Here is a 115343-nt window from a genome sequence, read left to right on the forward strand (position 1 = left end):
CCAAATTAACGAACTCCTGCCCTGGACCTACATCGCCAAGCCGGAAATCAAGGCCGTGGCCTGAGAACGACGCTTACGGTTGTCGCCTGTCTGCTCGTCATGAAGGCGCAGCTTCCCCACGTACCAAGAGAAGGCGAAATAGCTGATCATGATGGCTATCGGCACCACAGTTGAAATGAGCGGGCTAACGCCTGCCGTCTTCGTCACTGCGATGAAGGTGCAACCGGACAGCGTCAGCGAGATATAAAGCGCCTGTGGAAACAGCCACGTGTCGAAGACGGAATATCTGCGGGCCATTGGCTACATCCCTTCCAGCTTCGTAAAATCGCTGAGGGTGCCTCCGTTGTCCGAATCCACTGCGTCCAGAAATTGGCATGGTCGACGGACGAAAACTTCCTCTCGGGCCGGTTGAAATAGAGAATGGTCACATCCGCGCCCAGAAGATCGGTTCTGTAGCGTGAATTCGCCAGGCTCTTCTTGAAAACGCTGTAGTCGGCGCCCGACTTGTATTGCGAATAGGCGGGCGTGTTTTCTACCATATCGGAAACGAGGATCAGCCGCTTCGGCACCTTATCGAACATGCCGTTGTCGAACAGGCTGAGCTTCACCTTCTGGATTCCGGCCATGATCGGCGACTGATCCGTTTGGCTGTCTGCCGGAAGCTGAGACGGCAGCTCCTTGAGAGGCTTGTCGAAGGCTTCTTCCCAGACTTTCTGATGCTTGCCAGGATTGCTGGTCCAAACGTCGACTGTTGAGCCATCGCCTGGATTACATCTGGCGAACAGCTCATCGAGATTGCCGGGCTCGCTTGTCAGGGTGCCAACCCAAAGGTACCCCCCCTGCTTGATTGAACCCGCAATCTGCCGAAACTTGTTGGCAAGATCTTCCATGGTCGCCTGTGGAACAGGATCAGAGGTATCGAATAACACAGCTGTGACGCTGTTCGGACCGCCCATGACCGGGCAGCCGGTCTTCGCGTCTGTTTCGACAGCTTCCCGGGCCTTGAAGTTGAGCCAGACAAATCCTGAGAACATCGCAAGTGAGGCGAGACCCAGTAGCACCGTGCCCACTATCGCGCCCGTGGCCTTATTGCTTGAACTCCCCGGCTTGCGACGGCTACTGGGCCTGGCCATCGAGTGTCTCCGGATACAGCTTGTCGAGATCGCGGTACTTCTCGATCCCTGCCTCACATTCCTTGCCGAGCTCTCTCATCTGTTCGCCTAGCGCTTGTTGCGCTGCGGCGATGGACGAGGAAAGGTCGGTATCTCTCATCTCGCCGTCGCTATAAACCACCGGCTTGCTCTTCTGAAGTTTGAACGGTTGAGAGAAGTGTTTGGGCGGAGGTGTCTTGCGCGCCCGGATATTTGCTTCGCGATATTTCGAAAGAAGGAGGTTACAGCATCTCTCCAACTGATCCTGGTGCTCATTGAAGAGAGCCAACAGCCGCGCCCGGCTGGCAAGGATCGCAGCGTGCTCTCGCCGGCGGCCGCCCAGTCCCTTCAAAACATCGTCGAACTTGGAGTTATAGGTGTCTCGCAATTCGATCAGCCGATCGATCAGATCCGACTTGGTGTTTGTGTAATGGTCCCGCCGGTCGCGGCGCCTCTTCTCCGCCCCTGCATAGCCCGGGTACGGGTCGAGAACGAACCATCCGTCTATGAACGCGATGATCGAGAAGATCAGGCCGACCAGGAAAAGCATCCACGATCGGACCTCCTCAAGGCCGAGCGGGTTGTGGCGCATTCTCTGAATAGCAATGCTGCCCGCGCCATCGGCAAGGGTTCCGCTTACCTCGCGGTAGTGAGCAAGCAGCAAATTTATGCCAAGCGCAATGACGGCATAGAGGAGTATCGAGCCGATTCCAAAAAGCTTCACCGTGAAGGAGCGATGGGTCACTAGCCGAACGCAAAAGATAGCCAAAATCAACGCAGACCCGATGTTCACGAAGGAGAAGGCAAAGGCCTCCGTAGCTCCCCCAAGGAAACCTTGGTCGTTGCCCTTTGCGAGGAACGAGCCGTTGACGTAGGTCTCGAACAGGAAAAGGAAAACAAGAAGAGCCACCCTCAAAAAGTGAGATGTGCCCTTCTGCAGTCTGGCCACGCGTTCTAGGCGGTGTTTTTTTCGAAAGTCGATAAGCTCCTTGGTGGCTTCGTGAAGGTCAGTTCGGCGGGCGTGTAGGGTGTCCAAGCCCACGGCTATTTCGCCCTTAAAGTCGGACAAACTTGACGTGGTGATCTGCTGAAGAAGACCAAACTGTTCCTCAAAGCCTAGGTTCGCGATACGACCGGAGAGCAGGTGCAACTGGTCCTCTAAGGTTTGGTGCGCCGCCTTTTTCTCGTCTTGCACACGCTCGACGACCGAATGTTCGATTTCATCGAAGACCTTCGACGACGAAGACGGTTGGTCTTGCCCTCCACGCGCAGATCCCAGGTCAACGAGGCCCATATCGCTGGCAATCTTATCGACGTTGAGGCTCGGAAAAATGTCTGCCGCCACCCTGTAGTCGTGATGGGTCTCCATCAACTTATTGCGCAGCTTGTCGAGCGCTTCAAACCTCGCGGCCAACGTCCTCACCCCTAAGATCAGTTCTTGGAAAAACGCGCTTCAGCGCTTGCCGCCTTGCCGAGCAGAAGGTCGCCAAAGGTCTGTTATATTGATGAGCCCACACTTGGCGATACGCAACCCAGTTCCCCTAGCGCTCGATAATACATCGGTAGCTCGTATGCAAATTCAAAGGAGTGGCCGCATCCACGGATTTTTCTACCCAAAACATTGCGGAACGATCCGCTGGCCAGTATTGACACGAAGTTTCGGCCTAGCGGGTAAAAAAGGAAAACCTCGAACTTACCTGCCTCGAAGCCTAGACCCACGGCTATTTTGGGAGCATTCTTCTAAGGGGGAGCAGGGGTTGGGCACTTTTCGACACGATATCCGCCGGGGAAAATGGCGGAAGCACGCAGGTGCATCCGGCTCTCGCGCTCCGCGGCGAATAAGTGTGCCGGCGCTGTTGGTCTTCGTGGTTGTCGCTGCAGCCGCTGCCTTTGCTACGCAACCCGCAACGCGGCTCGATGACTTGACATCAGACGCGGGGCCTTCGCGTTGGCTCGGGTCAAGCCCTGAGCCTATCATCGGTGTCGCATCAGTTGTCGATGGTGATACCATTGAGATTCACGGCCAGCGGATCCGCTTCAACGGGATCGATGCCCCGGAGAGCAACCAGTATTGCAGCGACGCCAAAGGGTTCGATTATCCCTGCGGGCGCCGATCGGCCGAAGCTTTGGAGGCATTCCTAGCGGCATCCCGGCCTGTGCAATGCGAATTCGTCACTTGGGATCGATATCATCGTTTTGTCGGGAATTGCCGACGCGCGGACGGCATCAGCGTGGCCGCGTGGATGGTTGAACACGGTCAGGCGCTTGATTGGCCGCGATACAGTCACGGTGCCTATTCAACCCAGCAGGCGAAGGCAGAGACAGCCAAGCTCGGGATATGGGTAGGCACATTCCAGGCGCCCTGGGAATGGCGCGCACAACATGCCGAGAGCTCTCCCTCGCCGAAGCCCCTTGGATTACGTGATCGGCGCCAAGTCGCACAAAGCGGCTACTCCTGCGAACCGCGGAGGTATTGTTCGCAAATCTCCTCATGCGACGAGGCTCGCTGGTACCTCGAAAACTGCTCCTGGGGTGGCAAGCTCGATCGAGATAAGGATGGCATCCCTTGCGAGGGCCTGTGCTAGTGACAGCCATCTGTCAGTCTGGCGCGTCCTCTGCGGGCAAGCAACTTCGCTCCAGTAGCGTCTTTCGTTCTACGGTAGCGACTACTTCCGAAAAACATCAAAGGGTTGTCCGAAGACCTTACGAATTCCGCGTCGGCTCCACTGAAGTTCGACAGACCAAGCTTAGGAGGGCGGTTGCGTCGTTGAGCATCAAACAATAGAGAGGGGACAAATCCGACAAAGGGACCACCAATGACCGACGAATCCGATACCCGCTCTGCCGAACTAGCTGAGTTAACCGCCGACATTGTCTCCGCATATGTGAGCAACAATCCATTGCCGGTCTCTGGCTTGCCGGACATGATAGCATCGGTTCATGCTTCGCTGTCCGGACTTGGCACGCCGATCCAGCCTGTCATTGAGCAGCAAATTCCCGCGGTCAATCCGAAGAGGTCGGTGACGCCGGACTTCATTATCTGCCTCGAAGACGGCAAGAAGTTCAAATCCCTGAAGCGGCATCTTAGCACAGACTTTGGCCTGACACCGGACGCCTATCGCACCAAATGGAACTTGCCGCACGACTACCCTATGACAGCTCCGAATTACGCCGCTCAGCGCTCGCAACTGGCGAAGTCCATCGGGCTTGGCCGCAAAGCTGAACCCGTCGCACCAGCCAAGAAGGCACCTGCGAGGCGAAAAGCCAAAGCGTAGTCCGCCGCCACCTGACGCAGCGGAAAGACTCAGCTATGTCTGGAGAGCGGCGGACCTGAATAGGACCGTCTGGCCGGCGCCATTCGGGCAACCTCCCAGCGAGGGCGCCGGCCTTATTTCCTAGCAAGCGGCAATGGGTGATCATTTCAATTGTCGGCCGGTCCATCTGCGGCAGTGCCGGTTGGCGGGAAAGCTAGTAGCTGGTCACTGCCTGCGGCTACCGCCGGCGAACACGACTCAGACACTTGTCGCCACCACCTTATACTCTCATCCCATGCTCACCGTGTGTTCGATGTCGAGAGTAGTTCGCCTCGCGTTTCTTTGCGCTCGCCCAGCTCAGCCTTCTTGGCTGGCTCAAACTCGCCGACAGGCGTCGCCTCATTCCAATTCATCGACTCCCACGTCAACTCCAAGCACGAACAGGTCGAGGCGATCGTGCCGGAGATCGCATTGGCAGTTGATCCCATTTCTATCCAGGCATATCCCCTGCTTCTACTCCCTCGCTCAGCGGCTTCTATTTCCGATGCACATCCCCACTCATGGCGGCGCCACTGCATGACACAGGGTTTGATAGCGTGCTTGAACCTGCTCACATGTTCCCGACGTCGGACATTTGGAGAGCTTGATGGAGAACAGGAAGTTTTTGACAGCTGAGGAAGTGTCGGAACGCTATCGCGGCAGCATCTCTCTTGGAACGCTGCGAAATTGGCGAGCCAAGAGGATTGGACCGGCGTACGTCAAGCTTGGCAAAGCCGTGTTGTACCCAATTGAAGAACTCGAGACGTGGGATCAAAAGAATACAGTGGCGTGCCGGGCGTCAAAGCGATCCAGCATGAGCGGCGGTGAGTAAGCGTGATTAGTGACGGAGGAGCGTCCAACACCGCCCCCAAAAGCCATTCCCAACGCGCTCGGACAAGAATTTTCGCAATACATTTCAACAGGATAGCTTGCGGTGAGAGGAAGTTCCACAACCAACCCGCTCGATACCCGTCGGGAATGCTGGATCACGCCGCGTCTTTGAAAAGCCGTGACTTGAGCATCTCTGTCGCGGGGCAAACTCGGCGCGCGACGGGTTGATAGCAAACAAAATTCGGAAGTGTCCTGTGAGGTTTCGTGGGGAGCGCTGCGATTGTCACGCTTTGCGACCGCTAGTCGTTACCAGTAGGACGACAGGGAGGCGCACCCCGCCAAAATATTTCTATAGCTTGGGTCGTTAGACCGCTTGTGCCGGTTGGGCAGCGCGTGCAAAGTTCTAGGTATGGTGGCGCTGCTTTCGAAACTGGTCTACACTGTGTTACTCGCCAGCATCGCTGTCCTCGCGGCGCGCGAGTTGTTGACCGTATGGTTCGACAGTCGAGTTTATATTGGCAAGTTCGATGTAGTTTCCGATGCGGCGAAAGACGCCGAGGAAGGCGACAGTTTTCCAAAACGCATCGTTGCAGCTCAAAAGATCCTCTCGCAACAGTTCATCGACTACCAGAGCCGCCGATCGGGCTCCTGGCCAAGCGATACCACCTACGCAATCTACGGCGAGATGCCAGTAACGCTGCCACCAGAGGTGCTGGCAGGCATCGACATCACGGTGCAGGAGATCAATCTGCGCCAGGTCCTCACGGCTATCCGCCGCGCCTTCCTGTCCCCAAACGAGGTCAGCGGACAGGTAACGTCTCGCGAAGGATCGGTCATAGCAGCGGTTGATTGGCCGAAATCGCCGGAGCTTGCCAATGGCGCCGCCACGCCAGCCAGGTTTTTGACCCCAAATAAAGCAAGCGAGCAAGAGGTTGCGGCCTATATTGCGTGTTCGATCTCGTGGATACAGGCGGCCAGCGGCAATGCGAAATTCGCTTCAATCTCGCGAGCCCAGATGTGCGATTTCGCGGCGGCGCTCGACCAACTCTACTCGCTTGAAGGAAAAGCTTCCACTGCAGCTGGCCTAGACCCCAATCAAACGGATCGGGTTCGCAGACTTGCTGCGGCTCTACGCAATTACTACGATGCCGGTGTAATCTTTCCCGATATCTACCGGCTTCGAGCCGACCTTCTCGATCTTCTGCCTGAAACAGGCCGGTCCATGAATGAGCTTGTCGAAGCGCAGGAAGATCGTGTTCGTTACGCGATGTTGGCCCCTGAACTTAGCAAGTTGTCCGATGAGTCTAAGCGGTTGGCGGCGCTCGCGCTGGCACGGCCCGCCATTTTACTCGAAGACGGCAAACCCAAAGACGCCCCAATAAATTGGTCCGGCCTGCTTGCGCGACACGGTGACGATATCAAAGTTGCGGCAGACGCAACGGGTTGGGTATCGAGCAGCGATGATAAAATGGCGGGTGTAGGCTTCCTTGTCGGTGACAACCTAATGATCACAGCGGACTATGTGCTCAATGCTGCTCGAAGCTCTGCTGTAGCCCAGATGCCAGAAATCACGGCACCACCCAAATTCTGCCTGGGCAGCAGCGCTCCCGATTGTAAAAATCCCCTGGAGATCGGCGAAACGCTCTACGATGGTTCATCGAAGGGTCAGAAAATCGTCCTGGTTCAACTAAAAAGTCACAATCCGGTTGTCGTTCCGCCATTGGCTCTCAATGATATCCCAATTGAGCCAAACGCGATTGTTGGACGCTATGCCTATGTGATCGGATACCCCTTTCGGGACTCGCGTCTGCCCCCCGAATTTGTAAGCCGCCTGTTGGGCGACAAGGAAGGTCAAAAGCGCGCGATGCCGGGGAGGATACTGGCCTACGGGACCGGCCCTGAAGGGGACGTGTCGAAGCGTACGCCCAAATTTACGACCGATATTAGCACAAGCTCGGGTACAGGCGGAGGGCCGTTGCTGGACCTTCTGACCGGCAAGGTCATTGGATTATCCTATGCGGGCATATGGGAAGGCGAGCGCGGGAAATTCGCCTATGCGGAGCCAATTCCCGCCGAGGTAGTTAAGATCATCGCCGATGCTCGCGCGAATGCGCAGACGGGCAACCCTACGGCTGCGGCGCCGATGGCCCCATTATCTGACACGGCAAAGTCAAAGTGAATTGTCACGATCTCTTCAATATCGCTTGGCTGAGATGCGACGACGGTGGAGGTCAGTGAGCAAGAACGTTTCAGTCGCATAGCGAGCAATTGCGCTTCGTGAATAGGGACGTCGGAAAGCCCCGAAATACAGAATAAAGCAGAAACTGCGAGTTCCGCAAAGCAAGCATCGTGCACGCCAAGTTCGGCAGCGAAACATATTCGGCGCCACTCTTTGTCATTTGATGCTCCCTGTGCTGTGGAGCTAAGATTTCTTCGGATGATCATACCGTATGGATGTACTCTGTAAATACGCAGTTTCCGCCCCCTGCCCTGTACCGCAGGTCCATTTTGGATGACAAGTCAGGCATCAGCGACTGCCTCGTCCTTTGGCGGAAGTCAGGCGCGCTTATTGGGATATTCGAAGCCCCAAATTTGAATTATAAATAGCAGGTATTCTTGTCTCGCGATGTAGAGGCGGGGGGTCTCTGGCATGATCGACGCAGACGTGTTCGACTTTGTCGAACGCTGCAGGAAGCACACGGCAACCGGGCCGCTTCTGACTGACCTTCTTGAAACCGTGAGAAATCTCGGCTTCGAGCACCTGATCCTGAGCGGTGTGCCGCTCGGTGGGCAGAAGCTGGCGCCGATGGTCGAGCTGAATGGCTGGCCCGCGAGCTGGTTCGAACGCTATGTAGAGGCCGAGCATGCTGCTGTCGATGGCGTTTGCATCTATTCGGCGAAGACCCTGAAGCCGTTTCTTTGGGCCGATGTCCCTGCAAAGTGGTCAGATACGGAAGGCTCCCGACGTGTCGCGGGCGAAGCGACGGAGTTCGGTATCTTGAGTGGTTTTGCGGTGCCGATGCTCAGCGTCCACCATTGGCAATCCGTCCTGTCTTTCGCCTCCTCGCAAAAGAGCTGCAGCCTATCACCACGCCAGCAGGTGCAACTGGTGACCATGGCTGTTTATGCCGGCATGTCGATCCAGGCTTTGTCAAATGACGATGACGGCGATCAGGGTCTGCTGAGCGATCGGGAGAAAGAGGTGCTCTTATGGGCAGCGGCGGGCAAGAGCTCGTCGGAAACGTCGCAGATTCTTGGTCTGACCGAGCGCACGGTCAAATGGCACTCAACTCGGGCTCGCGAGGCCTTTGGCGTCGCTACGACCACCCAAGCAGTCGTTGAAGCCGTGCGCAGGCGCCTTATTCATCCTTAGGTACGTCAACTGTCCGATCGGACAGGTGACGTACTTTAGCGCGACTGCAACTATTCCTCCGAGAACGTCGGGGGATCGCGCAATGATAGCTGCCCATGTCGTCAATGCGCTAAACAAACATCTCTATGAAAACGAATTCGACGAATTCCTTCGCCGACGCCACGACTTTTTCGTGCATCAGAAGCGATGGCGGCCGGCAAGCCCTGACGGCCGGGAACTGGATCAATTCGACACGGACGTGGCGACATACCTGCTAGGTATCGAAGATGACCGCGTGGTGACCTCGGCGCGACTGATCCCGACCAGCGAACCGCACATGGTCTCCGAAGTCTTTCCGCACATGTGCGAAAAATCGGGTGTTCCGAGGCGCTCGGATTGGGCCGAGTGGACGCGGACGTTTGTGGTCCCTGACAAGCGTTCAGCTGGACTAAGGGGCACGCTGACGCAGCTATGCTGCGCTGTGATGGAATACGCTCTCAATGAAGGCCTGACTGCCGTGGGCGGTGTCCAGGAGACGTACTTCATGCCGCACCATGGCGCGCTCAAATGGCGCGCCAAGCCGATGGGCATGGCAAGGGAAGAAAACGGCGAATGGTACATCGTTGCCTATATCGACGTGAATGAGGCCGCCTTAGCGAGCGTTCGCAAGATCCTTGGGATCAGTCACACGCTGCTCGTACGCCGCGGGATCCAATTGCCATTCATCGACAGCGACAAACACCTATGGCACGCCTCCGCATAGCAACAATTAGAACCGACACGAAATAATATCCAGGAGGCTAGAATGAAAAACGTTGGCGTTCCGCTCTCGCAATGGGGACGCCGCTCGAGTTTTCACGGGACGCTGCGTGGCGGCGACAATGTTACAAGGTCTTCGACATTTGAGGGCCGATTTGGCCGAATGTTTAGAGCGCTGCCCGCTGCCAATTTTCACCCAGAGGACCTTCTCGCTCTCGGCGATAAGATGGAGGCAGAAGCCGAAGAGCAAAATGGCAAGCGAATCGCTCATCCAGAAAAGACGGCACAATTTCCGGACGAGAATGCCCCTGATGACGAAGAAAATTTTGGAATTCCCGCTGGCTATACTTATCTGGGACAGTTTATCGACCATGATATAACATTCGATCCGTCTGCTTTATCGATGCAGCGAAACGACCCTGACGCCCTTGTGGATTTCCGAACGCCTCGTCTCGACCTGGACTGCATCTACGGGCGCGGACCTGCCGATCAGCCCTACATGTACACTGAAGATCGCAAATTTATCCTCGGCGCCACGAAACTCGCCAGAGGAAACGTCGCGTCGAAGGCGACGGACCTGCCCCGTGCTCAAAATGGTCGTGCAATCATTGGCGACAAACGGAATGACGAAAACGTCATTGTCTCACAGCTGCAAAACGTATTTCTAAATTTTCACAACGCTCTATGTGATCGATACAAAAACGTAGAATTCGATGATATTCAAAAACTAGTTCGATGGCACTACCAGTGGGTTGTTTTAACCGACTTTCTTCCAAAGATTGTTGGCGAGAATGTCATGGCAGACATATTGCCTGGATTTATAGACAGAAAGATCAACATTCATACGCACGCTCCAAACTTGCGCTTTTTCAAGTGGCGAAACGATCCATTTATGCCAGTTGAGTTTTCAGCGGCCGCCTACCGGGTTGGACACTCGATGGTTCGCCCCATTTACCGACTGAGCACCGAACTCACCAACCCTGTGGGTGACGAAGATCCTTCGATAAATGGTCGAAAATTCATCTTCGCCGCCGAACGGTTGAAGGGACTTAACGGATTTGGACCATTCCCTGAGAATTGGGCGATCGATTGGAGCCTGTATTTTGAGCTGGGAGGCAAAAAACTCGATCCGAAGGATTTGGGACCGTCGCGAGTACAGCCATCCTACAAACTCGACACCTCGCTGGTAAACCCCCTCAAGTTTTTGCCAGAGTTCTCGAGACCTCGTCCGGGTCACCCAGGCGATCTCGAACAAGAAGGCGGCAATCCCGCGCCGAAGAAAGGTGACGTCTCCAACCTCGCTTCCCGAAATTTGCTTCGAGGAATGACGCTTGGATTGCCTTCAGGTCAAGACGTAGCTCGTTACATGGATATAGAGCCGATAGAAGATGACGAACTGCGCGTTGGTAAGGCTATAGTGGACGACTTAGGCAGGGCCGGCAATTCCATTCTTGACGTTAGCAAGCGGTTCGCCGGCAATGCTCCGCTTTGGTACTATGTTCTGGCGGAAGCCCAATGGGCATGGACAAAGGCCGCAAAGTCCGCCTCCAATTTGGACGATGTAACTCGAAATGCCATACCAGTTCGACTTGGGCCTGTCGGAGCCAGGATCGTGGCTGAGGTGTTGATTGGCTTGATAGTAGGGGACAAGCGTTCCGTACTCTGGCAAGCGCCGAACTGGAAGCCGATTCTTGGCAAGGACGGTGAGTTCAACATGCCTAACCTTATTCAGGTTTCTGGACTGGGCACTAGCCATGGTCAATGAATTTGACCACTAAAGACGCGCGTCGTCAGATAAATAGCCATCACCATAAATACATTATGGTGATGGCCGAAAAATTGGGACAATTACTTCTTTCATTAGAGGCACAAAAGCCTGAAATTGCTTCGTCTCTCTGGATTCAATTTCGTTGCAAGAGGCTGACATCGAGCCAATTCGCTACGGGTACCGGACTCTAGTACAGACCACCTTTTGGAGGATGCAATGGCGGACGGTGTAAGAGAGCCCTATCGCGCCCGGGGAATCGTATTTGCGAGCCGGATGCCATCTGCCGTCCGGGCGATCCGAACATTCCCGCCCAACCCGAGTGAGGATTTGGTTTATCGCGGCGGGAGAACCATAGCAAACCTGAGTTATCGAATTTTTTACGTTGGAGCACAGTGGGCCAACGCACCTTTCGCTGCGCAACGGGTCGATCTGGATAACGCGCTTGCTGCAGCCATGACTGACCCCGGCCTCAACTCCATTCTCAATCAATATTTTGGCGGCGCTAAGGTAACGACAAATCCTCTGTCGTCAGGCATTCTCGATGCACCGCTGCAGAAGATCTACGACAAAAATGATATCCACAGCTTGGCGACGAAGGTCTTCATGTCGGGAGCTCTGTCCGCAGTTGATCTCAAAAACAGCGTCGTAGGCTTCATTCTTCCCCCGGGTGCAGTTTTGTCGAGTGACGGAGGCGGTTCGGCGACGGCAACTAATCGCCGCAAGCCACGGCGCGGGACCCCTCCGATGGAAGAGGCAGACTCAAAGCACGGCCTCGGAGGCTATCACGGCTCTATTCATATAGCGCGGCCGGGTTCGCCAGTTACAATCTACTATGCCGTTTCCGTCTGGTCCGAAGGCGATAATGGGATTCCCATTCCCGGATGGCAGCCTTGGGAAAACGCGACCGCGACATTGTATCACGAACTGGTCGAGGCTCGGACCGATCCAGACGTCGAGGACGCCGTCCGAACCGGGGATGTTCGCTGGATCGGCTGGAACTCCGCGACCGGTCAAGAAATCGGTGATTTCCCCATCGTCGAAGCCGACGCCGATCTTACATTGGTATTCCGAAGAGTCGCTGTCGCTGCCGGGCCAGGCACGGTACCAATTCAGTTGATGTGGTCCAACCGTGTGCACGGGCCAGAGGTGCCTCCAGTCGGCTTACCAGTCGCGGCAGCAACAACTCCTGTGCCCCTCATCAAGATTGACGGAGGGGCGCAAAACGCTGAGTTTGCGGTAGGTGGTGGTATTGTTCTCTCGGCGCCGGGCAAACTGGCCGATTTCAAGAACCCAACATCGGCCGGAGCGTGGAATTCCACCCTCTCGAAGCTTTTTGATGACGCCGTCTTAGAGACACAGAAGTATCTGAAGGGGCAGCCCAGCCAATTTTTCAACCCAGCACGGGGCCTCCCATCTCTTGGAGAGCCTGCCGATTTGCCGGTCAAATGGCCGGGGTTTCCGCGTAAGCTTGAAAACAGCGCGCTAACCCCAGTGCAAGCCCTCGAAATCGCCGAGCGGATCAGCGGTACTTTTATTGGTCGACAGATTCATCAGGACGAATACCTCGAATGGTTCGTCGAACGCGATCCTCAGACCCGAAAGATAACTAAAATAACATTCACTTGTGAGGGACCGGAGTATTGGGATTTTCTGGGAGAAGCAGAGCCCGATACTCTGCTCTCTCTCTATCGTGCCCATGTCAGTCCGAGCGTTAAGAAGTCCGATTTATTCACCGGGTCTACGTACCACCGCCTCAACCCATGGAACACAATCCGTGGTGCTATGCACCTTATCCAACCCGCCAACAACCTCTTTGCGGAGATAGCTATCGCAGCTCTTGCGACAATCTTGAGGAAAAATCCAGATGGCAGTCTGAAGACGGACGCGCAAGACTTGATCGATTGTGCGCAATACGGAGATGGTGGCCGTGCGAGTGATCCTCATATCGGTGATCTCGTCAATGGCCTCGCTCGTGACGGCTACGTAATCTCGCTAAAGGATCCGGTGGGCCTCTATATGAGCCGTCCCAATCTACTTGGCTTTGCGACTTCTGATGGCAAGGCGGTGGGTCAAGACTGGTTCGCCATCACGCGCGGATCCGAGCAATTTCCAGTACGAGGTATTTTCGCAGCCCCGGCCGCTTCACATTTTGTGGTCGGTGACATCAGCGTCGCAGGAGTGCCGTTGGACTTTGGTGGCCAGGTCGCAAAGGTGATCGACATGGGCCTGACCGGCGTCGCCTATGGCAAGGGAACAATCAAGAGCTTGGCATTTCCCTGCGGAGGCCCTGAGGATTCTGGCAGCCCACAGGTTGCGGCCCTTGTTCACCGCCGCATGGCGTAAGAGGTGAGAGGAACGCATCCGTGTCAGAAGTTGAACCCCTGCTCGACTTAGAGGACATTCAAGGTAACATTTATCCTGGATTCAACAAAGATCATCAAACATTCATATTCCTCGAAATCGTCGATGTCGGTGCAGCAAAGTCCGCACTGCGCGATCTAACTGCTGATGTCGCTTCAAGCCAGGTTGTTCAAGACTACGCGCGTTTGCGCGCCGCCATAAAGAAACAAAGAGGTGGCGGTCCATCAGGCCTGACCGCGACGTGGATGAACATTTCGCTTGGTTACAACGGCTTATCAAAACTTGCTCCAGCCGATGTCGCCAAGGCGCTCGGTGAGGGTGCGTTGGCCGCGGGCCTCGTTGCGAGGTCCTCCCTGTTGGGTGACCCAGTTGATCCAACCGCTCCCGGCCACCCATCACACTGGACGATCGGTCGGCCCGACAGCGCTTCCATGGATATCGTTCTGACCATCGCCGGTGACCGTCGAGAGGATGTCGATGCCTTTCGAGCAGCCATTGAGGCGCGTCTGGCTCAACATACAGCCGCGGACGGAACGCCAGGACTCCGACGATCAACCGAGGATCTCTTCGGTGATACGTTAGGCGATGATCTCAACGGTCACGAGCATTTCGGGTTCAAGGATGGCGTTTCGCAGCCGGCCCTTCGCGGACGCAGCAAGTCGTCGCCAGAATCTTTCGTAACGGAACGCACACTTGACCCGACGTCGCCGCAGGCTACGCGCGTTGGTCGTCCAGGCCAAGTCCTGTTGTGGCCCGGCCAGATTCTGCTTCGACAACTGAGACAGAGTGCCACCGACCCGACGAAGCCGAGTCCGGCGATCGAAGTCGGTCCAGTCTGGGTGACAAATGGTTCATTCATGGTTCTTCGAGTTCTCGAGCAGGATGTCCCAGCGTTCTGGAAAACGATGCGTGGTTACGCACAAACGGTAGATGGTCGCGACGACGACACAACGACGGACTGGGTCGCGGCGCGGGTCGTCGGCCGTTGGCGCTCAGGAGCACCTTTGGAGAGGACCCCCGACGCGGATGATCCGCGGCTCGTTGGAGACAATCGTGTCTCGAATGATTTCGGCTTTCGTCAGGATACCACGCGCCCGATCATGGCGGCCGGCCAGCCGCCGCTCCCAACACTGCCCTTGGCCAAGGGTGACCCAGAGGGCGCCATCTGCCCATTCGCTGCCCATATTCGAAAGGTAAACCCGCGCGACGACGCCGTGGAGCAAGGTGGACCAAACGACACGCTGCTTCGGCTGTTCGTCAGGCGAGGCATTCCTTTCGGTCCTCGGTTTCCAGACCCCCGACGGGCCGTTCCAGATGGCATCTCGCGTGGTCTCATATTCGTATCATATCAGGCCTCCATCGAGCGGCAGTTCGAGTTCGTCATGCAGAAATGGGTCAACAGCAACGAGGCGCCCAGGGCAGCATCGGGGCGTGATGCTGTACTCGGCCGTCATGCTGTCCAACCAGGAACGCCAGCGACGACAATGAGGGTTCAAGATCAGGAGGGAGAAATCCATATCCTCCCGCAGGTGACTGATTTCATCACCCCCAAGGGCGGCGGCTACTTTTTCACGCCCTCGATCAAGGCTTTGTCCGAGCTTACCAAATGAGATTAGGGCTCGTTCCAATGCATCGGAGGATCTTGTGACAGAAATCATTCAGAATATTTTTCTCGATCCTCCGATCGTCGTCGCCCGTCTCGGAGGAAGCACGACGCCTCTGGCAGCTTATTCCTGGGGCACCGCACCCAATCCGCGCAATGACGAGGACACCGCGATCTTACCCGATTGGTCGTTGAATGTACTTCCGGATGGTTCCATCGAACCCTTTAGACCCGACAGCATTCGCTTCCGCGACGGCATTTTGGTTCGCCCGGTCTGTCCGTTCATCGAAGTCTGGGCACAGCTTGGCGAGCCTGACAGCGAGCCCACGAGTTGGCGAGACGCGCCAGTTACAGAAGCCCTTCTGGCCAAGTTTGGAGTGGATTTATCTGCCGTGGCATTCACGATTGATGCCCGCAATGCAAAGGCCGCCCGAAGGACCCTGAATCAGGATCTCATCTATGGCCTGTTTCCGTCGGTGAGGCTCCGAGGGGACCAGCATGAGCCTGTAAGCCTTTCGGCATCCAGCCCACCTGGAGTCGCAAAACCAATGATTCCTCGCGAGCGTTCCATCCCGTTCGGATCGATCCAAGTTATCCGGCCTCACGCCAATCCGACAGCAGGATCTGCGCCGTGGCCGGCCACAATTGATCTAGAAGTTTTGAGAGTGCGGTTCACGCCGGCGACGGGAACGTTCTATGGGCCACCGCAGGCATCAATTCCGACCCCGGAAAGTTCGGTACCTGCCGTGCAAGCAGCGAACGCGTTCCTGGATCCGGATGCCGGCTGGTTCAATTCGAGGGCTGCTGGAGGTGGATTCGTTATCCCGGGCGACACCTTCGATTTTTTTGAAGTCGGAGGGACTCAGTTTTCCCTTGGTGTCGTCGACGATACCTGCGAAGTGAGAATTGACGTTACGCTAAGGCTGGCCCAGTCAGGAGTTGGACCTTTGGCCGCCCACACCAACATTTTCGTGGGGCCGCCTGACTTTGCACCTGATCGCCGGCCATTCCTGAGCATCGCCGACGAGCTCAATGATCGAAGTGCCACCGCCGAGGCCCGAAGCTCGAGTATGAGCGCGGAAGAAAGAGCCATCTGGGTCCAGGATCTGTTCGAGCGCATTTACGAGACTGCTTCCCTGCTCAACGTTGATTATTGGCGCCGCCGTCGCGGCTTGCGTGGCCTTGATGGCGCTCGTCTGGCAACGACTGCGATCGTTGGCGACGGCGTCGTCCCGGTCGACCAGGCGCTTGGCAGCCGGGACGCTTTGCGCAACCCCAATCTCAGTGTCCCCGGCATCACCCTGGATGTACCGTTGCCTCTGAGCCAGCACGCTCGAGAGCGCCACCGCTCGCTTTCTGATCTACAACGCCTTGTAGATTTTGTTGTGTCTGACCCGACGAGGCTGAAGACGCTCATTCGCGGCCCATTCGAAGTGGAGGCTGGCGAAGGCGGCAATGCTACGACGATGCGTATGCCGCCATTCATGCGAGCCTCCAACGCCAGCCCTCTCACCTTGGCGGCTTGGCAATACAGTCTTCTGATGCGGTGGGCGGGCGAATTGACGGCACCCAGGCCGCCCGCGCCTGTCGGCGATGCGTTAGTGGCGGCACTCGCGCCAGCAGCAGTCAGCCTGTCCGAAGCTGCAGCGACCCGTCGGGCCGAAGTGCTTGCTCGTCTAAGCTGAAGGAAACCGCGATGCCTGAACCGACAATTCCCGCCGATCCCGCTGCTCCACTGGTCCACCGGTTCACGTCTGGTGTTGGAGACCACCTCCTAGTGATTCCGTTCAGTCGCATTTACGATATTGCGACCGGGGCGGCCCCATCAAGCGACGCTGACTGGGATGCTGCGACGTTGTCGGTACCAAGCATGGGCGAAGTCGGGCTCGACCACATTTCAGAACCTCAGCCGCAGAGCATCTCCCTAAACGTGAGTTCCAGCTGCAATCTGACTTGTGGCTATTGCTATGCGGCAAGGGGCGGCTTTGGGGGAGTCCAGACGACTCTAATGGAATGGCCTACGGCACGCGCGGCTATTGACCGCCTGCTCAGCGGCGCTGATTCGGAGAGCCCTATCACAATCGGGTTCCTTGGCGGTGAGCCGTTCGTCAACCGCAAATTGATCCATAGGGCAGTGGATTACGCTGTGGAGCAAGGGCAGAGGTTGAAACTCGATGTCCGTTTCTCTGTCACCACAAACGGTACACTGCTTGAGGCAAACGACCTCGAAATGATGCGCCGGAACCTGTTTGCCGTGACAGTTAGTCTCGACGGCGCTGCGGACGTCCAGGATCGCCAGAGGCGCCTCCATCGCGACGGGTCCGGAAGTTGGCAAACTGTCGTAGACCGGATCACGCCCCTGCTTGAACGTCCTGGACATGCGAAGATCGCAGCTCGGGCAACCGTCACCCGGCACAATCTTGATATCGCAGGCCATCTCACTGCATTGACCGCAATCGGCTTCCCCGAGGTTGGCTTTGCGCCACTTCGTGTCGGACCCGAAGCCTCGGGACCACTTACTGACGCTGATTGGCCACTCTATCTGGCGGCTCTTGTTGCCGCATCTGAGGACGAAATCGATCGACTTCGGCGCGGAATTCCAATCCGGCTAACGAATCTCGCGGTTGCCCTGAAACAACTGCATCGTGGCGCGTCCTCGCCCTACCCTTGCGGTGCGGGAGGCGGCTACTTCTCGGTATCCGCAAATGGGCGTTGGTATGCATGCCACCGGGCAATCGGCAACGCAGATTTTGACTTGGGATCGAACGAAGGACTCGACAGCGTCCGTCGCCGAGAATTCCTTGAAAAACGGCATGTTCATTCGCAGACTGACTGCGGTTCATGCTGGGCTCGCTATCTTTGCTCTGGCGGCTGCCATCAGGAAGCCAGTGCACGGACAACCGCGTCCTGCGACTTCATTCGCGGCTGGCTGTCCTTCTGCCTCGAAACCTATTGCGAACTTGGTAGTGCTCTGCCGGTAGCCGGTATCGTATCTCATCGCCTTTTTGAACAGGTGGCACCATGACTGCGCGCCCGACACCAAAGCTCCTTCCACGGAACATCGCCGCGTTACGGCAAGGGCAGGATCCAGCATCGGCAGCGCGAACGATCGTTGGGAATTCAGTGTCCACACGCCTCGAGTCGGGGATCGGCAATTTCTTTCCCGGCTTAGAATGCGACTTGCGAAATCTGGAGCGAAGGTTCTTTCCTTTCGTCGAAGTCGATACTGACTTCGGGCAGATTATTGTGATTTCCGTCGATGCGGCAGCCGCCGCGGATTCAGCCGGCATCTCTGCAACGGACATTCAGAGCTATCGCACACTCGAAGACGACATACGGCGCGGCGGACGATGGACAGTTCGTACAATGGCAGGGGATTTTGGTCCTCTCGGTCCTCAAACGGTGACGATTGCCGATCTGACGGGCGTGAGTTTCGGTGATGACCGTCGACCCGCAGACGCTTGGGTGGCTATTCGTATGTTAAGAGAGAACAGCTTGGTCACGCTGACGCTGACTCGCGTCTCCGGGCCGGGCGAGATAACGCTCTCGGGCCTGAGATCTCGATATCTCGACGCCAATGGCGCTTTGGCCCGCATGTTTGAACCCGGTGAGCTTACCCAGTCCCTGTGCAGCCCTTGGACACACGATTTTCGTGACTGCGCCTGTTTCTACTGGGCGTCGAACCATCCAGATATCGCACTACCTCCGCTTCCCGTCCCCGCGCCGCCAGGTAACGCCCTCCAATGGAATGTCGACACTGCTTGGGAACGCTTGGATCGATCGATGCAGTCGCCGCCGATTGCGAACGCTTTGGGCAGCGACCAGAATCCGCCGCGCAACTCTCGGGTTGTTCCAGAAATGGTCCATCATCAGATCAACCGCGACTGGCAGTTGTTGAATTTTGTCCTTGAGCGGCGAGAGCAGGTCACCCCGTACACGCCCTCTAACAAGAACCCGTCGCAGGCCGGACCACTGCCCGATCTCCCGACACTGATCAAGCATTTACGCTTTGCCGCGGGCGTCGAAATCGCGGTTATGTTGGAATATCTCTCGGCTGCTTGGTCTTTAAGAAAGCCGGACGGCCTCCCTCAGCCTCTGCAAAATGACTTAAGGGCGGCCTTTGCCGAAATTCGGCGAATCGCGATTGGCGAAATGAGGCATATTCGGGCGGTCAATGATGTGCTGGCGCACCTAATGCCAGCAGGCGCGTTCGAGCCGGCACTTGCGGTTGCCGCCGAGATTCCGGACGGGGGTAAATATCGGCCGCTTGCGTTCAGGTCCGCTACGATCGAAACGATCGAGGACTTTGTCCGGATTGAGGCACCGTCTGAATCCGTAGATGGATTGTATGCCCCTATTTACGCAACGTTGGCGGGCGGGATCGGCACTGAAGAGCAAGTGCAGTCGATACGAACTGTCATGTCCGAGGGTGAGGACCATCACCAGACATTCTTGTTTATAAAGGAATGGCTTGGCCGCCACGTTCCGGATTCAGTGTTTCTCGCCGGCACAGATCTGGCCGCCCCTCCGGCCACCAATGGTGCGCACAAAACATTGCAACGTCGCTATCGTAAGCTCCTGGAGGGTCTTTACGATGGCTATAAGGCGGGCATGCCGAGAGGAGCGGTGTCCGTCAATGCTGCGCGCAATGTGATGCTAGGGTCCGGCGGCATAGAGGGCGCACTGGATTCTGTTGCTGCGAAAGGTTTCCTTGCCGTGTTTGACCCGATTGCAGACCCCCGTTTCGCATCAATAACCCGCCCCAATCCATGAACGGATAGTGCTGGGATGGCGCAACGCTCCCCGGAAACCGTGATACTAGGAGCTGGTCCGGTCGGACTCGTTACGGCGCTTTTTGCTGCCCGGCGCGGCCCGGTGTTAGTAGTTCTGCCACGTGGTACCGCGACTGCGGGGCCTTCCCGCATTGATTCCGTACCAGTCTCGCTTCTTGCACTGCTACTCGAAATCGGCGTTCATCCGGCAGAAATAGCCGTTGAATCCGTTTATGATAACCGTCTCGTTGCATGGGGGACTGCTGATCCGACGATCGTTCGTGGAGCGGCCACCATCCATATCGAGCGGCCATCGCTTGAGATGTCACTTTTAGCTCTTGCACATCGTCACAGGAGCATTCGCTTCGTATCAGGTTTGGACATTGCCCATCTGCCACCAGCATCCAATGTATTGGATGCGACTGGCAGACGTGCAGTCAGTGCAAATCAGCGATTTGTTCCCTCCAATCCAGCCCTATGCCGAGCATTCGTCTTACGTGGCGAATTTTCTATAGCCCAACAGTCGTTTCGGATGGCTTCACTGCCTACTGGCTATGCATACAGGATGGGTAATCATAGAATGATGATGATTGCTTTGGTTCAGGGTCGATTACAGTGGATCGCTTCGACCCGCTCTCTCATCAACGAATTGACCCATTTCAACGCAGATTGGCTCTTGGCCGGCCTACCACGATCCTGGGCTGCTGAAAGATCAAGAGGTGGCGCCGCATCTGTCCAGTGGGCCTGCGGCGACAGCCCTATCCATCGGATAGGCGATGCGGCGATTGCACGTGATGCGTTGGCGTCGCAGGGAATTGCGAATGGCATTTCAAGTGGCATAAGAGCTGTCGAAGAGCCCAAGGCGTACGCTCTACGCAACAGTGGGGAACGTGCAGAGCTTACGCTGCATCTAGGTGAGTTGCAAAAATTGATTTACGAATGCCGCTGGAAAGATTGCGCATATTGGAGTCAATACTCGCAGTACATTTCGGCTTTCTCGACCCAGATGGCGAAATTCAAATGTATAACGCAGATACCAAAAAGCTACAAGCGTTCAGAGAGCCGAGGTTTGCCGTAGTGTCGAACAGAACCAATTTGATCTCTGCCTCCTTTGATCTCTGCCTCCGCGGACACCTGACTTAGTCTGGCATCGTCCCCATCCTCTTGGGTACGTCAAAGAATATCGGGGAGGAAAGGGTGGCATCACAATGCGTGGCCGGCTGATTAGCATGAGACGGGGTTTTGTAGCGGTCGGGTTGTAGGACACCAATCAACTTGGCGTGGACGACGTGATCCTTCACCAAGATATTCTCACCGCCCTTCACATTATTCAATGGGTACTCGAAATTATCAATGTCTGCGTAAATTCCACCATCTTTGATAGAGACGACGTCATATTGCTCAGATCTTAGCAATAGATCCAAATCTACCGAGAAACTTCTTCCATCGCTCAAAACGGTACACATAGTATTGAAAGAGAACAATCGGGTGTGTTCTTGGTTAATACCAAATTCAACAAATATCGCTGTTATAAACGCAATAAACCATCCAGAGCATAAAGCAATATTAACAAATGAATAAGAAAACATTCCAGCTATAGGCAATTTTGTGTACCACGGCCAACGTCTAGCCAAATGTATGAGAGAAATCGAAAAAGGTATGATGAGGAGGCAAACAAAAAGTAACGGAGCGTGGAGGGAAGTGTACTCTTCGGCTTGCTGACGGGGCGTGCTTTCAGGTGTCGCCCATAGCAAATAAACTTTTGCCATTACAACACCAATTAAGCCAACACAGAAACAAAGGCGCAGAATAGAGAGACGAACGGCAGAAAATTTGACTTTAAGCGACAGCGTCCTTAGATAGACCAGAAATCGAAAAATAATGTCGAAAATTATCGTCAGTATAGTTGTGAGTACGAATACGAACGTGAAGGAATTTTCGCCATCAGTTATACCCGCAGTTCGCTTAAAGGCTTCATATAAAAGCCCAGGTGTGTGCACTGTAACGGCCGCAGCAAAACAGATGAACATCAATGTAAGGGAATTTAGGCGAGCGTCCACTCTCAAAACAAATCGCCATGCCGACCTTCTTCGTGTTATTAGGGGAATGATTAGTGGGCCGAGTATCAGAACCACAATGTCGTAAACGCCCAGAATGAGACTGTTTACGATGTCGTTAAATATCTCAAGCGGCTTGAACATCGTCGACAATTCCTTTTCCAGACAATCGAAGGCAGATCATAGAGAAGGTGGCTTGCGACGAGTATTGCGCGAAACCGGGAAATACAGAAGCGAGTTTTGAAGTCATTTCGACTCGAGTACCGACGTTCCAAGCTCTCTGACGCGAATTGGAGGACTCCCGTAGCCGCTGGAACTGCCGCACTTCAATATTCCTTGGGAGCCTTCTGCGGCGGGCCGAGGGCTCTTGGTGGACACCTCTAGTCCGCTCATGTGCGAACAGAGATTCAAGCTTTCAAGCGGCTTGTTCGCTCAGCCAGGAACAGGTCGGGAGGCGCAGTCGGGCTCGGCTCCATGCAGAAAAGCGATCCTAATACCTGAGCAGCGAAATTAGATCACTGGGAGTGATTGATTGTCATTGTCTGCAGGTCCACACGCGCAGTGCCGCTGCACGGCGCGTCAGCGCCGTGAAAGCAGAGAGCTTTCAGCTGTTCCGAAGGGCGCTAGCGAGCAAGATGGGCGTTCGGATTCCGTGTTTGATCGGGATGTCAGAGTACTGAGCGAATGCGATCATGCCCAAGCGTGGAAGATCAGCAGTGGTCACTTGATACACGCCCCAGTTAGCGGCCCCACCTCTTCAGCATGGGCATACAAGCATTTGATAGATATGATGAATTTGATCACAGTATTTTTATCCACAATCATCCTTCGGGAGATCCCACACCTTCCCGCGCGGACATCGAGATGACCAAGCAGATCATCGATACGGCCAAGCCGCTCGGCATCGCCGTGCACGATCACATCATCATCGGCCGCAAGGGCAACGCCTCGATGAAGGGCTTGCTTTTGATCTAATGCATGTCGCGCAAAAGTGTGCAGCGGTTTTGCGATAACGACATGCATGAAAACAAAGGCTTAAGCGCGACGCGCTTTAAAGCCCCCCGCCGATCGCCCGAGGATCCGGGCGCAAAAGCAACGTTTTGCCGATCAAGATAGTCGGCTCTGGAATTTCAACCGGAAATCGAGCATGATGCGCTTTGGTAATTCGGACGCTTCGTGCGCCCGGCAATACCGGAGGAACGGGACATGGCCGTTGTGCTTGTACTCGTTTTAATCGTTGTGGGCTCAGTGTTGTTCCACTTCCTGAGCCCATGGTGGTGGACTCCGATTGCCTCGAACTGGGACTATATCGACCACACCATCATCATCAGCTTCTGGATCACCGGCATCGTCTTTGCCGCTGTCGTCCTCTTTATGGCTTATTGCGTCTTCCGCTTCCGGCATCGGGAAGGCAATCGCGCGGCATACGAACCGGAGAACAAGCGGCTCGAATGGTGGCTCATGGTCGTCACCGCGGCAGGCGTCACTGCCTTGCTGGTTCCCGGCCTGTTCGTCTGGAGCCGCTTCGTCACCGTTCCAAGCGATGCGACCGAGATCGAGGTCGTCGCCCAGCAGTGGCAGTGGAGCTTCCGCTTGCCCGGCAAGGACGGCAAGCTCGGTACTTCGGACACCCGCGACGTCACCGCCGACAATCCGTTAGGCATCGCACCCAAAGATCCCAACGGCCAGGACGATATCGTGGTCGAGGCCACCGACCTGCATCTGCCGGTCGGCAAGCCGGTCAAGGTGCTGCTGCGTTCGATCGATGTCCTGCATGATTTCTATATCCCGGAATTTCGCGCAAAGATGGACATGATCCCGGGGTCGGTCACCTATTTCTGGTTCACTCCGACAAGGACCGGCACTTTCCAGGTCTTGTGCGCCGAACTGTGCGGCCAGGGACATCCGCTGATGCATGGCGTGGTCATGGTCGACGCCGAGCAGGATTATCTGTCCTGGCTCGGCCAGCAGCAGACTTTTGCGCAATTGTCGACGCCCAAGCAAACAGGCTGGGCGAGCCAACCGTCAGGAAAGACGATGGCGTCCGGTTTGGACGTCGCGGCAAACTCGAAACTCTCGAGGTCCGCAGAATAGGGCACGGAGGTGCTCCGATGGTCGACGTCACACCCGCAGATGCCGTTCCGCCCGCCGAAGTTGGGGAAGTGGAACTTTACCATCCGCACAACTGGTGGACCAAGTACGTCTTCTCGCAGGACGCGAAGGTCATCGCGGTCCAGTACTCGGCAACGGCGACGGCGATCGGCCTTGTGGCGCTGGTTCTCTCCTGGCTGATGCGCCTGCAGCTCGGCTTTCCCGGCACGTTCGACTTCATCACCCCGGAGGCCTACTACCAGTTCATCACCATGCACGGCATGATCATGGTGATCTACCTGCTCACTGCGCTCTTCCTCGGCGGCTTCGGCAACTACCTCATCCCGCTGATGGTCGGCGCCCGTGACATGGTCTTCCCCTATGTCAACATGCTGAGCTACTGGATCTATCTGCTGGCAGTACTCGTTCTGGTGTCGAGCTTCTTCGCGCCGGGTGGGCCGACAGGCGCCGGGTGGACCCTCTACCCGCCTCAGGCCATCATGTCCGGAACGCCGGGTGGGCAGGACTGGGGCATCATACTGATGCTCTCTTCGCTGATCCTGTTCATCGTCGGCTTCACCATGGGTGGCCTGAACTATGTTGTGACGGTGCTGCAGGGCCGCACGCGCGGCATGACGTTGATGCGCCTGCCGCTCACCGTCTGGGGCATCTTCACCGCCACCGTCATGGCGTTGCTCGCCTTCCCGGCGCTGTTTGTCGCGTGCGTGATGATGCTGCTTGACCGCGTGCTCGGCACTTCCTTCTTCATGCCGGCGATTGTCGAGATGGGCGAGCAACTTCAGCACAATGGCGGCAGCCCGATCCTTTTCCAGCACTTGTTCTGGTTCTTCGGCCACCCGGAAGTCTACATCGTCGCTCTGCCGGCTTTCGGCATCGTCTCCGACCTGATCAGCACCCATGCGCGCAAGAACATCTTCGGCTACCGCATGATGGTCTGGGCGATCATCGCCATCGGCGCCCTGAGCTTCGTTGTCTGGGCGCACCACATGTATGTGAGCGGCATGGACCCCTATTTTGGCTTCTTCTTTGCGACCACGACGTTGATCATTGCCGTGCCGACGGCGATCAAGGTCTATAACTGGGTGCTGACGCTGTGGCGCGGCGATATCCATCTCACCCCGCCGATGCTTTTCGCGCTCGCCTTCATCGTCACCTTCGTCAATGGCGGCCTGACCGGACTGTTCCTCGGCAATGTCGTTGTCGACGTGCCGCTGTCGGATACGATGTTCGTCGTCGCCCATTTCCACATGGTCATGGGCGTCGCGCCGATCCTGGTGATCTTCGGCGCAATCTATCACTGGTATCCGAAGGTCACTGGACGGATGCTGGACGACACACTCGGCAAGTTCCACTTCTGGGTAACCTTCCTCGGCGCCTACCTGATCTTCTTCCCCATGCACTATCTCGGCCTGATGGGCGTTCCGCGGCGCTACGCCGAGCTGACCGACATGACCATAATGACGGAATCGGCCCGTCATCTGAACTCGTTCATCAGCATCATGGCCTTCATCGTCGGCTTCGCTCAGATGGTTTTCCTGTTCAACCTGATCTGGAGCATCCGCCATGGCCGCGAGGCCGGCGGCAATCCGTGGCGGGCGACCACACTCGAATGGCAGACGCCGCAGACACCGCCGGCGCACGGCAATTTCGGCAAGGAACTCCCGATCGTCTATCGGTGGGCCTATGACTACAGCGTGCCAGGGGCCAAGGAGGACTTCATCCCGCAAAACGTGCCGGGCACCTTCGCCCCCTCAAGGGAGCAGGCATGAGCGTCATCCTGGTCTTCTTGGCTGTGATCGCCGGCTTTGCCGGCTGGTGGCTTTCGCACCAGCGGCTGACATCCAAGCCATGGCTGGAGCAAGGTCTGGCCGGGGATTTCGCCGGCACCGGCCGGTCGTCCCTGCCCACCGCCAAGATCGGTCTCGGCGTCTTCCTCGCCGTCGTCGGCTGCCTGTTCTCGCTGTTCACCAGCGCCTATTTCATGCGCATGGGCCTGCCGGACTGGCAGCCGCTGCCGCTGCCCCGCCTGCTCTGGCTCAACACCGGCGTGCTGGTATTGAGCAGCGTCGCGCTGCAATGCGCGGTGGTTGCCGCGCGCAAGGGCCAGATCGACAACGTCCGGTTAGGCCTTGCCACGGCAGGGCTCACAGCGCTTGCCTTCCTTGTCGGGCAGTTGATGGCATGGCGGCAGCTGACCGGGGACGGCTATCTGCTGGCATCCAACCCGGCCAACAGCTTCTTCTATCTGATCACCGGCATGCATGGCCTGCACATACTGGGCGGCCTGTTCGGCCTTGGCAGGACGAGCATCCGTGCCTGGAGCGGAGCGCGGCCGGAGCGACTTCGTCTCAGCGTCGAGCTCTGCGCCATGTATTGGCATTTCCTGCTTTTCGTCTGGCTCGGCATCTTCGCCCTTCTGGCAGGTTGGGCGGCGACGTTCATCGAAATTTGCCGACAATTGCTGACCTAGGAGACCGGCGATGGCCGAGACGACCATGACACATACCAGCCAGATGGAGCCTCGGCCCGCCGGTTGGCGCGGCATTACCGCCGACTGGGCCTCGGATCAGCGCGCGTTCAAGAACGTGTCCTGGGGCAAGGCCATGATGTGGATCTTCCTGCTCAGCGACACCTTCATCTTCGGCTGCTTCCTGCTCTCGTATATGACCGCCCGCATGTCGACACGCGTGCCCTGGCCGAACCCGAGCGAGGTCTTTGCCTTGCGCATCGGCGGCCAGGAGATCCCGCTGATCCTTATCGCCATCATGACCTTCGTGCTGATCTCGAGCAGCGGCACCATGGCCATGGCAGTCAATTTCGGCTACCGCCGCGACCGCCGCAAGACCGCGATCCTGATGCTGTTGACCGCTGCGCTTGGCGCAACGTTCGTCGGCATGCAGGCCTTCGAATGGACCAAGCTGATCACCGAAGGGGTACGGCCCTGGGGCAATCCCTGGGGAGCCGCGCAGTTCGGCTCATGCTTCTTCATGATCACCGGTTTCCACGGCACGCACGTGACGATCGGCGTGATCTTCCTCATCATCGTGGCGCGAAAAGTCTGGCGTGGCGACTTCGACACCGGTCGTCCCGGCTTCTTCACCAGCCGCAAGGGCCGCTACGAGAATGTCGAGATCATGGGCCTCTACTGGCACTTCGTCGACCTGGTTTGGGTGTTCATTTTCGCCTTCTTTTATCTTTGGTGAGAGGCAGTCCCTGTTGAGAGGAAGCTATGGCTGAAGCAACCGCAAACGGTCTCGGACAACACACGCTGCACACCGCCCATGCGCAGGATGCGGCTGCGACAGCGGTCGCTCACGCCGAGGTTCATCAGGAGCACCCGATCAAGCTCTACCTGGTCGTCTGGGCGTGGCTGTTCATCCTCAGTACCTGCTCCTATCTGGTCGACTATTTCGGCATCCACGGCTATCTCAGATGGTCGCTGATCCTGATCTTCATGATGCTGAAGGCGGGACTGATCGTCGCCGTCTTCATGCACATGGCCTGGGAGCGGTTGGCGATGATGTATGCGATAATCCTGCCGCCGATACTGGTGCTGGTCTTCGTGACGATGATGGTCTTTGAGGCCGATTATACGCTGCTGACACGTATCGCGTTTTTCGGGCCCGGCCCCTGATACGCATTTCGAACTCGTCCGCAGCGCGGCCAACCGGAACTGCCGTGGCGGGTGCCTCGAAACAGCAGGACGCCGGTCCATTTGGTTTGGCGCATGCGCCGTGAACTCAAGCAAAGGACGCGGACAATGACGATGGCAAACAGACTGAAGGATTTTATCGACGGCAAGGAAATCCCGTACGACACCGTCGCGCACCATCGAACTGCCACCAGCAGGCAGGCCGCTATCGCCGCGCATGTGCCCGGCGGCATCATGGCGAAGTCCGTGGTCGTTCACCACGAGCTCGGCTATGCGCTGGCCGTGGTCCCAAGCACCCACAGGATCGAACTCGGCAAGCTGCAGGACGTCATGGACAGGCGCCTCGGGCTCGCTTCCGAGGATGAGGTGGTATCGCTCTTCGATGATTGCGACATCGGCGCCGTACCGCCGATCGGCGCGGCCTATGACGTGCCGGTCATCCTGGACGAAAGCCTGCGCGACGCCGCCGATATCTATTTCGAGGGCGGCGACCACAAGACGCTCGTGCATGTCAGCGGCAAGGATTTCCGTAACCTGACGGCGGGCGCGCGTCAGGCGCGGTTCAGCCACCCGGCCTACTGAGCGCACCGGCACTGTCGCCGGTGCTCATGACAGGCTTGGCTCAGTTCGCCGGTCTTGGGGCGGCCTGCGGTTCCACCACCTTGCGGTACACGTGCCAGGTGGCGTGGCCAAGGATTGGCAGCACGACCGCCAGCCCCGCGAACACAGGCAGCGAGCCGATGATCAGCCCAATGGCGACGATAAGTCCCCAGACGGCCATCACGATCGGATTGGCCAGGACCACGCGCACCGAAGTGTGGATGGCTTCGTAGGCGCCGACGTCGCGATCGAGCAGCAGCGGGAAAGCGACCACGGTGGTGCACAAAACCACCACGGCGAATACAAACCCGATCGCATGACCCAGTACGATCAGCGTCCAGCCGCTCCCGGTGGCGAATATCTCGGTTATGAAACTGGACAGTGACGCCGGCGGTTCGGGCCCGAACAGATACTCGTAGAAAAGCTTTGCGGTCAAAAGCCATGTGATGAAGATTGCAAACAGCATGATTCCGACGGCGGCGATGGCCGGCAGCGCCGGAGAATTCCTGACCTCGAAAGCATGTTTCCAGGAAGCATCCAGCCCGGCTTCCCGCCGGCGGCTGATCTCATAAAGGCCGATCGCCGCGAGTGGCCCGATCAGCGCAAAGCCTGACACCAGTGGAAATAGCAGCGGCAGCGTGTTTGCTCCCGATGTCCAGGTGGCAAGCACCACGCCAACGAGCGGATAGATCATGCACAAAAACACGATGTGCGAGGGTTTGACCATGAAGTCGTCGACACCGCGCCTGAGCGCATCGAAAAGATCGGAAACGCCGATCTTTCTCACTTTGGTATGCTCCAGCGTTTCGCTGGCGCCTGCAATCACGTGAAAGCTTGCCATGACCGTTCCTCCAGATCAGGTCCGGCAAGGTCGCGGATTTCACGGTGCTAACGCTCTGCGTGACTGGCCACGCAAAACCGCGACCTGCACCTGCGCCAACATACTCCTTTGCGCCCGATTTGTCGCCCTCTGACGCCGGGTAGTGTCTCAGTTTGAAATTTCGGCGGCTGCTTTTTTTGTAGGGGCCGCGCTTGACAGTGTCGGCTTCCTCGCCGGTCGCAATGCGCATGACGCGGACGGCATTGCCGATCACATCGGCGGGCGCTTCTGGCCTTTAGGTCCGGTGGGCATCTAGGCTTGTTCTCCAGGCGGTCGATATTTAATCGACGATGCCTTTTGCAGTGCTGCAAGCGTGTCCTCCACGGTCAGGAGGACGGTCGTCTGTATGGAACTCAGCGCTCCGCCCGAGCCGATCGCGAGCGCCGTGGCCGCCATCGACACGTTGTCCGGAGCCTCCCACAAGTTATAGCCGTCGTGCTCACCAAAGGCGTACCAGAATCCGTGCAGCTTTCCGCCAACCGATTCAATGTACTGCTTCGCCGCCTCTCGGCGGTCCTCTGGGTTCTTGATAAGCTTAGCCCATGTGGCCGGCGTGTAGCTGAACCGGGTTAGGTATAATGGCATGATCTTATCCTCCCTGCTTTCCGGTAAGCATATAGGAGTTCGCCGGCTGGCGCGACAGCGGCGTCAAGGCCGCTGGATTTCAAACTGAAACACTATCCGACGCCGGCCAATGGCCAGCCGCGGCAGCGTGCTGGCTCCACAGGTTCTTTTTCGGTATTCTCAAGATGCGAAGGAGAACGTCATGGATACGCGGACGCTTCTCATACTCGGCCTTGGCATAGCCATCCTGCTGCTGTTGGGGTTCTTTGCGCTGCCGGCGTAGCGAGACGGCGCGCGACATCTCAACAGCGCAATTGCCGACCCTCTTCCTTCGGCGGGCGACCACCTAATGGCGCCCGCGACGGCCGCTACTTGGAATACTGTTTCAGGTAGGCGATGACGTTGGCTATGTCTTGGTCATCCTTCAGACCGGGGAACGCCATCTTCGTCCCTTTGACCATCGCCTTGGGATCGTGGAGATATTTGGTGAGCGTGGGTTCGTCCCATTTGATGCCGGATTTTCCGGCCGCGATCATGGCCGCGGAATAGGTGAAATCGGGGTGTGTGCCCGCGACGCGCCCGATGACACCGTGCAGGGACGGGCCAATCTTGTTCTGGTCCTGGTCCGCAACGTGGCAGACCTTGCACTTGGTGAAGACCTTCTCACCCGCGGCTGCATCCTGCGCCTGCGATGGGCTCACGAAGAAGGTTGTCGCGGACAACACGATGAAAAGCGTAATTGCACGCATCGCATTTCCTCCCTGATGGTCATTTACGTCGGACGGATCCGCTCCACACCGGCCTCGCGCTGTTGTGCCCTGGACGGTACAGCGGATTGTTCGCGTCTCTTCAGTGAATTGCGGCACCTGCATACCACAGAATGAGCCCAATGGATAGAAAAGCCGGCCTTTGCGAAGGTTCTGGGCCATGAGCGACAGGCGGATGGCCGACGGCCATTTCGACCAGATTTATGATAAAGGGCACCTGGCCGCCATCAAACGACAGGAAGACAGCAATGCCTCAGCACGGCAACGAGCCATGGCCGTTCGACAAAGAACGCGCCGCCCTGCTGGTCATCGACATGCAGAGCGACTTCGTCGATGAAGGCGCGGTGATGGAAGTCGCGATGGCGCGGCATCGCATTCCCGTCATGCGGCAGGTGGTCGAACTGTGCCGCGCGACTGGTGTCCCGGTGGTCTACACGCAGCATGTGCTGAGCGATCATTTCAACATCTCGCCGCTCGAGACCGCCTACCAGCCAAGGCTGAAGGCCAAAGGCATGCGGGAAGGCAGTGCCGGCACCAGGATCGTGGCGGAACTCGCTCCCTTGCCGGGCGAGGTGATCATCAAGAAGCACCGCTATGACGCGTTCCACAACACCCAATTGGAAACGGTGCTGCGCAACATCCGCGGCGCCGGCCAGGTCGACACCGTCATCATCATCGGCACGGTGACGAGCATCTGCTGCGAATCGACGGCCCGCAGCGCCTTCATGCGCGACTACAAGGTGGCTTTCGTCAGCGATGCCAATGGCGGGCTGGACGAGGCCTCGCACAACGCGACGCTCGCCATCATCGGCAAGGTGTTCGGGCGCGTGATGACGGCCGCAGAACTGGAAAGTCTGTTTTAGGCGGTGGGATCAGGGCGGATCGGTTTTGCAGCTGGCCGCGATCTGTCCGATCGCTTCGGAGAGGCCCGCGAGTTCGAAATCGGCCTCGCCGCGTCCAGACAGGAGGCCGAAGCGCCACGACAGCGTCAGCCGGTTCGCTGAAGCCAGACGCTTGATGCCGTCGTTCCCGTCCCTGACCAGCTGTCTGCCGCGCGGGCCGACCGACCAGCTTTCATCGGTTTTGCCGCCGCCGTCGACCACGACGGAGATGGTGATCTTGCGGCTGGCGGAAACGGCATCGTTGAGCTGCAGCCATTCGCTCCAGCGCGGTTCGCCACCGGGCCGGCAAGCAAGGGTCAGCACCGGGCTGTAACCCAAGGCCCCGCCGCCGGTGATCAGCTTGTTGCTGGCATGCAGCGATGCCGTGATCTGGCCGTCGTCGCCGGCGCCAACGCTCCAGTTGCCGAGATCCGGCTCGGCCCGGGCGACACCTGCGGCCGCGGCAAACAAGAGCGCCGCGGCGACGACCACGTCCCTCATCATGAACCCCAGCCTCACCAATGCCTCCAAACAGCCGCGGATGCGATGAAGCGCAGATAATGTTCAACGCTCCGTATCGCCAGCGGTGGGCCATCAAGACAAGTTGTCAGTGTTGCCGCGCCGCCACAATGAAGTACCTCACAACGAAAAAGGCCGCCCGGAGGCGGCCTTTCGAAATCGATGGATTGGAAGCTATTACTCGGCTTCCTTGGCGGTTTTCTTTTTCGGCGCGGCCTTCTTCTTCGGCTCTTCCGCCTCGTCGGCGGCTTCGCCCGCCTTTGCCTCGGCCTTCTTCGAAGAGGCCTTCTTGGCCGGCTTCGCCTTGGTCGCGGTCTCGGCCTCCTCGTCGTCGGCCATCAGCTCATCCTTGCCGACCTTGACGTCGTCGACCGAGATCTGGCCGAGCAGGTAGTCGACGACCTTCTCCTCGAACATCGGCGCGCGCAGCGCGTTGATGGCTTCCGGGTTGCTGCGATAATACTCGAAGGCTTCCTGCTGCTGGTTTGCCGGGAAACGGCGCACCTGCTCGAACAGGCCGCGCTGCAGTTCCTCGTCCGACACGGTGACGCCGGCCTTCTCGCCGATCTCGGCGAGCACGAGGCCAAGGCGCACGCGGCGCTCGGCAAGACGCATATATTCGGCGCGCGCCTCTTCTTCCGTCGTCTCCTCGTCGGCGAAGGTCCGGCCGGCGGCTTCGAGGTCGCGGTTGACCTGGGCCCAGATGTTGTTGAACTCGGCCTCGACGAGCTTAGAGGGCGCTTCGAACGAGTAGGACGCGTCGAGCTGGTCGAGCAGCTGGCGCTTCACCTTCTGGCGGGTCATCGAGCCGAACTGGTTCTCGATCTGGCCGCGCACGATCTCGCGCAGGCGCTCCAGCGATTCCAGGCCGAGATTCTTGGCCGTCTCGTCATTGACCTCGAGCGCGCCGGGTGCCGACACCTCCTTGACGGTGACGTCGAACGTGGCTTCCTTGCCGGCCAGGTGCGCCGCCTGGTAGTTTTCGGGGAAAGTGACGGTGACCTGCTTCTCATCGCCGGCCTTCGCGCCGATCAGCTGGTCCTCGAAGCCGGGGATGAACTCCTTTGAGCCGAGCACCAGCGGCTGGTCGGTGCCGGCGCCGCCGGCGAAAGCCTCGCCGTCGATCTTGCCGACATAGTCGATGCTCACACGGTCGCCTTCGGCGGCCTTGCCGGTCTTCGGCTCGTAGCTGCGCGCCGATTCCGCAACGCGCTTGACCTGGTCGTCGACTTCCGATTCCGGCACGTCATAGACCTGACGCGTCACCTTGATGTCGGAGAAATCCTTGATCTCGATCGGCGGGATGACTTCGTAGTTGAGGCTGAATTCGAAATCGGCGCCGCCGGCCAGGATCTTCTCGGCCTCCTTCTCGTCCTCGGTCATGATCACTTCGGGCTGCATGGCGGCCTTTTCGCCGCGCCCCGAAATGATCGAACGGGTCGAGTCGTTGAGGATCTCGTTGACGACCTCGGCCATGAACGACTTGCCGTACATCTTGCGCAGGTGCTGCACCGGCACCTTGCCCGGGCGGAAGCCGTTGATGCGCACCTTGTCGCGGGCGTCGGTCAGCCGCGCCATCAGCTTGGCTTCCATGTCACCGGCCGGCACGGTGATCTTGATCTCGCGCTTGAGACCGGAGTTGAGCGTTTCGGTGACCTGCATCCTAGAACCTTTGTTTTCAACAATGAGACTGCCAAACGGTTCTTAGCCGTTTACAGCCTGCCGGTATGATCTTGCCGGAAATGGCTTTTGGGACGGAACCTGGCGATTTGACCGCTAATGCGGTTCACATCTTCCTGAACTGCGCCTTGCCAAATGCGAATAAGTTCTTGTTTTTACTATAACTTTTCGCACCTTGCAGAGGCGGAAATTCACATTCCGTCACATTCGACACGCCTTTTGTCACAGGCTAGGCTAATTTTCAACCATCTTCGCTTCAATGCATGCCGCCCAAAAGTGCGCGGCGTTTTTGGCGAATGGCATGCATCAAAAGACTTAAAAGCGCGTCACCTGAAACCATTTCGACGCGACGCGCTTTAACGGATAGCATGACTTGGGCGCCGACATTGACAGAATGATGGCTACATGGGATTGCCGGGGAAAGCGGATGTGGCGGAATTGGTAGACGCCCTGGATTTAGGTTCCAGTGCCGAAAGGCGTGGGGGTTCGAGTCCCTTCATCCGCACCATCCTTCGCTCTTCGAGCTTCGGATGGCAGGCCACCACCTGAGGCTCGAAGAGCCGAAGGTGTCCTCCGAAGCCTTGGCGAAGGAGGACCGGCGCTGTCAGTGCCAACCCAAGGCGCTAATAAAGCGGCTCCTCGAACAGCGTCTTGTCACCGTCCATCAGCGCCTTGATCTGTGCCGTGCCGTCGGGTGCGAGCGCGAGCTTGATGCCGAACGGCCGCACGCGCATGTCGTTCTGGATCGCCATTCCTTCGCCTTCCGGCACATAGAAGCGATCGATCCCGTAGTCCGGCGCGATCGTCATGTCGGGGCTGCGAAGATCCCAGCCCGCGGCGACATGTCCGACGATGTCCGCCTAGTCCACGCCCGTCGGGGCCGGCGCTTTGCCGAACCAGGCCGCTGTCGGCTGCCAGTAACCATCCGCGCCCTTCTTCAATCGCACCGCGATCGAACCGTCGTCGCTGGAAAAAGCGCCTTGCGGAATGTCGGCGATCAGCTTCACCGGAATCCGCGAAATGTTGTTGTTGAGCGAGACATAGTCGCCGCGCATGAGATCGCGCGGATCGACGGGCTCGACTTTCAGAAGCACTTCCTTGCCGTTGCGCAGGATTGCGGCGCGGCCGGCGATGATCCAACTGAGAAAGCCGATCTGGACAAGCGCCAGCACCAGCGCCGCGATGATCAGTTTCTTGCCGGTCATGCCGTTGCTCCTGCCTTGGCGGGCGCCCTCATGCGTTTCTCGACGCGGATGATGATCAGCGCCAGGATGCCGAGCAGCACGGCGGCGGCCAGGAAGAATCCGGCCGTATCGAGCATCGACCGCAAGGTGACGCCATAGATGATGGCGAGTTCGAAGGCGAAGCCGGCATAGGCCAGCCAGCGCAGCCCCCTGCTCTCGCGGCCGGCCAGCATGATCGCCGCCACGATGCCGGCAAGCGCCACGATCGAGGCGACGGCGAAACCGCTGTTGTAGGTGCTTTCATCCGCCAGCTCGAACTGGACGATCGCCATGCCGGTGAGGAAGCCGAACAAGGCGTGCAAGGGCAGCCGGCCGCCGAGTTGAAGGATCCTGTCGATCGGACCGCCCGTAAAGACCGAAGCGGCAAACAGCAGCGCCGATACGACGGCGAGCGAAACCGCCACCGGCAGCGTGTCGCGATCGGTCGCCAGCAAAACCAGATAGAGAATGACAGACAGAATGATGAGGTGGCGCGCGGCCCGGCTGCGCGTCCAGAACGAAATGGCGAACAGCACGACCGCCATGACGATGAAGAGATGCGGGATCTCCGCACGCCAGTAGAAGCCGAACCCCTTCAGGACCAGCCAGGCGTCGGCGATGCCGACCGCCGCCACGGTCAGCGGGTTGGAACGCAGCGCCACCGCCGCCAGCGCCGTGCCGGCGCACCATGTCAACAGCGCCGAGGCCTCGTCGCCCGAAAGGTGATACATCTGGCCGATGAGTGCGATCGAGCCGCCGAAGGCGGCGGCGGCGACGATCCACAGCGCCTCGCCGACCGCGGCATGGTCGCGCGTCTTCAGCACCGCACCGCCGACGTAACCTGCGAGGATGACGGTAAACAGGGCCGCCACGCGAACGAGGCGCGGGATGGCCTCCCAGTTGGCGGCGACGAAAATCAGGATCGCCGCGCCGAACAAAAGCGCCGCCATCATCGCCAGGATGGAGCCGAAACTCAGTGACGCCCGCTCGTTGGCGGCGACGTCGCGTGTCAATGCCTCCGCCGTGGCGGGATCGATCAGCCCGGCCTCCCGCCATCGCGCGATATCCGCCCTAACCTGTGTTGCATAGCCCGCCATGCTTTCCCCCCGAAGCCTGGTCATTTCCTTAGCCGGAACAGGCAAGCCGTTGACGCGGCGGCATTTTCCGATTCGGTCTTCTTTGTGACGCAGGCGTGAATGGCCGTTAATGTTGCATTGCACAATTTGCATTGCTGCCATGCGCCAACGGCACTTTTAAACCGATATGATCCCACCTATTTTCTGTTCGTACGCAAACGGAATGATCCGAAGCTAAGACGAAACGAGAACTACCATGAACCTGATCCGCAACTACCGCAACTGGCGCCGCTACCGGGACACCGTCTCCGAGCTGAACCGCCTGTCGAACCGTGAACTGACCGACCTCGGCATCAGCCGCAGCGACATCCACTACGTCGCCCGCAAGGCGGTCTAATCCGCTTCGGACCGCAAATGGTCCGAACCAGTTTTGAAGAGAGTTAAGACAATGAACCTGATCCGCAGCTATCGTAACTGGCGCGTCTATCGCGACACCGTTGCTGAGCTGGGTCGGCTTTCGAACCGCCAGCTCCACGATCTCGGCATCGTTCGCGACGAGATCAAGATGGTCGCCCGCAAGGCGATCTAAGCAAGGCATTTCGCCAGGGTCGACCTCCTCCCCGACCCTGACGGATACGGCCAACCCTCACCTCCTCCCGAGGGTTGACCACTGAAACGGCGCCCGCCGGACCTCCTCCCCCGGCGGGCGTTGTTCCCGAAGCGAACGTAGTTCGTCTTCGAAGGTTTCGCCCCTTCTCAAAGGCGAAAAGAATTTTCGTCCTCAAGGGCGATAAGGAATTTCGTCAAAGCCGACCTCCTCCCCGGCAATGGCGAATAAGGTCGATCTTCACCTCCTCCCGAGGATCGACCCCCAAAACGACACCCGCCGGACCTCCTCCCCCGGCGGGTGTTGTTGTTTTCGGCGCAGGCTTCCCACTTCGCCCGTTGCTGGCCGGCAATTGCAATCGTGCCGCCAAGCGACTATTCCGGCGCTCATGAGCAAAAATCCCGTCCATATCATCGGCGGCGGCCTCGCCGGTTCCGAGGCTGCATGGCAGATCGCCGAGGCCGGCGTTCCGGTCGTGCTGCATGAAATGCGCCCGGTGCGCGGCACCGACGCCCACAAGACCGACAGTCTGGCCGAGCTCGTCTGCTCGAACTCCTTCCGCTCCGACGACGCCGAAAACAATGCGGTCGGCCTGCTGCATGCCGAAATGCGGCTCGCCGGCTCTTTGATCATGAGCGCCGGCGACGCCAACCAGGTTCCGGCCGGCGGTGCGCTGGCGGTCGACCGCGACGGCTTTTCCGATGCGGTCACCGCGAAGATCGAGGCGCATCCGCTGATCGCCATCCAGCGCGAGGAAGTGCCGGGACTGCCGCCCAAGGATTGGGACCAGGCGATCATCGCCACCGGCCCGCTGACGGCGCCTTCGCTGGCGCAGTCGATCGCCGAGGCGACCGGCGCCGATGCGCTCGCTTTCTTCGACGCCATCGCGCCGATCGTGCATTTCGACACGATCGACATGAACACGGCTTGGTTCCAGTCGCGCTACGACAAGGTCGGCCCCGGCGGCACCGGCAAGGACTACATCAACTGCCCGATGGACAAGGACCAGTATCTCGCCTTCGTCCAGGCGCTGCTCGACGGCCAAAAGACCGAGTTCAAAGAGTGGGAAGGCACGCCCTATTTCGACGGCTGCCTGCCGATCGAGGTGATGGCCGAGCGCGGTGTCGAGACCCTGCGCTACGGGCCGATGAAGCCGATGGGGCTGACCAATGCCCACAATCCGACGGTCAAAGCCTATGCGGTGGTGCAGCTTCGCCAGGACAATGCGCTGGGCACGCTCTACAACATGGTCGGCTTCCAGACCAAGCTGAAGCATGCCGAGCAGGTGCGCATCTTCCGCACCATCCCCGGGCTTGAAAACGCGGACTTTGCGCGTCTCGGCGGCCTGCACCGCAACACCTACATCAACTCGCCGACGCTGCTCGACCCTTCGCTGCAGCTGAAATCGCGCCCCGGCCTGCGCTTTGCCGGCCAGATCACCGGCTGCGAAGGCTATGTCGAAAGCGCCGCCATCGGCCTGCTCGCCGGCCGCTTCGCCGCCGCCGAACGGCTTGGCCAGATGCCCGCCCTGCCGCCGCCGACCACCGCCTTCGGCGCGCTGCTCAACCACATCACCGGCGGCCATATCGTCTCGGATGACGAGCCCGGCAAGCGCTCCTTCCAGCCGATGAACGTCAATTTCGGCCTGTTTCCACCCGTGGAAGCGCCGAAGGCCGAAGGCAAGCGCCTGCGCGGCAAGGACAAGACCGTCACCAAAAGGCACGCCATCACCTCCCGCGCCCTGGCTGAATGCAGGGCATGGTTGGGGCTGCCGGGCAGAGCTGAGGCAGCCGAATAAGCTTTTCTGTCCCATTGGCCATGCATATAAAGTAGGATATCATCCCACTTTATATGCATGGAGCGATGTCGATGGAATCTGCCGAGAAACTATCCATCACCGTAACGCCTGCCATGGCTCGCATGATCCGCGAGAAAGTCGAGGACGGGTCTTTCGGCTCCGCCAGCGAAGTCGTCCGCGCAGCGCTCCGCGCCTTCCAGCGCGAAGAGGAAGAACATGCCGAGCGAATGGCATCGATCCGGGCGCGGGTGAAAGCTTCGATCGAGGACAAGAGGCCGAACCTTTCAGGAGAACAGGTGCGCGCTCATCTTCAAGGGCTGTTTGCCGAGTATTCGAGCCCCGACGATGATTCAGCGGCTTGAAGTCGAATACAGCCAAAGCGCGAGAGATGATCTCGCTAATATTTTCAGACACATAGTCGAGGCTAGCGGAAACCCTCACGTCGCGTTGAAATTCGTTCTGCGCATCGAAGACCGCTGCCAGAACATAGGCAACGCCCCTCGCGGCGGCCGAACTCGCGACGATATCGTACTAGGCTTGCGAACCGTCCCTTTCGAGCATTCTGCCGTCATCACCTATGTTGTCGAAAGCGATGTCGTTCGCATCATCAACATCTTCTACGGCGGTCGCGACTACGAGACGTTGATTCGAGACGGTGGATCGAGCGCTCCATCCTGAAGGGGTCTTACTCCGCCGGCTCGGCACCCATCCCTGGCAATCCGGGCTTTCCTGCCTCTCCCGGATTCCTCCGCACATAAGCCGCCTTCAGCGTCTCGGACGTATCGCGCGAGCCGTCATGGCTCCAGCCCGGCGGCTGGATGAGATAGTTCAACCGCTGGGCAAGCGTCAGCCCCGGCGCCAGCGCATCCTTGAACATGCCGATCCATTCGTGGAACGCCACCTTCAGCGGGTTGAAGGTGCCGATGTTCTTGACGATGCCGTAGCGCGGCCGGTCCTGCTCCAGCTCCTCGACGAAGGTGCCGAACATGCGATCCCAGATGATCAGCGTGCCGGCATAGTTGGCGTCGAGATAGCGCGGATTGGTGGCGTGATGGACGCGGTGATGCGAGGGCGTGTTGAAGATGAATTCGAACCAGCCCCACATCTTGCCGATCGTCTCGGTATGGATCCAGAATTGCCAGACAAGGTTGAAGCCGAAGACGAAGGCGATCACCGCCGGATGGAAGCCGAGCAGCACCAGCGGCGCTTGCAGGATGAAGGTGAAGGTGAACAGGCCGGTCCAGCTTTGCCTGAGCGCCGTCGAGAGATTGTAGTGCTGGCTGGAGTGATGGTTGACGTGCTCGGCCCACACCCAGCGCACCCGGTGCGCGATGCGGTGATAGACGTAGTAGCGCAAATCATCGAGCAGGAAGGCGGCCAAAAACACCCAGATCGACAGGCCGAGATTGAAGAAGCGGAACTGCCAGAGCCACAACAGCGCCCAGTAGGACACGACGCCGAGCAGCAGTCCGGCGACGACATTGCCGGTCCCCATCATCAGGCTGGTCAGCGTATCGCGCGTTTCGAACGATCCCCTGGCGCGGCCGCTGCGCACCAGCCAGAGCTCGATCAGGATCGCCGCGACGAAGAACGGAATGGCAAGCTGGGTGACCTGCGGGAAATTATACTCATCCATCACGCAGCCTTTCGGATCTGATCACGGCCTTGCAGCGCCGCCGCCACGGCCAGCGCGCCGGCCTCGTCGGCAAAGACGAACGTGCCGCCCTTCCAGGTGAAATCGTTCGACCGCATCGACACCACATTCCCCTCCCTGGCCAGCGCCAGAACGTCTCGCGGCGTGACGATGCGCGTCAGAAAACAGTCGCCTATGCTCTGGACGATGCCGCAACGCTGCGGGCCTAGCTCAAGGAACGCGGCATGGCTGTCGGCCGTCAGCCGCACGACACCCGGCCTTTCGTCGGGAAAATCCTCGGCAAAGCGTGCGAGTGCCTGATCCGGTCCGGCAAGCGTCGCGGTCGTCGTACCGCCGGTGAAGTGCACGGCGGCGACGGACAAGGCGATGCCGAACACGACAAGAACGACCAGGACTGGCAGGCTCATGGAAAGGCTACTCCTCCGGCGGCCCGCATTTCTTCGACGCGAGTCCACATAGACGGAATCCCTAGCATGATTGACGTTTACGTCAAAGGGGCGTCCAGCCCCGCATCGCATGACGCAGGAGCAGCCAATGGCGGCGCAGGGTGGAGAGCGTCGTCGTCGAGCCGAGCGGCGACCCGCCCGCCTTCTCCATCTTGTCGAGATAGGCGCGCGTCAGCGCCAACGGCAGGAAAGCAGGCCGCAGCGCGACAGGAAGCGCCGGCGCGCCTTTCTCGAAGGCGCTGAGATGCTCCCGCGCCAGCGCGATCATAGCAGCGACCGCGCGTTCGGCGCCGGCCCCGCCCTCGCCCTTGACGAACTCTTCCGGCGTCGTGCCGGCGGCCGCCAGGATGTCCGCGGGCACGAAACACTGGCCGCGCCGGCGATGCAGCGGCAGCAGAAGCAGCAGGCCGGTGATGGCCTGAGCGCAACCGGCCCGGCCCGCCAGTTCGGCAAAGCGCGGCGCCACGACCGGATCGAGCACCATGGCCGCAAGCTGGATCAGCGCAGCGGCCGTTTCGCCGCAATAGCCCTCGAGGTCGGTCCGCGACGGCATCGGATCGTCATAGAGATCGAAGATGCGCGCCTCGAGCATGTTGTCGAAAGCGGATTTCGGCAGATGATTGCCGACGATCGCGGCCTTCAGGGCATCGGCGATCGGATGGCCGGTCTCCTCCGGCCCGTCGGCCGCGATGACGTCGCGCCACCATTGCAGCCTGACCTCGCCCGGCAGTGGCTCGTGGATGCGATCGCGCACGCCGGCGATCTCGGCGTTGAAGGCGTAGAGCGCGAGCAGCGCGTCGCGCCTGTCGGCCGGCGCGTAGAGCGCCGACAGATACCGGTCATGGTCGGCGGCGCGCACCGCATCCATGACGACGTCGCCATTCTTGACGATGTTGGACGTGCCGGCCATTCAGTCGACGGCGATCAGCGCAGCGGCCACCGCACGGTCTTCGGCGAGCAGCACGTTGTAGGTCCGCACCGCCGCCCCGGTCGACATCGGGTCGGCCGAGATCCCGGCCTCCTTGAGCGCGGCGCGCAGCGCCGCCGGCAGCGGCCGCAATTCCTTGCCCATGCCGACCAGCAGAATCTCCACCCTGCCGGCCTCGGCGAACAGCCTGTCGAAATCCGAGGCCTTCAGCGCCAGCGGATCGGCCGGCTCCCAACCACGGATGCCCGACGGCAGGACGAGCAGCGAGCCCCGATGCGACATGTCGGCAAAACGGAAGCCGCCATTGCCATAGGCCTCGATCGGCGCCTTGCCCGGGAAATGCGCCTCGCGGATGATGATGCCTTTAGCCATGGGTCTAGAGCATGATGCCGAAAAGTGTGGAGCGGTTTTCGGACGACATCATGCTCTATCTCTTTGATTTGGAGCCGGATGATTTTCAGGTTGGCTCGACTTGAAATCATCCGGCTCTGACGGCGTCAGGTCGCCACGGCCTTGCCGTTCACCGGCTTCTTCTCGTCTTCGGTGGCGGCCTGCGGCCGCAACCGGAACAGGATCAGCAGCGGCGCGGCGATGAAGATCGACGAATAGGTGCCGAACACCACGCCGAACAGCATTGCCAGCGTGAAGGAGCGGATCACCTCGCCGCCGAACAGCACCAGCGCCAACAGCGCCAGGGACGTGGTGACAGAGGTCAGCGTGGTTCTCGACAGCGTCTCGTTGATGGCGTTGTTCAAAAGCTGCGGCAGCGGCATCTTCTTGTATTTTCGCAGATCCTCGCGCACGCGGTCATAGACGACGATGGTGTCGTTCAGCGAATAGCCGATGATGGTCAGGATCGCCGCCAGCGACGACTGGTTGAACTCCAGCCCAGTCAGGACGAAGAAGCCGATCGTCATCACCACATCGTGCACCGTGGCGACGATGGCACCGACGGCGAACTGCCATTCGAAGCGGAACCAGACATAGAGCAGGATGCCGGCCAGAGCGATCAGCATGGCGATGGTGCCCTGCTTGGCGAGCTCGCCGGAAACCGTCGGACCCACCACTTCGACGCGGCGGAAATCATACTGGTCCTGCAATTCGCCCCGCACCTTGTCGATGACGGTCTGCTCGGCGTTCTCGCCGGCGTCCTGCGTGCCGACACGGATCAGCACGTCGTTCGGCGCGCCGAACTGCTGCACCTGGATCTCGCCGATGTTGAGCTCGGAGAGCCTGCTGCGGATATCGCCAAGATCGGCATCGCCCTTTTTGGACTGCACCTCGATCAGCGAGCCGCCCTTGAAGTCGATGCCGTAGTTGATGCCAAGAGTCAGGAACCCGACGACCGACAGGATCGACAACGTGCTGGAGAGAGCAAATGTCCAGCGGCGGATGCCCATGAACGGGATCTTCGTGCCCGGCGGAATGAAGGTGACCGGCGCGCGCGGCAATTCCTTCGGCCGGGCACGGCGCAGCCAGATCGACACCAGCATGCGGGTGAAGGTGAAGGCGGTGAAGACCGTCGTCAGAATGCCGATGGCATAGGTGATGGCGAAGCCCTTCACGGGACCGGTGCCCAGAAAGAACAGCACGACGGTCGCGATCAGGGAGGTGACGTTGGAATCGACGATTGTCGCAAGCGCCTTGGAGAAGCCGGTGTCGATCGCCTGGATGACCGAGCGGCCGTTGCGCCGTTCCTCGCGGATGCGTTCATAGATCAGAACGTTGGAGTCCACCGCCATGCCGATGGTGAGCACGATACCGGCGATGCCGGGCAAGGTCAGCGTGGCGCCGAGCAGCGACAGCGCGCCGACGATCATCGCCACGTGCACGGCCAAAGCGATATTGGCGATGAAACCGAGGAAACCATAGGCGACGAACATGAAGGCGACGACGAGGATTGAGCCGATCACACCCGCCACCTTGCCGGCGTGGATGGAGTCCTGACCAAGGCCGGGGCCGACGGTACGCTCTTCGATGATGGTCAATTTGGCCGGCAGGGCGCCGGCGCGCAGCAAGACGGCGAGGTCGTTGGCGCTCTCGGCCGTGAAATTGCCGGAGATCTGCCCGCTGCCGCCGAGGATCGGCTCGCGGATCACCGGCGCCGAAATCACCTGGTTGTCGAGCACGATGGCGAACGGCTTGCCGACATTCTGCTGGGTCGCCTGGCCGAAACGCGTCGCTCCGCGGGAATTGAAGGTGAACGAAACCACCGGCTCATTGGTCTGTGAATTATAAGTCGGCGTCGCATTCGACAGGTCTTCGCCCGAGACGATAACGCGGTTCTCGACCAGGTAAGGAACCGGAGGATCGTCCTGCGAATAAAGGATCGAGTCGCCAGCCGGCGGGCGATTCTTCATCGCGTCCTGGACCGGCACCGATGTGTCGACCATCTGGAACGTCAGCTTGGCGGTCTGGCCGATAATGTCCTTGAGCCTTTGCGGGTTCTGGAGCCCGGGCACCTGGACCAGGATGCGATCGTCGCCCTGCCGCTGCACGATCGGCTCGGTCGTGCCTAGCGCGTTGACGCGTCGCTCCACCACTTCAATCGCCTGCGAGAGCGCGGTCGAGGTACGATATTTGATGCCGGCATCCGTAACGGTGAACTTCAACAGCCCCGGCTCGGAATCGTCCAGCGCCATCGACTGCACGGAACCACCGGCAAACAGACCGGCCGTGACCGGGTTGGTTATCGGCTTCAGCGCGGTCTTGGCGGCGTCGACCTGGCTCGCATCGTTGATGCGCACCTGCACGGTTCGGCCTGTTCCGCCAAGGCCGGTATATTGGATCTTGGCGTCGCGCAGCAGCGTCCTGATCTCGTCGCGCGTCGTCTGCAGCTGATCCTTGATCAGGTCGTTCTGATCCATCTGCAGCAGGATGTGCGAGCCGCCCTGAAGGTCGAGGCCGAGCGTCATCTGCCGCTTCGGCACCCAACTCGGCAGTTGCGCCAGCGTGCTTGCCGGGAAAAGGTTGGGCGCGGCGAGGATCACTGTGATGGCCACGGCGAGCCAGATCAGGATCATCTTGAGGCGCGAGAAATAGAGCATTCGTTCTTATCCGTTCAGGCGTACAAGCGGCAGCGTTCCGCCATCGGCTAGATTATCAGCTATGGTTTTCGTTCCAACCACGGTCGGCCCTATCGTGCTTCCTCGACGATTGTCAATCTCGCCGGCAGCGCGCCGGTGCGGAATAACAGGGCAAGCTCCTTGGCGCTGTCGGCCGTGAAATTTCCCGATATCTGCACGGTGCCGTGCTCGATGGGTTCACGGATCATAGGTGCCGAAATCACCTGACCGTCCAAAATCACCGCAAATGGCTTGCCGATATTCCGAGTGGTTGCCCACTTGAAACGTTGCGTACCCTTGGAATCGAGCCGGAATGCGACGACAAACTGTTCTGTCGAACTGTCGCGGATCGCTTCCGCGTCCAGAACGCTGTCACCCGACACAAGCACCCGGTCTTCGACCAGATAGGGAATTGGCGGATCATCCAGCGTGTAAAGCACGCTTGAACCGGCAGGCGCCTGGCCGTTGACCGCATCGTTCACAGGCGTCGACGTATCGACCAATTGGAAGCTCAGTCGGCCTTGCCGCGCAAGGGTTTGCGCCAGGCTGTGCAAATCCGCGACGCCTGGCGCCTGAACCAGTATGCCGTCATCCGTCAACTGGACCGCGGGATCGGCCACGCCAAGTTCGTTGAGGCGATTTTTGATGACCTCGATCGACTGTGTGAGCGCGGCATAGGTTCGATACTTCGCGCCGGCATCGGTCATGGTGAACTTCAACAGGCCGCGCTCGCTATCGTCCAGCGCAAACTCCTGGACCGGACCTTCCTTGCCGGCAATGGGATCGATCACCGCCTTGAGTGCCGCTTTGGCGGCCTCGACTTGCGCGGAATCGCCAATGCGCAGTTGAACCGTGAGGCCCGATACGGCAAGGCCGCTATAGCTGATCTTGGGTTCGGCGTCGCGAAGCAGCGTCCTGATCTGGTCGCGCATTGCTTCCAGCCGACGGCTTTTTACCTGGTCGGTATCCAGGCGAAACAAAATATGCGCGCCGGGCACCGCGGCGAGAACATTCGGCGCGCCGAAGGCCATCGAGATCAGGGCAAGCCCGATCAAAATGACCTTCAGGCGCGAAAGATAGACCATATGCCGCCGTTCGTCAGAACCCTGCCCGCGGCCATCACCGCTGAGATTTCGCCTACTTCTTGGCGTTCTGGTTCGCCACCGGTTCGCCCTTGACGCGCACGTCCGAGATCGTCGAGCGCAGCGCGGTCACCTTGGTTCCGCCGCCAAGGTCGATCTCCAGCTCATTGTCGTCGATCACCTTGGTCACCTTGCCGACGAAGCCGCCGCCGGTCACCACCGTGTCGCCGCGGCGCACCGCCGAAAGCATTTCCTGGCGCTTCTTCAGCTGCGCGCGCTGCGGCCGGATGATCAGAAAATACATGATCACGAAAATCAGGACAAACGGCAAAATCGAGATAAGCATGTCTGGCGAAGCGCCGACGCCCTGGGCGTATGCCGGTGTAACGAACATCAAGAAACTCCTGGATGGTGAAATACCGCCGGGGCGGCCCCGCGAAAATTTGGCCGGAATATAGTCGGTAAACTTGCCAATGCAACTGCGCTGCGAGGCCAATCCGTTGCTTTTCCAGCCGTTTGCGGCGTGCTAGAGCGTCGCAGCGGAAGCCGCTTCGAGGCCACCGAAAAGATCATGCTCCAACAAAAGCTTGGGCCTGGTTCTTGCAGCGACGTCGTGGAAGCTGCTTCCACATGCTGAAATATCACGACAAAAAGACCTGATATGACCGACAGCCTGGACGCATTGAACAAGAAACTCGACCGCCTGATCGAGGCGGTTTCCCGCCTTGCCCCGCCGCCGGTTCCGCAGACCGACCTCGGCGTTGCCGACTGCTTCGTCTGGCAGGCGGACCTTGGCTTTCTGGAACCGGTGCGCAAGGTCAACCGCGTCGACATCGGCCTGATCCGCGGCGTCGACCGCGTGCGCGATATCCTGCGCGACAACACCGAGCGCTTCGCGTCCGGCTATGCGGCCAACAACGTGCTTTTGTGGGGCGCGCGCGGCATGGGCAAATCGTCCCTGGTCAAGGCCGTGCATGCCACCGTTAACGCCTCCGACAAGCTCGACCGGCCGCTGAAGCTGATCGAGATCCACCGCGAGGACATCGACACGCTGCCCAAGCTGATGGGTCTCCTGAAGGCGGCGCCTTATCGGTTCATCCTGTTTTGCGACGACCTCTCCTTCGACCATGACGACACGTCGTATAAGTCGCTGAAGGCGGCGCTCGAAGGCGGCGTCGAGGGCCGCCCCACCAACGTCATCTTCTACGCCACGTCCAACCGGCGGCATCTGTTGCCGCGCGATATGATCGACAACGAGCGCTCGACCGCCATCAACCCCTCGGAAGCGGTGGAGGAAAAAGTCTCGCTTTCCGACCGTTTCGGCCTGTGGCTCGGCTTCCACAAATGCTCGCAGGACGAGTATCTCGACATGATCGACGGCTATGTCCGCTATCACGGCCTGGCGACAGACCCCGAGCAGCTGCGCGCCGAGGCGCTGGAATGGGCGACCACGCGCGGCAGCCGTTCGGGCCGCGTCGCCTGGCAGTTCACCCAGGATCTCGCCGGCCGGCTTGGCAAGCCGCTGAAGGATTAGGCCTGGCCATGATCGCGAACCGAACCTTCGGTTCTCACGGCCAAAACAAAAATTGAAAAAGCCCGCTCCTTTCGGAGCGGGCTGAAGACGGCGGGCCGGACTGGAGGTCAGGCGGCCCGCAAAACGGTTCTTGTTCTATTCGAGATAGCCCGTCGGATCGACCGGGGCCGAATTCTTGCGCACTTCGAAGTGCAGCTTGGGTGAGTCGGTCGTGCCGCTCATGCCGGACAGCGCGATCTCCTGGCCGCGCTTGACCTTCTGGCCGCGCTGCACCTCGATCGAGCTTGCGTGGCCATAGACGGTGACTAGGCCGTTCTCGTGCCGCACCAGTACGGTGTTGCCGAATTCCTTGAGACCGTCGCCGGCATAGATGACGACGCCGTTCTCGGCCGCCTTGATCGGCGTTCCTTCCGGCACCGCGATGTCGACGCCGTCCTTGCCGGAACCGAAGCCGGAGATCACGCGGCCGCGCACTGGCCAGCGCATCTTGCCGATGCCGGTTGCATCCGGCGCCACCGCATCGTCGTCCTCGGCCTGCTGGATGACCTTGGCGTCTTTCTTCGGCGGCGTATAGGAGGCGAGCGTCTGCGACGGCGTGGTCTTCGCCGGCGGCGGCGTCGTCGCGGTTGTCACAGGATCGACGGCAGGCTTGGCAGCGGCAGACTTGGCGGATGCCACGACCGTGCCGCCGGCCGGAACCTTGAGCGTCTGGCCGATCTTGAGGAGGCCGTCCTGCATGCCGTTGGCCTGCTTCAGCGCCACGACGCTGACGCCGGTCTTCCTGGCGATCGAGGACAGCGAGTCGCCCTGCTGCACGGTGTAGGAGCCGCTGGCGCCAGCCGGCTTGGCCTCGGCCATCCGCGGCGCGGGCTTGGGGTTCTTCGAGCCGCTGGCCGCGGCCGATGCATCGACCTGAGCGGCCGACTTGCCGTCCTTGACCTTGGGCTGCTGCGGCAGCACAGCGACCTTTTCCGGCGCGGGCTGCTTCGGCGTGTTCGTCGGCTTGCCTTCGGCGACCCTTGGCTCCGTCTTGCTGGAATAGGCATAGGCGGGGATGACGATCTTCTGGCCGCTGCGAATGCCCTTCTTCGGATCGATCCCGTTGACCTTGGCGATGGCATCGGCCGGCACATGGTAGTGCGCTGCCAGGCCCGAAAGTGTCTCGCCGTCCCGCACCACGATTTCGGTCGCGTGCCGCGCAGCGCTCGCATCGGGCTCGGCGGTCTTGAACGGCTTGGCCGCAGCAACCGTGCCGGTGGCCGTCCTGTCGAGATGCGGCGCGGGAGCAAGCGCCGAAGCCGGCGCGAGGGCGGGAGCCGAAGCGGTACGCATCGGCTTTGCCGGCGCCGGCGCGGAGGGAGGCGGCAGTTGCTGGGCGGTGACCGGCTCGAGGCTCGAGCGGCTCACCGACTGGGTGTGGGTGCCGTCGACCGGCGCAGGCGCGACAGTATCGCCCGGATAGGGCTGGTCGACATTCTGCTTGTTGATGATGGCACGCTGATTGTTGGTGGAGGATGTGAAGACATCATCGACACCGTTGAAGCGCATCGACTGGGAACTGCACCCGGCCGCCGCGCCGGCAATCATCAGGACAGCGCAACCGCGCGCCAGATTGCGTCTGTTTGCCTTCAAGTGATTGAATTGCATCGCACTAACCCGCACAGACCCGGTACAAACTGGCTGTAATTAAAGCGCGTTAATGTTACTGGCCGGTTAACCCATTAGAATCCGGCGAAAATTTTCTTAAAACATTGGCGGAAATTTTGGCGCGGCCAAAATCCGGGCGACGGCGACGCGGACATCTCGGCTTTCCGGCGCATTCGCGGCTGGTTCTTGGGACCGCGGGCTTCGCTTCATTTGCCAGGCCGGGAACAAAGTTCAATCGCCGAACATCGAAGTGATCGGCCCGGACGCCGCAGTCTCCTATCCAAGTATAGTTTGGATTCAAATATTCCCGCGTGTTGCTTCCAGGTAACGGGATTTCCGGATCGGGTTCCGATACCGTCAGGGAACTTGGGAGGGTCCTTCAATGAAATGTTTTCTCGTCGCCGCGGCGTTTGCCGCTGCCTTGGCCGCCGCTGCGCCTGCATCCGCCGCCGATCTCACCGAAACGCCTGTCGCCGCGAGCTATGACTGGAGTGGCTTCTACATCGGCGCCAATGGCGGCTGGGGATCGAGCCACTCATGCTGGGACGCTCAACTTGCCGGCCTGTCTTTCAGCGAGGGCTGTCACAACGCCACCGGCGGCACCGTCGGCGCACAGCTTGGCTATCGCTGGCAGCGCAACGACTGGGTGTTCGGGCTCGAAGCGCAAGGCAATTGGGCCGATCTGAAGGGTTCCAATGTCAGCGAATTCATTCCCCCTTTTATAGATCGTTCCCGCGTCGACTGGTTTGGGCTGCTGACGGCCCAGGTCGGATACAGCGTCGACAACGCTCTCTTTTACGTCAAAGGCGGCGCGGCCGTGACTCACGACCGTTTTGAGGTCCTCTTTCCCCCGGATATCCCCGCTGGCAAGACCGGCGATCAGACCCGGTGGGGCGGCGCGCTGGGCGCGGGCCTCGAATACGGCTTCGCCCCGAATTGGTCACTCGCAATCGAATACGATCACCTGTTCATGCCCGACAAGACCACTGCTTTCGCGGCAGTCGGGCTGCCCTTTCCGTTCGGCACGGATCGGATCGGCCAGGACGTCGATCTGGTCGGCTTGCGGCTGAACTTCCACTGGAACGGTTGAGAAAAGCTAGATCACCGCGGCGACGCTGCGCAGGATCGGCTGCAGCCTGACCATCCCGATGTCCTCGCGCTCGAAGCGGCTGCCCACCTTGGTGAGTTTGGCCAGCACCTGCTCGCCTTCCTCCGGGCCGATCGGCGCGATGACGATGCCGCCGCTCGACAGCTGGTCGAGCAGGAAGCGCGGCAGGTTGTCGAAAGCCGCCCAGGCGACGATGCGGTCGAACGGCCCTTCATTGGGCAGGCCGTTGGAGCCATCGGCCTGGCGGGTGATGACGTTGCTGATGGCAAGCGCCTCGAAGCGCTGCTTGGCCTGCTCGGTCAGGGTTTTGTAGCGGTCGATGGTGATGATGCGCGCCGCAAGCCGCGACATGACGGCTGCCGTGTAACCCGAGCCGGTGCCGATCTCGAGCACGCGATTGCCCGGCTCGATGTGAAGCGCTGCGATCACCGCCGCCTGCAGATCGGCGCCCTCGATTGCCTCGCCGCATTCGATCGGCAGCATGCCGTCCGACCAGGCGATCGCATGGAACTGGGCCGACAGGAAACCACGCCTTGGCGTCGCCTCGAAGGCCGCGACCAGCGCTTTCGGCGCCGTGCCCCTGCCCCGCAGCCTGAGCAGGAAAGCGGCGAAACCTTCGCGGTCGTCCATGCCCGTGTTCATGCCAACGCCTTGTTCATGCCAACGCCTTGTTCATGACAGCGCCTTGGTCAGCTGGTCGCGGAGTTCATGGGCGGTGAGGTCGAGTTGCAGCGGCGTCACCGACACCAGCCGGTTGCGCATTGCATAAAGGTCCGTGCCCTTCTTGCCTTCGACCGGCTCGCGGCCGAAACGCAGCCAGTAGTAAGGCAGGCCACGCCCGTCGCGCCGCTCGTCGACCCACAGGCTGTGCACCAGCTTGCCCTGCGAGGTGACGACGGTGCCCTCCACTTCGTCGGGGGCGCAGTTGGGGAAATTGACATTGAGCAGCACGCCTTCCGGCAGCGGCGTTTCCACCAGGCGCTTGAGCAGCGCCGGCGCCAGCGCCTCGGTCGTCTCGTAAGGAACGACGCGGTCCTCGCCGACATAGGAATAGGCCTGGCTGACCGCGATCGAGCGCACGCCGAGCAGCGCGCCTTCCATGGCGCCGGCAACGGTGCCGGAATAGGTGACGTCGTCGGCGATGTTGGCGCCGGAATTGACGCCGGACAGGATCAGGTCAGGCGGTCCGGGCAGGATTTTTTTCGTGCCCATGATGACGCAGTCGGTCGGTGTGCCGCGCACGGCGTAATGCTTCTCGCCGATCTTGCGCAGCCGGAGCGGCTCCGAAATCGACAGCGAATGCGCATAGCCGGACTGGTCCTGCTCGGGCGCCACCACCCAGACATCGTCCGACAGCGTGCGGGCTATGCGTTCGAGCGACGCCAGCCCCTCGGCGTGGATGCCGTCGTCGTTGGTTAGGAGAATGCGCATGCCGTCACTTCGATTCGATCTTGGTAAGACCACCCATGTAAGGCCGCAGCACTTCAGGAATGGTTACGCTGCCATCCTCATTCTGGTAGTTTTCGATGACGGCTATGAGAGCGCGGCCGACCGCGGTGCCCGAGCCGTTCAACGTATGGACGAAGCGATTGCCCTTGCCGTCCTTGTCCTTGTAGCGGGCATCCATGCGCCGGGCCTGGAAATCGCCGCAGACCGAGCAGGACGAGATTTCGCGATAGGCGTTCTGCCCCGGCAGCCAGACCTCGATGTCGTAGGTCTTGCGCGCGCCGAAACCCATGTCGCCGGTGCACAGCGTGACCGTGCGGAACGGCAGGCCGAGCCGCTTCAGCACCTCTTCGGCGCATTGCGTCATGCGCTCATGCTCCGCGATCGAGCTTTCCTGGTCGGTGATCGAGACCAGCTCGACCTTGTAGAACTGGTGCTGGCGCAGCATGCCGCGCGTATCGCGGCCGGCGGAACCTGCTTCCGAACGGAAGCACGGCGTCAGCGCGGTGTAGCGCAGCGGCAGCTTCTCATGCGCGGTGATTTCCTCGCGCACGAGGTTTGTCAGTGGCACCTCGGCCGTCGGGATCAGGCCGAGGCGACTGTCGCCATGCGGCGTGAAGAACAGGTCCTCCTCGAATTTCGGCAGCTGGTTGGTGCCGAAAAGCACCTCGTCGCGCACCATCAGCGGCGGGATGATCTCTTCATAGCCGTGCTCGGTGGTGTGCAGGTCGAGCATGAATTGGCCGAGCGCGCGCTCCAGGCGCGCCAGCTGGCTCTTCAGCACCGTGAAGCGCGAGCCGGACAGTGTCGCCGCGCGCTCGAAATCCATCATGCCGAGTGCTTCGCCGACCTCGAAATGCTCCTTCACCCAGTTCGGCCGCGTCGGCACATCGCCGACGAGGCGCCTGACGACATTGTCGTGCTCATCCTTGCCAATCGGCACGTCTTCGAGCGGCACGTTGGGCAGCACGGCAAGCGCGTCGTTAAGCGCCTTGTCGAGCTCGCGCTCGCGCGCCTCGCCATTCTGGATGAACACCTTGATGTCGCTGACTTCGCTCTTGAGCTTCTCGGCAAGTGCTGAATCGCCCGAACGCATGGCGTTGCCGATCTCCTTCGAGGCGGCGTTGCGACGCTCCTGCTTGACCTGCAGCTCACTGAGATGCGAACGCCGCGCCTCGTCCTTCGCGACCAGATCGTCGACCGTGGACTGCGCCTCGCCCGCCGACCACGAGCGCTTCACCAGCGCCTCGACAAGGGCCTTCGGGTTGTCGCGAATCCATTTGATGTCAAGCATGGTCGATCCTCAAACTAATGCATGTCGCCCAAAAGTGTGCAGCGGTTCTGGGAAAACGACATGCATGAAAATAGAGCCTTAAACCGCGTCGCACGCTTTAATGCATGTCGCGCAAAAGTGACCTCGGTTTTGCGACAACGACATGCATCAAGCAACGACCTAAAGCGCGTCGCGTGAATCCGTTTCGACGCGACGCGCTTTAAGGATCGAGGGCGTAAACCGCATCCGTCGTCGATGCAAGACGGCGGGCAAATGGACCGCTGCGATTTCCTACCCCAGGCGGCGCCGTTTAGGTCAGGAGGCCGAGGTGTCCGGCGTGTCGCTCGAAACCGAACTCCCCGCCTCCGCCTGCTCGCGCGCCAGGCGGTCGCGCGCCTGGGCGCGCTCGATCATGCGCGAGGACCAGATGGCAACCTCGTAGAGGATGATGGTCGGGATAGCGAGGCCGCATTGGCTCATCGGATCGGGCGGCGTCAGCACCGCGGCGACCACGAAGGAAAGGACGATCGCCCATTTGCGCTTCTCGGCCAGCGCCTGCGACGACAATATGCCGACACGCGTCAAAAGGCTGGTCACCACCGGCAGCTGGAACACCAGACCGAAGGAGAAGATCAGCGTCATGATCAGGCTGAGATATTCCGATACCTTCGGCAGCAGGGAGATCTGCACCTGGTCGTTGGTGCCGGTCTGCTGCATGGCCAGGAAGAACCACATCACCATCGGGGTGAAGAAGAAATAGACCAGCGAGGCGCCCATCAGGAACAGGATGGGCGAGGCGATCAGGAACGGCAGGAAGGCGCTGCGCTCGTTCTTGTAGAGGCCCGGCGCAATGAACTTGTAGATCTGCGTCGCAATCAGCGGGAAGGCGATCACCATGCCGCCGAACATGGCAAGCTTCACCTGGGTGAAGAAGAACTCCTGCGGCGCGGTGTAGATCAGCTCGACCTTGTGCGGGTCGAGGCCTGCCCATTGCGTCGCCCATTTGAAAGGGACGACCAGAAGGTTGAACAAGCGCTTGGCGAAGAAGAAGCAGACGAGAAAGGCGACAAAGAAGCCGCCCAGCGACCAGATCAGCCGGCGGCGCAGCTCGATCAGGTGTTCGATCAGCGGCGCGGACGATTTTTCGATTTCTTCCTTTTCCTTGTCCGAAACGCTCACTTGGTGTCGCCCGCCATCTTCTTGCTGTCGGTTGCTTTCTTCGCCGTGGCTGGCTTTGCCTCAGCCTTGGGCGCCGCCTTCCTGGCGGGCGCGGCGACTTTAACCGAGGCCGATGAGGGTTTGGCCGGCGCCTTTGCGGCCGGTGCCTTCGCTGCCGCAACTGCCTTTGCCGTGGCGCCAGTCGTCTTTGCCTTGAGGGTCGCAGCCTTTTTCGCCGGCCGGGCCGGCGCGGCGGTCTCGGAAACCGGTGCGGTGACGGAGGCGTCGGTCATGGCAGGGAAGATCGGGGTGGCTGAGGCAGCCTCGGTTCCGTTGGCGCCGGGCATGTCCGTCGCGCCGTTCTTGAGCGGCTCGGCGGCCTGCGGAGTCTCTGCCGCCGGTGCTGTCGGATCGGCGGCCGGCTTGGGCTTCATCATCGTATCGACGCCGGACCGCACGTCGGCCGCGGCCTGCTCGAACGGATTGAGCTGCTTGCGCACCTCGTTCAGCGGATTGAGGCCGCGCAAGCTATCGATGGAACTCTTGACGTCGTCGAGCTCTGCTTCCTTCAGCGCCTCGTTGAACTGCTTCTGGAAGTCGCCGGCCATGGCGCGCAATTTCGCCGCGGTGCGACCGAAGGTGCGCAGCATGTTGGGCAAATCCTTAGGCCCGACGACCACGATCATGACGACCGCGATCACCAGCAGTTCGCTCCAACCGACTTCAAACATGACAATCTATTCCGACGAGTGCCTGCCGCCCAAAAATGCGAAGCGGTTTTGGGACAACGGCATGCTCAAACCAACAACCGGGATCAGCTCTTGCTGACCTTTTCCTTGGCCGGCGAAACAGTCTCATCAGCGCGATGTTCGACGGTACGCTTGTCGTCGGCGTCGTCGTCGGCCATGCCCTTCTTGAAGCTCTTGATGCCCTTGGCCATGTCGCCCATCAGTTCCGGGATCTTGCCGCGGCCGAACACCAGAAGCACGATGACCAGCACGATCATCCAATGCCAAATCGAAAATGAACCCATTGCTATTCTCTCTCGAATGTTTTCCCTGGCGATGATCTATGCGTTTTCGCTCGGGGATTCAAACACAACCGCTAGGAAGTTGATAAAATGGCTAGCGGATGTCACGCACTTTCGGCGTGAGCGGCTTGCTACCAATCCGCGCAGCCTCTGCTAATAGACCATTCGCGGCGATTTGATGATCACTCGTCAGTGACGCGCGGCGTCAACAGCCCGAGTTCCTCGAGGTCGATATCGGTCAGCGCGTCCTCGTCTTCGGCGAGCGCATCGGGATCGGCCGGCGGCACCGGCATCGAGAAATTGGCCGGCATGCGCGTCGAGAGCAGGCCAGCGCCCTTCAGCTCCTCCATGCCGGGCAGATCGCGGATCTCTTCCAGCGCGAAATGATCCAGGAAAGCGTCGGTGGTGCCATAGGTCACAGGCCGCCCGGGCGTGCGGCGGCGGCCGCGCATCCTGACCCACTCCGTTTCGAGCAGCGTATCGAGTGTGCCTTTCGACGTCTCGACGCCTCTAATGTCTTCGATCTCGGCGCGCGTCACCGGCTGGTGATAGGCGATGATCGCCAACACTTCGAGGGCCGCGCGCGAAAGCTTTCTCTGCTGGACCGAGTCCCGGCTCATCAGGAAAGCCAGGTCACCTGCGGTGCGGAAAGCCCAGGCATCGCCGACCCGTACCAGGTTTACGCCGCGCTTGGCATAGATTTCCTGCAGATCCGCCATTGCGGCGGCAATGTTCACGCCTTCCGGCAGGCGCGCGGCAAGCTGCTTTTCGCTGACCGGCTCGGCGCTGGCGAAAATGATCGCCTCTGCCATGCGCACGGCTTCCGACAATTGCAGCCGCTCGGCCGGGTTCTCGATGGAACCCTGCTCCGCCATCTCGTCTTCCGGTTCGTCCTCGACCTTGAACGGGATGACCGAAGCGTTGGCGCGTTCGCTCATGATACCACCTCGACTGCCCTTACCCCTTGCGCGCGGCCGCGCAGATAGATCGGCGCGAACACCTGGTCCTGCCGCATGTCCAATTTGCCCTCGCGCACCATTTCCAGCGTCGCCGCGAAGGAACTGGCCATCGCCGTGCGCTTCTCTTCCGGCGCGGCCAGATATTCGATCAGGAAACTGTCGAGCGTCGTCCAGTCGCCGACCGAGCCGATCAGCCGCGCCAGCACCTCACGCGCATCCTTCAACGACCAAACGGCGCGCCGGGCGATCGTCACATTGTTGATCGCTTGCTTCTGGCGCTGCTGCGCATAGGCGGTGAGCAGGTCGTAGAGCGAGGCCGAAAAGCTGTTGCGCTTCTCGATGATCACCATTTCCGGCATGCCGCGCGAAAAGACGTCGCGGCCGAGACGGTTGCGGTTGACCAGACGCGCCGCGGCGTCGCGCATGGCTTCCAGCCGCTTCAGCCGGAATTGCAGCACCGCCGCGAGTTCCTCGCCGCTTTCGCCCTCTTCGCCAGGCTGCTTCGGGATCAGCAGCTTCGATTTCAGGAAGGCGAGCCACGCCGCCATCACCAGATAGTCGGCGGCAAGCTCGAGTCTCAGCGCCCGCACCTTCTCGACGAAGGCCAGATATTGCTCGGCGAGCGCCAGGATCGAAATGCGCGCCAGATCGACCTTCTGGTTGCGGGCTAGATGCAAGAGAAGATCGAGCGGACCTTCGAAGCCGGCCACATCGACGACCAGCGACGGGTCGCCTGTCAGGCGTGAATCGTCGTTCTCGGCCCACAGACGGTCCATCGGTGCGGCCTTCGCGGCCCTGCCTTCCAATGTCTCCGCCACTTGCCGTTCGTCCCTTCGGTTCAGGCCACCGCTTCGAAATAGGTGGCGAATTCTGCGCGTATCGCCGTTTCGTCGGCGACGTCGCGATCCTTTATATAGGTCAGCGCCCGCTCGGCTCTCGCCAAGGACTTGCCCGACAGCGCCGTCGTGCGCGAGGCGATCCCCGACATCTCCTCGAAAACGCCGTTGCAGTGAAGGACGAGATCGCAGCCGGCCGCAAGGATCGAGGCCGCCTTTATCGGGAAATCCCCAGAAAGTGCCTTCATCGAGGTGTCGTCGCTCATCAGCAGCCCATCGAAACCGATCTCGCCGCGGATCACTTGGTCGACGACCTTGGCGGATGTGGTCGCCGGATTGTCGGGGTCGACGGCGCTGTAGACGACATGCGCCGTCATCGCCATCGGCAGCTCCCTAAGCGCCGTGAACGGGGCGAAATCATGCCGGCGGAGCTCCTCCAGCGGCGTATCGACGGTCGGCAGCGCGAAATGCGTGTCGGCAAAGGCGCGGCCGTGGCCGGGAATATGCTTCATCACCGGCAGCACGCCGCCGGACATGAGCCCCTCGGCCGAAGCCCGGCCAAGCTCGATCGCGGCATTGGGCTCCTTGCCATAGGCGCGCGCGCCGATGACGTCGCTGGCGCCTTCGACCGGCACATCGAGCACCGGCAGGCAGTCGGCGGTGATGCCCAGGCGCGAGAGATCGAAGGCATGCAGCCGCGCCATCAGCCAGGCGGCGCGGCGGCCGGCCTCACGATCGTCGCGCCACAACGCGCCAAGCGCGCCGCCGGCCGGATAGTTCGGCGCCAGCGGCGGGCGCAGCCGCTGCACCCGGCCGCCTTCCTGGTCGATGAAGACCGGAGCGTCCGGGCGGCCGACGCTGTCGCGCATCGAGGCGACAAGGTCGCGGATCTGCCCGGCTTCGCCGATGTTGCGCGCAAACAGGATGAAGCCCCAGGGACGTTCATCGCGATAGAAGCGGATTTCGTCTTCGGCGAGGGATTTCCCGGCGCAGCCGAGGATCATGGATTTTGATTCGCTCATGCACCAAAGCTTAAGGCTTTGGGCGGGCAAAGGGAATCACCCCTGCACTTCGACCAGCCAAAGCCCACAACCGTCCACAACGAAAAGCCGGCGCGGCCTTGCGGCGGCGCCGGCTTTGGAAGCTGAAACCTGTCAGCGCGATACGAAGCAGTTGCCGCCGGCCGCCTTGTAGCTGGTGCAAAGGTTGATCGCATCGTTGCGCGACTGGGCCGGAACGCGGACGCGGTAGAAGGTGCCCTTGCCCGCGACCTCGGCCTTGACGATGTTGGCGGTGCGGCCGGAGAGCACGCTGCCGTAGCGGCGTTGCAGATCCTGATAGGTCGACTGCGCACTTTCGACCGTCGGCTGTGAGGCGATCTGCATCGACCACGAGCCGCCGCCGGCAGCTACCGCCGGATCGATCGAAGCGACCTGGTCCGGCTTGACCTCACCGACGATATCGACCGGCTGGTCGGACGGACGCGCCGGCGCCACCGGCACCACCGCCGGCGTGTTGGCCGACTGAGCCTTGGCTTCAACCTTCTTCGCGGGCTTCGCCGGCTTGGCGGCAGGCGCATCGGCCTGGTCCGCGTCGGAAGCCACGGTTCCCGTTTGCTGGCCGTCGGAGGCCGGTGCGACATGCTGCGGCATCGGATCGCTCGGCTCGGCCGCCGCGACCTTTGGCGCGGCCGGAGCCGGGTCTTCACGCGGCACCAGCGAGCCGTCCGGCTTCACCATCATGGTCTTCACCTTGCGCGGCGCGACGGCGACGACGTCGTTGTTGACGGTGTTGTCGGCATCCTGCTGCAGCACCTGGGCGATGCGGTCTTCCGACTTCGGCGCCGGCGCTGCCGGCTGCGCGCTTGCCGGCGCTGCCGGCTGCGCGCTTGCCGGCGCGGCAGGTTGCGCGCTTTGCGGCACGGTCGCTTGCGCGACGCCAGGCAGGGCTGCAGCTGAATCGTCGGCGGCGTCAGTGCCGGCCGCGGCGTCTTTGTCGTTGGGCGCGAGATCGACGACCCGGCTCGGCGGCGGTTCCTTCGATGCCAGGTCCACGGGCTGCTCGGTGGTGTTCACCAGCTTCTGCTGCGCCGGCTCGGCGGGCTTGGCCGCGCCGCCGCCCTTGGCCACCGCGTCATAAACCTTGTTGTCCTGGTTCGGCACCACCGTGCCGCCCGGATTTTCGGGCTTCACCTTGATCGGCGAATTGTCGGCCTTGACGATAACCGGAGCGTCGCTGCCGCCCTTGCCGCCGAAGGAGAAGGCCAGCGCGCCAAGGCCGCCGAGAACCACCACGGCGCCGACCAGCGCCGCGATCATCACGCCGCGCCGGCGCGGCTGCGCCGCCTCGCGCTCGGCAAGCCCGGGGATCGCCATCGCTTCCTCGAGCTCGGGATCGTAGTCGAGCTCATCGGCGGCGAAATCCTCCGCCTGCGAAACCGGCCGGCTGCCGGGCAGGTCGTCGGCGTCGTAATCGTTGGCGACGGCAAACGAAGCCGGGGCCACCGGAGCCGCCGGCGCCTCGGTGCGCAAGTCACGACGGTCATAACCGTTGAAGCCGGCGCTGTAGGATTCGTCATCATAGCCCCGGTTCTGCGCGGGCGCCGGCGCGATCTCCGTCGCATTCATGTCGGTGAGCAGGCTGGCGAATTCCGCATCGAGATCGTCGTAAGCGGGCGCCGCCGGCTGGTCTTCCTCGAAGCTGAGCTCCGGAATGTCGAGGTCGTCCGCGAGCGCGACCACGCGCTCCGGCACATCGACCGTCTCGACATCCGGCACATCTTCGTGCTGGCGAGGCGGCGACGAAGGCACCGGTGGCTGCGTCAGCATGGCATAGGCGGAATAATCCGTTGCCGGTTCGCTGCGGTAGGCCGGCGCCGCCATCTGCACTGGCGCTGAAGGCGCCGCCATCTGCGCCGGAGCCGAGGGCGCCGGCTGCGCGGCAAACGAAGCCTGCACCGGCGGAGCCGAGGTCGGGGTCGAGCGGCTCCACGACTTGCCTGATTCCGTAGGCGTCGAATGCAGCCAATCGGAGGAATTTACCGGAGACCTTGCCGTGGCGGCAGTTGCCCGTTCAGCTTCGATGCTCTTGGCGAAAGCAGCGCCGAAATCGTCATCGAAATCAACATCGGCCTCGGTTTTGGCCGAGCTTGAGAAATCCTGGCGATCGAGTTCGCTGGCAAGCAGGTCGTCCATGTCGCTTTCTGCCGGCTGAGCGCCCTGCCCGTTCTGCGCCGACTGGTGCTCGTCGAGATCCCAGTCGAGATCATCAGCCGCCGCCTTCCCGCCAGCGTAGCTTGCGGGTTCCGCAACCAGACGTGGCGCGGGAGCGGGCTCCTTGACCGCGGGCATCGGTCGCGCGGTCATGGCGCCGAGCAGCGCATTGAGCTCGTCTTCCAGGCTTCGTTCGCTGGCCGCCGGCCTCGCCGGTTCGACGGCGGCGACAGGCGAAACCAGCGCGGCGGCGACAGGCGGAACCGGAGCGGCGACGACAGGAGCCGGCTCGACCGCGGCAGCGGGCTCGACGGCCGGAGCTTGCGGCTCCTCGTTCAGCGCATCGCGGAAACTCAGTTCGAAATCGTCATCGAGGGTCAGCGCCGCGGCAGGCTCAGGCGCGGCGAACTCCGGTTCGGCGGCGAAATGGGCCGTCTCGGTCGGCACCTCGACCATCGGCGCCGGGTCATCGTCAACTGCCGGCTCCGGCTCCTGAAAATCCTGAGCCTGGCCGAGATTGACATCGACATCGGTCATCGTCTGGTCGAAGTGACCGGCAAAATCGTCCTCGGAAATCAGCGGATCGGCCGCGGAGACTTCGACCGGCTCGACGGCTTGCGCCTGCTGCTCCGGCTCGTGGCTCTCAAACGACAGCTCGTCTTCGAGCGACATCTGGACGGCATTGTCGAAATCGGCGTTGAACGCCTCTTCGCTCGCGGCCTGCACGGCCTCGACAGCGGCCTGACGGGCCTCAGCCGGCTCGTGATAGTCGAGGTTGGCGGGTTCGTGATGGTCGAGCTGGAAATCCTGGTCCAGCGAAGCCGCCATTTCCTGATCGATAGGAAGCTCGTCTTCGAGCGGCGAGACATCCAGCGACCTGGCGACGGCCTTGTCGAAATCATCGTCAAAAGCGACTTCCGGCTCGGGAGCTTCCTGTGGCTCCGGCGCGAAATGCGGCTCCGCTGCAAAATGCGCCTCCGGCGCGGCTTCCGGCTCCGGCGCGAAATCCGCCTCCGGCACATGGGCCACGGCGAAATCGGCATGATCCGCCGCGTCATCGAACACGAAATCCTGCTCGAAGGACGCAGTCAGCTCGTCGTCATTCGCGGCGGCGCTGGCGGCCTCGAAAGCCGGCTCATAGCCGATCTGATGCAGGGCAGCCTGCTGAGCGACCGGCTCGCTTTCCTCGACGGAATCGAACTCTCCCATCAACTCCTTTTCGAGGTCGATGTCGAAATCGTCCGCCGCTGGACCCTGATTGATCGGCGCGGCCTTCTCGGCCGCAGGAGCCGGCTGCCGCACCGGCTGGCGCGGGTCGAAACCCATGATCCGGGTCAGTTCCGCGAACGGATCATCGTCGGCGATGTCGTTGTGGTCGGCTACTTTCAGCGGGGTTCTGTCTGCCATTATTGTTCCCGAACTCGCACACAGTCGGACGCCATGGACGTCGCGCAGGGTTGGCCCTTACCAGCGCAATGTGGGCAAAAGGTGACAGGTTTTTTAGTTAAACCTAACGCATTTCAGTGGGCGCGTCTGCCCCGATCAGCGTCAGGCCGGAGGTCAAAACATCCGAAACAGCCTGCACCAGCCCTAGTCTGGCATAGGTTGATTCTCGGTCGTTAACCTTAACAAAACGTAAGTCCTGGTTGTCGTGGCCGCGATTCCACTGTGCATGGAAGCCGGAAGCCAGATCGTAGAGGTAGAATGCGAGCCGGTGAGGCTCCAGCGAAAGCGCCGCGGATTCGATCAGCCTTGGATATTCAGCCAGCTTCCGGATCAGCGCGATTTCGCCCTCGTCGGTCAGCGCGGCCACGGAAGCCGCCAGCCGATTGCGGTCGAAATTCGCCTCGCCGAGCTGCTCGCTCGCCTGCCTGAAAACGGAATGGCAGCGCGCCGACGCGTACTGCACATAAAACACCGGATTGTCCTTCGACTGCTCCGTGACCTTGGCGAAGTCGAAATCGAGCGGCGCATCGTTCTTGCGGTAAAGCATCATGAAGCGGATCGGGTCGCGGCCGACCTCTTCCACCACGTCGCGCAGGGTGACGAAATCGCCGGACCGCTTCGACATCCGGACCGGCTCGCCGTCGCGGAACAGTTTCACGAGCTGGCAAAGCAGCACGGTGAGCTTGACCGTGTCGCCGGCAACCGCCCGCGCCAGCGCCTCCAGCCGCTTCACATAGCCGCCATGGTCGGCGCCGAGCACATAGATCAGGTCGACGAAGCCGCGCTCGACCTTGTCCTTCAGATAGGCGACGTCGGCGGCGAAATAGGTGAACGAGCCATCGGACTTGACCAGCGCCCGGTCCATGTCGTCGCCGACCGCCGTCGAGCGGAACAGCGTCTGCTCGCGGTCTTCCCAGTCGTCCGGCTTCTCGCCCTTGGGCGGCGGCAGCTTGCCCTTGTAGATGTGGCCCTTGAGCGTCAGGTCGGCGATCGCCGCCCGGATTCTCTTGGCGTTGTCGGCATGCAGCGTGCGCTCGGAGAAGAACACGTCGTGATGCACGTTGAGCAGCGCCAGATCCTCGCGGATCATCGCCATCATCGCGTCGACGGTGCGGTCCTTGACGATCGCCAGAGCTTCATCTTCCGGCATCTGCAGCAGGCCGCGGCCGAATTCCTTGGCCAGCGCCTGGCCGACCGGGACCAGATAGTCGCCCGGATAGAGACCGGACGGGATCTCGCCGATATCGTCGCCGAGCGCCTCGCGATAGCGCAGGAACGCCGAGCGGCCGAGCACGTCGATCTGCGAGCCGGCGTCGTTGATGACATATTCCTTGGTCACGTCGTAGCCGGCGAAGGCCATCAGATTGGCCAAGGTGTCGCCGACCACGGCGCCCCGGCAATGGCCGACATGCATGGGGCCGGTCGGGTTGGCCGAAACATATTCGACATTGGCCTTGCGGCCGCCGCCGATGGTCGAGCGGCCATAGTTGCGCCCCTCGCCGAGCAATGTCGTCAGATGCGCGTGCCAGAACGCGTCCTTGAGTCTGAGATTGACGAAGCCCGGCCCGGCGATCTCGGCCGAGGCGACGTCTTCATCGGCGCGGAGCGCTTCGGCCAGTCTTTCGGCAAGCGCGCGCGGGTTCTGTCCGGTGGGCTTGGCCAGCACCATCGCCGCATTGGTGGCGAGATCGCCATGGCTTGCATCGCGCGGCGGCTCGACCGCGACACGCGACAGGTCGAGCGCGGCCCCCTCCTTGTCCTTGAGATCAAGGGCTTCGACGGCCTTTACGATCCGCGCGTTGAAATCGGCGAAGATATTCATTGGATATGCTCTGGGCTTTAAGAGACGACCGGCAGCCTGGCCGGCAAAATCGAGGCTCGCCCTAGCTCAAATCGGGCGTATGGTCAAACAGACGCCGATGTTCCTTGAGCGCATAGGTGTCGGTCATGCCGGCCAGGAAGTCGGCGACGCTGCGCGCCTTGATGCGATCCTCGGCCCTGTCGAGCCCTTCGCGCCAGCCATCGGGCATGGCGCGTGGATCGGCGAAATAGACGTCGAACAGCTCGCGCACGATGCGCTCGGCCTCGGCCCGCACCCGCATCACTTCCGGGTGCCGGTAGAGATGCTTGTAGAGGAAAGCCTTCAATTCCTTTTCGGCCGCGGCCATCCCTGGCGAAAAGGTCACCAGGGTCTCGCCCGCCGCGCGCACCGCATCGGCGCTGTCCGGTTTGAGACGCTCGACGTTGGCAGCGGTCGATGCAATGACATCCTCGACCATCAGCGTGATCTGCCGGCGCAACAGTTCGTGGCCGGTGCGGACATCGTCGAGCTGAGGATATTTGGCGCGCACACCGTCCAGGATCGAGCCCGGCAGGCCGACGCCTTGCAGCATGTCCAGCGTCAGCAGGCCGGCGCGCAGGCCATCGTCGATGTCATGGGTGTTGTAGGCGATGTCGTCGGCGATCGCGGCGCACTGCGCCTCGATGCCGGCGAAGCGGTCGAGCTCGAGGTCGTGCAGTTCGGAATAGTCGCGGATCGCCTGCGGCACCGGACCCTTGAGCCCCTTCCCGCTCGCATCGGTCAACGGGCCGTTATGCTTGACCAGCCCTTCCAGCGTTTCCCAGGTGAGGTTCAGACCGTCGAACTCGGCATAGCGCCGCTCGAGCCGCGTGACCACGCGCAGCGACTGGGCGTTGTGGTCGAAGCCGCCCCAGGCGGCCATCTTCTCGTTGAGCGCGTCCTCTCCCGTATGGCCGAAGGGCGTGTGGCCGAAATCATGGACAAGGGCGACTGCTTCGGCGAGGTCCTCGTCGCCGCGCAGCGCCCGCGCCAGTGCTCGTGCGATCTGCGCCACCTCGATCGAATGCGTCAGCCGCGTGCGGAAGTGATCGCCCTCATGCGCCACGAACACCTGCGTCTTGTGCTTCAGTCGGCGGAATGCGGTGGAATGGATGATGCGGTCGCGGTCGCGCTGGAACGGCGTGCGGGTCGGACTCTCGGCCTCCTCGAACAGGCGTCCGCGCGAGCGCGCCGGATCGCTCGCATAGACCGCGCGCGGCCGATAGCCGAACCCGATGTCGCCGAGAGCATCCTTGCCCTGCCGCTCGTCCATTGATCCACCAGTTGACTTGGCCACGCCCGCTTCATACCTATCATGTGAAACCGAAAGCAAGGTGACGCCGATGGGCGCGGATGCCAAGACTGCCATGAAGGTCGAAATGACCGATGCCGCGGCCAAGCGGATCGCCAGGATCGTTGCCGGCGAACCGGGCAAGACGGCGTTGCGCGTCTCCGTCGAAGGCGGCGGTTGCTCCGGCTTTTCCTACAAATTCGATCTCGTCGGCAGCCGCAACGATGACGATGTCGCCATCGAGAAGGATGGCGCGACGATCCTGATCGACGACCTCTCGCTGGTTTATATGGGCGGCTCGGTGATCGACTTCGTCGATGACCTGATGGGCCAGTCCTTCCAAATCAGGAACCCCAACGCTGTCGCCTCCTGCGGCTGCGGCACCAGCTTCTCCATATAACCCAATGCCTGCCGTCGGCGCGGTCCGTCAGGTCGCGCTCTCGGCTGGCCGCGACCTCGATGCGACGCTTGCTTTCTGGCGCGACGTGCTTGGTCTGAACCTGCATGCCCGCTACGACCCGCCCGGTATTGCCTTCATTATGGCCGGTGATGTGCGTCTGCTCTTCACCGACGGCGTTCCGGGCGGCACCGTCTATTTCGACATCGCCGGCCTCGAAGCCTTCCACGCGGAGGCGAAAGCCGCGGGCATTCCCTTCACCGCGCCGCCGACGCTCGTCCACCGCGACACCGAGGGGCAGTTCGGTCCGGCGGGGGAAAGCGAATGGATGGCCTTTCTAAAGGACCCCGCAGGCAATACGATCGGCCTCGTCGAACGCCTGCCGTCCGAAGAGCATTGAGGTCCTCATGAAGATCGTCACCTGGAACATCAACGGCGTTCGCGCCCGCATCGGCAACCTCACCCACTGGCTGACCGAAAGCGCGCCGGACATCGTGTGCCTGCAGGAGATCAAGACGGTCGACGACCAGTTCCCGCGCGCCGAGATCGAGGCGCTGGGCTACAATGTCGAGACCAACGGCCAGAAGAGTTTTAACGGCGTCGCTCTCCTGTCGAAGCTTCCCTTCGACGAGGTGAATCGCGGCCTGCCTGGCGACGATGCGGATGATCATGCCCGCTTCATCGAAGGCGTTTTTTCCACCGACCGGGGCGCCTTGCGCGTCGCTTCGCTCTATCTGCCCAACGGCAATCCGGTCGACGATGAACGGAAGTTTTCTTACAAGCTCGCCTGGATGGCGCGGCTGGAGCGTTGGGCGCAGGAGCGGCTGCGCCTCGAGGAAGCGCTGGTGCTGGCTGGCGACTACAACGTCATTCCCGAGGCCGCCGATGCCCGGTTTCCCGAAAACTGGCTGGGTGACGCGCTCTTCCAGCCGCAGACGAGGCAGGCCTTCCGCCGGCTGAAGAATCTCGGCTTCACCGAAGCTGCGCGCGCCGTGACCGACTCGGCCGGCGTCTACACCTTCTGGGATTATCAGGCCGGCGCCTGGCAGAAGAACAACGGCATCCGCATCGACCACCTGCTGCTCTCGCCCGAAGCCGCCAACCGCTTCTCGTCGGCCTCGGTGGAAAAGCACGTCCGCGCCTGGGAAAAACCGTCCGACCACGTGCCGGTCGCTATCGACCTCAGCCTTCAGCCCGCCTGAGACGTTGCCAGGCTCCCGGACCCAGTATCGCCACAAATCCCGTCTTTGATGCGGCTTGCTGTGGGGGTTGAATGGCGATCCGATTTCTTTTCTGGCCAGCCGGCCTTGCCTTGGCGCTTGCCGCGCCGACGCCGTTGCTGGCGGCGCCAACCTGTCTTGCCAACGGCAAGTCCTTCAACGTCGGCGAGACGGCGTGCCTGATGCTGGCCGGCGAGAGCTACCTCGCCCGTTGCGACATGGTTCTCAACAACACGTCCTGGACCAGGATCAAGGACGAATGTCCGGGCGAAGCGCCAAAGCCGCACCCGACGTCGCTTTCCACCCCGACGCCCGGCCAGACGCCGACGGAGCCGACCGAGAACTGAGGCTTCGTTGATCTCCCCACCATCCAGGTTACGCTATGCACATCTTCTGTGACTGGCGCGACTGATCAGGCCGAGGCTTGATTGCCACGTGGTTCCCCCAATCCGTCGCCGCTTCGCAGCGCCACCTTTCCCCCCTCCGGAGGGAAAGGAAGGGAGCGTTGCTAGACGGGCGTTGACGGCAAAAAAGCTTGGCGCCTTTCCTCTACCCCGTCGATCGGGGGAGAGGTGGCTCGGCGAAGCCGAGACGGAGTGGGGGTCGACCAGCGCTGCATTAGCCATTGCATGCGCCAAGCTGCCATGCACGCTATCGCCAACCTGCGCTTACTGGTCGCCGTTGTTGCCCTTGGTCAGGATATCGTCGGCGAGCGAGATCGCGGTCCGGCGATCGGCCTCGCCGGCCGCGGCGAACGCCTCTTCCTGCATGTTGCGGATCCAGGGCTGGTCGGCCGCCGGAGCCCGCTCGAGTGCGGCCGTCATCATCGCCAGGCCGCGCACCACCTTGCCGCTCTGGAACAGGAGGTTGCCGAGCGTCGCCTGCGCGCCGGCATGGCCCTTCTCGGCCGCGAGCTGCAGCCAGCGGCCGGCTTGCTTGACGCTGGCCTTCACGCCGCCCTCGCCCTTGAGGAACATCTGGCCGATCTCGAACTGGGCGTTCGGATTGCGGTAGTTGGCGGCGGCGCGCATGTAGTATTCCTGCGCCGCGACATCGTTCTCCTCGACCGGCGTGCCGGGAATGCCCTTGCGCAGATAGTCGCCCAGCGCCACCAGCGCGTCCGACACATAGCTTTCTTCCGGCGAGCCGGGCTCAACATCCTGATCGACGATTTCCGAGAAGAACTTGAAGGCGGCGTAGTCGTCGCGCGTCACGCCGTCGCCTTCGGCATACATGCGCGCAAGCTTCCAGGTGGCGCCGATCTGGCCGTTCTCGGCGGCGTATTTATAGGCTTCGACCGCCTGTTCCTTATGGCCGCTCTTGTAGGCGGAGAAGCCGAACTGGAACACCGCCCAGGGGCTCGACTGAGGCTTCACGCCGGTCTTGTCGTCGAACACCTTGTCGTCGAAGGCCATGGCCTGCCCGACGGCGCCCAAGGTCGCGCCAAGACCGGCGATCACGACCAGTGCCGAAAAGACAGACGACCTCAACACCTCAGATGTCCGCATAGCAGTGCGTTTCTTCTGCGGCGCCCGGATGGGTCACCGCGCCGTCGCGGGCCGGCCCTACGGCCTGCGCATATTTCCAGATCGCACCGGACTGATAGTCGGTCTTGCGCGCCTTCCAACTCTTGGCCCGGGCCGCCAGTTCGGCGTTCGACAGGGCCACTTCGATCGTGCCTTTCACGGCGTCGATCGAGATCAAATCGCCATCCTTGATCAGCCCGATCGGCCCGCCGACCGCCGCCTCCGGCCCGACATGGCCGATGCAGAAGCCGCGCGTGGCGCCGGAGAAGCGCCCGTCGGTGATCAGCGCCACCTTGCCGCCCATGCCCTGGCCGTAGAGCGCGGCCGTCGTCGACAGCATCTCGCGCATGCCCGGACCGCCGCGCGGCCCCTCATAGCGGATGACGAGAACCTCGCCTTCGCGGTAGTTGCGCTGCGTGACCGCTTCGAAGCACTCCTCTTCCGAATCGAAGCAACGCGCCGGACCGGAGAATTTCAGTTCCGACATGCCCGCGACCTTCACGATCGCACCTTCGGGGGCAAGGTTGCCCTTCAAGCCCACAACGCCGCCTGTCTTGGTGATTGGCCGATTGGCGGGACGCACAACATCCTGGCTCTCATTCCAGGAAACGTGCTCCATATTTTCGGCCAAAGTGCGGCCAGTGACCGTCATGCAGTCGCCATGCAGATAGCCATGGTCGAGCAGCGTCTTCATCAAGAGCGGAATGCCGCCGGCCTCGAACATGTCCTTGGCGACATATTTGCCACCCGGCTTGAGGTCGGCGATATAGGGCGTCTTCTCGAAGATCGCCGCCACGTCGAACAGGTCGAACTTGATGCCGGCCTCATGCGCGATCGCCGGCAAATGCAGCGCCGCATTGGTCGAGCCGCCGGTGGCCGACACCACGGTCGCCGCGTTCTCCAGCGCCTTGCGCGTGACGATGTCGCGCGGCCGGATGTTCCTGGCGATCAGCTCCATCACCTTTTCGCCCGAGGCGAAATTGAAGCGGTCGCGCATCTCGTAGGGCGCCGGCGCGCCGCAGGAATAGGGCAGCGCGAGGCCAATTGCTTCAGCAACGGTCGCCATCGTGTTGGCGGTGAACTGGGCGCCGCAGGAACCGGCGGAAGGACAGGCCGCCTGCTCGATCTCGAGCAATTCGGCATCGCTGATCGTGCCGACCGAATGCTGGCCGACCGCCTCGAACACGTCCTGCACGGTGATCTGCCGGCCGCGATAGCTGCCGGGCAGGATCGAGCCGCCATAGATGAAGATCGAGGGCACGTTGAGACGCACCATCGCCATCATCATGCCGGGCAGCGACTTGTCACAGCCGGCGAGCCCGACAAGGGCATCGTAGCAATGGCCGCGCATGGTGAGCTCGACCGAATCGGCGATCACCTCACGCGACACCAGCGACGACTTCATGCCCTGGTGGCCCATGGCGATGCCGTCGGTGACGGTGATGGTGCAGAACTCGCGCGGCGTGCCGTTGGCGGCCGCAACGCCCTTCTTGACGACTTGCGCCTGGCGCATCAGCGAGATGTTGCAGGGCGCCGCTTCGTTCCAGCAGCTGGCGACGCCGACCAAAGGCTGCGCGATCTCGGCCGCCGACAGGCCCATGGCATAGAGGTACGAACGATGCGGCGCGCGCGCCGGACCAACGGTCACGTGGCGGCTGGGCAGCTTGGCCTTGGAGATTGCCTTGGCGTCCATCATCGTCCTTGCCGCACACCCCGCGGCCGGTCCCCTCGCCGCGCCAACCTGGCACGCATCCCGGGACATATCTCGGGTGCTCCGGGTTTATGGCGGGAAATGGGCAGGTCCCTCTGTCTGACTTCTACAGCAGGGGTTGTTCAGAAAGTGTTGCCGAAACATCACAATCGCATCGGGCGCCGGTTCGCGACGAATCTGCAACAGCGGGTTGAAGGGGCGAAGCCGAAGCATCATTGACCCAACAAAAAAGGCCGAGCACTGCCCTGCCTTTTCGATGAATTTTCAGAAACTTAGAACTTGATCTTGATTCCGCCTGAAATCGCCGTGATCAGATCATTGCCGACGTCATAGGTAGCGTCTTCGCCCGCCGTATAGCCATTCTCGTCGGTAAGCGTGCCAGAATGGCCGCTGGTCATGACGCCGATAGCACCAGCCAAGCGTAGCTCGATGTTTGGCCGAGGCGTGTAGGCAACACCGCCGCCGAGCGTCCAAGTATCGGTTTGGACGCCATAGCCGTGCGACGTGCCGCGATCCCAGGTAAGCTGACCAGCGGCGCTCCATTCATCATTGAACTTGTGACCTATGCCGCCGGAAACGGTCCAGCCGTCGCGATACATAAGGTCAAGAGAGGTAAGCCGAACCGGAAGGGGAGAAACGGTTGTACACGCAGCCAAACCTTTGGTCTGTTCGGAACAGATCGGAACACTTTGCAGAGTGCTCCAGTTAACCCACTTGATCGAACCAAAGGCCAGCCAGCCGGGAGCGATACCCGACTGCAATTTCAACTCAACCGAGTCAGGCATGTACTGCGTCGAGCCATAGATTGGCGTGGCTGTGGTCCCTCCCAAGCCGTCCGGCAAAGTCAGCGTTCCAGAGATGTTGTCGAGCTTGACCTGCGAATTGTAGACCAAGCTGGCCCGAAGCGCGATCTCAGGGATTTCGTAGGCAACACCGGCTCGCCAGCCCCAACCGCTGGCCTCTAGGTCGACGCGACCAATCGGTGACGGCCCAAATGGATTGAAACCCACCAAGCTTTCCTTGAAGCCTGAAATGTCCTGATAAAACACGCCGCCGATAAAACGTAGCTGGCCCTTACCGGCATCAAACTTGTAGGAGCATGTACCGGCGTAGTTATTGCTCTTAATATCGGTTTCGACGTTCGAAAAAGCGCCATTCCACGACGCGCCGGGGGCGGTGTGGGCGCCCCAAGGCTGTGAATAGTCGACCATACAGTCGACGCCTTGAACAACTTGGGCTTTGACCCCAATGCGCGGTACCCAATAGGGCTCGGCCCCATCTGCCGTGGAACTGAAAAAGTTGAAGCCCCCCGGACCAGTCGCATTCTTGTACTTGCGATCCGGCATCACATAGGTCGCTTCAGCTTCCGTCGCGACCTGCGAAGGATCGAAAAGCAGGTCGATGTCGTAGCCGCCGCGCTCTAGGCCGCCGGCATGCGCGGGATGCATCGCCGCGCCGATCAACGCGATCGAAAAGCAGCCTGCCCCCGCCAGAGCTTTGAGCCGCAAGATGTTCATGGAAATCCCTCCCCGAAATACAAGTGGCTCAAAGCTAGAACCAATTCGGGTTAACGACGCAACAACGATTTCAAGAGCTGTACATGTACATCTTGACAGCACGTATTTTCGCCATGGTGGCTGGCACCGCAATCGGCGCCTGAATCGCGCCAACCGGGGTCGAACGGTCGAAAAAATCCGAAGTAACTACCCAAAACAGGGCAAAAACAGCCGATTTTAGCGCTTGCGGACCCCATTGTTACATTATGGCAACAATGGGGCGCAAACTTTCCGTTTACGTCAAAATTAACGTAGCGGCACGCCCATTTTCGAGGCAGCTAACGTACCGGAAACCACCTTTGGAGCGAGGCCGAATCTTGCCGTTCAGCCGGCGTCGCGGACCCTGGTCAAAGCCACCGAAAGCTTCTCCTGCGCCTCGCGATATTCGGCGAGTTTCTCACGCTCGGCTTCGACCACCTCTTCCGGCGCATTGGCGACGAACTTTTCGTTCGACAGCTTCTTGTGCAGGCGAGCGATCTCCTCGGTTACCTTGGCCAGTTCCTTCTGCAGCCGCGCGGCCTCGGCCTGGAGGTCGATCAGGCGGCCGAGCGGCAGGCTCACCGTCGCCTCGTTGAGCACGATCTGGGCCGAGCCCTTGGGCGGTGCATCGGCGAGCGCGATATCGCCGATGCGCGCCAGCCGCTTTATCGCCTGGGCGTGACGCTCCAGCCGCTCTTGCGTCAGCGTGTTGGCGCCGATCACCATCAGCGGCGCGATCGCCGCCGGCGGCACATTCATTTCCGAACGCACCGAGCGGATGCCCGAAACGAGGTCGACCAGCCAGTTGATGTCGGCGGCGGCCTCTTCGTCCCCGAAGTCGGGCGACGGCCAGGCGGCGTGGCAAAGCAGCGACGAGCGCAGCTTGCCCTCGCCAGCGGTCTGCGCCCACAGTTCCTCGGTCATGAACGGCATCATCGGATGCAGGAGCTTGTAGATCTCGTCCAGCACGAAGGCGACGCAGGCCCGGCTCTCGGCCTTGGCGGCCTCGTCCGTGCCCATGAACACCGGCTTCAACAGTTCCAGGTACCAGTCGCAGAACAGGTTCCAGACGAACCGATAGGCCGCGCCTGCCGCTTCGTTGAACCGGTAGCTGGTGATGCCTTCGGTGACAGCGCGCGCCGCCCGCGTCAGCTCGGTCAGGATCCAGCGGTTGACCGGCAGCTTGGCGTCGTTCAGCCAGAACTCGTCGTCGCGCGCGACCTCGTTCATCTCGGCGAAGCGCGTCGCGTTCCACAGCTTGGTGCCGAAATTGCGGTAGCCGGCGATGCGGGCCGGATCGAGCTTCACGTCGCGCCCTTGCGCCGCCATGACAGTCAGCGTGAAGCGCAGCGCGTCGGCGCCATATTCGTCGATCAGGTCGAGCGGATCAATGACGTTGCCTTTCGACTTCGACATCTTCTGCCCGTTCTTGTCGCGCACCAGTGCATGCACATAGACGGTGTGGAACGGCTCCTCGTCCATGAAGTGCAGGCCCATCATCATCATGCGGGCGACCCAGAAGAAGATGATGTCGAAGCCGGTCACCAGCACGTCGGTCTGGTAATAGGTCTTGAGCTCCGGCGTCTGATCGGGCCAGCCGAGCGTCGAGAACGGCCACAGCGCCGACGAGAACCAGGTGTCGAGCACGTCCTCGTCGCGGGTCAGGATCTCGCCCGGCTGGAAGTTTTCCAGCTTGTCCTCGACCCAGGCCTTCCACGGCCCTTCCAGCGCAAGGTAATATTCGATCGCCGCGGCTAAAGCCTCTTCCTCGGTCTTTTCGACGAAGACATGCCCGTCCGGCCCGTACCAGGCCGGGATCTGGTGCCCCCACCAGAGCTGGCGCGAGATGCACCAGGGCTGGATGTTCTCCATCCAGTCGAAATAGGTCTTCTCCCAGTTCTTCGGCACGAAGTTGGTGCGGCCTTCGCGCACCGAGGCAATCGCCGGCTTGGCGAGCTCGGCGGCGTTGACATACCACTGGTCGGTCAGGAATGGCTCGATCGGCACGCCCCCGCGGTCGCCATGCGGAACGGCATGGCGATGCGGCTCGACCTTTTCCAGAAAGCCGCCGGCCTCCATCAGCTCGACGATCTTCTTGCGCGCGGCGAAACGGTCGAGCCCGTCCAGCTCGTCCCACAGGGCCTGGCGCTCCGGCGTGACCTCGAGACCGGCGAGGAAATCCTCATTGTCCTTAAGCTTGATGTCCGCTTCGACCGTCAGGATGTTGATCGCCGGCAGCTTGTGACGCTTGCCGACCTCGAAGTCGTTGAAGTCATGCGCTGGCGTGATCTTGACCGCGCCGGAGCCTTTCTCCGGATCGGAATACTCGTCCGCGACGATCGGAATCTTGCGGCCGACGATCGGCAGCACGACGTGGCTACCGACCAGATCGGTGAACCGCTCGTCGTCCGGATGCACGGCCACGGCGGTGTCGCCGAGCATCGTCTCGGGACGCGTCGTCGCCACCGTGATGAACGTCTTCGGGTTCTCAGGGTCGAACGCCTCGCCTTCGATCGGGTAGCGGAAGTGCCAGAGATTGCCGTTGACCTCGTGCTGCTCGACCTCGAGGTCGGAAATGGCGGTAAGCAGCTTCGGGTCCCAGTTCACAAGGCGCTTGTCCTTGTAGATGAGGCCTTCCTTGTAGAGCGTGACGAAGACTTCCAGCACCGCCTTGGACAGGCCTTCATCCATGGTGAAGCGTTCGCGCGACCAGTCGGCCGAGGCCCCGAGCCGCTTCAGCTGGTTGAAGATCGCGCCGCCCGATTCGGCCTTCCACTCCCAGACCTTCTCGATGAACTCCTCACGCGTCAGATCGCGGCGGTGGATCTGCTTTTCCATGAGCTGGCGCTCGACCACCATCTGCGTGGCGATGCCGGCATGATCCATGCCGGGCTGCCAAAGCACGTTCTTGCCGCGCATGCGCTCGAAGCGCACGAGAATGTCCTGCAGCGTGTTGTTGAGCGCATGGCCCATATGCAGCGAGCCGGTGACGTTCGGCGGCGGGATGACGATGGTGAAGGCTTCGGCCCCCTCTTCCGCGCCGGCGCCTGCCCGGAAGGCATCCGCCTCTTCCCAGATTTTGGCGATCTTCGGCTCGACGGCTTTGGCGTCGTAGGTCTTATCAAGCATGGAGGAGGTCCGAACTGTCGGGAACAAGCGTCCGGTGTAAATCGGAAGGTCTTGGCCGAGTCAACCGCGAGAACTGCGATCGCTCTTACAGATAGGCATGCCGCGACCGGCGACAATCCCGGCCGGTGCCGCAATGGCGGCTCGCCTGATGCATGTCGACTGCAAGGGCGCAGCGGGTCCCAAAGCAAAAGCGCTGCCCGAAGGCGGCGCTTTTCAGCATGCGTGTTGCGGCAGCTTACTGCGCCCCGCGCGCCACGCGCTCGATCTCCTCGCGCACCAGCCTTTCGACCAGCGTCGGCAGGTTGTTGTCGAGCCAATCCTGCAGCATCGGCCGCAGCATCTCCTCGGCCATCTCGTCGAAACTCTTCTTGCCGCGGCTGGCAAAAGCATCGGAAAGCTCGCCGAAGGCCGCAGCAACCTGCCGGCCCGTATGCTCGGAAAGGATCGCGGGCCGGGCCGGCTGTGTCTCCGGTTCGGATGCCCGGGGAGCGCTGGCATGCGCGGCAGCTTCAAACGCCGGCTCTTGCTTCTCGATCTCGACCCTCGGCGCGGCTTCCGGAACCCGGACGGCCGGTCTCGCGGTAACCGTGCTGCCGCCGACCGCCGCTATTTCGCGCCGCCAATCGGCGACGATGGTCTCGGCCGACTGCGTCGCATTTGCCGCGGCCGGCCTGCTCGTGGCCGCTTGCGCGCTCGGCTCGATGCCCTCGGGATTGGCCGTGGCCGGAGCCGCCTTGACCGGCTCTCGACGAGCCTCGACGCGTGGGACCGCCGGATCGGCCGCGGCCAGCTGGGCCTGGACCTCCGCCAGCGTCGCTGGCTTGCGCGGGCCGGCGTCGGCATGCAATTCGGAACGAAAGGCGTCGACCTCGACCGTGGGTACGCTAACCGCGGCCGGCTCCAGATCCTGGCGCAGTTCACCGGCCTCGGCCGGTTGCTTGCGCCCGGTGTCGCTGTCTTCGATGATCCTTCGGATGGAAGCCAGTATCTCTTCCATGGAAGGTTCGCGCTGCGCGCTGCTTGCCGTCGCCATCGTCACATCCGCCGCCCCAGTGACCTGCCCAAGAACTCGACCCTGTCCAAGAACTGACCCGTTCAAGAACTTGACCCATCAAGAATTCCGTTCCTGCCCAGGTCGGAATTCGAATCAATGGTCACAGCGTAACCGACCGATCGTCATCCGAGAATCCCCAATCTGGGGACTTGTTGGATTTCAACAGATTAGGCGGTTCGCGGCCCGACGAGCCCGTGCCATCGACAAAGAAAAACGCCGCGCGTCCATCGGACACGCGGCGCTTGCTGGAAGCATACCGGAAATCAGCGTCCGTCGGGCGTGCGCAGTCCGAACCACTTGTCCTTGACGGCGTTGTAATGCTCTTCGGGCCTGTATTTGGTGACCGCCAGCCCAAGACGATCGACCGACAGCCGGCCCATCGCCGACAGAATGGCATAGCTCGCCACGACCACGTCGCGTTCGGAGCTGGCCTGGTTGATCTTGGCGGTGATGACCGCGTTCTGCGCGTTCAACACATCCAGCGTCGTGCGCTGGCCGACATTGCGCTCTTCGATGACGCCGTTGAGCGCCAGTTGCGCGGCATCGATCACCTGCCTGTTGGCATCCACGCTTTGGCGCGCGGCGACATATTGCGTCCAGGCCGAGACCACGGCCTGGCGCACCTGGTCGCGGCTGACATCGACCTGGATGCGCGCCTCGCCCAGTGATTCCTTGCTCTGCCGCACCAGCGCCGAGGTCCGGCCGCCCGAATAGATCGGAATGGTGAGCGAAGCGCCGATATTGGCCGATGTCGAACTACCGTTAGGGCTGCTGATGGAACTGGGAACGGTGTGGCTGTAGTCGTCCGAAACGCCGGCCGAGGCCGTCACCTGCGGCAGCAGCGCGCCTTCCGACGACTTCACCGAAAAGGCGGCGGCATCGACGAGATGCTGTGTGGCCAGAATGGCGGGATGTTCGGCGGAAGCGATGGCCAAGGCCGAATCGACGCCACCTGGCAGCAGCTTGCCAAGCGGCGAGGCTGCCTTGAGCTTGCCAGGCTCGTCGCCGACGATCTGGTGGTAGGTTGCGGCGCTTGCCAGCGCCGTCGCGCGAGCGGCGCTCAACTGCGCCACGGCCGTCGCGCGGGAGGCATCGGCCTGGGCGACGTCGGTGCGGGTGCCCTCGCCGACCTCGAAGCGCGAGCGGGCGGCGCGCGCCTGCTCGGTCAGGAACTGCAGGTTCTGCTCGGTCAGCACCGCGATCTGACGGTCGCGAATCACGTCCATATAGGCGCTGGCCGCGTTGAACAGGATGTTCTCTTCCGTGTTGCGCAGGCTTTCGACCGAAGCCTTCACCTGCGATTCCGCGGCGGCGACATTGTTCTTGGTCTGAAACCCGTCGAACAGCGTCTGGTTGATCTGCACGCCGAAGCTGCCCGTCGTTATTCTCCTGCTGGTGCCAAAGCCATGTATGTTGGTGTAGTCGATGTTGGCCGAACCGGTGACGGTCGGACGCCAGCCCGACTTGGCAATGGCTACACCCTCGTCAGTGACGCGCACGCCAGCGCGGGCAGCATTCAACTGGGAGTTATACTGATAGGCTTTGGCGAGCGCGCCCGTAATGGTTTCAGCGGAGGCGGCCAACGGCGAAAGCGCGGTGGCCGAAACAAGGATAGCTACTAAAACACTCTTGCGTAGAGGCGGCACGTTATTTCCCTCATTCGTTTTGCATGGGAACCACGCCACGTCAGCCTACCCATAAGGATCGGCCGGCGCCGCGTTGTTTATCGTTCCCCCGCTGTCGGCCTCCCGAAAACACCCGGTTAACCAAATCAGCAACGATTGTCAGGCGCAAGCGATCATGACAGCGCATTCGCTGCAAGGCAAAAACGCTCAGAATTCAAACGCGTGAGCACGTTCGAAGCCCGGTAGTGGCTTAATTGCCGCATTAAAGGCCCTTCTTCCGGTTACAACCCCTCCTGCCTTGAAAAACAGACGGGCCACGCCAGAGTTGCCCCGCCCTTCGACCACAACCAGGCGGCCTTCTTCCGCAAGCTGATCGAGCAATGCCGGCGGCACTTCCTCGACGCTGCCGCCGATGAAAATGGCGTTGTAGGGTCCCTTGGCGGCCTGCCCCTGCGGCAGCGGCCCGGTGACCACCGTGACGTTCTGGCAGCCAAGGCTGGAAAGCGTGGATTTGGCGGCATCCGCCAGCGCGGGATCGCTCTCGAGCGCCACGACCGAACGCGCGAGCCTGGACAGCAACGCGGCGGAATAGCCGGTGCCGCAACCGACATCGAGCACCGAATCGCTCGCGTCGATTTCAGCCAGTTGCAAAAGCTTGGCGAGCGGCGACGGCTCCATCAGGTAGCGTGCGCCGCCGCCATTCGCGCCATCGGAAATGCGGATGTCTTCGTCGATATAGGCCAGATCCCGCTGTCCGGCGCCGACGAAGGCCTCGCGCGGGACGGTCAGCATCGCCTCGATGAGCGGCGCGCTGGTGACATCGGTGGTGCGGACCTGGCCGTCGACCATCTTCACGCGGCGTTCGGAGAAATCAGCGTTCATGTCCCAACAATCCGCTCCCCGCGCCAGGCGCGCGGCCAAAACTTCGACTGGAACCCCTGCTCCGGCGCGGTTGCGCTGGAGCCCGCAAGCATCTGGAGGCCTCGCCCGGAATCGAACCGGGGTGCAAGGATTTGCAGTCCTCTGCGTAACCACTCCGCCACGAGGCCTCGCAATGCTCCCGGCGTTCCGAGCGAACTCATTATGTTGGCGCTCAAAGGTCGTCAAGCGCTCGCGCGTCATTCCCGACGCTTTCGTATCGAGCAGCCAAAGTGGTTATTACCAATCGGTTGTCATGGGTCCAGCATCGCCGCGGCGGAGCCGCCGCAGGCGCTCAGTCGGGCCGGCGCCGGCGTTCCCACCAGACGACGAAACGCCGCCGGTGGCGCCGGATCATGGCGAATTCGTAGGACAGCACCAGGAGACCGAGCGGAACCATCCAGAAGCCGAGAATCGGCAGAAAGCCCAGAATCCCGCCAAGGGTGAGCAGCATGCCGATCGCGATTCGCCAGCCGCGCGAGCGCGGCATGGTGAACTCGCGGCCGAAAACCGAAATCTTCCGCGCCGGGGCACTGTCGTCGTCAGCTGCCGTCATTCAAAATCAAATCCCATCTGCCGCCAATGCCATGTCAAAGGCCAACCGGCCGCTTTGTTCCGTGCCGGTGTGAAGCCCTTCATATGTGGGCATGTTGAACGATGGCACAAATAGCCGCATTAAAAACTGGAGAAAAATTGCGAATTGCTGCTTTGCAAAGCCGAAAGGTGTTTGCTATAGGCTGCGCCACTCACGTCAGAGCCTCCGTTCCCCGGTAGCTCAGTGGTAGAGCAACCGGCTGTTAACCGGTTGGTCGCTGGTTCGAATCCGGCCCGGGGAGCCACTTAATCCAGAAAGGCCTTGAAACCCAAGCCTCGCAGGGGTTTCCGCTTCCCCAGAGATACACCGCCAGATACACTGCGGGGTACCCTGAGCCATGAAGATCGAAGTGAAGCACATCCAGAAACGTGGCGTCGCCGGTTGGCGCTATCGACGCAAAATTCCGAAAGAACTCCGCGCTGCTGCGGGTAAGTTGGAAATCCTAATTCCCCTCGGGAGCACCGAACAGGAAGCCTTCAAGGTGAATCCGAAGGCGCATGCCCAGGCGGAGCAGCAGTTGCGTCAGTGGTCGCGGCCCCAGAATACCGACCAAAGGCAAGGCAGCTCCGGCGCCCCCTCCTCGACCGAATTTGAGCAGTTCAGGTTGAGTCGCGCTCGCCTCAGAGCGCTTAGCCTCGATCCTGAGTGGAGCGGCGCTGAGGACGCCGACGACTCCGAGGCAATCGCAAGAGAGCTGATCGCGGACCAGATCGCAGACAAATATCCAGTGGATGAGCGCGGTCATCCTGTCGGCATCGGCATCGAAGACCGAGCCCTTATCCACGCCCTGGTTCTTGGCGAGCGCCAGCAACAGCGCGACCCAACCCTTGAGGACGCCAAGCGGCTCTATCTCAAGGAGCGAGTTGGAGAAGACGAAACGAAGCAGATGGAGCTTGAGAGGGTCTTCAAGCTCGTCAAAGAGGCCTTAGGTAAGGACCGAAAGTTGGGCAGACTCAAGAGAGAGGACGCCAAGGAAGTTCGGAACCACATGCTGGATGGTCGCAAAGCGTCTTCTGTGGACCGCTACTTGAATGTCGTTCGTGCGGTCATCAACCACGCCATTAGGGAATTTGATCTGAACGGCGTCACCAATCCCTTCATGCATCTGGAGGCGGCCGCCAAGGACAAGGCAGAGCCGGACAAGGACAAGCGTCGCCCCTTCACGCTCGAAGAGGCTGCCGCCATAACAGCCCGGGTGTTGTCTCACGCAAAGGACGACCTTCAGCACATCTGGCGGATGCTCCAGGGGAGCGGATGTCGGCTTTCCGAGGTCTCGGGCCTGAGGGTGGCCGACGTGCATCTCGATCACGCGACACCTCATATCACTGTCGAGTGGCATGACGACCGCCGTATCAAGAATGCGGTGTCACGGCGAAATGTGCCGCTGATCGGGGACACACTGGCGGCGGCAGAGGAAGCCGTTGCAGCTGCGGGTAACTCGGTAATGCTGTTCCCGACCTATGGCAGGCCAAAAGGAGCGAACTCAGCCTCTGCCTCCCTGGGCAAACATGTGCGGGCCTGTGTGACAGACCCGAAGGCAACCACTCATTCGCTTCGCCACCTCATGAAAGACCGGCTGCGGCTGGCTGGCGTCAGCAAGTCCGACCAAGACATCGTTTTGGGACACTCCTCGGGCAGCGTCGGAGAGGATTATGGGGGCGATGAGGCGCGGCTTGAGGTGGCCAGGCGGGCGCTTGAGAAAGCGCTGTAGAAGTGGGCATCGCCGCCAAGAGGCGCTAATCGAAGAACGAGAAGACCGACTGCGGCAAGCGCCTCATCGCCTTCTACGACAACCTCAGTTGAGATCATCGCGTTCGGAGCGCTGGTACACTCCAGCCTCCGATCGTTTTTCAAGTATTTTGAGTATCATCGTGTGAATCGCCCCCATGAACCTCGCTTTTGGGCCAAGATCGGCTATTTCTTGGTGGAGTCCTTCGAGGTTATTGACATGGTCGATAACAATCTGATCTTCGAACGAGAGAACTTTACTGGCATGAGCAAACTTGTTTCGCAATCTGCGCAACCGGTGAAGTTGAACCCAGAGTTCGGCTTCAATGATGCCCATAGCTTTTGCAAGGTCAATTTTTGCACTAAAGGTGGCTAGAGGTGCCGAACCTTTGAAAAGAGACCTGTCTAATTCAACGTCCAAACCTGGCATGTGGCTGAATATCAGCTCAGTCAGCTCATTGTCCACCGCCTGCGCGAATACCAAAGCTACACCATGAGGCCCCTGGCTCATCACAGCGTTGGTTAATTGGTCAAAAAGCCCAACGGCTTTTGTAAGGTCCTCTTGAAGGCTCCTCATTTCGGCTTCCAGCGCTTCTTTCCTCCCTCGAAAAAAGTCTAATTTCTCCTGCTCGTTTGCCCCCTCGGGAGGGTCAACGGGCAGCGCCGCCAATCTCTTTCGAACCTCCTCAGTGCGCTTGTCTAACATCGCTTTAAAGTCTTCGATTTCCACTGACATTTTCTCCCGAAACTACGACCCGCCGGTCTCATATCAGTTAAACTTTCTCCCGTCCCGTTCCTGAGCAGATCACACCCCTCTTTAGGCGGTGATCATGGAACCAAGGAAGTCTCACCAGAAGATAACTTGGAGAGGTTTCCGATATGCGGGCATGTCTCGACCGACCATTGTGAGGTCCGTGGGTCATTTTGCTTCTGGATTACAGGTGAAGGCTGAGGCATCCTCGATGGATGTGCAACCTCTACCACATCACCACTACCCAAGACGCCATCCGCGAGTGGACGCGGGCCTCAAGGACATCTTGGGCAACCTTGAACCCTCCCTTGATGTTTACCCCAACATGCCAGGCCCTGTGGTCCGCGACGCCGCAGACGGTCAGCGCGAGCTTGCCAAGCTGCTCTGGGGCATGCCTACGCCAGCGGAGCGGGTGAAGGGCAAGGCGGACTATGGCACTACCAACATCCGCAACCCGCAATATGGCCATTGGCAGCAATACGTTGGCGTTGAGCATCGCTGTGTGGTTCCGGTGACGAGCTTCGCGGAGCCTAGCCCTAAGCCGAACGATAAGGACCCCGAGACTGGCATTCAGCGGAACTACTGGTTCGCCCGAAGTGAGGACCGCCCGCTGTTCTTCTTCGCTGGCTTCTGGACGCAGTGGCAGGGAGTCCGCAGGGTCAAGGACGGGCCGGGCGACTTCGAGCTTTACGGCTTCCTTACGACCAAACCCAACGCCCTCATCACGCCAATCCACGAGAAGGCTATGCCGGTGATCCTGACGTCGCGGGATGAAGTGGAGGCTTGGTTGACGGCGCCGTGGTCCGAAGCGCGACACATGCAGCGGACAGCCCCTGACGATGCCTTGGTGGTTGTCGAGAAGCCGGCCACGCAGATCAAGTTTCCCCAAGGATCGGGCCAACTGTCATTGCTTTAGAGTTAAAGCGGCAATACAGAGGATAGTTGGGTTGGTGATGTTACGCTCGCTTTAGCACATGGCTCACTCATGCAAGAAGCGGACATCTTGGGGAAGTCATCAAGGACCTAGCGCGATTCAACAGGCGAAGACTGCGGAATGTGCAGGCTCGAACGATTTGAGGTGCGCTAGCTAATTCGATCTGTTTCTTGATTTGCTTGGGGAGGCCTTCATGGAATTGAAAACGATCCGCATACAGAACTTCCGTTCCGTTGAAGACTCCGGAGATTTCAGCGTCGAGCATCTCACGTGTCTTGTCGGAAAAAACGAGGCGGGGAAAACGGCAATCCTCCAGGCACTGGCGGGACTAAATTCTCATCCCGCCACGCCTTTCCAGTATGATGTCGAGCGCGACTATCCCAAGCGTTTCCTTGCCCGCTATAGCGAGCGGCATACTGACAAGCAGGCGGTTGTAGCCACCACAACTTGGGAGATCGACGAAACCCAGAAAGCCCTTATTGCGGCTGATTTTGGCGCGGATGCGGTTACCGGCGATCGAGTGACAATAACCCGCTCTTACAACGCCGCCGGACACCACTGGAGCGTCCCATTAGATGCCAAGCGCGCCGTCGAATACCTGATCGCAAACGCAAACTTCTCCGCGCCGGAGAAGAGCCAGTTGGGCATCCCGTCGACGAGCGAGGAACTCGTAGCGAAGTTGAATGAACTCGCGGGCTCAAACCCGAAGCACAAGGCACTTCTCGACAAGGTATTGAGCTATCCTCACTCGTCCTTTTTTAGCCGAGTGCGACAAATTCTTGAGCCTTACTTTCCTCAATTCATGTATTTTTCGGTCTATGACCGCATGAACACCGCCGTGCATCTACCCACGCTTAACGACCGGATGAACGACGGCACACTGTTTACGAACGATCAACTCCGTGGGGATCGTCTTTTTTGGGAGTTCCTCGAGTATTCAGGCGTGCCTCTTGGCGACATACTCGGAGCCACGACTTTTGAGAGCTTCAACGCCCGGCTCCAAGCCGCCTCCAATGTGCTCACCGAGGAAATCCTTGAGTACTGGACTCAGAACCAGGACATCGAGGTTCGGGTAAACGTGACAGAAGGTAAGCCCGGTGACCCTGCTCCATTCAATTCAGGTGCCGTGGGTCGGGCACGAATCTACAATCAACTCCACAGGGCGGATACGTCCTTCTCCGAAAGAAGTGCGGGCTTTACGTGGTTCTTCTCCTTCCTAATCAAGTTCGACAGAGTGAAAAAGGAAGCCAAGGGCAAGGTCTTCCTCCTGCTCGATGAACCGGGTCTGACGTTACATGGCCTCGCTCAGGCTGACCTGCTCCGCTACTTCTCGGAGAAGCTGTCCCCTCACCATCAAATGATCTACTCAACGCATTCGCCTTTCATGGTACCGCACGAGAACTTGATGGCGTCTCGGATCGTGCAGGACATAGTCAAAGTCGGGGAGAAGGGACGTCGCACACCAACAGGCACCCAGGTTCGCGATGATGTCCTAAACGCTGACCGAGACTCGGTCTTCCCACTACAGGGCGCTCTTGGCTACTCGCTCACGCAGACGCTCTTTGTGGGTAAGCACACGATCCTTGTCGAAGGCCCGGGCGACATTCTCTATCTGCAGGCGCTTTCCGCTGAGCTTGCGCGTCGCAGCAGGACTGGACTTGATCCGAGTTGGGTTCTCTGCCCGGCAGGCGGTATCGACAAGATTCACTCCTTTGTGTCGCTCTTCGGCGGGAACAATCTCGATGTGATTGCGCTATCGGACTACACCAAGAAGGACCGCAACAAGCTTGATGCGCTGAGACGCAGTCAGATTATCAAAGATGGTGGGGTCCTAACGATGGCTGATTTCACTGCTCAAGAAGAAGCCGATGTCGAGGACCTATTCGACCCGAAACTGTTCTGCAGCATCGTCAACAGTGCCTATGGCCTTTCGGGGAGCAATGCACTCGACCCTGCAAAGCTCAAAGCGGCCGACGAAGGCACCGAGCGGCTGGTCAAGAAGGCCGAGGCATACTTCCGGGTCTTGCCAGAGAGCATACCGGGGTTCGACCATTTTACCCCGTCGCACTGGCTCCTCACCAATCCTGGGGCCTTGAGCGGTGACGCACCGGAGGTCCTGAATACGTTGGGTCGAGCCGAAACGCTTTTCAAAGCGCTAAATGCGCTCCGGAAGCGGTAGCCTCGGCTCGCAGTAGACGGAAGCTTCTTCCTCAGTCTTCATCCTTCCAAACGATGCGCCTCACCGTTCTGATCTCGGCAAGCCGCCTCACGCGGATGTCCTGCCTTTCACTTGCTGAAGGGTTTTGTGTCTCGGCGTGCATGAAATCGTTCTTGCCGCATCGCTCGCAACTCATTTTGTTACCCACCAACTCGGCGTCAATGTCTCCGAAGATCGCCCTCAAGTCACTCGGCTGATTGACAACCGGCATCGCGATCGGCGTCGGGATTTCGGTCGGTCTAGCCCTGGGCTGACGAAGCAAATACGATTTCAGCCCTCGCTCCTTTGTCTGCCTTGATCGCCGCGTGGCAGTCCATCAGCTTCCGAGATGCGCCGCTTTTTGCATGAGCCCGGCGAATGTAGTCAAACACGTGCCGTGTCGCCCTCGCCAACGAAGATGAAGGGTTCGTGCTTCGTGTGAACCGTCACGGTCTTATAACGCTTATCAAGCGGTGGACCGGGGTCGTCGCGAAGCGTGACATTATCCGCAAAAGAACCTTCATTTCGTTGGGCATCGCTGACACGCTCCTTGCCTGGCGGTGAAAACCCACGCTGAAAGCCAGATCAAACGGTGCGGACAATTGAGGCGATACCGCGCTCCAAAATCTTCGGCCCAATCTTGGAAAAGAAGTGTCCCGACTGCGCTGAGATTGTGAAGGCAGATGCGCGAATATGCCGGTTCTGCCGGCACGAGTTTTAGAAGCAGGTGCGCTACCGGCAGTCAGACCAGCCCCGTCATACGGATGAGCCGAAAACCCCATGGCCGATCGCGAGCACGAATTCACCATCATTGGCGGCCAGATCCCAGCCGAAGAATGCAGCCCAACAAAAGAGCACCAGGGTGAAACGCATTAGAGAATTCTAATACACGGTGGTGGTTGACCAAACGTTTACCCGCGTCGATGAGGGGCAAAGCGACGGTCAATCTCTGCGTGCCGGTCACTGTGAACGCCGATAAGGTCAGACTGGTGACCGCCTACGTTCCGCTGAAGAGAAAGACGCCACTGGTCGACAAGCCGACATGATCCAGAGACGATGGGTAGTGTCTCAGTTTGAAATTTGCCCTCCCGCACATCCCGTTTGATGACATAGGCGCTTGCCCGCCAGCCACAGGCCGCACGCCCCCACACCCCGTCCTATTTTGAGGCGGCTCAGTTCATGACGCCCGATCTCGGGGCAGCTCGAGCGCGGCAGCGGCAAGCAGTCTGAGTTCCTCACTTGTCAGGGTTATCTCGTAGCGCTGCTTGGATTTCTTTGTGTAGATGTCATCAGCAGTCACAGAGATTATAACAACGCCTTCCTCTTCCACCTGCACACTATCGATCGGTAGTGGCCCCGAAAATATGCATTTCGACGCGCCAGCCCTTCGGCTCGGCCGAGTATGTATCCGCATCTCGTCATCCCTTTCCGCTCTCGAAAGGGTCCAATGCAGGAAAGATGCCAGATCGTGGCTATTTCAACCTTGGGCCTCAACACCGTCCACGCCTTCGCGGGCTGAACATTAGCAACTGCTTGTATTTGTCCTACCGCAGGCAGATAATGCCATTCGGGACTTTGAGGGAGGTTCCGATGCGCTGGCCCCTTATCGTGATCGCGTTCATCACTGGCTTCATCCTCTGGGACCGCTTCGAAAACGACGGCACCTATACCGCCGACGTCGAGCGAAGTTTCCGTGAGGCATCCTTGGATATGCCGCGCGGGTGGAGGCCACCTACCATCACCATCAATCGCGATTTGCTAAAGCGATAGCCGAGGGGCCATCGTCTCGCTCCGGCCCCTTTTCATCACAGGAATGAAGCCGCAGCCACCCGCTTTAGATTGCTGCCAGCGCGGGTGTGTATCATTTTAATACAATCCTCAATTTGTAGACTCCTGCGATTTATTGGCGGCCATTGGCCTCGGTCCGCTTTATGGAGGGAAAGCCCCCGCGGGAGGAATACCAATGACCATCCAAAAGGAAGACTATCGAACCAACAGAGCCGACTATGCCATCGCATCGATGCAAGGCCAATCGGCCGCTTTTGATGCTCGCCATGAGAGACGGGAAAGCAAGAAATCCCTGTGGCTGAGAGATCGGCGGCTCGCCAGATTGGCCGAAAATCCGTGTGAAACCGTGCCAGGATCAAGAGCCAGACGGCGCGGGAATTAGCGCGCTGGTTGTCGTTAGCCGGTGCCGTGTCTCGCCCCCGAGACCCATCGGCTAGGCCCGGCGTTTGCTGGCAGCTGCCAGCCTGCCGGGCCGCTCCTGCTGTCCTTTGCTCATCGCGCCAGATCACCCGCTTCTCCCGCCGGATTTCGACAAGCCGCCGAAAGCGGATCGTATGGGCCTGCTCGCCGGTCGCGTGAAATAGCTGCGCGCTCATCCACTCTCGGCTGCCGCACTTCTGACAGCGCCTAAAACTGGGGAAAATGGCAGCCCAGGGTTTTTATGCGCAGCCGCTAATATTACGCTACGACTCAGCCGGCCTCCAGCCCTTGGCCGGTTAGGCCCGGCGGCCCGTCCGCTTCCTACCCCAACAGGCTGTCGGGCTGCTTCGTCGGAAAGATGCATCAGATACTCACAATGAAGGAAGTGACGCATATTCCGGGGCGCGCAATCATTAACATCCTCCGGGCGCTGAACTACGGCTCGCCTGAGCCCGCGTTCAGCGGAAAAGAGCAGGGTCCGCACCTGCGTAGCGTTTTGGTGCGGACCTTTTCCACGCCAGCCATTTCTCTCAGCGGTGACCCGGCTAATCTTCGCGGAATCCCGCAGTGAGGCGTGGCGCAGCATCTCCTCGCCCTTCCTTGGCGAGCCACTTGGGTGGCGGCGCGCCGGTCTTGCCCTGCACCCTGTTCCCAAAGCCGCTCTCGAATCGCCAAGTCATCTGGCATGTGCAGCCGGGGCATAAGCCCACTGGAGATCGATAGCTAAAGAAAGACCCGCCGACCGAAGCCGGCGGGCCATCTCCCTCATGCTTGCGCCCCTAGTTCCAGACGGTCCGCCGTGTCCAGGAAACCCTACGCAACCTCGTTTGTAGAACAAAATCCGGATGCTGCGCTGTAGCTCTGCGGCAACACTCGCCTCAGATGTGTCTCGTTTCGGGACGAAAGAGCCGGCACGCGAGGCTGAGGGAATTACGGTGACACTGCACCTTTTCCTTTTGCAGCCGGCCTCGGATTGCTGAATCCAGGAGCGCTGGCTTTGATCATTAGCCACCGCAATTCGCCAATCCGACGACGGGCATTTCGATTGCTCATGAGTTGAAGACAACAAGGGTAGAGACCGACGTTAGGCCCAACGGAATGGGCATTCAGTCCAAATTGCTGGTCTTCACGACGCCAAATAACCTCCCGAAAGGAAGGCAGGGGCACATGGCGGGAAAACGGGCAATTGCAGTCAAGGATTGGTCGTGCGCCATGAGCGACGAGATTGGCCGCGTGGTCTTGGCCATAAACTCGACCGAAGGTGAAACGACCTACGTTCTTATGACGGTCTTCCAAGCGGCAAAGATGGCCCAGGAACTGCGATCGCCGAAGCTGGTCCCCCGATACGACATCTAGCCATCTCTGGCTAAAACACTGAGCAGCGCATGGCGGGGAATCGGAACCGGCGGCCAATACCCCGCGAGGCGCCCAGTTGGGCCGCCTCATTCCTCCCCACTATTCCGCCTCCGTGCAGCAAGCTACAATCGCTCCTGCTTGCGATAGGCTGCGGCCGTGGGGATAACTTGGGAAAATACGAGGGCGCCAATCAAGCCGATCGTTGGCGAAAACGCATGAGACAAGGTCGCCGCTGGCGCCTGTCCGCAAACATGGTGATTTGGACATTCATCGTGCTTTTGATGACGGTCTCGATCGTGCTGATAGCGAACAAAGCTGGCTGGCCCCGCTAGTCGAGAAAAGAGAGCCTGGTCGGTCGCTGCCTCCACACCCCGCATGGGCCAAATTCCCATAGTCATTGTGCCGGCGAATTTTGCTTTGCGGGTTGGCCGCCCTGCCTTAGCCTCATTGCGGAAAACCTTGCCGACAAGCCGATAGCCGGACCTTTATACCGTGCCCCTGAAAGCCACCGCCCATATCGAGGCCATGTCCGCTTTCGCGCTGGCGAATTTCGGCGGGTATGACCGGCCGACGCTGGCCCAGAACGAGAGCGCCTTCCCGCCCAGCCCCAAGGCGATCGAGGCCGGCCGGGACGCCGTGGCGCGCTGCCACCTTTATCCGGACCCGGACTGGACCTTGCTGCGCGATGCGATCGCCAGGGCCTATGGGGTCGATCGCGATCTTGTCCTGTGCGGCGCGGGCTCGATGGAGCTGATCGCCTGCACCTTAACGGCCTTCGCCGGTCCGGGCACGCAGGTGCTGGGCACGGACTATGCCTATAACTTCGCCGCCTCGGCGGCCGCGCGCGTCGGGGCGACCTACGTCAAGGCTGCGGAGCGCGGCTTCGAGGTGTCGATCGATGCCATCCTTGCGGCTCTCACGCCGACAACGCGCGTCGTCTTCGTCTGCAACCCGGGCAACCCGACCGGCACGCGCATCAAGAACGCCGAGTTGCTGCGCCTGCGCGCGGCGCTGCCCGGCAACGTTCTCCTGGTGATCGACCAGGCCTATGGCGAATTCGACGACCAGGATCCGCAAGCCGTCTTTGCGCTGGCTGGGCGCGGCGACACCGTGGTCCTGCGCACCTTGTCCAAGGCCTACGGGCTGGCCGGCGCGCGCGTCGGCTGGGGGCTGTTCGCGCCGCAGGTCGCCGCCGAAGTGCGCAAGATGCAGAATTCCAACCAGGTCTCGACGGTCGGCCTCGCCATGGGTGTCGCGGCGGTCGAGGACCAGGCCTATACGCGCGGCATCGTGGCGCGCACCGCCGACATCCGCGAACGCTTCGCCCAGGGCTTGCGGGCCGCCGGATACGAGGTTCCCGAAAGCCGGACGAATTTCGTCCTGGTCCGCTTTGCCGACGCGGCGGCAGCCACCACCGCCGACAACGCTTTGCGCGGCGTCGATATCATCACGCGCGGCCTCTCCGGTTACGGCCTGACCGACTGCCTGCGCATCACGGTCGGGCCGCAGGATGTCATGGACCGCACGCTGCGCGCCCTGACCGCCATGCGCGGCCGGCAATGCTGGTAGGGCTCCATCCGAGGGGATTTTCAAGACGTGACGTCACATATGCCGTATCTGCCTGCCCGCGATTTCATCGGCTATGGCGAGCAGCCTCCGCAGGCTGAGTGGCCCGGCGGCGCGAAACTGGCGCTCAACATCGTCGTCAACTATGAGGAAGGCGCCGAATACAGCATCGGCGAAGGCGACGGCGTCTCCGAAGCGATCCTGTCCGACCTTGCCGTGGCGCCCGCCGCGCCCGGCCTGCGCAACCGCAACATGGAATCGCTTTACGAGTACGGTTCGCGCGTCGGCGTCTGGCGGCTGATCTCGCTGTTCCAGGACAAGGGTGTGATCCCGACCTTCTACGTCGTCGGGCGCGCGCTGGAGCTCAACCCGGCCGCGGGCAAGGCGATCGCGGCACTTGGTAGCGACATTGTCTGCCATGGCTGGCGCTGGATCGACTACGCGCCGCTCAGCGAAGAGGAAGAGCGCCAGCATATCGCCATGACGGTGGATGCGGTCCGCAAGGTCACCGGCATCGATCCGCAGGGCTGGTACACCGGCCGGCCAAGCCTCAACACGAGGCGGCTGGTGGTCGAACATGGCGGCTTCCTGTTCGACTGCGACGACTACAATGACGACCTGCCCTATTTCGTCGACGTCGGCGCCAGGCGGCACCTTGTCGTGCCACACAGCTTCGACAACAACGACAGCCGTTTTTCGCGCGGTTCGGGCCTGGAGACGGGCAGCCAGTTCTTCGAATATGTCAGCGACGGCGTCGACTGGCTTCTGAAGGAAGGCCAGAAGACCCCGCGCATAATGACGGTGTCGCTGCATTGCCGGCTGGCCGCGCGGCCGGGTCGCATGATCGGGCTGGAGCGCTTCCTCGACAAGGTCACGTCGAATCCGGACATCTGGGTCTGCCGCCGCTCCGACCTCGCCCGCCATTGGCTGGACCGGTTCTGCGGCTGAGCCGTCGGCGGCACGGTCGCCGCCGACCAATTCTCAAGCAATAGCGGCCACTACGACCGCAGCCGTTTGCCTTCCGGGTCGAACGGCGGATGCGCGAGCAGCACCGCGTCATGCGGCCGGCCAAGGATTGCGACGGTCACCTTGTCGCCCGCCTTGGCGGTTCCCGCCTTGACGTAGCCCATGGCCAGCGACTGATCGACGAAATAGCCATAGGCGCCGGACGACACCTGGCCGATCGGCGTGCCGTCCGGCAGGAAGATCGGCTCGCCGCCGGTGGCGTCGGCGTCCTTGGCCGAGACGGAAAGCATGATCAGTTCGTCCCGCGCCGGCTTGTCGGCGACGGCGAGATAGGCTTCGCGGTTGAGGAATTCCTTGTCCGTCTTGATCAGCCTGTCGAGCTTGACCTCCTGCGGCCAGTATTCCGGCGAATATTCGCGGCTCCAGCTGCCGTAGCCCTTCTCGACGCGCAGCGACATCAGTGCCCGCGAGCCGACCGGTCCGGCGCCGACTTCCGCGCCTGCCTTGAGCAACGCGCGATAGAGCTCGACCTGATCGGCTGCCTGGCAATGCAGCTCCCAGCCAAGATCGCCGGTGAAGGAGACCCTCAGCGCCACGACATCGACGCCGGCGACCGCAATCTGGCGCGAGCGCATGAACGGGAAGGCCTCGTTCGACAGATCGTCATTGGTCAGCCGCTGCAGCAGTTCGCGCGATTTCGGCCCGGCGACGTTGAAGCCGCCAAGCTCCTCCGTGCGCGAGCGGAAGGTCGTGCCCGCCGGCAGCGGCACGGACTTGAAGAAGCGCTGGTGGAAGCGCTCGGCCATGCCCGAGCCGATCACCATGAACTCGTCGTCCGCCAGCCTCGTCACGGTGAAGTCGCCGGCGATGCCGCCACGCTTGCCGATCAGCGGCGTCAGGCAGGAGTTGCCGACCTTGGCCGGCATGCGGTTGGCGAAGACCGCATTCAGCCAGGCTTCCGCGTCCGGCCCCTTCACCTCGTATTTGGCGAAATTGGAGATGTCGATGATGCCGGCATGCTCGCGCAGCATGCGGGCTTCGCGGCCGACCGGCGCCCACCAGTTCTGGCGCGTGAAGCCGATCGTCTCCTCGCGCGGCTCGCCTTCCGAGGCGAACCACAGCGGATGTTCCCAGCCGAAATTGAGGCCGAACACGGCGCCCATTTGCTTCTGCATCTCGTAGACCGGACGGGTCCGCACCGGACGGCCGGCGGCGCGCTCCTCGTTCGGGAAATGGATCTTGAAACGGTGGCTGTACTGGTCCTGCACGCGGGCCTTGGTGAAGGCCTTGCCGGCCCAATGGCCGAAGCGCGCCATGTCCCAGCCGAACATGTCGAGCGTCGGCTCGCCCTCGATCATCCATTCGGCCGCGAGCTTGCCCATGCCCCCCGACTGCGAGAAGCCGGGAATGATGCCGTTGCAGCAGAAATAGTTGCTGAGCTCCGGCACCGGCCCGAACAGCACCGCGCTGTCCGGCGACCAGATCATCGGGCCGTTGATCACCTTCTTGACGCCGGCGGTAGCGGCGGCCGGGACACGCTGGACGGCGCGCATCATGTTTTCCTCGATGCGGTCGAGGTCGTCGGGAAACAGCTCGTGGCCGAAATCCATCGGCGTGCCGTCCTCTGCCCAGAATTTCATGTTGCGCTCGTAAGCGCCGATGAGCAGCCCCAGGCCTTCCTGGCGCAGGTAATATTCGCCGTCGCGATCGGCGACCGACGGCAGGCGCCGGCCCATCGCGGCGATCTCGGGAATGGTCTCGGTGACGAAATACTGGTGTTCGGTCGGGATCAGCGGCAATTGCAGCCCGGCCATGGCGGCGACCTCCCTGCCCCACAGGCCGGCGGCGTTGACCACCCATTGCGTGCGGATGTCGCCCTTCGGCGTGCGCACGATCCAGCTGCCGTCCGCTTGCGCCTCGGTCGCCGTGACCGGTGTGAAGCGATGGATCTCGGCGCCGCGCTGGCGGGCTCCCGCCGCATAGGCCGCCGTCACCCCCGACGGATCGACATTGCCGCCCTCCGGCTCATACATGATGCAGCGAATGCCGTCGAAATCGACCAGCGGATGCAGCCGCTCGGCTTCGTCGCGGCCGACTTCGTAGAAATTCATCTTGTAGCGCCGCGCCTTGGCTTCCTGCAGCCTCAGCTGATGCTCGCGCGCTTCCGTCTGGGCGAGATAAAGCGAGCCCGGCTGGAAGATGCCGCAGCCCTGGCCGGTCTCGGCCTCCAGCTCCTTGTAAAGTGCCATCGTGTAATGCTGCAGGCGGCTGATGTTGGTGGAATCATGCAGGCCGTGGATGTTGGCCGCCGCGTGCCAGGTCGAACCGGAAGTCAGCTCGCTGCGCTCCAGGAGGATGACATCCGTCCAGCCGAACTTGGCGAGATGATAGAGGATCGAGCAGCCGATCAGACCGCCGCCAATGACAACGGCTTGTGCATGAGTACGCATATCGAGGTTTCTTCCCTTTGTTCGGCGACTTGTCTCGCGTTCTTTCGAAACGCTCTGCGAGTTGGTTTAGCCGACTGGGCAATCACAGTCGCCGGCGAATTCAGGGGCGCAACACGCCCCTGAGATACTTGTTGCGATTGACCGCTTCAGGCCTTGTCCAGCCAGACCTTGTCCAGCTGCAGTTCAAACGTCTGATGCATGCCAAGGTTCTTCACATAAGCGGCGTGGTGACGGTAGAGCGAGCGCCAGAACGCCTGGACGAGGATGCCTGAGTCCTGCAGGATGAACTCGACGTCCTTCATCAGTTCCTTGCGCTTCTCGGGGTCGGCGATGGCCATCGCCTCGTTAAGCTTCTTGTCGAAGTCCGGATTGGCGTAGCCGGACTCGTTCCACGCCTCGCCGCTGCGATAGGCGATCGCCAGCACCTGCACGCCCAGCGGCCGCATGCCCCAGTCGGTGGTCGACCACGGATATTTCGTCCAGTCGTTCCAGAACGAAGAGCCCGGAATGATGGTGCGCTTGACCTTGAATCCGGCGTCGCGCATCTGCGCGGCGACGACGTCGGCCGGATCTTTCACATAGTCGGCGTCATAGGAAATGAGCTCGAACTCGTGGTCTGTCTGGCCGGCCTCGGCCATCAGCGCCTTTGCCTTGGCGAGGTCGCGCGGGACTTTCGGCAGCGCGTAATACTCCGGATGGATCGGACAGACATGATGGTTTTCGGCGACTTGGCCGAGGCCGCTGTAGCCGAGCTTCAGCACCGTCTCGTTGTCGACCGCGAGTTGGATGGCGTTCCGCACCCGCTTGTCGTCGTAGGGCTTGTTGGTCACGTTGGTGCGCAGCACGATCGTGCCGGCGGTGACCACCTGCTCCTTGACCAGACCCATGCTGTCATAGAGGTCGACGGTGCCGCCGACGGTCTGGTAGTTGCAATCGATCTCGCCCGCCTCGAAGGCGCTGCCGATGGCGGGGTTGGACGCATCCGAGCCGTAGTCGGTCCAGTCGACGCCATCGAGATAGGGCTCACCGCCGAACCAGGTGAAGTCCTTGCGCCGCCGCACCGAAGCCGACTCGCCGACCTTGTAGGAGATCAGTTCATACGGGCCGGTGCCGGGCGTCTTGAGCATGTCGGCGCCGTTCTTGTCGAAGTCGCGATGGACGATGACCGCCGGATAATCGGAGAAGCCCGGGATGATGGTGACGTCCGACTGGTTGCATTTCAGCTTCACCGTGTGGTCGTCGAGCTTGGTGATGGCGCCGGCGGCGGCCTTCTTGGTGGCGGGATCGATCAGCGAGCCCATGCGGCCGGCCATCGAATTGCCCTCGGCCGCCTTATCGCACCAGCGTTCGATATTATGGACGATGTCGTCGGCGTTGAAGTCGTCGCCATTCGACCATTTCACGCCCTTGCGCAGATGCAGCGTGTATTCGGTGGCGTCGTCGCTCACCTCCCAACTCTCGACCAGATGGCCCTCGAAGGTGAAATCGGTGGTGTAGCGGATCATGTAGTCGTTGCACTGGCGCATGACATTGGCGATTTCCGACCAGTCCCAGGCGCGAGGATCCTTCATGTCCTTGATGATCATCTGCATCTTCAGGATGCCGCCCTTCTTGCCGGGCACGATCGCGGCGGCCTTGGCCGGCTCGATCCCCGCCATGGAGTAGGCGAGCGCCGTGGAAGCGCCCATCACGCTTGCCATGGCCAGGAATTCGCGGCGGTCCATCCGGCCGCTTTTGACTTCGGCTGCGTAGCTTTCGATGACCGTCGGGACGCGGTCACCGTTGCTCTTGAACATTGTCATCGTTGTTCTCCGGTTCAGGGCTTTTCCGCCCGTTACATTCCCCTTGCGGATACGCATGTTAGGGGCGATGCAAAAATCCCGGAAGGGCTCGGCCTTTCACAAACCGCAGAAAGCCGGCCTTAAAGGCCTAAAAAAACAATGCCATTGGCCCGTCAAATTTTTGAAGGCGATGACGCTGCCGCGTTCAGGCAGCGTCTTCCCTGGCCCTGGACAGGATCCATTCCTTGACCGTGCGCGCGATGTTTCCCTTGGAAAGCTGGCTCTCGGTCAGATAGTAATTCCAGGGGCTTGGCGGCCGGACCGGAAACGGCTCGACGAGCAGCCCTCGGCGCATATAGGCATGCGCGAGCGAGCGCTGCGTGGCGACGAGGCCGGCCCCCATGGCGGCAAGCTCGAGCGCGATGTTGGAAGCATTGGTCGACAGGCCCTTGTCGTGGTCTTCCAGGTCGACGCCGAGCGCATCGGTCACCACCTGCCAATATTCCTGGCGGCCATGCACGAAGATCCAGTCCACCTTGAGCATATCCTGCGGCGTCTTCAGCGCATGCTCGCCCTCGAGCACGGCTGGAGCGCAAAGCAGAACCAGTTCGTCGTTCCAGAGCGGGATTGCCGAAGGCGGCCTGTCGTCGAAGCGCCGCGTCGAGATGGTGATGTCGGCGATCTGCTCGCTCAAGTCTTCCCAGATCGTGCCGTGCAGCACGATCTCGATCTCGGGGTGCTTCTTGCGGAAGGCGGCCATGCAGCCGGCCAGCCAGTTCTCGGCAAGGCTCATCGGGCAGGAAACGACCACCGTGCGGTTGCGCGAGGACGCGACGATCGCCTCGGTCGCCTGGTCGATCTGGTCAAGCGCCTGGCGCAAGGTCGGCAGGAACGCCTCCCCCATCTCGGTCAGCTTCAGGCTGCGCGGATAGCGAATGAACAGCTGCCGGCCGATATAGTGTTCGAGCGCACGCACATGCGTGCTGACCGCCGCTTGCGTATAGCCCAGTTCCTTGGCCGCCGTGGTGAAGCTCAAATGGCGGGCCGAACTCTCGAACGAGCGGATATAATTCAACGGGGGCGGCGGCTTCATCCGGGTCTCCTGCTCCACGATCGCCATAGCTATCGCATGGGCAACCGGCCATTCAATCGCAGACAAGCGACATGGCATCAATATTTTTGGTCAAAGCCGCCAAACTAATCGCGTGCTTGCGCGATGAACCCAATTTATTGATGTTGTGGAGAGACAGGGGAGATAAGCGCGTGGCTGTGCCGTCATACCGGCGTGAGGGGCCTGTCGTCAGTTCCGATACGTTCACGCGCCTCGCCGATTTCGTGCTGCGGCGCCCCGCTTCCGTCTTTCCCCTACCGGTGCTGGCACAGGCGCGCTACCTCCTGCTCGACACACTCGGCATCGCCATCGCGGCCGGGCCGATGGACGCGGGCCGGATCGCGCGCGACGCCGCCATGCTGCTCTATGGCTCAAGCGATCCGCAATACTCGGCCCGCATGCTGTTCGACGGACGCCGCGCCAGCATCGCCGGCGCGGCCTACGCCGTCGCCACGCAGACCGATAATCTCGACGGCCACGACGGCTACAGCCCGACCAAGGGCCATATCGGCGTCGCGGTCGTGCCGGCGCTTGCCGCGCTCGCGGAGACGAGGCCCGACCTTACCGGGCCGAAGGCGCTGGCGTCCCTGGTCGTCGGCTACGAAGTCGCCGGCCGGGCCGGCATCGCCTTGCATGCGACGGTGAGCGACTACCATACCTCGGGCGCGTGGAATGCCTTGGGCGTGGCCGCCGTCGCGGCACGCCTGCGGCGGCTCGACGAAACGCAATTGCGCGAGGCGCTCGGCATTGCCGAGTATCACGGCCCGCGCAGCCAGATGATGCGCGAGATCGCCACGCCGACGATGCTGCATGACGGCTCCGGTCCCGGCGCCCTCATCGGCCTTTCGGCGGCGGTGCTCGCCGAACGCGGCTTCACCGGCGCGCCGGCGATCACGGTAGAGGCACCGGACGTCGCGACGCATTGGCAGGATCTCGGCGTCTTCTGGCAGGTGCTGCACCAATATGTAAAACCCTACCCGATCTGCCGCTGGGCGCATGCGGCGATCGACGCGGTGCGCGGGCTCTGCCTGGCGCACAATCTCGCTCCGTCCGACATCGCCCGCGTCCAGGTCAACAGCTTCCATTATGCGGCGACGCTGTTCGACGGCATGCCGGACACCACCTCGAAGGCGCAATACAGCCTGCGCTTCGCCGTCGCTACCTTCATCATCCATGGGCGCATCGGACTGGAGCATATTTCCGGCGCCGGGCTCGCCGACGCCGCGGTCGCCGACATGCTCACCCGCATCGCGGTGACCGAATCCGAGCGCCACAGCGCCCGCTTCCCGGCCGGCCGCTGGGCGGACGTCGTCATCTCGACCACGGACGGACGCGTGCTGGCGTCGGGCGACGTGCATGCGCGCGGCGGCCCTGAGGCGCCGATGACGGTGCTGGACGTCGAGGCCAAATACATGGAGTTCGCCGCACCAGTGCTCGGAACCGACCGCGCCGCGGCGATCCGCGACGCGGTGCTCTCCCTCGACGACCGCGACAGCCGCTTCTCCGATCTCTCGGCGCTGCTCTACGATCCTCCCAAGACTTTGAGCTGAGCCGTGCAATGCCCCTCAGGCTTCTGAAATACGGTCTCAGCAGGGACTATCCGGTCAGCGGCGACATCCCCGCCACGCCCGAGCTGAAGCCGGCCTACGACGTCGTCATCATCGGCGGCGGCGGGCATGGACTGTCCTGCGCGCATCATCTTGCCAAATATCACGGCATAAAGAGTGTTGCGGTGCTGGAGAAAGGCTACCTCGCCGGCGGCAACACGGCGCGCAACACCACCACCATCCGCTCCAACTACATCACGCCTGAAGGCATCGCCTTCTACAAGGAGGGCGTCGAACTGTTCGAGCGCCTGTCGCAAGAACTGGACTTCAACGTCATGTTCTCGCAGCGCGGCCAACTCACGCTTGCGCATAGCGAGGCGACGATGCGCAGTTTCCACATGCGCGCCGAAATGGGCAAGCATATGGGCACGCGCACCGAGGTCGTCGACCAGAAGGGCGTCGAGGAACTCTGCCCGCTGCTGAATATGGACTATGGCGGCCCGCTCGAAATCCTCGGCGGGCTCTGGCATGCCGACGGCGGAACGGCGCGCCACGACCCCGTCGCCTGGGGCTACGCCGCCCAGGCGTCGCGGCGCGGCGTCGAGATCCACCAACGCACCGAGGTGCTGGGCTTCGAGGTCGTCGGCGACCGGGTCCAGGCGGTCAAGACGAACAGGGGCCGCGTCGCCTGCGGCCAGGTGCTGGTCGCCACCGGCGGCATGAACTACGACGTGGCCCTGATGGCCGGCGTCGAGCTTCCCATCCGCTGCTATCCGCTGCAGGCGATGGTGACGCAACCGTTGAAGCCCTGGCTGCACACGCTGGTCTCGTCGGTGTCGCTGCACACCTATCTCGTGCAGTCGTCGCGCGGCGAGGTCGTCATCGGCGGCGGCTCCGATCCCTACCAGCTCTATTCGACGCGCTCGACACTCGACATGAAGGAGCACCTCGCCGAAGGCGCCGTCCACCTGTTTCCTTTCCTGCAAGGCGTGCGCCTGCTCAGGCAATGGGCCGGCATCACCGACATGACGCCGGACTACAGCCCGATCATGGGCGCGAGCCCGCTCGCCAATCTGTGGCTCGACTGCGGCTGGGGCACATGGGGCTTCAAGGCGACGCCGGTCGCTGGAAAGCGCATTGCCCAGACCATCGCCGAAGGCCGTGTGCCCGATATCCTGAAACCATTTGCATTGGAGCGGTTCGAGACCTTCAGGCTGCTCAATGAAATGGGCGCGACCGCGGCGAGCCATTGACGATGAAGCTTTTGACCTGCCCGATGAATGGCCCGCGCAACATCGACGAGTTCCAGTCCTTCGGACCGGTGCGCGCGAGGCCGGATCCGAACGACACCGCAGACAGGGAATGGTCGCGGCACCTGTTCCGCGCCGAAAACCGCAAAGGCATCGTGGTCGAGTGGTGGCGGCACGTGCCGAGCAACTATTTCTTCCTGGCCGAGCGCGATCTCGTCAGCAACGAGATCATCCGCACCTTTGACGCTTCCGAGCAGCGGGACCGCGCATGAACCGGCTGCCCGCCCCTTTCGGAAGCCGGATCGATCGAAGCCGCCGCATCCGCTTCACCTTCGAGGGCAAGCCCTTCGAGGGCTACGAAGGCGACAGCATCGCCAGCGCGCTCGCCGCCTCCGGTCAATGGGTACTGTCGCGCTCGTTCAAATATCACCGCCCGCGCGGCATCCTGTCGATGACCGGAGCCGACGCCAACGCGCTGGTGCAACTGCCGTCGGAGCCGAACGCCGCCGCCGAGCGCACGCCGATCAGCGAAGGGCTGCGGGTCAGCGCTCAGAACGTCAACGGCTCGCTCGAACGCGACCGCGACGCCGTGATCGACAGGTTCGGCCGCTTCCTGCCGGTCGGCTTCTACTACCGCACCTTCATGGGTCCGCGCCGCGACAGCTGGCTGAAATTCTGGGAGCCGATCATCCGCCGCAAGGCAGGCCTAGGCGTGGTCGACACCAAGGCTCCACTTCGGCATTTCGACAAGACGCACCTGCATTGCGACGTTCTCGTCGTCGGCGCCGGCCCGGCGGGACTGAGCGCCGCGATTGCCGCAGCGGAGGCAGGAGCCGACGTTGTGCTGTGCGACGAGAATCCCGAGATCGGCGGCTCGCTGAGCTGCGGCCGCTGCGATCCAGCCATCCTCTCCGGCCTGTCATCGCGGCTAGAGGCGCTGCCCAATCTCAAGGTGCTGACCGGCACCGTCTGCAATGGCTGGTACGAAGACAACTGGCTGCCGCTGATCGAGGGCAATCGGCTTCATCGCACGCGTGCCCGCGAGGTGATCCTGGCGACCGGCGCCATCGAGCAGCCGGCCGTCTTCCGCAACAACGACCTGCCGGGGATCATGCTCGGCGGCGCTGCCCAGCGGCTGATCCGGTACTATGGCGTGCGGCCCGGTCACAGCGCCGTGGTGCTGGCCGCGAATGAAGACGGCTACCGGACGGCGCTCGATCTGCTGGACGCAGGCGTATCGGTCGTCGAGCTCGTCGATCCGAGACCGGTCGGCGATGCCGGCCCGCTGGAGGCCGAACTCCGCGGCAAGGGTGTCGCCATCCGGAAAGGCGCAACCGTCGAGGCGGCGGAAGGCATGGCCGGAAACCGCCATCTTGCCCGCGTCCGTGTCGGCGGAAGCTGGATCGCCTGCGACCTGCTGGCTGTTTCGACCGGCCAGGCGCCGGCATGGCAATTGCCGTGTCAGGCCGGCGGCAAGGTCGGCTATGATGCCGGCACGCAAACGATGACGATCACGCTCCCGGAAGGTCCCGTCCAACTCGCCGGCGCCGTTGCCGGAACGGACGAGTTGCAGGACGCCATCGCCAGCGGCCGGCATGCAGCTGCAACCGCGCTTTCGCGGATCGGCCATGTAGTTGCGGTAGAACCTCCGGTCACGCCGAAGAGCGTTCGGCCGCGCTATGTGCAGCCGATCGCCGCCGATCCCAAGGGACGCGACTTCGTCGATTTTGACGAGGACCTCCAGGTCAAGGACCTGCAGAACGCGACCAAGGACGGCTATCGCGAGATCGAGCTGGTCAAGCGCTTCACCACCGTCGGCATGGGCCCGAGCCAGGGACGTCATTCGGCCCTGGCGACGGCCCGTATCGTCGCCGAGGCAACCGGTAGGACTGTCGGCGAGATCGGCATCACCACGGCGCGTCCTCCGGTCGGGCCGGAAACGCTCGGCGTGCTCGCCGGCCACCACGAGGTGCTGGAGCGCCGCACCGCGCTGCATGCGCGGCACGTCGCGCTGAAGGCTGCGATGAAACCGGTCGGCGCATGGTGGCGGCCTTATTACTATGGTGACGCAGGCGGTGCTGAGGAAGCGGTCCGCGAGGAAATCCTCGCCGTGCGCGAAGGCGTCGGCCTGCTCGACGTCTCGACGCTCGGCAAGCTGGAGATCCGTGGGCCGGACGCCGGTGAATTTCTCGACCGCCTCTACACGATGGCGCATGCCAACCAGCCCACCGGCCGCGTCCGCTACTGCCTGATGCTCAACGAGATGGGCTCGGTGATCGATGACGGCGTCGCCTACCGGATGGCTGAGGACCAGTTCTATGTGACGGCCACCACCGGCGCGGTGGCGCGCGTCTATGCCGACATGCTGTTCTGGAATGCCGAATGGCGGCTGAAGGTCGACGTGCTCAACCTGACCGGCGCGTTTTCCGGCCTCAACGTCACCGGACCCAAGGCGCGCCTGGTGCTTGAGGCGCTGGACAGCGACATCGATTTCAGCCGCGGCGCCTTCCCCTATCTCAGCGGCCGCGAAGGCATCGTCGGCGGCATCCCGGTGCGGGTCATGCGCATCGGCTTCACGGGCGAGCTAAGCTACGAATTGCATTGCCCTTCGAGCCTGGCGCCCAGCCTTTGGGACGCGGTGACGGCGGCGGGAAGACCACATGGCCTGCGTCCCTACGGACTGGAAGCGTCGCGCATATTGCGCCTGGAGAAAGGCCATATCCTGATCGGCCAGGACACGGATGCGATCACCACGCCCGACGAGCTGGGCTTCGGCTGGGCGATCTCGAAGAAGAAACCGTTCTTCGTCGGCAAGCGCTCCATCGAGATGCGCGCAAGGCTCGGGCAGACCCGCAAGCTGGTCGGCCTGCAATTCCCCGCCGGCAGTCGCAACATTCCCGGCGAGAGCTGCCTGGTGCTGCGCGGCGGCGCCCCTGTCGGCCAGATCACATCGGTCGGATACTCGCCGTCGCTTGAGGATCATATCGCGCTCGCCTATGTCCATGTCGACGACCAGGCGGAAGGCAGTCGCGTGACGGTGAAGTGCCGCAATGGCGAGCTGGTCGAGGCCCCGGTCGTCGCTCACACCTTCTTCGACCCGACCAACGCGCGGCAGGAGATCTAGATGGCCGCCGGCACCGCGACACGCGTCTACCCCTTCATGCCCGGCGGCGCGGCCGACGGCACGAAGCTGATTTCCGGCGCGGCCGCGCTGAGCGATCTTACAGACAAGACGCGCTTCGGCCTGAAAGGCGGTGGCAGCGCCGCCTGGCTCGCCGCGCAAGGGATTCCGCTCCCGGCCGTCAATCGCATCGGCGACCACCGCGGCATGCGGGTCCTGCGCCTCGGCAACGAGGACATCCTGCTTCTCGCCGAGAACGCCGGCGAGACTCTCGCCCACGTCAAAAACACCTGGCATGCTGCGGTGGCGCCGAAAGGCTATTCGTCATGGCGCGAGGAAGGCTGGGCGTGGATGCGCCTTTCCGGTCCTCGCCTTGCCGAAGCGATGAGCGGGCTTTGCGCGCTGGACCTGAGACCCCAAAAATTCGGTGCAGACGATATCGCACAGACGCGCGTCGGCCATATCGAGGCCGTGACATTCCGTTCGCCGGCAGGTTTCGACATACTCTTCGACATCACCGCCTCGGCCTACTTCGCCCGCGCCGTCGCGGCGATGGCCGGCCACACAGACCAGCATAGAGGACATTCATGACCCGCCCGCAAGGAACCATCGCCCCGATCCTGACGCCGTTCGAAGACGACGGCCGCATCGCGCGCGATCTCTGGATATCCCACGCCAAATGGGTGCTCGGCCAGGGCGCGCATTTCCTCTCGCCCTTCGGCACGACGGGCGAAGCGCTGTCTGTCTCCCTGCGCGAGCGCATGCAGGCGCTGGAATGGCTGGTCGAGGCCGGCATCGCGCCGGACCGGCTGATGCCCGGCACCGGCGTCACCGCGCTGCCGGAAACGGTCGAATTATCGGCCCATGCCGTTGGCCTCGGCTGCGCCGCGGTCATGGTGCTGCCTTCCTTCTTCTACACCGGCGCCGGCGACAACGGTCAGGCGCGTTACTACAGCGAGCTGATCGAGAAGGTGGCAAAACCTTCGATGCGCGTGATCCTCTATCACATCCCGCAGAACTCGGGCGTGCCGGTCAGCCCGGCCCTGACGGCAAGGCTGAGCAAGGCATTTCCGGACACTGTGGTCGCCTACAAGGACAGCGCCGGCGACTGGAACAACACGGCCGCCGTTATCGCCGCCGCGCCCGGTATTTCGGTCTTTCCGAGTTCCGAGGCGCAGCTCACCAAGGGTCTGGCGAGCGGCGCGGCAGGCTGTATTTCGGCGACCGTCAATCTGAACGCCGCCGCCATCCGCCGCCTCTATGACGCGGCCCGGATGGGCGAGGACGTCGCCGAAGCGGATGCCGCCATCAAGACGTTTCGGAAGGTGATCCAGGATGCCGGGCTGATCCCGGCGATGAAGGCGGTGCTTGCGGTCAAGTCCGGCGACCGGCGCTGGCTGAACCTGCGCGCGCCGCATGAGAATGCGACGCTGGAAAACGGCCAGGCGCTGCTTGCCGCCCTCGGCAGCGCCGCCGACCATATCGGCCGCAAGTGAGGTCGCGATGTCGGCGCGCCCAACCGTCATCCTGCACACCGACAAGCCGGCCGGCGCGCTTGCCGTGCTTGCCGAAACGCATCCGGACCTCGATATCCATGCCTGCGACACTTATGCCGGCCTTCCCGCGCTGATCGAGCGGACCGCCGCGGAAGTGGTCTATTCGATCCGTTTCGACGGCACGCCGCGCTATCCGCGCCAGGCGCTCGTCGAGAGCCCGACGGTGAAATGGGTGTCGATCGGCGGCTCCGGCACCGACCATCTCGGGCGTTGGGATCCTGCGCACGTGACGGTCACGAATTCAGCCGGCGTCGCGGCCGGCATGCTGGCCGAATATGCGCTCGGCGCAATGCTGTCCTTCTCGCTCGACCTTCGCGGTTTCGAGGGCCGGCAGCAGGCCCGCCAATGGGGCGGCGGCCGCGTCGAGCCGATCGAGGGCAAGACCGTCCTCATCCTCGGTCTCGGCAAGACCGGCAAGGCCGTCGCGCGCCGCGCGCAGGCGATGGGTATGCGCACGCTCGGCATCCGCGCGCGGCCGAAGCCGATGCCCGCGCTCGACGAGGTGCATGGCCCCGATGCGCTGCTGACATTGATCGGCCGCGCCGATTTCATCGTCTGCTGCGTGCCATTGCTGCCCACAACGCGCGGCTTGCTTGGCAAGGCCGCCTTTGCCGCCATGAAGCCGTCCGCCGTGCTGATCGACATTTCGCGCGGCGGCGTCGTCGAGGAAGCCGCACTGCTCAACGCGCTCGACAGCGGGCGGATCAAGGGCGCGGCGCTCGATGTCTTCGCCACCGAGCCGCTGCCGGCCGGGCATCCGCTCTGGGCTTACGAGAACGTCGCCGTCACGCCGCATTGCGCGGCGGTCTATGACGGCTGGGACATCAAATCGGTGCGCATGTTCGCCGACAATCTGGCGCGCTACCGCAAAGGCCAGCCGCTGGAAAACGTGGTCAATCCGGAACGCGGGTACTGAAGCCGGAAGGGAACAAACTTATGTCACAGGACAGGCGTGGCGGCGGTCGCCGATCGAAACTCGGGCGCGGCGGTGGTGGCATCGCGCAACTGCCTTGGCAGAGCGTGAAAAACCCCTACCCGCCCATGCAGCTTCTCGACGAAGAGCGCATGGAACAGCTGCACAAGACCTCGATGCGCATCCTGTCGGAGCTCGGCATCCGCGTCATGAGCGAGAAGGTGATGGACCTGTTCGCCGCTGCCGGCGCCATCGTCGATCGCGAGGAAAAGACCATCAGGATCGATGAAAGCCTGGTGACCGAGGCCCTGCGCAACGTGCCGTCGTCCTTCACGCTGACCAGCCGCAACCCGGAAAAGCAGGTCCATCTCGGCGACAATTCGTTGGTTTTCGGGCTGGTCGCCGTCCCGCCCAACGTGCATGACCGCATCAATGGCCGCCGCCAGGGCAATCTTCCCGACTACCAGAACTTTATCCGGCTGGCGCACCACTTCAACGCCATCCACATCATCGGCAACCAGGTGGTGGCGCCGATGGAACTGCCGGCCAATGCGCGTCACCTCGACACTTACCACGCCAATCTGACGCTCAGCGACCTCTCCTTCCACTGCACCGCGATCGGCCGCGCCAGGGCAATGGACGGCATCAACATGATGGCGATCGCCCGCGGCATCAGCGTCGAGGAGATGCGGACTTCGCCCGGCGTGACCACCATTATTTCGATCAACTCGCCTCGGCTGTTCGACGACGCGATGGCCGAAGGCCTGATCGCCATGGCTGAGCACGGCCAGCCGGTGACCGTCACGCCCTTCACGCTGATGGGCGCGATGACGCCGGTGACGTTGGCCGCAGCACTCTGCCAGCAGAACGCCGAAGCGCTGTTCGGCGTCGTGCTGACGCAGCTCGTCAATCCCGGCACGCCGGTGATGTATGGCGCCTTCACCTCCAATGTCGACATGAAGTCGGGCGCGCCGGCTTTCGGCACGCCGGAGAACGCCAAGGCCAACATCATCGCCGGACAACTCGCGCGGCGCTACAACCTGCCCTACCGCACCTCCAACGCGAACGCCTCCAACGTGGTCGACCTGCAGGCGGCCTATGAGACCGAGATGGCAACCTGGGGCGCGGTTCTCGGCGGCGCCAACCTGATCTATCACGCGGCCGGCTGGCTGGAGGGCGGGCTGACGGCGTCCTACGAGAAACTCGTGCTCGACGTCGAGATCCTGCAGAACATGATGGAGTTCCTGCGGCCATTGCCGTTCCAGGAGGACGATCTCGGCTTCGAGGCGATCAAGTCGGTGCCGGCCGGCGGCCATTTCTTTGGCGCCGAGCACACCATGTCGCGCTACACCACTGCCTTCTACCAGCCGATGCTTTCCAATTGGCAGAACCATGGCGCGTGGCAAGAAGCGGGCGGCAAGGATGCGCTGGAGCGGGCGACCGAGCTCTGGCAGCAGGCCCTGCACGACTACGAGGAGCCGGTGATGGACCCCGCGATCCGCGAAGAGCTCGACGCCTATGTCGCGCGCCGCCGCGAGGAGATCGCCGCCAACCCGGAAAGCTAGGAAAGCCGCCCAATGCCCTATGATCTCCTCATCCGCCGCGCAACGCTGATTTCCGGAGACGGTTCTGACCGCTTCGAGGCAGACATCGCCGCCACGATGGGCCGGATCGCCGCCATCGGCCGGCTGGACGATGCGCAGGGCATCGAGGAAATCGATGCAAAGGGCAAGGTGGTCGCACCCGGCTTCATCGACGTGCACACCCATGACGACGGTGCGCTGCTGGCACCGCGCGGCATGGACCCGAAGATCAGCCAGGGCGTGACGACGGTGATCGCCGGCAATTGCGGCGTCAGCTTGGCGCCGCTGCTGCTCGACAAAACGCCGCCGCCACCCTTCACGCTGGTCGGCGGCCGCGAGAACTTCCGTTTCGACCGCTTCACCGACTATGTCGCGGAGCTGAAGCGTCGCGGCATCGCCACCAATGCCGCCCTGCTCGTCGGCCACACGACCTTGCGCCAGCGCTGCATGCCGGTGACCGATCGGCCGGCCAATGAAGCGGAAACGGTGGCGATGCAGGAAGCGGTCGCCGCGGCGATGGTCGAGGGCGCCTTCGGCCTCAGCACCGGGCTCGACTATCCGCCCGCCGTCAACTCCTCGACCGAGGAGGTCAAGGCCTTAGCCGCCACGGCGGCAGGCCTGGGCGGTCCCTATGTCACTCATACGCGCAACTACTTCGAGACGATGGACGAGGCGATCGAGGAAGCGATCGACATTGCCGATCATGCTGGCGGCAAGCTGTTCATCTCGCACCACCAGTGCACCGGCCGCGCCAATTTCGGCAAGAGCCGGCCCTCGCTGGAAAGAATCGACAAGGCGCGCGAGACGATGGACATAGGCATGGACGTCTACCCCTATGCCGCGAGCTCGACCGTGCTCCGGCTGGAGCGCTGCGACACCGGCTTGAAGATCCTCGTCACCTGGTCCGATCCGCATCCGGAGATGGCCAGGCGCGAGATCGCCGACATAGCCCGGGAATGGAACTGCACCGAGCGCGAGGCCGGTGAGCGTCTGCTGCCGGCGGGTGCTGTCTATTTCCAGCTCGACGAGGACGACGTCCGCAACATCATCGCGCATCCGCGCACCATGATCGGCTCCGACGGCCTGCCGCACGACATCCACCCGCATCCGCGTCTGTGGGGCACCTTTCCGCGCGTGCTCGGGCACTACGCGCGTGACATCGGACTGTTCAGTCTGGAGGAGGCCGTATTCCGAATGACCGGCCTGCCCGCGCGTGAATTCGGCATCCAAGAGCGCGGCATTCTGGCGGAAGGCAATTTCGCCGACCTCGTCATCTTCGATCCCGAGACGATCATCGACAGCGCCACTTTCGAGGAGCCGCGCCGACCCGCCGCCGGCATCGAACATGTCTTCGTCAACGGCGTATCGGTCTGGCGCGGCGGCAGGGCGACCGGAGCGCTGCCGGGGGCGGTTCTCAAGCCCTCGGCTTCAAGGACGGTCGTCAGAGGCGCGTGCGGCTGCGGCGCCGATCACAGCGCCTCGTAAATCCGGTCGACGCTCTCCAGCGTGTAGGCGAACTCCACCGGCCGCGTGCAGCGCCAGCCATCGAAGGACTGGCCGGCCAGCGCCTTCAGGGCTTCGGGCAGATGCAATATACCGCCGCCATAGAGCCGGTTCGCCATGTCGAGCATGCCGGTGCGGTGCATCGCCTCCGTCATGCTGCCGCAGGCTTCCATCACCAGCCACACGCGAAAGCCCTGGTAAACCGCATCGAACACGCTTTCGGTCACGCAGCTGTCGGTCAGCACGCCGGCGACGACGAGGTTTTCGATGCCGAGCACGGCGAGCCGCTGCGAAAGCTCGGTGCGGCGAAAGGCGCTCGGCCAGTGCTTGTGGATGACGATGTCGCCCGGCTGCACCGCTACCTCGGCGCAGATCGCGGCGCCGTCGCTGCCTGCGACCGCCGAGCGGAATTCCTCGGCCAGTATCTCTTCCTGCCGCTCATAGCCTTCACGCTCTTCCGGCTTGACCCAGGCCTGCGCATGGATGACGGGCACGCCCGCCTTGCGGGCGGCCTCGATCAGGGCGGCAGCGTTGGCGAGCACGGCGTCGTAGCCGACGACCGGCCAGGCCGCGCCGCGACGGTATTCATTCTGCAGGTCGATGACGAGCAAGGCGGTCTTGGCGAGGTTCATGGCTGGTCCGGTAAGTTGTCGAAATCGGTGACGAAACGCAGGAGCAGCCGGATCGCCTGATCGAGGTCCGCGATCTCCATGCTTTCATGCGGATTATGGCTGCCATTCTCGTTGCGCACGAAGAGCATCGCGGTCGGAATGCCGGCGCCGGCGAAGGTGGCCGCATCGTGCCCGGCCCCGCTCGGCACATGCGGGGCGCGCATTTGCAGTTCGGTGGCAGCACGGTCGAGCCTGCCGATCAGGTCCGGCGACATGGTCGCCGGTTCCCAGGTGAAGCGCGGCCCGGGCTCGAAGGTCACGCCGCGCGTGGCGCCCACCTTGGCGAAAATGGTCTGAAGCCGATTTTCGACCCACTCCAGAACGGCCGGCTCGGCGCTGCGGACATCCAGCGTGAAGCCAAGCTCGCCCAGCACCCGGCTGCCGCCATGCTGTGTCGGATCGGACTGCACGCGGCCAAAGGTGATCGTCGCCTCGTGGCCATCGCGTTCGAGCGCGTCCCACTCTGCCTCAAGGCCCGCAATCAGGTCGGCAAAGCCGAGCACGCTGTCATGGCGGGCAAAGCGCGGCTCGGCGCCGGAATGGGCATAGGCGCCAAGGCATTTCGCGTCGACATAGCGGAAGCCGCCGGCGATCCCCGTAACGATGCCGACCGGCGCTCCGGCGGCGACCAGGCGCGGTCCCTGCTCGATATGCACCTCGACGAAGGCAGCGATCCGGCCTGCATCGATGCCCGGCACGCCGCGTCGCACGGCGTCTGGATCGAAACCTTCCTCGCGCATGTGGTCGGCCAGCGTGCGGCCGCTATCGGAACGCCTGGCTTCGAGCGCCTGCGGATCGAGCAGGCCAAGCGCCGCCTGGCTGCCGGGATAGGAGAGCGGAAACCAGACCGCTTCCTCGGCGCGAATCGCCAGCATGATGAGATCGCGCGCCAAGCGGATATTTTGCCCGACCAATTCGGCCATTACCGCGAGCCCCGCCACGACGCCGGCGGCGCCATCGAAATTGCCGCCATGCGCCACGCTGTCGAGATGCGAGCCGATGACGATCGCCGACAGGTCAGGGTCACGGCCTTTCAGCGTCAAATAGAGATTGCCGGCGGCATCGACGCGCGCGACGGCGCCGAGTTTATCCCCCTCGCTGCGCACGAGATCGTGGGCGAAGCGTTCGCCCGGCCCGTAAGCGACGCGCGTGATCCCCGGCGCATCGGTGGTGGCTTGCGCGAGTGTCTCCAGGAGACGCCCGGCCAGCCTGCCGCCGGCCGTCAATGCGGCGCTGCTCATGAGGCGGCCAGCCGAGATTGAGCACCGCGCAGCCGATGCGGCGTGAGTTCCGCAAGCGAAACGCCTTGCCTCGCGACATCGTCGGGCAGCCCGCCGCCGGCGATCAGGCTGGCGCAGACGCGCGACAACGCCGGCGAGGTCTTGATGCCGTAGCCGCCCTGCCCGACCAGCCAGACGAAATCCGGCAACTCGTCGTCCGGACCGACCACCGGCGAGCCGTCGGCGACGAACGTCCTCAAACCCGCCCAGGAGCGCGAAACGCGTTGCACCTCAATCGTCGTTGCCCGTTCGAGACGCTCGGCGCCGATCGCGACATCGATGTCTTCCGCAAAGGCGTCCATCGGCGCCGACGCTGTCGCATCGGCGGGCGAGACGAAGAGCTGCCCGGCATCCGGCTTGAAATAGAACTCCGCGCCGACATCGTTGACCAGCGGCCAGTCGCTAATGTCGAGACCGACCGGCGCTGGAATGTTGAAGGCGGTGCGACGCTTCGGCTGCAGGCCGACCGGACGCACTCCGGCCATCGCCGCGATCTCGTCGCCCCAGGCGCCGGCCGCATTGACGATCAACGGCGCAAGGAATGTTCCCGCTTCCGTCTCGACCCGCCATTGCCCGCCCTGCCTGCCGATGGCTATCACGCCGGCCTTGGTGACGATGCGGGCGCCGCGCGCCCGCGCGCCGCGCAAGAACCCCTGGTGCAGGCCGTTGACGTCGATGTCCATCGAATGCGGTTCGATATAGGCGCCGGCGAGATAGTCCTCGCGAAGCGCCGGCACGCGCGCGATCGCTTCGGCCGGCGTCATCGCCACGATCGATGGCACCAGCGCCTGCGCCGCCTCCAGATCCTCGCGCAGCAGGTCGAGTTGGTCGGCCCGCGCCACGGTGATCATGCCGCGCTTGCTGAGCAGCGGATAATCGCAAAAACCTGTCGGCGGCTCGGTGAGAAACGCCCGGCTTGCCAGCACGATGCGGCGGATGACGCCATTGCCATAGTTCTCGGTGAAGCTTGCGGCCGAACGTCCCGTGGTGTGGTAGCCGCAATGGCTCTCGCGCTCGAGCAGCACAACTTTCGAAGTGCGCGAAATCTCATAGGCAGCACCGGCGCCGGCCATGCCGCCGCCGATGACGATCACCTCGGTCTGCTCGCTCATGGTTGCCCATCCTTTGAAACTGTTTCACGCGGCACCGCAGGCGGCTCGCCCAGGCGGCCGCGCCGGGCTCGATCGCGGGCGCCACGTCCCTCGGCCAGATTCTCGGCCGCTGAATTCTGTGACGCGCATTCGCGCAAGGCGAGACCGGTGACGAAAGGCACCGGCTTGCCGGCTATCTCCATGCCCTTCAGCCGCGCCCAGACCGCGCGGCGTTTGCGCACCTGATGCGACTGCAACTCGCTGATCTCGGCGATCCCGCTCTCCCGCTTGATCTGCACCGCGCCGGCCTCGACAGCCGCGTCGAACAGCTCCCGCCCGCGCTTGGTGCGCACGATGATGCCGTTGAGCGGCTCATCCTCGACGGCCGGTCCGCCATTCAGCCAGGAATCCGATACCGCGATATCCGCCACCTGGCCGATCGCGTCGGGGCAGATCTTGCAGCGCGGCTGGATCATCCATTTGTCCTCGTCTTCCCAGAGCTGCCGGTAGCTGATCTCGAAGGCGCGGCCGTCGCGAGTTTCGATGCGGTTGAGTCCGGGATTGCCATGGCCCCGGTGGCGGAAGAGAGCAAGCTCCTCCTCGCCGAGGCCAAAACGCTGCAGCACCTGTTCCGACTTGGTCAGCTCCGAGGCGCCGCCGCAGACGAAGGCGAGCGCATAGCGCATATGCTCGTCGACGCGCGGATCGAGCCGCGCCAGATTGCGCACGGCGGTGATGTCGCACGGCTTGGCGATCAGCGCGAAAGGCTCGCCGCGGTCGAGAATGGCGTTGAAATCCACCAGGGTCGCCGCCGGCCCATAGCGCGAGCCGGCGCCTTCGAGCACGGAAGCGGCGTCGAAGCTCAGCTTGCGTTCCGTGCGCATCGGCATGGAACGCGAGGCCGCGACATGCAGCACGAACTTGACCCGTCCCGAACTGAGCAGGAACTGTCCGAGCGCCGTCAGCGCCCCGCCGCCGGAGCCAATAAACCGCACTGTGGGATTTCCAGCGGAGCCGAGCACAAGCCGTTCGACCGATCCCCAGACCGTGTCCGCTAACGCGGCGTCATTCATCTGCGCTGGTGGCGGACCGGCGATGCGCGTTCCCGGACACACGGCGTTGATCTTCGTCAATGTCGACTTGTCCAATTCCCGCAACGCCACGGGCCGCTCGCGCCCTTCCGGCGTCATCACCATCTCGACGTCGCCGGGAACGGCGATCGACCGGCAGAGGCCACAGCCGATGCAAAGGCCATTCCCGACGATCTCGCCGAGCGTCAGCGGATCGGTCGAGGGCGGCGGTGTGCCTTGGCTTTGGCTTGTTTCCACGAGGCCCATCGCGGTCTCAGACCGGTTCCGAGATGCGCTTGTATTGATCGGGGCGGCGATAGAGCGCGAAGTTGAAATTCACTTTCCGGCAGGTCTCGATCAGGTCCAGATCGGCGCGATGGACGATGACTTCGTCGTCGAGCGACATTGCCAGTGCCGCGATCTCGCCGGTCGGCGCGATGATGCAGGAGCCGCCGATCAGCGCCTGCCCGTCTTCCAGACCAGCCTTTGCTGCGGCGGCGACCCAGAGCGTGTTCTGGTAGGCACCGGCCTGCATCGGCAGATGGTTGTGGAACATTCTCAGATGCGCCAGAGCCGGCGCTTCGTCGAGCAAAAGCGGCGTGTTGTAGCCGAGCAACGCCACCTCGGCGCCGTTGAGGCAGAGCATGCGATAGGTTTCCGGCCAGCGGCGGTCGTTGCAGATGGCGAGGCCGACACGCACGCCGCGATAGTCGAAGACCGGAAAGCCGAGATTGCCCGGCTCGAAATAGCGTCGTTCGAGATGCGTGGTCGTGCCCGCCTCCGGCTCGCTCGAACCCGGCACATGCATCTTGCGGTAGCGGCCGATGAAGGCACCGTCTGGCCCGACCAGATCCATTGTATTGAAATGGCGCGTGCGGCCCTCTTCCTGCGCCAGCTCGCAATAGCCAAGCGCGAAGCCAACCTTCAGGCGCGCGGCGGCATCATAGAGCCGCCGCGTTTCCGGCCCCGGCATCGAGGCTTCGAAGAAGGCGTCGATCTCGGCCTGGTCGTCGATGCGCCAGCGCGGGAAGAAAGTGGTGAGCGCCATTTCGGGAAACACCGCGATCTCCGCGCCGGCGGAAGCAGCCTTCTCCAGGAGATGCACTAGGCGCCCGACCGTCTCGGCGCGCGTGGCGCTGCGCTGGATCGGTCCGGTCTGGCAAACGGCGATGGTCAGGCATCGAGCCATGGTGTCCAATCCTCGACTGGTTTTCTGAGATGCGCCGGATCGGCGGCGGTGCGTGCCACAAAGCGCCCGAAGCCCGCCTCCGCCTGCAGCTTGCCGTCGGCGACCACCGGCACGCCGCGCACCAGAACGGTGCTTGGCTTGCCGGTGACAACCCTGCCCTCGTAGGGCGTGAAGTCGACGCGCGAATGCAGCGCCCTGTGCCCGAGCGTCCAGCGCGCCGTCGGATCCCACAGCGCTAGGTCCGCGTCGAGCCCGATGGCGATGCGACCCTTGCGATCGGCGAAGCCGTAGATCGAGGCTGCATTGCGCGAGGTGAGGTCGAGATAGCGCTCGAGCGTCAGGCGGCCGGTGAGCAGCCCTTCCGAAAACAGCAGCGGCAGGCGTGTCTCGATGCCTGGAATGCCGCTCAGTGTCGTGGTGAAACCGGGTGTCTCGGACTGCCCGATCTTGTCGGCGAAATAATATGGCGAATGATCGGACGACCACAGGTCGATGCCGCCATTGATCAGCCCTTGCCACAGATGCTCGTGGCTGCGCGGCGAGCGCGGCGGCGGCGAGAAGACGAAGCGCGCCGCATCGATTGCCGGGCGATCGAGATCGGCCGCGCCGAGAAAGAGATATTGCGGGCAGGTCTCGGCGATAGCGTCGACGCCGCGCATCTTTGCCCGCGCCACCTCCTCGGCCGACTGCCAGGACGAGACATGCACGATGGTCATGCGCGCGCCGGTCATCTCGGCAAAGGCCAGCGCGCGATGCGTCGCCTCGCGCTCCATCGTCTCGCTGTGGGCAACGACATGATAGCGGATATCGGTGCGGCCGAGATCGATCAGCCGCTGGCGCGTGCGCCGGATCGCGGCGTCGTTCTCGGCATGGACCATGACGATCCAGCCCAACCGCCTTGCCGTATCGAGAACCTTGAAGAAGAGGTCGTCGTCGACGGCGAAACCCTGATAGGTCATGAACAGCTTGACCGAGGCGATGCCGCGCTGGGCGAGCGCGCCAAGCTGAGCCTCGACATCCGCGCCGGTGCCCATGGTGACCACGGCATGCAGCCCGTAGTCGATCACCGCGCGTCTCGCAGCGCGCTCCAGCGCGCGGTCCATGGCGCCGACAGTCGTCATGTCCTGCCCGGGCATGCCGAACGGAACTATGCAGGTCGTGCCGCCAAAAGCGGCGGAGATCGTGCCGGAATAGAAATCGTCGGCATTGCCGGCTCCACCCCAGACCGGCTGGTCGAGATGGCAATGCGCGTCGATGCCGCCGGGCATCACCCAGCGGCCGCCGGCGTCGATCGCCTTCTCGGCGGAAAGACCTTTGCCGATGGCGGCGATGCGGCCATCGTCGATACCGACGTCGCACTCGGCCCAGCCGTCGTCGAGCGCCACGCGCCCGCCCTTGATCACCAGCTCATGCATTGGCGTACCCTCGCCGGCCGGCTCAGCCAACGGCCGCCGTCACCATGATCTCGACGCGATACTGGTCGCCGGCAAGCCGCGCTTCCACCGTGGCGCGCACCGGCATGGCGCTCCTGTCGATCCAGGCGTCCCAGGCCGTGTTCATCATCTCGAAATCGGCGATGTCCCTGAGCCATATCTGCGCGCTGAGCAGCTTCGACTTGTCGCTGCCGGCCTTGGCGAGAAGCGCGTCGATCTTGGCAAGGATCTGCTTGGTCTGGCTAGTGGTGTCGCCCGAAAGATCGTCCGCGGTCAGCCCCGCCACATAGACGGTGCCGTTATAGCGGAGCACCCGGCAGAAGCGCTGTCCGTTTTCCAGGCGTTCGATCGTCATGATGTTCCCTTCCGCTGGTTTCCAGATTTTGGTTTTTGCCTATGGTAAGGAGGGTGCAAAACCGCTGTAAAGCCTACAGCGCGCCGAGACGCCGCTTTCCTTCGCCGGCATGGCCAAAAAAATTTGAGCCATAGCCGCGCCAATCTTCGTTTGTGGCAATCGCCACAAAGTGTAGCTTCTGGCCGGGCTGCCGTCGGTCAACGGTGCCGCCAGGGAGCCGCCGCAGCCGCATTCATGAGGTCGATCGCTCAATCCGCGACGCGGCTCTGGCAAAATGCAGAGCGGTCCCGTGCCTTGCTGCCGATCATGGTCGGCATCTGCCTGGCCTGCATCGGCAGCGCCATGCTGACCACCGCCGTGTCGCTGCATCTTGGCAAGCCCGGCATTTCTCCCCAGGTCGTGCAGATCGTCTTGACGGCCTATCCCGTGGGCTTCCTCATCGGATGCCTGGTGACCCGCCCGGCCGTCGCCCAATACGGCCATGAGCGAACCTTCGTTGCCATTGTCGTCGTTGCGCTGCTGGCGGCTTCCGGTTTCGTCTTCACCGACTTCCTGCCGAGCTGGATCTGCTTTCGCCTGCTTGGCGGCCTCGCGATGGCATCGCTGTTCGTCGTCTGCGAAAGCTGGATCAACCTCTATGCCGAGCACCACAATCGCGGCGCGATGTTTTCGATCTATATGCTGACAACGGCAATCGCCGTGCTGCTCGGTCAGGTTCTGGTCGCGATGGTCGGCCCGCAATCGCCGCATCTGTTCCCGGTGGCGGCGGCGACGGTGCTGCTGGCGCTGATCTCCAAATTCGCCGGTGGGCGCTGGCCCGCGCTGCCTGCCACCGATCCGGAGCACGCAAGTTCGGCAAGGCCGGTCAAGCGCCTCGGCCCGCTGGCGCTTTTCCGGCTGGCGCCGGTGACGGTCGTGGCGATCTTCCAGGGCGGCATCACCAATATGAACATCTTCGTGCTGACGCCGATCTACGGCACGCAGATCGGGCTGTCGGCGGCAACGACGGTCGGGCTGGTCACGACCATCAGCATCGCCGGCATGCTGGCGCAGACGCCGGTCGGCTGGCTGTCCGACAGGTTTGAGCGCAGGATCATACTGCTTGTCCAGGGCATCCTGTCGGTCACGCTCTGCGCCGCGATCGCCTGGCTCGGCAACTTTTCAGTCCCGCTGCTCTTCGTGCTGTTCTTCCTCTATGGCGCGACGGCGCTGACGGTCTATCCGGTGGCGATGGCGTTCGGCGCCTCGCAATTGCACAGCCGGCACATGGTCGGAGCCTCCGGCACGCTGCTCCTGCTCTATTCGATCGGCAATGTCGCGACGCCCGGCATTTCGGCCGGCCTGATGGAGCATATGGGCGCGCCGGCCATGTTCCTGCTTCTGGGCGGCGGCGCCGTGCTGGTGACTCTAGCTGCCTGCTACAACTTGTTGCGCCGTCCGGTCACGCTGGCGGCCATGCCGGCATTGGAGGAGCAGGCCTGATGACAGCGCCAGACATGAGGCGTCTCGAGGGCAAAGTCATCCTGATCGCCGGCGCCGCCAGCGGCATCGGCACGGCGATAGCGCGCCGCTGTGTTGCCGAAGGCGCTAAGGTCGTCTGCGCCGATTACGGTCCAGAGCCGGCCACCGAGCTTGCCCAGACACTCGGGCCTTCAGCTGCCGCTTGCCAATGCGACGTGACGGATATCGAGTCCGCGGAGGCGGCCGTCGCATTTGCCCGGCAAAACTTCGGCCGGCTCGACGGATTGGTGCACAATGCCGC

Annotated in this window: 99 protein-coding genes, 3 tRNA genes and 3 pseudogenes (1 of these 105 running past the window's edge); 54 read left to right on the plus strand and 51 right to left on the minus strand. The window is 61.8% G+C overall.

Annotation, left to right across the window (positions count from 1 at the left end):
* Positions 1 to 27 precede the first annotated feature (27 nt).
* The 3 genes from FJ424_RS20340 to FJ424_RS20350 are packed head-to-tail and all read right to left on the minus strand — an operon-like array spanning position 28 to position 2565.
* Positions 28 to 297, minus strand: coding sequence for a hypothetical protein (locus FJ424_RS20340; RefSeq protein WP_140786375.1), 270 nt, complete (start codon positions 295 to 297; stop codon positions 28 to 30).
* Entirely contained in the window at positions 234 to 1133 is a 900-nt protein-coding gene (locus tag FJ424_RS20345; RefSeq protein ID WP_140652443.1) for a hypothetical protein, read from the minus strand. The genes FJ424_RS20340 and FJ424_RS20345 overlap by 64 nt, the downstream gene beginning before the upstream one ends.
* On the minus strand, positions 1117 to 2565 hold the full coding sequence (locus tag FJ424_RS20350; RefSeq protein WP_140652445.1) for a nicotinamide mononucleotide transporter: 1449 nt from the start codon (positions 2563 to 2565) through the stop codon (positions 1117 to 1119). The genes FJ424_RS20345 and FJ424_RS20350 overlap by 17 nt, the downstream gene beginning before the upstream one ends.
* Before the next feature lie 157 nt (positions 2566 to 2722).
* Between FJ424_RS20350 and FJ424_RS20355 the strand changes: the two genes are divergently transcribed.
* The 13 genes from FJ424_RS20355 (at position 2723) to FJ424_RS20415 (ending at position 20968) form a co-directional block, all read left to right on the plus strand.
* Entirely contained in the window at positions 2723 to 3736 is a 1014-nt protein-coding gene (locus tag FJ424_RS20355) for a thermonuclease family protein (protein ID WP_140652599.1), read from the plus strand.
* Positions 3737 to 3967: 231 nt separating this feature from the next.
* Positions 3968 to 4426: a MucR family transcriptional regulator gene (locus FJ424_RS20360; RefSeq protein WP_140652447.1), complete on the plus strand. Its 459-nt coding sequence runs from the start codon at positions 3968 to 3970 to the stop codon at positions 4424 to 4426.
* A 625-nt stretch (positions 4427 to 5051) separates the two neighbouring features.
* The gene (locus FJ424_RS20365; protein ID WP_140652448.1) at positions 5052 to 5276 is read left to right on the plus strand and encodes a helix-turn-helix domain-containing protein; all 225 of its coding nucleotides are present in this window, start codon (positions 5052 to 5054) and stop codon (positions 5274 to 5276) included.
* Positions 5277 to 5684: 408 nt separating this feature from the next.
* Positions 5685 to 7454: a serine protease gene (locus FJ424_RS20370; RefSeq protein WP_140652450.1), complete on the plus strand. Its 1770-nt coding sequence runs from the start codon at positions 5685 to 5687 to the stop codon at positions 7452 to 7454.
* A gap of 471 nt (positions 7455 to 7925) precedes the next feature.
* Complete coding sequence (locus FJ424_RS20375) at positions 7926 to 8648, plus strand: LuxR family transcriptional regulator (protein WP_140652452.1); 723 nt, start codon at positions 7926 to 7928, stop codon at positions 8646 to 8648.
* Between the two features lie 82 nt (positions 8649 to 8730).
* Complete coding sequence (locus FJ424_RS20380; protein ID WP_140652454.1) at positions 8731 to 9390, plus strand: acyl-homoserine-lactone synthase; 660 nt, start codon at positions 8731 to 8733, stop codon at positions 9388 to 9390.
* 42 nt (positions 9391 to 9432) lie between these two features.
* Positions 9433 to 11151, plus strand: a complete 1719-nt coding sequence (locus FJ424_RS20385; protein ID WP_140652455.1) for a heme peroxidase family protein — start codon at positions 9433 to 9435, stop codon at positions 11149 to 11151.
* Positions 11152 to 11370: 219 nt separating this feature from the next.
* The gene (locus tag FJ424_RS20390) at positions 11371 to 13497 is read left to right on the plus strand and encodes a hypothetical protein (RefSeq protein ID WP_140652457.1); all 2127 of its coding nucleotides are present in this window, start codon (positions 11371 to 11373) and stop codon (positions 13495 to 13497) included.
* A 20-nt stretch (positions 13498 to 13517) separates the two neighbouring features.
* Positions 13518 to 15125 (plus strand): Dyp-type peroxidase, encoded by a 1608-nt coding sequence (locus FJ424_RS20395; RefSeq protein ID WP_140652458.1) that lies wholly within the window; start codon positions 13518 to 13520, stop codon positions 15123 to 15125.
* Between the two features lie 34 nt (positions 15126 to 15159).
* Positions 15160 to 16803, plus strand: a complete 1644-nt coding sequence (locus FJ424_RS20400) for a hypothetical protein (protein WP_140652460.1) — start codon at positions 15160 to 15162, stop codon at positions 16801 to 16803.
* Positions 16804 to 16814: 11 nt separating this feature from the next.
* Positions 16815 to 18143 carry a radical SAM protein gene (locus FJ424_RS20405; protein ID WP_140652462.1) on the plus strand — a complete coding sequence of 443 codons (1329 nt, stop codon included), beginning with the start codon at positions 16815 to 16817 and terminating at the stop codon, positions 18141 to 18143.
* Positions 18144 to 18241: 98 nt separating this feature from the next.
* Complete coding sequence (locus FJ424_RS20410; RefSeq protein ID WP_181182000.1) at positions 18242 to 19891, plus strand: ferritin-like domain-containing protein; 1650 nt, start codon at positions 18242 to 18244, stop codon at positions 19889 to 19891.
* Positions 19892 to 19906: 15 nt separating this feature from the next.
* Positions 19907 to 20968 carry a hypothetical protein gene (locus FJ424_RS20415; protein WP_140652466.1) on the plus strand — a complete coding sequence of 354 codons (1062 nt, stop codon included), beginning with the start codon at positions 19907 to 19909 and terminating at the stop codon, positions 20966 to 20968.
* 61 nt (positions 20969 to 21029) lie between these two features.
* On the opposite strand, the gene FJ424_RS20420 is transcribed toward FJ424_RS20415, so the two are convergent.
* Positions 21030 to 22091, minus strand: a complete 1062-nt coding sequence (locus tag FJ424_RS20420) for a hypothetical protein (RefSeq protein ID WP_140652468.1) — start codon at positions 22089 to 22091, stop codon at positions 21030 to 21032.
* Positions 22092 to 22760: 669 nt separating this feature from the next.
* On the opposite strand from FJ424_RS20420, the pseudogene FJ424_RS20425 reads away from it, so the two are divergent.
* The 7 genes and pseudogenes from FJ424_RS20425 to FJ424_RS20455 all read left to right on the plus strand — a co-directional run.
* Positions 22761 to 22922: pseudogene (locus FJ424_RS20425) on the plus strand (JAB domain-containing protein); the annotation flags it as partial.
* 231 nt (positions 22923 to 23153) lie between these two features.
* The gene (locus tag FJ424_RS20430; protein WP_140652472.1) at positions 23154 to 24041 is read left to right on the plus strand and encodes a cytochrome c oxidase subunit II; all 888 of its coding nucleotides are present in this window, start codon (positions 23154 to 23156) and stop codon (positions 24039 to 24041) included.
* A 17-nt stretch (positions 24042 to 24058) separates the two neighbouring features.
* Entirely contained in the window at positions 24059 to 25828 is a 1770-nt protein-coding gene (ctaD, locus tag FJ424_RS20435) for a cytochrome c oxidase subunit I (RefSeq protein ID WP_140652473.1), read from the plus strand.
* A complete protein-coding gene (locus FJ424_RS20440; RefSeq protein ID WP_140652475.1) occupies positions 25825 to 26529 on the plus strand; it encodes a cytochrome c oxidase subunit 3 in 705 nt (234 codons plus the stop codon). The genes ctaD and FJ424_RS20440 overlap by 4 nt, the downstream gene beginning before the upstream one ends.
* Positions 26530 to 26539: 10 nt before the next feature.
* A complete protein-coding gene (locus FJ424_RS20445) occupies positions 26540 to 27262 on the plus strand; it encodes a heme-copper oxidase subunit III family protein (protein ID WP_140646729.1) in 723 nt (240 codons plus the stop codon).
* Between the two features lie 26 nt (positions 27263 to 27288).
* Entirely contained in the window at positions 27289 to 27693 is a 405-nt protein-coding gene (locus FJ424_RS20450; protein ID WP_140646728.1) for a cytochrome C oxidase subunit IV family protein, read from the plus strand.
* Positions 27694 to 27819: 126 nt separating this feature from the next.
* On the plus strand, positions 27820 to 28293 hold the full coding sequence (locus tag FJ424_RS20455) for an aminoacyl-tRNA deacylase (RefSeq protein WP_140652477.1): 474 nt from the start codon (positions 27820 to 27822) through the stop codon (positions 28291 to 28293).
* Between the two features lie 40 nt (positions 28294 to 28333).
* Here the strand turns inward: FJ424_RS20455 and FJ424_RS20460 are convergent, their stop codons facing one another.
* Both FJ424_RS20460 and FJ424_RS20465 read right to left on the minus strand, forming a co-directional pair.
* Positions 28334 to 29152, minus strand: coding sequence for a DUF2189 domain-containing protein (locus FJ424_RS20460; protein ID WP_140652479.1), 819 nt, complete (start codon positions 29150 to 29152; stop codon positions 28334 to 28336).
* A gap of 291 nt (positions 29153 to 29443) precedes the next feature.
* Entirely contained in the window at positions 29444 to 29776 is a 333-nt protein-coding gene (locus tag FJ424_RS20465) for a GYD domain-containing protein (RefSeq protein ID WP_140646725.1), read from the minus strand.
* Between the two features lie 109 nt (positions 29777 to 29885).
* Between FJ424_RS20465 and FJ424_RS33660 the strand changes: the two genes are divergently transcribed.
* Positions 29886 to 30038: a hypothetical protein gene (locus FJ424_RS33660; RefSeq protein ID WP_181182001.1), complete on the plus strand. Its 153-nt coding sequence runs from the start codon at positions 29886 to 29888 to the stop codon at positions 30036 to 30038.
* Between the two features lie 85 nt (positions 30039 to 30123).
* Here the strand turns inward: FJ424_RS33660 and FJ424_RS20470 are convergent, their stop codons facing one another.
* Positions 30124 to 30504: a cytochrome c family protein gene (locus tag FJ424_RS20470; RefSeq protein WP_140652480.1), complete on the minus strand. Its 381-nt coding sequence runs from the start codon at positions 30502 to 30504 to the stop codon at positions 30124 to 30126.
* A gap of 266 nt (positions 30505 to 30770) precedes the next feature.
* On the opposite strand from FJ424_RS20470, the gene FJ424_RS20475 reads away from it, so the two are divergent.
* Complete coding sequence (locus FJ424_RS20475; protein ID WP_181181691.1) at positions 30771 to 31385, plus strand: isochorismatase family cysteine hydrolase; 615 nt, start codon at positions 30771 to 30773, stop codon at positions 31383 to 31385.
* A 9-nt stretch (positions 31386 to 31394) separates the two neighbouring features.
* Here FJ424_RS20475 and FJ424_RS20480 read toward each other — a convergent pair whose 3' ends face one another.
* Positions 31395 to 31904: a hypothetical protein gene (locus tag FJ424_RS20480; RefSeq protein ID WP_246672485.1), complete on the minus strand. Its 510-nt coding sequence runs from the start codon at positions 31902 to 31904 to the stop codon at positions 31395 to 31397.
* A gap of 195 nt (positions 31905 to 32099) precedes the next feature.
* The gene (tig, locus tag FJ424_RS20485) at positions 32100 to 33584 is read right to left on the minus strand and encodes a trigger factor (RefSeq protein WP_140652484.1); all 1485 of its coding nucleotides are present in this window, start codon (positions 33582 to 33584) and stop codon (positions 32100 to 32102) included.
* A 441-nt stretch (positions 33585 to 34025) separates the two neighbouring features.
* Here tig and FJ424_RS20490 point away from each other — a divergent pair.
* A tRNA-Leu gene (locus tag FJ424_RS20490) sits at positions 34026 to 34110 on the plus strand.
* 115 nt (positions 34111 to 34225) lie between these two features.
* Here the strand turns inward: FJ424_RS20490 and FJ424_RS20495 are convergent.
* Together FJ424_RS20495 and FJ424_RS20500 are read right to left on the minus strand one after the other, a co-directional pair.
* Positions 34226 to 34807, minus strand: a pseudogene (locus FJ424_RS20495) (GDYXXLXY domain-containing protein).
* Positions 34804 to 35922 (minus strand): DUF2157 domain-containing protein, encoded by a 1119-nt coding sequence (locus tag FJ424_RS20500; RefSeq protein ID WP_140652487.1) that lies wholly within the window; start codon positions 35920 to 35922, stop codon positions 34804 to 34806. The pseudogene FJ424_RS20495 and the gene FJ424_RS20500 overlap by 4 nt, the downstream one beginning before the upstream one ends.
* 235 nt (positions 35923 to 36157) lie before the next feature.
* On the opposite strand from FJ424_RS20500, the gene FJ424_RS20505 reads away from it, so the two are divergent.
* From FJ424_RS20505 to FJ424_RS20525, 5 genes are all read left to right on the plus strand, one after another.
* On the plus strand, positions 36158 to 36298 hold the full coding sequence (locus tag FJ424_RS20505; RefSeq protein ID WP_095765031.1) for a DUF1127 domain-containing protein: 141 nt from the start codon (positions 36158 to 36160) through the stop codon (positions 36296 to 36298).
* A gap of 51 nt (positions 36299 to 36349) precedes the next feature.
* The gene (locus tag FJ424_RS20510; RefSeq protein ID WP_071031998.1) at positions 36350 to 36490 is read left to right on the plus strand and encodes a DUF1127 domain-containing protein; all 141 of its coding nucleotides are present in this window, start codon (positions 36350 to 36352) and stop codon (positions 36488 to 36490) included.
* Between the two features lie 406 nt (positions 36491 to 36896).
* Positions 36897 to 38306: a methylenetetrahydrofolate--tRNA-(uracil(54)-C(5))-methyltransferase (FADH(2)-oxidizing) TrmFO gene (trmFO, locus tag FJ424_RS20515; protein ID WP_140652489.1), complete on the plus strand. Its 1410-nt coding sequence runs from the start codon at positions 36897 to 36899 to the stop codon at positions 38304 to 38306.
* Between the two features lie 71 nt (positions 38307 to 38377).
* Entirely contained in the window at positions 38378 to 38668 is a 291-nt protein-coding gene (locus FJ424_RS20520; protein ID WP_140646717.1) for a type II toxin-antitoxin system ParD family antitoxin, read from the plus strand.
* Positions 38652 to 38984, plus strand: coding sequence for a type II toxin-antitoxin system RelE/ParE family toxin (locus tag FJ424_RS20525; protein WP_181175505.1), 333 nt, complete (start codon positions 38652 to 38654; stop codon positions 38982 to 38984). Before FJ424_RS20520 ends, FJ424_RS20525 begins: the two co-directional genes overlap by 17 nt.
* 7 nt (positions 38985 to 38991) lie before the next feature.
* On the opposite strand, the gene FJ424_RS20530 is transcribed toward FJ424_RS20525, so the two are convergent.
* The 7 genes from FJ424_RS20530 to yajC all read right to left on the minus strand — a co-directional run bounded on the left by FJ424_RS20530 (position 38992) and on the right by yajC (position 45875).
* Positions 38992 to 39942 (minus strand): sterol desaturase family protein, encoded by a 951-nt coding sequence (locus FJ424_RS20530; RefSeq protein WP_181182002.1) that lies wholly within the window; start codon positions 39940 to 39942, stop codon positions 38992 to 38994.
* Entirely contained in the window at positions 39942 to 40367 is a 426-nt protein-coding gene (locus FJ424_RS20535) for a hypothetical protein (protein WP_140652492.1), read from the minus strand. The genes FJ424_RS20530 and FJ424_RS20535 overlap by 1 nt, the downstream gene beginning before the upstream one ends.
* 82 nt (positions 40368 to 40449) lie before the next feature.
* Entirely contained in the window at positions 40450 to 41316 is an 867-nt protein-coding gene (locus FJ424_RS20540) for a phytoene/squalene synthase family protein (RefSeq protein WP_246677311.1), read from the minus strand.
* Positions 41317 to 41706 (minus strand): Mth938-like domain-containing protein, encoded by a 390-nt coding sequence (locus tag FJ424_RS20545; protein ID WP_140652494.1) that lies wholly within the window; start codon positions 41704 to 41706, stop codon positions 41317 to 41319.
* 125 nt (positions 41707 to 41831) lie between these two features.
* The gene (secDF, locus tag FJ424_RS20550; RefSeq protein ID WP_140652496.1) at positions 41832 to 44381 is read right to left on the minus strand and encodes a protein translocase subunit SecDF; all 2550 of its coding nucleotides are present in this window, start codon (positions 44379 to 44381) and stop codon (positions 41832 to 41834) included.
* 89 nt (positions 44382 to 44470) lie between these two features.
* Positions 44471 to 45484, minus strand: coding sequence for a hypothetical protein (locus FJ424_RS20555; protein WP_140652498.1), 1014 nt, complete (start codon positions 45482 to 45484; stop codon positions 44471 to 44473).
* 52 nt (positions 45485 to 45536) lie between these two features.
* Positions 45537 to 45875: a preprotein translocase subunit YajC gene (gene yajC / locus FJ424_RS20560; RefSeq protein WP_095765024.1), complete on the minus strand. Its 339-nt coding sequence runs from the start codon at positions 45873 to 45875 to the stop codon at positions 45537 to 45539.
* Positions 45876 to 46142: 267 nt separating this feature from the next.
* On the opposite strand from yajC, the gene FJ424_RS20565 reads away from it, so the two are divergent.
* Positions 46143 to 47015 (plus strand): ATP-binding protein, encoded by an 873-nt coding sequence (locus FJ424_RS20565; protein WP_140652500.1) that lies wholly within the window; start codon positions 46143 to 46145, stop codon positions 47013 to 47015.
* Positions 47016 to 47150: 135 nt separating this feature from the next.
* Here the strand turns inward: FJ424_RS20565 and FJ424_RS20570 are convergent, their stop codons facing one another.
* Complete coding sequence (locus tag FJ424_RS20570; RefSeq protein WP_140652501.1) at positions 47151 to 48662, minus strand: peptidoglycan DD-metalloendopeptidase family protein; 1512 nt, start codon at positions 48660 to 48662, stop codon at positions 47151 to 47153.
* 421 nt (positions 48663 to 49083) lie between these two features.
* On the opposite strand from FJ424_RS20570, the gene FJ424_RS20575 reads away from it, so the two are divergent.
* Positions 49084 to 49752, plus strand: a complete 669-nt coding sequence (locus tag FJ424_RS20575; RefSeq protein WP_348640134.1) for an outer membrane beta-barrel protein — start codon at positions 49084 to 49086, stop codon at positions 49750 to 49752.
* 6 nt (positions 49753 to 49758) lie between these two features.
* Here the strand turns inward: FJ424_RS20575 and FJ424_RS20580 are convergent, their stop codons facing one another.
* From FJ424_RS20580 to FJ424_RS20635, 12 genes are all read right to left on the minus strand, one after another.
* Positions 49759 to 50412 carry a protein-L-isoaspartate(D-aspartate) O-methyltransferase gene (locus FJ424_RS20580; protein ID WP_140652504.1) on the minus strand — a complete coding sequence of 218 codons (654 nt, stop codon included), beginning with the start codon at positions 50410 to 50412 and terminating at the stop codon, positions 49759 to 49761.
* Between the two features lie 30 nt (positions 50413 to 50442).
* Positions 50443 to 51201, minus strand: a complete 759-nt coding sequence (surE, locus tag FJ424_RS20585) for a 5'/3'-nucleotidase SurE (protein WP_040982411.1) — start codon at positions 51199 to 51201, stop codon at positions 50443 to 50445.
* Between the two features lie 4 nt (positions 51202 to 51205).
* Entirely contained in the window at positions 51206 to 52510 is a 1305-nt protein-coding gene (serS, locus tag FJ424_RS20590) for a serine--tRNA ligase (protein ID WP_140652506.1), read from the minus strand.
* 294 nt (positions 52511 to 52804) lie between these two features.
* Positions 52805 to 53668 (minus strand): twin-arginine translocase subunit TatC, encoded by an 864-nt coding sequence (gene tatC, locus FJ424_RS20595; RefSeq protein WP_140652508.1) that lies wholly within the window; start codon positions 53666 to 53668, stop codon positions 52805 to 52807.
* Positions 53665 to 54378 (minus strand): Sec-independent protein translocase protein TatB, encoded by a 714-nt coding sequence (gene tatB / locus FJ424_RS20600; protein ID WP_140652510.1) that lies wholly within the window; start codon positions 54376 to 54378, stop codon positions 53665 to 53667. The genes tatC and tatB overlap by 4 nt, the downstream gene beginning before the upstream one ends.
* An 83-nt stretch (positions 54379 to 54461) precedes the next feature.
* Entirely contained in the window at positions 54462 to 54680 is a 219-nt protein-coding gene (locus tag FJ424_RS20605) for a twin-arginine translocase TatA/TatE family subunit (RefSeq protein WP_027167260.1), read from the minus strand.
* A 179-nt stretch (positions 54681 to 54859) separates the two neighbouring features.
* Positions 54860 to 55615: an SMC-Scp complex subunit ScpB gene (gene scpB, locus FJ424_RS20610; protein ID WP_095765016.1), complete on the minus strand. Its 756-nt coding sequence runs from the start codon at positions 55613 to 55615 to the stop codon at positions 54860 to 54862.
* Positions 55612 to 56412: a ScpA family protein gene (locus FJ424_RS20615; RefSeq protein WP_140652605.1), complete on the minus strand. Its 801-nt coding sequence runs from the start codon at positions 56410 to 56412 to the stop codon at positions 55612 to 55614. Before FJ424_RS20615 ends, scpB begins: the two co-directional genes overlap by 4 nt.
* Before the next feature lie 62 nt (positions 56413 to 56474).
* Positions 56475 to 57494 carry a beta-N-acetylhexosaminidase gene (nagZ, locus tag FJ424_RS20620; RefSeq protein ID WP_140652512.1) on the minus strand — a complete coding sequence of 340 codons (1020 nt, stop codon included), beginning with the start codon at positions 57492 to 57494 and terminating at the stop codon, positions 56475 to 56477.
* Positions 57495 to 57626: 132 nt separating this feature from the next.
* Complete coding sequence (locus tag FJ424_RS20625) at positions 57627 to 61091, minus strand: SPOR domain-containing protein (protein WP_140652513.1); 3465 nt, start codon at positions 61089 to 61091, stop codon at positions 57627 to 57629.
* A 103-nt stretch (positions 61092 to 61194) separates the two neighbouring features.
* The gene (gene argS / locus FJ424_RS20630; protein ID WP_140652515.1) at positions 61195 to 62952 is read right to left on the minus strand and encodes an arginine--tRNA ligase; all 1758 of its coding nucleotides are present in this window, start codon (positions 62950 to 62952) and stop codon (positions 61195 to 61197) included.
* Positions 62953 to 63013: 61 nt separating this feature from the next.
* On the minus strand, positions 63014 to 64243 hold the full coding sequence (locus FJ424_RS20635; protein WP_140652517.1) for a deoxyguanosinetriphosphate triphosphohydrolase: 1230 nt from the start codon (positions 64241 to 64243) through the stop codon (positions 63014 to 63016).
* A 70-nt stretch (positions 64244 to 64313) separates the two neighbouring features.
* Here FJ424_RS20635 and erpA point away from each other — a divergent pair, with 70 nt between their 5' ends.
* The 4 genes from erpA (at position 64314) to FJ424_RS20655 (ending at position 66225) form a co-directional block, all read left to right on the plus strand.
* Positions 64314 to 64661, plus strand: coding sequence for an iron-sulfur cluster insertion protein ErpA (gene erpA / locus FJ424_RS20640; RefSeq protein WP_140652519.1), 348 nt, complete (start codon positions 64314 to 64316; stop codon positions 64659 to 64661).
* A gap of 4 nt (positions 64662 to 64665) precedes the next feature.
* Positions 64666 to 65058 carry a VOC family protein gene (locus tag FJ424_RS20645; RefSeq protein ID WP_140652521.1) on the plus strand — a complete coding sequence of 131 codons (393 nt, stop codon included), beginning with the start codon at positions 64666 to 64668 and terminating at the stop codon, positions 65056 to 65058.
* Between the two features lie 7 nt (positions 65059 to 65065).
* The gene (gene xth, locus FJ424_RS20650; protein WP_140652523.1) at positions 65066 to 65860 is read left to right on the plus strand and encodes an exodeoxyribonuclease III; all 795 of its coding nucleotides are present in this window, start codon (positions 65066 to 65068) and stop codon (positions 65858 to 65860) included.
* 71 nt (positions 65861 to 65931) lie between these two features.
* Positions 65932 to 66225 (plus strand): hypothetical protein, encoded by a 294-nt coding sequence (locus FJ424_RS20655; protein WP_140646697.1) that lies wholly within the window; start codon positions 65932 to 65934, stop codon positions 66223 to 66225.
* Between the two features lie 321 nt (positions 66226 to 66546).
* On the opposite strand, the gene FJ424_RS20660 is transcribed toward FJ424_RS20655, so the two are convergent.
* From FJ424_RS20660 to FJ424_RS20700, 9 genes are all read right to left on the minus strand, one after another.
* Entirely contained in the window at positions 66547 to 67386 is an 840-nt protein-coding gene (locus FJ424_RS20660; protein ID WP_140646696.1) for a tetratricopeptide repeat protein, read from the minus strand.
* A complete protein-coding gene (ilvD, locus tag FJ424_RS20665) occupies positions 67373 to 69097 on the minus strand; it encodes a dihydroxy-acid dehydratase (RefSeq protein ID WP_140652607.1) in 1725 nt (574 codons plus the stop codon). The genes FJ424_RS20660 and ilvD overlap by 14 nt, the downstream gene beginning before the upstream one ends.
* A 290-nt stretch (positions 69098 to 69387) precedes the next feature.
* A complete protein-coding gene (locus FJ424_RS20670) occupies positions 69388 to 70632 on the minus strand; it encodes an OmpP1/FadL family transporter (protein ID WP_140652525.1) in 1245 nt (414 codons plus the stop codon).
* A 363-nt stretch (positions 70633 to 70995) separates the two neighbouring features.
* A complete protein-coding gene (locus tag FJ424_RS20675; protein WP_140652526.1) occupies positions 70996 to 73779 on the minus strand; it encodes a valine--tRNA ligase in 2784 nt (927 codons plus the stop codon).
* A gap of 235 nt (positions 73780 to 74014) precedes the next feature.
* Positions 74015 to 74812: a PopZ family protein gene (locus FJ424_RS20680; protein ID WP_140652528.1), complete on the minus strand. Its 798-nt coding sequence runs from the start codon at positions 74810 to 74812 to the stop codon at positions 74015 to 74017.
* A gap of 284 nt (positions 74813 to 75096) precedes the next feature.
* The gene (locus FJ424_RS20685; RefSeq protein WP_140646692.1) at positions 75097 to 76479 is read right to left on the minus strand and encodes a TolC family outer membrane protein; all 1383 of its coding nucleotides are present in this window, start codon (positions 76477 to 76479) and stop codon (positions 75097 to 75099) included.
* A gap of 186 nt (positions 76480 to 76665) precedes the next feature.
* Positions 76666 to 77340, minus strand: a complete 675-nt coding sequence (locus tag FJ424_RS20690; RefSeq protein WP_140652530.1) for a protein-L-isoaspartate O-methyltransferase — start codon at positions 77338 to 77340, stop codon at positions 76666 to 76668.
* 93 nt (positions 77341 to 77433) lie between these two features.
* A tRNA-Cys gene (locus FJ424_RS20695) sits at positions 77434 to 77507 on the minus strand.
* Between the two features lie 164 nt (positions 77508 to 77671).
* The gene (locus FJ424_RS20700; RefSeq protein WP_140646690.1) at positions 77672 to 77932 is read right to left on the minus strand and encodes a hypothetical protein; all 261 of its coding nucleotides are present in this window, start codon (positions 77930 to 77932) and stop codon (positions 77672 to 77674) included.
* A gap of 208 nt (positions 77933 to 78140) precedes the next feature.
* Here FJ424_RS20700 and FJ424_RS20705 point away from each other — a divergent pair.
* Positions 78141 to 78215 (plus strand) — tRNA-Asn (locus tag FJ424_RS20705).
* Positions 78216 to 78308: 93 nt separating this feature from the next.
* Positions 78309 to 79682: a tyrosine-type recombinase/integrase gene (locus tag FJ424_RS20710; protein ID WP_140652532.1), complete on the plus strand. Its 1374-nt coding sequence runs from the start codon at positions 78309 to 78311 to the stop codon at positions 79680 to 79682.
* 84 nt (positions 79683 to 79766) lie between these two features.
* Here FJ424_RS20710 and FJ424_RS20715 read toward each other — a convergent pair whose 3' ends face one another.
* Positions 79767 to 80429, minus strand: coding sequence for an MltR family transcriptional regulator (locus FJ424_RS20715; protein ID WP_181182003.1), 663 nt, complete (start codon positions 80427 to 80429; stop codon positions 79767 to 79769).
* A gap of 236 nt (positions 80430 to 80665) precedes the next feature.
* Between FJ424_RS20715 and FJ424_RS20720 the strand changes: the two are divergent.
* The 7 genes and pseudogenes from FJ424_RS20720 (at position 80666) to FJ424_RS20765 (ending at position 89659) form a co-directional block, all read left to right on the plus strand.
* A pseudogene (locus tag FJ424_RS20720) lies at positions 80666 to 81366 on the plus strand (SOS response-associated peptidase).
* A gap of 211 nt (positions 81367 to 81577) precedes the next feature.
* Positions 81578 to 83563, plus strand: a complete 1986-nt coding sequence (locus FJ424_RS20725) for an AAA family ATPase (protein WP_140652536.1) — start codon at positions 81578 to 81580, stop codon at positions 83561 to 83563.
* Positions 83564 to 85171: 1608 nt separating this feature from the next.
* Positions 85172 to 85351 carry a hypothetical protein gene (locus FJ424_RS20740; RefSeq protein WP_140652539.1) on the plus strand — a complete coding sequence of 60 codons (180 nt, stop codon included), beginning with the start codon at positions 85172 to 85174 and terminating at the stop codon, positions 85349 to 85351.
* 814 nt (positions 85352 to 86165) lie between these two features.
* Complete coding sequence (locus FJ424_RS20750) at positions 86166 to 86360, plus strand: hypothetical protein (RefSeq protein WP_140652541.1); 195 nt, start codon at positions 86166 to 86168, stop codon at positions 86358 to 86360.
* A 527-nt stretch (positions 86361 to 86887) separates the two neighbouring features.
* A complete protein-coding gene (locus FJ424_RS20755) occupies positions 86888 to 87145 on the plus strand; it encodes a hypothetical protein (RefSeq protein WP_181181747.1) in 258 nt (85 codons plus the stop codon).
* A gap of 492 nt (positions 87146 to 87637) precedes the next feature.
* Complete coding sequence (locus FJ424_RS20760) at positions 87638 to 88714, plus strand: histidinol-phosphate transaminase (RefSeq protein WP_246677312.1); 1077 nt, start codon at positions 87638 to 87640, stop codon at positions 88712 to 88714.
* A 27-nt stretch (positions 88715 to 88741) separates the two neighbouring features.
* Positions 88742 to 89659, plus strand: a complete 918-nt coding sequence (locus tag FJ424_RS20765; RefSeq protein ID WP_246677313.1) for an allantoinase PuuE — start codon at positions 88742 to 88744, stop codon at positions 89657 to 89659.
* Positions 89660 to 89709: 50 nt separating this feature from the next.
* On the opposite strand, the gene FJ424_RS20770 is transcribed toward FJ424_RS20765, so the two are convergent.
* The 3 genes from FJ424_RS20770 to FJ424_RS20780 all read right to left on the minus strand — a co-directional run bounded on the left by FJ424_RS20770 (position 89710) and on the right by FJ424_RS20780 (position 95001).
* The gene (locus FJ424_RS20770) at positions 89710 to 92127 is read right to left on the minus strand and encodes an FAD-dependent oxidoreductase (protein WP_140652543.1); all 2418 of its coding nucleotides are present in this window, start codon (positions 92125 to 92127) and stop codon (positions 89710 to 89712) included.
* A 146-nt stretch (positions 92128 to 92273) separates the two neighbouring features.
* Complete coding sequence (locus FJ424_RS20775; protein ID WP_140652545.1) at positions 92274 to 93929, minus strand: ABC transporter substrate-binding protein; 1656 nt, start codon at positions 93927 to 93929, stop codon at positions 92274 to 92276.
* Between the two features lie 184 nt (positions 93930 to 94113).
* Entirely contained in the window at positions 94114 to 95001 is an 888-nt protein-coding gene (locus FJ424_RS20780; protein WP_140652546.1) for a LysR substrate-binding domain-containing protein, read from the minus strand.
* Positions 95002 to 95171: 170 nt separating this feature from the next.
* On the opposite strand from FJ424_RS20780, the gene FJ424_RS20785 reads away from it, so the two are divergent.
* The 9 genes from FJ424_RS20785 to FJ424_RS20825 are packed head-to-tail and all read left to right on the plus strand — an operon-like array spanning position 95172 to position 106474.
* Positions 95172 to 96569, plus strand: coding sequence for an MmgE/PrpD family protein (locus FJ424_RS20785; RefSeq protein WP_246677314.1), 1398 nt, complete (start codon positions 95172 to 95174; stop codon positions 96567 to 96569).
* 8 nt (positions 96570 to 96577) lie between these two features.
* Positions 96578 to 97819 (plus strand): FAD-dependent oxidoreductase, encoded by a 1242-nt coding sequence (locus FJ424_RS20790; protein WP_140652548.1) that lies wholly within the window; start codon positions 96578 to 96580, stop codon positions 97817 to 97819.
* Positions 97820 to 97821: 2 nt separating this feature from the next.
* Positions 97822 to 98088, plus strand: coding sequence for a sarcosine oxidase subunit delta (locus FJ424_RS20795; RefSeq protein ID WP_140652550.1), 267 nt, complete (start codon positions 97822 to 97824; stop codon positions 98086 to 98088).
* Complete coding sequence (locus FJ424_RS20800) at positions 98085 to 100940, plus strand: 2Fe-2S iron-sulfur cluster-binding protein (RefSeq protein ID WP_140652552.1); 2856 nt, start codon at positions 98085 to 98087, stop codon at positions 100938 to 100940. Before FJ424_RS20795 ends, FJ424_RS20800 begins: the two co-directional genes overlap by 4 nt.
* On the plus strand, positions 100941 to 101528 hold the full coding sequence (locus tag FJ424_RS20805; RefSeq protein ID WP_140652554.1) for a hypothetical protein: 588 nt from the start codon (positions 100941 to 100943) through the stop codon (positions 101526 to 101528). It abuts the gene before it with no gap.
* The gene (locus FJ424_RS20810) at positions 101525 to 102433 is read left to right on the plus strand and encodes a dihydrodipicolinate synthase family protein (RefSeq protein WP_140652556.1); all 909 of its coding nucleotides are present in this window, start codon (positions 101525 to 101527) and stop codon (positions 102431 to 102433) included. The genes FJ424_RS20805 and FJ424_RS20810 overlap by 4 nt, the downstream gene beginning before the upstream one ends.
* A gap of 7 nt (positions 102434 to 102440) precedes the next feature.
* Complete coding sequence (locus tag FJ424_RS20815; protein WP_140652558.1) at positions 102441 to 103409, plus strand: D-2-hydroxyacid dehydrogenase; 969 nt, start codon at positions 102441 to 102443, stop codon at positions 103407 to 103409.
* A 20-nt stretch (positions 103410 to 103429) separates the two neighbouring features.
* Positions 103430 to 104971, plus strand: a complete 1542-nt coding sequence (locus tag FJ424_RS20820) for a trimethylamine methyltransferase family protein (RefSeq protein WP_140652560.1) — start codon at positions 103430 to 103432, stop codon at positions 104969 to 104971.
* Positions 104972 to 104983: 12 nt separating this feature from the next.
* Complete coding sequence (locus tag FJ424_RS20825) at positions 104984 to 106474, plus strand: D-aminoacylase (RefSeq protein WP_140652562.1); 1491 nt, start codon at positions 104984 to 104986, stop codon at positions 106472 to 106474.
* Here FJ424_RS20825 and FJ424_RS20830 read toward each other — a convergent pair.
* From FJ424_RS20830 to FJ424_RS20860, 7 genes are read right to left on the minus strand one after another with little or no spacing between them, the layout of a single operon-like run.
* On the minus strand, positions 106459 to 107124 hold the full coding sequence (locus FJ424_RS20830) for an isochorismatase family cysteine hydrolase (protein WP_140652564.1): 666 nt from the start codon (positions 107122 to 107124) through the stop codon (positions 106459 to 106461). The genes FJ424_RS20825 and FJ424_RS20830 overlap by 16 nt on opposite strands.
* On the minus strand, positions 107121 to 108404 hold the full coding sequence (locus FJ424_RS20835) for a Zn-dependent hydrolase (RefSeq protein WP_140652566.1): 1284 nt from the start codon (positions 108402 to 108404) through the stop codon (positions 107121 to 107123). Before FJ424_RS20835 ends, FJ424_RS20830 begins: the two co-directional genes overlap by 4 nt.
* Complete coding sequence (locus FJ424_RS20840; RefSeq protein ID WP_140652568.1) at positions 108401 to 109555, minus strand: FAD-binding oxidoreductase; 1155 nt, start codon at positions 109553 to 109555, stop codon at positions 108401 to 108403. Before FJ424_RS20840 ends, FJ424_RS20835 begins: the two co-directional genes overlap by 4 nt.
* The gene (locus tag FJ424_RS20845) at positions 109552 to 110871 is read right to left on the minus strand and encodes a Coenzyme F420 hydrogenase/dehydrogenase, beta subunit C-terminal domain (protein WP_140652570.1); all 1320 of its coding nucleotides are present in this window, start codon (positions 110869 to 110871) and stop codon (positions 109552 to 109554) included. Before FJ424_RS20845 ends, FJ424_RS20840 begins: the two co-directional genes overlap by 4 nt.
* A 7-nt stretch (positions 110872 to 110878) precedes the next feature.
* Positions 110879 to 111793, minus strand: a complete 915-nt coding sequence (locus FJ424_RS20850; RefSeq protein WP_140652571.1) for a nitrilase-related carbon-nitrogen hydrolase — start codon at positions 111791 to 111793, stop codon at positions 110879 to 110881.
* The gene (hydA, locus tag FJ424_RS20855) at positions 111778 to 113208 is read right to left on the minus strand and encodes a dihydropyrimidinase (RefSeq protein ID WP_140652573.1); all 1431 of its coding nucleotides are present in this window, start codon (positions 113206 to 113208) and stop codon (positions 111778 to 111780) included. Before hydA ends, FJ424_RS20850 begins: the two co-directional genes overlap by 16 nt.
* 22 nt (positions 113209 to 113230) lie before the next feature.
* Positions 113231 to 113581: a RidA family protein gene (locus FJ424_RS20860; RefSeq protein ID WP_041007422.1), complete on the minus strand. Its 351-nt coding sequence runs from the start codon at positions 113579 to 113581 to the stop codon at positions 113231 to 113233.
* Positions 113582 to 113815: 234 nt separating this feature from the next.
* Here FJ424_RS20860 and FJ424_RS20865 point away from each other — a divergent pair, with 234 nt between their 5' ends.
* Positions 113816 to 115063 carry an MFS transporter gene (locus FJ424_RS20865; RefSeq protein ID WP_140652575.1) on the plus strand — a complete coding sequence of 416 codons (1248 nt, stop codon included), beginning with the start codon at positions 113816 to 113818 and terminating at the stop codon, positions 115061 to 115063.
* Positions 115063 to 115343 carry the 5' portion of an SDR family oxidoreductase gene (locus FJ424_RS20870; protein WP_140652577.1) on the plus strand. 484 nt of this gene lie beyond the right edge of the window, so the window shows 281 of its 765 coding nt (coding positions 1–281); its start codon is at positions 115063 to 115065; the stop codon falls past the right edge of the window. The genes FJ424_RS20865 and FJ424_RS20870 overlap by 1 nt, the downstream gene beginning before the upstream one ends.

Origin of the sequence: Mesorhizobium sp. B3-1-8 (assembly GCF_006439495.1) — a bacterium.
In the GTDB taxonomy this organism is placed as follows: domain Bacteria; phylum Pseudomonadota; class Alphaproteobacteria; order Rhizobiales; family Rhizobiaceae; genus Mesorhizobium.

Coding starts and splice junctions, on each gene's coding strand:
- hydA (WP_140652573.1), bottom strand. CDS start 113,208: ATGCATGAGCTGGTGATCAAGGGCGGGCGCGTGGCGCTCGACGACGGC.
- FJ424_RS20570 (WP_140652501.1), bottom strand. CDS start 48,662: ATGCAATTCAATCACTTGAAGGCAAACAGACGCAATCTGGCGCGCGGT.
- FJ424_RS20565 (WP_140652500.1), top strand. CDS start 46,143: ATGACCGACAGCCTGGACGCATTGAACAAGAAACTCGACCGCCTGATC.
- FJ424_RS20850 (WP_140652571.1), bottom strand. CDS start 111,793: ATGGCTCGATGCCTGACCATCGCCGTTTGCCAGACCGGACCGATCCAG.
- FJ424_RS20840 (WP_140652568.1), bottom strand. CDS start 109,555: ATGAGCGAGCAGACCGAGGTGATCGTCATCGGCGGCGGCATGGCCGGC.
- tatB (WP_140652510.1), bottom strand. CDS start 54,378: ATGTTTGAAGTCGGTTGGAGCGAACTGCTGGTGATCGCGGTCGTCATG.
- FJ424_RS20725 (WP_140652536.1), top strand. CDS start 81,578: ATGGAATTGAAAACGATCCGCATACAGAACTTCCGTTCCGTTGAAGAC.
- secDF (WP_140652496.1), bottom strand. CDS start 44,381: ATGCTCTATTTCTCGCGCCTCAAGATGATCCTGATCTGGCTCGCCGTG.
- FJ424_RS20860 (WP_041007422.1), bottom strand. CDS start 113,581: ATGACGATCGAACGCCTGGAAAACGGACAGCGCTTCTGCCGGGTGCTC.
- FJ424_RS20440 (WP_140652475.1), top strand. CDS start 25,825: ATGAGCGTCATCCTGGTCTTCTTGGCTGTGATCGCCGGCTTTGCCGGC.
- FJ424_RS20700 (WP_140646690.1), bottom strand. CDS start 77,932: ATGACGGCAGCTGACGACGACAGTGCCCCGGCGCGGAAGATTTCGGTT.
- FJ424_RS20405 (WP_140652462.1), top strand. CDS start 16,815: ATGCCTGAACCGACAATTCCCGCCGATCCCGCTGCTCCACTGGTCCAC.
- FJ424_RS20355 (WP_140652599.1), top strand. CDS start 2,723: ATGCAAATTCAAAGGAGTGGCCGCATCCACGGATTTTTCTACCCAAAA.
- FJ424_RS20510 (WP_071031998.1), top strand. CDS start 36,350: ATGAACCTGATCCGCAGCTATCGTAACTGGCGCGTCTATCGCGACACC.
- FJ424_RS20660 (WP_140646696.1), bottom strand. CDS start 67,386: ATGCGGACATCTGAGGTGTTGAGGTCGTCTGTCTTTTCGGCACTGGTC.
- ctaD (WP_140652473.1), top strand. CDS start 24,059: ATGGTCGACGTCACACCCGCAGATGCCGTTCCGCCCGCCGAAGTTGGG.
- FJ424_RS20445 (WP_140646729.1), top strand. CDS start 26,540: ATGGCCGAGACGACCATGACACATACCAGCCAGATGGAGCCTCGGCCC.
- surE (WP_040982411.1), bottom strand. CDS start 51,201: ATGCGCATTCTCCTAACCAACGACGACGGCATCCACGCCGAGGGGCTG.
- nagZ (WP_140652512.1), bottom strand. CDS start 57,494: ATGAGCGAATCAAAATCCATGATCCTCGGCTGCGCCGGGAAATCCCTC.
- FJ424_RS20625 (WP_140652513.1), bottom strand. CDS start 61,091: ATGGCAGACAGAACCCCGCTGAAAGTAGCCGACCACAACGACATCGCC.
- FJ424_RS20480 (WP_246672485.1), bottom strand. CDS start 31,904: ATGAGGGACGTGGTCGTCGCCGCGGCGCTCTTGTTTGCCGCGGCCGCA.
- FJ424_RS20535 (WP_140652492.1), bottom strand. CDS start 40,367: ATGAGCCTGCCAGTCCTGGTCGTTCTTGTCGTGTTCGGCATCGCCTTG.
- FJ424_RS20810 (WP_140652556.1), top strand. CDS start 101,525: ATGACCCGCCCGCAAGGAACCATCGCCCCGATCCTGACGCCGTTCGAA.
- FJ424_RS20710 (WP_140652532.1), top strand. CDS start 78,309: ATGAAGATCGAAGTGAAGCACATCCAGAAACGTGGCGTCGCCGGTTGG.
- trmFO (WP_140652489.1), top strand. CDS start 36,897: ATGAGCAAAAATCCCGTCCATATCATCGGCGGCGGCCTCGCCGGTTCC.
- xth (WP_140652523.1), top strand. CDS start 65,066: ATGAAGATCGTCACCTGGAACATCAACGGCGTTCGCGCCCGCATCGGC.
- FJ424_RS20635 (WP_140652517.1), bottom strand. CDS start 64,243: ATGGACGAGCGGCAGGGCAAGGATGCTCTCGGCGACATCGGGTTCGGC.
- FJ424_RS20380 (WP_140652454.1), top strand. CDS start 8,731: ATGATAGCTGCCCATGTCGTCAATGCGCTAAACAAACATCTCTATGAA.
- argS (WP_140652515.1), bottom strand. CDS start 62,952: ATGAATATCTTCGCCGATTTCAACGCGCGGATCGTAAAGGCCGTCGAA.
- FJ424_RS20545 (WP_140652494.1), bottom strand. CDS start 41,706: ATGGCTAAAGGCATCATCATCCGCGAGGCGCATTTCCCGGGCAAGGCG.
- FJ424_RS20865 (WP_140652575.1), top strand. CDS start 113,816: ATGAGGTCGATCGCTCAATCCGCGACGCGGCTCTGGCAAAATGCAGAG.
- FJ424_RS20795 (WP_140652550.1), top strand. CDS start 97,822: ATGAAGCTTTTGACCTGCCCGATGAATGGCCCGCGCAACATCGACGAG.
- FJ424_RS20655 (WP_140646697.1), top strand. CDS start 65,932: ATGGCGATCCGATTTCTTTTCTGGCCAGCCGGCCTTGCCTTGGCGCTT.
- FJ424_RS20555 (WP_140652498.1), bottom strand. CDS start 45,484: ATGGTCTATCTTTCGCGCCTGAAGGTCATTTTGATCGGGCTTGCCCTG.
- tig (WP_140652484.1), bottom strand. CDS start 33,584: ATGCAGGTCACCGAAACGCTCAACTCCGGTCTCAAGCGCGAGATCAAG.
- FJ424_RS20475 (WP_181181691.1), top strand. CDS start 30,771: ATGCCTCAGCACGGCAACGAGCCATGGCCGTTCGACAAAGAACGCGCC.
- FJ424_RS33660 (WP_181182001.1), top strand. CDS start 29,886: ATGGCCAGCCGCGGCAGCGTGCTGGCTCCACAGGTTCTTTTTCGGTAT.
- FJ424_RS20540 (WP_246677311.1), bottom strand. CDS start 41,316: ATGGCCGGCACGTCCAACATCGTCAAGAATGGCGACGTCGTCATGGAT.
- FJ424_RS20375 (WP_140652452.1), top strand. CDS start 7,926: ATGATCGACGCAGACGTGTTCGACTTTGTCGAACGCTGCAGGAAGCAC.
- FJ424_RS20835 (WP_140652566.1), bottom strand. CDS start 108,404: ATGAGCAGCGCCGCATTGACGGCCGGCGGCAGGCTGGCCGGGCGTCTC.
- FJ424_RS20755 (WP_181181747.1), top strand. CDS start 86,888: ATGGGCATTCAGTCCAAATTGCTGGTCTTCACGACGCCAAATAACCTC.
- FJ424_RS20460 (WP_140652479.1), bottom strand. CDS start 29,152: ATGGCAAGCTTTCACGTGATTGCAGGCGCCAGCGAAACGCTGGAGCAT.
- FJ424_RS20825 (WP_140652562.1), top strand. CDS start 104,984: ATGCCCTATGATCTCCTCATCCGCCGCGCAACGCTGATTTCCGGAGAC.
- erpA (WP_140652519.1), top strand. CDS start 64,314: ATGGGCGCGGATGCCAAGACTGCCATGAAGGTCGAAATGACCGATGCC.
- FJ424_RS20450 (WP_140646728.1), top strand. CDS start 27,289: ATGGCTGAAGCAACCGCAAACGGTCTCGGACAACACACGCTGCACACC.
- FJ424_RS20775 (WP_140652545.1), bottom strand. CDS start 93,929: ATGACAATGTTCAAGAGCAACGGTGACCGCGTCCCGACGGTCATCGAA.
- FJ424_RS20500 (WP_140652487.1), bottom strand. CDS start 35,922: ATGGCGGGCTATGCAACACAGGTTAGGGCGGATATCGCGCGATGGCGG.
- FJ424_RS20385 (WP_140652455.1), top strand. CDS start 9,433: ATGAAAAACGTTGGCGTTCCGCTCTCGCAATGGGGACGCCGCTCGAGT.
- FJ424_RS20465 (WP_140646725.1), bottom strand. CDS start 29,776: ATGCCATTATACCTAACCCGGTTCAGCTACACGCCGGCCACATGGGCT.
- FJ424_RS20750 (WP_140652541.1), top strand. CDS start 86,166: ATGAAGGAAGTGACGCATATTCCGGGGCGCGCAATCATTAACATCCTC.
- scpB (WP_095765016.1), bottom strand. CDS start 55,615: ATGAGCGAACGCGCCAACGCTTCGGTCATCCCGTTCAAGGTCGAGGAC.
- FJ424_RS20805 (WP_140652554.1), top strand. CDS start 100,941: ATGGCCGCCGGCACCGCGACACGCGTCTACCCCTTCATGCCCGGCGGC.
- FJ424_RS20675 (WP_140652526.1), bottom strand. CDS start 73,779: ATGCTTGATAAGACCTACGACGCCAAAGCCGTCGAGCCGAAGATCGCC.
- FJ424_RS20845 (WP_140652570.1), bottom strand. CDS start 110,871: ATGGGCCTCGTGGAAACAAGCCAAAGCCAAGGCACACCGCCGCCCTCG.
- FJ424_RS20670 (WP_140652525.1), bottom strand. CDS start 70,632: ATGAACATCTTGCGGCTCAAAGCTCTGGCGGGGGCAGGCTGCTTTTCG.
- FJ424_RS20365 (WP_140652448.1), top strand. CDS start 5,052: ATGGAGAACAGGAAGTTTTTGACAGCTGAGGAAGTGTCGGAACGCTAT.
- FJ424_RS20520 (WP_140646717.1), top strand. CDS start 38,378: ATGGAATCTGCCGAGAAACTATCCATCACCGTAACGCCTGCCATGGCT.
- FJ424_RS20605 (WP_027167260.1), bottom strand. CDS start 54,680: ATGGGTTCATTTTCGATTTGGCATTGGATGATCGTGCTGGTCATCGTG.
- FJ424_RS20830 (WP_140652564.1), bottom strand. CDS start 107,124: ATGAACCTCGCCAAGACCGCCTTGCTCGTCATCGACCTGCAGAATGAA.
- FJ424_RS20470 (WP_140652480.1), bottom strand. CDS start 30,504: ATGCGTGCAATTACGCTTTTCATCGTGTTGTCCGCGACAACCTTCTTC.
- FJ424_RS20740 (WP_140652539.1), top strand. CDS start 85,172: ATGCGCTGGCCCCTTATCGTGATCGCGTTCATCACTGGCTTCATCCTC.
- FJ424_RS20800 (WP_140652552.1), top strand. CDS start 98,085: ATGAACCGGCTGCCCGCCCCTTTCGGAAGCCGGATCGATCGAAGCCGC.
- FJ424_RS20690 (WP_140652530.1), bottom strand. CDS start 77,340: ATGAACGCTGATTTCTCCGAACGCCGCGTGAAGATGGTCGACGGCCAG.
- yajC (WP_095765024.1), bottom strand. CDS start 45,875: ATGTTCGTTACACCGGCATACGCCCAGGGCGTCGGCGCTTCGCCAGAC.
- FJ424_RS20645 (WP_140652521.1), top strand. CDS start 64,666: ATGCCTGCCGTCGGCGCGGTCCGTCAGGTCGCGCTCTCGGCTGGCCGC.
- FJ424_RS20530 (WP_181182002.1), bottom strand. CDS start 39,942: ATGGATGAGTATAATTTCCCGCAGGTCACCCAGCTTGCCATTCCGTTC.
- FJ424_RS20820 (WP_140652560.1), top strand. CDS start 103,430: ATGTCACAGGACAGGCGTGGCGGCGGTCGCCGATCGAAACTCGGGCGC.
- FJ424_RS20615 (WP_140652605.1), bottom strand. CDS start 56,412: ATGGACCGTCTGTGGGCCGAGAACGACGATTCACGCCTGACAGGCGAC.
- FJ424_RS20345 (WP_140652443.1), bottom strand. CDS start 1,133: ATGGCCAGGCCCAGTAGCCGTCGCAAGCCGGGGAGTTCAAGCAATAAG.
- FJ424_RS20525 (WP_181175505.1), top strand. CDS start 38,652: ATGATTCAGCGGCTTGAAGTCGAATACAGCCAAAGCGCGAGAGATGAT.
- FJ424_RS20680 (WP_140652528.1), bottom strand. CDS start 74,812: ATGGCGACGGCAAGCAGCGCGCAGCGCGAACCTTCCATGGAAGAGATA.
- serS (WP_140652506.1), bottom strand. CDS start 52,510: ATGCTTGACATCAAATGGATTCGCGACAACCCGAAGGCCCTTGTCGAG.
- ilvD (WP_140652607.1), bottom strand. CDS start 69,097: ATGGACGCCAAGGCAATCTCCAAGGCCAAGCTGCCCAGCCGCCACGTG.
- FJ424_RS20415 (WP_140652466.1), top strand. CDS start 19,907: ATGGCGCAACGCTCCCCGGAAACCGTGATACTAGGAGCTGGTCCGGTC.
- FJ424_RS20815 (WP_140652558.1), top strand. CDS start 102,441: ATGTCGGCGCGCCCAACCGTCATCCTGCACACCGACAAGCCGGCCGGC.
- FJ424_RS20455 (WP_140652477.1), top strand. CDS start 27,820: ATGACGATGGCAAACAGACTGAAGGATTTTATCGACGGCAAGGAAATC.
- FJ424_RS20770 (WP_140652543.1), bottom strand. CDS start 92,127: ATGCGTACTCATGCACAAGCCGTTGTCATTGGCGGCGGTCTGATCGGC.
- FJ424_RS20505 (WP_095765031.1), top strand. CDS start 36,158: ATGAACCTGATCCGCAACTACCGCAACTGGCGCCGCTACCGGGACACC.
- FJ424_RS20390 (WP_140652457.1), top strand. CDS start 11,371: ATGGCGGACGGTGTAAGAGAGCCCTATCGCGCCCGGGGAATCGTATTT.
- FJ424_RS20360 (WP_140652447.1), top strand. CDS start 3,968: ATGACCGACGAATCCGATACCCGCTCTGCCGAACTAGCTGAGTTAACC.
- FJ424_RS20340 (WP_140786375.1), bottom strand. CDS start 297: ATGGCCCGCAGATATTCCGTCTTCGACACGTGGCTGTTTCCACAGGCG.
- FJ424_RS20780 (WP_140652546.1), bottom strand. CDS start 95,001: ATGAAGCCGCCGCCCCCGTTGAATTATATCCGCTCGTTCGAGAGTTCG.
- FJ424_RS20370 (WP_140652450.1), top strand. CDS start 5,685: ATGGTGGCGCTGCTTTCGAAACTGGTCTACACTGTGTTACTCGCCAGC.
- FJ424_RS20430 (WP_140652472.1), top strand. CDS start 23,154: ATGGCCGTTGTGCTTGTACTCGTTTTAATCGTTGTGGGCTCAGTGTTG.
- FJ424_RS20420 (WP_140652468.1), bottom strand. CDS start 22,091: ATGTTCAAGCCGCTTGAGATATTTAACGACATCGTAAACAGTCTCATT.
- FJ424_RS20790 (WP_140652548.1), top strand. CDS start 96,578: ATGCCCCTCAGGCTTCTGAAATACGGTCTCAGCAGGGACTATCCGGTC.
- FJ424_RS20580 (WP_140652504.1), bottom strand. CDS start 50,412: ATGAACACGGGCATGGACGACCGCGAAGGTTTCGCCGCTTTCCTGCTC.